The organism is Lentzea flava, assembly GCF_014648475.1.
Classification (GTDB): domain Bacteria; phylum Actinomycetota; class Actinomycetes; order Mycobacteriales; family Pseudonocardiaceae; genus Lentzea; species Lentzea flava.
Map to the genome: position 1 here is coordinate 165340 of NZ_BMRE01000006.1, position 87462 is coordinate 252801.

An 87462-nucleotide genomic window follows, 5' to 3' on the forward strand; every position below is an offset into this window, starting at 1 on the left:
CGATCCTCGCCAAGGCCACCGAGGACCTCACGCAGTTCAACCTGGACTTCCTGCTCAAGGTGAAGTCGGTCAGGGTGAACAACGCGCCGGCCTCGTTCGTGTCCGACGACGGCGAGCTGACCCTCACCCCGCGCGGCGGCGTGCGCAAGGGCCAGGACCTGACCATCGTCGTCACCTACGCCGACACCCCGTCCACCGTGAAGGACCGCAACGGCTTCACGGCGTGGACCAAGACCCCCGACGGCGCCCTGGCCATCGGTGAGCCGGAGATCGCCTCCTGGTGGTTCCCGTCGAACGACCACCCGACCGACAAGGCCACCTTCGACGTCAACGTCGCCGTCCCGAACGGCGTCGAGGCGATCTCGAACGGCACCTTCGTGGGCCAGACCCGCCAGATCAACGGCTGGACCCGCTGGAACTGGCGCAGCACCAAGCCGCAGGCGACCTACCTGACGTTCCTGACGATCGGCCAGTTCGAGATCCGCCAGACGACCACGCCGTCCGGCCAGCCGTACGTCAACGCCTACTCCGAGCGCCTCGGCGAGAACGCCGACGCCGCCAAGGCGAGCCTCGAGCGCACGCCCGAGGTCATCGAGTTCCTGGCCGAGAACGTCGGCCCGTACCCGTTCGAGGCGCAGGGCGGCGTCGCCACCCCGAACCTGGGCTACGCGCTGGAGAACCAGACCCGCCCGGTCTACGACACGGCCTTCTTCCGCCGCGGCGCCAACACCTACGTGGTCGCCCACGAACTGGGCCACCAGTGGTTCGGCGACTCGGTGTCGGTGCACCACTGGCGCGACATCTGGCTGAACGAGGGCTTCGCCTCCTACATGGAGTGGCTCTGGTCAGAGCACATCGGTGAGGGCACGGCGCAGGAGAACTCCGACTTCACCTACGACCTGTACCCGGCCGACAGCCCGTTCTGGGACGTCCTGCCCGGCGACCCCGGTGCCGGCGCGGTGTTCGACGGCGCCGTCTACGACCGCGGCGCGCTCGCCGTCCACGCCCTGCGCGCGGCCGTCGGCGACGAGAAGTTCTTCCAGATCCTGAAGACGTGGACGGCGGAGAAGAAGTACTCCGACGCCACCATCGAGGAGTTCATCGCGGTGGCGGAGCGGGTGTCTGGTCAGCAGCTCGACGAGCTGTTCCAGACGTGGCTCTTCACCAAGGGCAAGCCGGCCCAGGCGCCCGGCCGCACGGCGGACGCGGCGGCCAGGACGCTGTCGGTCGACTCGGCTCCGGCCAAGGCGGCTGAGCCGAAGTCGCGCGCCAAGATCCAGCTGACGCACGAGCTGCTGGACGCGCACAAGTAACTGACACGTTTGCGACAAGGGGCCTTCCGGGTGGAAGGCCCCTTGTTCCGTTCAGAGGCCTTCCAACGCCTCCCGCATCGGCCGCATCTTGGCGTGCGCCTCCTGCACCTCGATGTCCGGATCGGAGTCCGCGACCAGCCCGCACCCGGCGAACAACCGCGCCGTCGAGCCGCTGATCTGCGCACACCGCAACGCGATCCCGAGCTCGCCGTCACCGTTCCCGTCGATCCACCCCACGGGCCCCGCGTACCGCCCGCGGTCCATCCCCTCCAGCTGACCGATCAACGTAGTCGCGTCCAGCCGTGGCGTCCCACCAACCGCGGCCGTGGGATGCACGGCCGAGCCGAGGTGCAGCAACGACACCGACGACTCGAGGGTGCCGATCACGTCGCTGGACAGGTGCGACACGTTGGGCAGCCGCAGAACCGAAGGTCCCTCGACTGACATCGTTGTGCAGAAGGGACGCAACGTCTCCGCGAGAGAAGTGATCGCGTAGTCGTGCTCTTCGAGGTTCTTCTCCGACGCCATCAACGCCGACGCGAGCTCTTCGTCCGACACGCCGTCGTGCGGCCAGGTCGTGCCGGCCAGCACACGCGAGTCGACGACCGCGCCGGTGCGACGCAGCAGCAGTTCGGGCGTGGCGCCCACCAGGCCGTCCACCGCGTACGCCCAGCACTCCGGGTAGCGCCGGGCCAGGCCCTGCAGCACGAACCGCTGGTCGAGGCGCTTGTCCGTCACGGCCACCAGGTCGTGCGCGAGCACCACCTTGTCCAGTTCGCCGCCCCGCATGCGCGCCACGGCCTCGCGGACCGCCTCGCGGTACTGCGTGACCGGCAGCTGGCCGTTCGCGTACCGGACGGTCGAGGGGCGTGACAAGGGCGCGATCTCGGGATCGGTGTCCCCCGCGCCGATCGTGGTGATCCACTGCTGGCCGTTGCGGCGGCCGACCACGACCTCGGGGACGATCAGCACCGAGTCGCCCGGCGAGTCCGCGAAGGCCATCGAGATGAACGCGACCGGGCCGCTGCCCGGAACGCCCAGTTCGTCGTCTACGTCCAGGTGCGCGCAGAACTCCCGCCACCACTTGTCGGCCTGCGCGAACCGGTCTGGGCCGCTGACCTCGAGCCGTGCTGCCTCGCCCCAGCCGACCAGGCCGGACCCGTCGCGCACCCAGGCGAGCGCGTGCTCCGGGTCTGGCAGCAGTCCGAGCAGGTCACCGGCGGTGTCCCGCCTCGACCGGACGCGGATCCGCTGCCCTGCTCGCGATGTCGGTGCTGAGGTCACGCTCCGACTGTATGGACCTCAACCTGAAAGCGCGGCATCCGCCCGGCTCTAGACTTCTCAGTTGTGGTGGAGGACGCAGTGACCAAGCCGCCGCTCGGCGTACGCGTCCGCCGTGCGGTCAGTCGTGTTCTGCTCGTCGTCGGTGGGGTGGTCACGCTCGTGTGCGTGCTGCTGCCCATCGCCTGCTGGCGCGACGACGTGGCGATTGAGCGGCACATGGGGCAGGCGGTCGCGCAGGTCGACTCCGTCGCTTTCAACAGGACGGTTGTGCGCTACGCCACACCGGACGGTCGGGTGTTCATCCCGTCGCAGGGCGTGCTGTACCCGTCCGGTCTCAACGTCGGCGACAACGTGCGGGTCGAGTACGACCAGACGAACCCGGAACTCACGCGGGTGGCAGGGCGCAGCGCCGTCCTGAGCCTGTTGCCCGTGGGGACGTTCCTCGTGGCCGTCTGGATCGTCATCGCCGCGGTTGTGACAGTTCTACGCAGATTCGGCACTCAGGTGTAACATCGGTGCATGGCGGATGACCTGGAGCTGCGCTTCGAGCGCACCGTGCAGGCCGACGCGCGCATCGAGCCGCGCGACTGGATGCCCGACGGCTACCGCAAGACCCTGATCAGGCAGATCGCCCAGCACGCCCACTCCGAGATCATCGGGATGCAGCCGGAGGGCAACTGGATCTCGCGCGCGCCCTCGCTGCGGCGCAAGGCGATCCTGCTGGCCAAGGTGCAGGACGAGGCCGGCCACGGCCTGTACCTGTACTCGGCGACCGAGACGCTCGGCGCCGACCGCGAGGACCTGACGCTCAAGCTCATCGAGGGGCGCCAGAAGTACTCCTCGATCTTCAACTACCCGACGCTGACGTTCGCCGACGTCGGCGTGATCGGCTGGCTCGTCGACGGCGCCGCGATCTGCAACCAGGTGCCGCTCTGCCGCACGTCCTACGGGCCGTACGCGCGCGCCATGATCCGCATCTGCAAGGAAGAGTCGTTCCACCAGCGTCAGGGCTACGAGCTGCTCATGACGATGATGCGCGGCACCCAGCAGCAGCGCGACATGGTGCAGGACGCGGTGAACCGGTGGTGGTGGCCCGCGCTGATGATGTTCGGCCCGCCGGACTCCGAGTCCACGAACACCGAGCAGTCGATGGCGTGGCGGATCAAGCGCGACACCAACGACGAGCTGCGGCAGAAGTTCGTGAACATGAGCGTGCCGCAGGCCGAGAAGCTCGGCGTGACGTTCCCCGATCCCGACCTCAAGTGGAACGAAGAGCGCGGGCAGTACGACTTCGGCTCGCCGGACTGGGACGAGTTCTGGCAGGTCGTGAAGGGGGGTGGCGTCTGCAACGCGCAGCGCATCGCCCACCGCCGCAAGGCCCACGAGGACGGGGCCTGGGTCCGTGAGGCCGCTGCCGCCCACGCCGCCAAGCAGGCCGTTGCGAAGGAAGGTGCCGCGTGAGCACGTCTTGGCCGCTGTGGGAAGTGTTCGTGCGCGGCAAGCGCGGCCTGAACCACGTGCACGTCGGTTCGCTGCACGCGCCGGACGCGGAGATGGCGCTGCGCAACGCCCGTGACGTCTACACGCGCCGCAACGAGGGCGTGTCGATCTGGGTGGTGCCCGCGGCCGCGATCACGGCTTCGTCGCCCGACGAGAAGGATCCGTTCTTCTCGCCGTCCGGGGACAAGGTCTACCGGCACCCGACGTTCTACTCGATTCCCGAGGACGTGCCGCACCTATGAGCTTCGACAACGCTTACGAGTCGCTCCTCGGCCACGAGGACTCGCACTGGGCGTTCGGGACGGGCTTCTCCGAGGCGCTGTCCGGCGTGAACCGCGAGTTCCCGGCGGGAGTCGATCGCGACGACATCGCCACGTACTGCCTGATGCTCGGCGACGACGCGTTGATCTTCTCGCAGCGGCTCTCGGAGTGGTGCTCGCGCGCTCCGGAACTGGAAGAGGACATCGCGCTCGCCAACATCGCGCTCGACCTGCTGGGCCAGGCCCGCATGCTGCTCACGCGCGCCGGCGAGGTGCTCGGGAAGTCCGAGGACGACCTGGCCTACCTGCGCGACGAACGCGAGTTCCGCAACGTGCACCTGGCCGAGATCGACTGCGGTCCCGGCCCCGGCGGCGACTTCGGCACGACCATCGCGCGGCTGCTGGTGTTCTCGTCGTGGCGGCTCGCCCTCTTCTCACGCCTGCGTGGCTCGGCTGACCCCGTGCTCGCCGCTGTCGCCGAGAAGGGCCTGAAGGAGCTGGCGTACCACCGCGACCACGCCGCGCAGTGGACGGTCCGGCTCGGCGACGGCACCGACGAGTCGCACCGTCGCATGCAGGCCGGTCTTGAGCGTGTCTGGCCGTTCGTGGACGAGCTCTTCGCCACGCACCCCGTCGAAGCGCGCCTAGCGGGCGTCGCGGTCGACCCGGCGTCGCTGAAGTCCGAAGTGGACGGTGTGCTGGAGGCGGTGTTCTCCGCCGCAGGGCTTTCGCGACCCGCTGACACTCGCGCCGCACGCGTCGCGGGCATGGCGGGCCGCGACGGCGTGCACACCGAGGCCATGGGCTACCTGCTCGCCGAGATGCAGCACCTGCACCGCTCGCTGCCGGGAGCGGTCTGGTGACGACGGCACTGGAGATCGCGTCGGCCGTGCGGGACCCGGAGCTCCCGGTCCTCACGCTGGCGGACCTCGGCGTGCTCCGCGATGTGTCCGAAGAGGACGGTCGCGTCGTCGTCACCATCACCCCGACCTACTCCGGCTGCCCCGCGATCGACGAGATGGGCGCCGACCTGCGCCGTTCGTTGCTCGCCGCGGGTTTTGCCGAGGTCGAGGTGCGCCTGTCGCTCTCCCCGGCCTGGACGACCGACTGGATCAGCGCCGAGGGCCGCTCGAAACTGGCCGCGGCGGGCATCGCGCCCCCGTCCAGGATCGGCCCGTCCGTCGCTGGCCCGGTGCCGCTGAACCTGGTGCCGCCGTCCCGTCAGGTCGCCTGCCCGCAGTGCGGCTCGCCCAACACGTCGGAGATTTCCCGTTTCGGGTCGACCGCGTGCAAGGCCCTGCGCCGCTGCAACGCATGCTCCGAACCGTTCGAGCACGTCAAGGAGATCTAGTTGTCGCGCCGAGCCGCCTTCCACAAGCTGACGGTCGCCCGCGTCGACCGCCTCTGCGACGACGCCGTGGCCGTCACCTTCGACGTGCCGCCGGACCTCTCCGAGGAGTTCGCCTTCGCCGCGGGCCAGTACCTGACCCTGCGCCAGGGCGACGAACGCCGCTCGTACTCGATCTGCGCCCCCTCCGGCGCCGCCCCGCGAATCGGCGTGCGCCGCGTGGACGGCGGCCAGTTCTCCACCTGGCTGGTCGACCGCGTGGCCCCCGGCGACGTGGTCGAGGTCCTGCCCCCGCTGGGCAAGTTCACCCCGACCGGCACCGCCATCCACCACGGCTTCGTGGTGGCGGGCTCCGGCATCACCCCGGCCCTGTCGATTGCCGCGACGGTCCTCGCCACCGGCGCCCGCGTGACGCTGCTCTACGGCAACCGCCGCACCGACACGGTGATGTTCGCCGACGAGCTGGCCGACCTGAAGGACCGCTACCCGGCCACGTTCCAGCTGATCCACGTCCTGTCCCGCGAACCGCGCGACGTGGACCTGTTCACCGGCCGCCTCGACGCCGCGAAGCTGACGGCCCTGTTCGACACCGTCGTCCCGTTCGACGGCATCGACGAATGGTGGCTCTGCGGCCCCTACGAGATGGTCCAGGACGCCACCGCCGTACTGCGCGACCGCGGCGTGCCCGCCGACCACGTGCACCACGAACTCTTCTACGTAGACGAGCCCCCGCCCCCACCGCGCCGCACCGAGGCCGTGGTGGAGTCCGCCGCGTCCGTGACGGTCGTGCTGGACGGCAAGTCGACCACCCTGCCCCTGCCCGCCGACGAGCCGATCCTGGACGCGGCCCAGCGGGTCCGCGCCGACCTGCCCTTCGCGTGCAAGGGCGGGGTGTGCGGCACGTGCCGGGCGCTGGTCACCGAGGGCTCGGTCGAGATGCGGCGCAACTACGCGCTCGACGAAGCCGAGGTGGCGGCCGGGTTCGTGCTTACCTGCCAGGCGTTGCCGACCAGCGAGTGCGTGACCGTCGACTTCGACGCCTGATCGGAGTAGCCCGTTACTCCTTTGAGACCATATGGTCCATGTGGCACGGATTTCTCGACGAGTCGCGGCGCGCTCAGGGCTGCGTCGGCTGGTGAAACCCGGCCAACGTCGTGTGCACTTCTGACGACATCCCTGCCCGCCAGCTGTGTCTGGCTGCCGCGGCGACGTGGCTCCACGAGGTCGGAGTCACTCGGCTGGCGATCGAGAGCTGTGCACACCAGCTCGACCAGTGCCCAGAAAGCGCGAAACCCGGCAACCGACCGTCCGGACGGTGAACCGGGTCCACTTCCGGCTCCTACTGGAACCGGCGGTACAACCGTAGCACCACAGGAAAATCCCGCAGGAATTTCCTCCACGTGGCACGATCACTGGCCATGGGGGTTGTCGTCCGCTCAGCGCTCTGGGGCCTAGGCATCGGCTCGCTGCTCATGGCCGCCTTCGTGACGATGATCGAGCTGGCGAGCACGACCGAGTCCACGTCCTCGACCTTCGTCACGATCACCGCGATCCTGATCTTCGCGCTGCTCTTCGGCGGCATCCCCGGCACCGTGATCGGCACGGCCGTGGGCTTCATCCGCCGCTCACTCCACCGCCCGAGGTACCCCAGGCCGGTGCCCCCGCCCATCCCGCAGCAGCCCTACGACATGTGGTCCGAGCTGGTGGAACGCTGCGCCGAGTCGACCAGACGAGTCGCCGCGGCCGTCCAGACCGTCCCCAGGTCACCCGCCAAGGACTGGCTCGCGCGGATCAGCGAGCAGCTCACCAGGGAGCTCGACGACGTGCGCGGCATCGCGCAGCTCGGCAGGGCCCTGGGCGCGGTCGACCGGCAGCACCCGGTGTACCAGCGGCTGCTCAAGGCCGCGCACGACTTCCACCAGTTCGAGAACGAGGTCGGCAGGGTCGCCCTGCAGATGTTCGACCACCCCGAGCTGGACGAGGCGCGCACCCACCTCGAGGTGCTCGAGAAGCAGCTCCCTCAGCTGTCGACCTGAAGCGCCGACTGCCACCAGCCCAGCACCTCGTCCGCGGCATCGGGCGCGGCCACCAGCAGCCCGTCGACAGGCAGTTGAGCGCCCTCGCCGCGTCTGTCCAGCACCACCGCACCGGACTCGACGGCCAACGACACGGCCCCCGCCACGTCCCACTCGTGGTAGCCGTGCAGCACCGCGGCGGCGACGTGGCCCAGTGCCACCTGGGCCACGGCCAGGCACTTCGAGCCCAGGACGCGGACGCCCGTGCCGGCGATCGCGGCCGTCGAGATGAACTCGCCCATGCCCGGCCACGGACCGGTGCGCGTCATCTCCGTGCACACCACCAGGGAGTCGCCCTGGCGTTCGGACAGGCGGATCGGGGTGCCGTTCGCGCGCATGCCGCGGCCTCGGGCGGCGGCGTAGATCTGGGAGCGGTACGGGTCGGCCACCACGCCGACGACCGGGCCCCAGCGGTCCACCAGGGCCAGGCTGTAGGCGCACCAGGGCATGCCGGCCGTGTAGTTCGCGGTGCCGTCGACCGGGTCCACGACCCAGCGGAACTCGGAGTCGTCCGGCACGTCCACGTCGGAGTTCTCGCAGAAGACCGGGATCGACGGGAACTCCGCGGTCAGCACGCGGCGGGTGTGGCGTTCCAGGGTGCGGTCGGTGTCGGTCACCCAGTCGAAGGGCGACTCGTCGGAGTCGGGACGCACGCCGCGGCCGGCGGTGGCCATGATGACGTCCGAGGCGTCGTTCGCCAGGCGACCGGCCACTTCCAGCGCGATGGACACCAGTCCGGGGTCGGCCGGGTGCGCGGGACGGGACGACAAGACGGTCATGCTGGCCTAGTTTCACCGCGTCGGGTGACCGGCAGCCGACGCGAAGATGACGAATCGACGATCACCTGGCCACGACGCGAGGTGTTCTGACCGCGTCAAATTTCGTGTCACGCGGACTTCATGCTGGCACCCCAGGGTGTCATCTGTGCGCGTAGCGATCGTGACCGAGAGCTTCCTGCCTCAGGTGAACGGGGTGACCAACTCCGTTCTCCGGGTGCTGGAGCACCTGCGGCGTGGTGGCCACCAGGCTCTGGTGGTCGCGCCCGGTGCCGGCGCCGACGAACACCACGGCACGCCCGTCGTCAGAGTTTCCGCGGTCGACGTGCCCATGGTGACCAGCCTGCCCATCGGTGTCCCCAGCCCGCGGGTGCTGCACGCGCTGGCCGAGTTCCAGCCGGACGTCGTGCACCTCGCGTCGCCGTTCGTGCTGGGCGCGTACGGGCTCAGAGCCGCGCGCAAGATCGACGTCCCGACCGTCGCGGTCTACCAGACCGACGTGGCCGGGTTCGCCGGCAACTACGGCCTCGGGCTCACCAAGCGGGCGGCGTGGCGGTGGACGAAACGCCTGCACACGCTGGCCGACCGCACGCTGGCGCCGTCCAGCTCGGCGGTCGAGGCGCTGGAGCAGCACGGGGTGCCGCGCGTGCACCGGTGGGGCCGCGGCGTCGACATCGACCTCTTCCGCCCGCGCACCAGGCACAACGACGAGCTGACCGTGGGCTACGTCGGACGCCTCGCGCCGGAGAAGCAGGTGCACCGGCTCAAGGAGATCCACGACCTGCCCGGCGTGAAGCTGCGGGTCGTCGGTGACGGGCCCGACCGCGAGCAGCTCGAACGCGATCTGCCGAACGCGGAGTTCCTCGGCTTCCGCACCGGTGAGGCGCTCGCCGAGGCGTACGCGTCGCTCGACGTCTTCGTCCACACCGGACCGCACGAGACGTTCTGCCAGGCCGTGCAGGAGGCGCTCGCGACCGGGCTGCCGGTGCTCGCGCCGAACGCGGGCGGCCCGCGCGACCTGGTTGCGCACGGCAAGACCGGGTACCTCTTCGAGGACGACATCGCGCAGTACGTGGACCTGCTGCGCGACCCGCTGCGGCGCAAGCGGTTCGGGCTCGCTGCTCGCAAGTCGGTGCTCAATCGCACCTGGCCGGCGATCTGCGACGAGCTGATGGGCCACTACGCCGCGGTGATCGGACTCACCCACCAGGCGGCGGCTTGAGGATCGTTCAGCTGGCCAACTTCTACGGACCGAAGTCGGGCGGCCTGCGCACGGCGTTGCACCACCTCGGCACGGGCTACGTGCAGGCGGGCCACGAGGTGGTGCTCGTCGTGCCGGGCGACCACCGCGCGGACGAGGTGCTGCCCGGCGGCGTCCGGCGCATCACGCTGCCCGCGGTGAAGATCCCGTACACCGGCGGCTACCGCGTCGTGGACCCGTGGCGCGTCAAGGCGTTGATGGAACACCTCAGGCCGGACAGGCTGGAGGTGTCGGACCGCCTGACGTTGCGCGGCATGGGGTCGTGGGCCGGCGAACGGGACATCCCGAACGTCGTGATCTCCCACGAACGCCTCGACCGCCTGCTGCAGTTCGTGCTGCCGGAAAGCCCGGCGGTGAAAGCCGCCGACTGGGCCAACCGCCGCATGGCCGCCTCCTACGACACGGTGGTGTGCACGACGGCTTTCGCGCGCGAGGAGTTCGACCGCATCGGCGCCCGCAACGTCACCCAGGTGCCGCTCGGCGTCGACCTCACCACCTTCACCCCGCGCCGCCACTCCGCCGACCTGCGCCGGGATCTGTTGCAGGGCGAGGAGAAGCTGCTCATCCACTGTGGACGGTTGTCGCCGGAGAAGCACGTGGAACGCTCCGTCGACACGCTGGCCGAACTCCACGAGCAGGGCCACTCGGCCCGGCTGGTGATCGCCGGTGACGGCCCGCGCCGGGCGTTCCTGGAGAAGCGCGCGAACGGCCTGCCGGTGACGTTCCTCGGCTTCGTGAAGTCACGGCTCGACGTCGCCTCGCTGCTCGCCTCCGCCGACCTCTCCCTCGCGCCCGGCCCGCACGAGACGTTCGGACTGGCCGCGCTGGAGGCCCTCGCCAGCGGCACGCCGGTCGTCGTCAGCCAGAGCAGCGCGCTGAAGGAGATCGTCCGGCCGTCCTGCGGCGCGGCCGTCGACGACCACGCCGCGGCGTTCGCGACCGCTGCCCGGCACCTGCTGGAAAGCGGCTCGCGGGAGGCCGCGCGGGCACGGGCGGAGGAGTACCCCTGGCAGGCCGCGGTGGACGGCATGCTGACAGCTCTGAAGGTGCCCTGAAGATGATCTCAGCGGTCCTGACCTAGTCTCTTGTTCATGTCGCGAGCCGGCTTGGACAAGAACCCCCGCGAGGTCGCCGAGATGTTCGACGGCGTGGCCAAGGGCTACGACCGCACGAACTCGGTCATGACGCTGGGCTTCGACCGCCGCTGGCGGGAGTGGAGCAGGCGCGTCCTCGACGCCCGTCCCGGCGAGAAGGTCCTCGACCTCGCCGCGGGCACGGCCGTGTCCACGGTCGAGTACGCCGCGTCCGGCGCCTGGTGCGTTGCCGCCGACTTCTCCGTCGGCATGCTCGCCTCCGGTGCCCACCGCCGCGTCCCGAAGGTGGCGGCCGACGCCCTGCGCCTGCCCTTCAAGGACGACTCCTTCGACGCCGTCACGGTGTCCTTCGGCATCCGCAACTTCAACGACACGGTCCTCGCCCTGAAGGAGATGGCCCGCGTCACGAAGCCCGGCGGCCGCATGGTGATCTGCGAGGTCTCCACCCCGGTGTGGAAGCCGTTCCGCTTCGTCTACATGCGCTACCTGCTCAAGCTCCTGCCGTTCATCGCGAAGTTCGTGTCGTCGAACCCGGTCGCCTACTCCTACCTGGCCGAGTCCATGGCCACCTGGCCCGACCAGCGCGCGCTCGGCGAGCTGATCGCCAAGGCGGGCTGGGAGGACGTGGCCTGGTTCAACCTGACCGGCGGCATGGTGGCCCTGCACCGCGCGACCAAGCCGAAGCCGAAGGCCGAGCCGGAAGAGGCCTGATCGGCCGGACGGTGGAGCCGAACGAGGCACCCCCGCAACCGCCCTCCCCGCCGCACGGTCGAGGGTGCCGAGGCAGCTGCCCAGGGCGATCCCGGCTTCATCGGCAGAACCGCGGGCATCGGGCATCGGGCTGCGGATCTGCGCGAGCGCCTGGCGGCCCTGGTCTCAGCGAGCGCCGGTTAGAGTCGCGAGTGAGGTGTGACCGGTACACGAGGGAGTCTGGATGAGCAGGCGCGGGATCAACGAGGACGCCGACGTCATCGTGGTGGGGGCGGGACCGGCGGGCTCGACCGCGGCGACCTACCTGGCCAGGGCAGGCCTCGACGTGCTGCTGCTGGAGAAGAGCTCCTTCCCCAGGGAGAAGGTCTGCGGCGACGGCCTGACCCCGCGCGGCGTCAAGCAGCTGATCGACCTCGGCATCGACACCCGCGAGGAGAACGGCTGGCTGCACAACAAGGGGCTGCGGGTCGTCGGCGGTGGCGTCACGCTGGAGCTCGACTGGCCGGAGCTGGCCACGTTCCCCAACTACGGCGTGGTCCGCCCGCGCATGGACTTCGACGAGATGCTCGCGAACACGGCCAAACAAGCCGGCGCGCGCATGCACGAGAACACCACCGTCACCAAGGCGATCATCGAGAACGGCCGGGTCGTCGGCGTCGAAGCCAAGCAGGGACCGGAGAAGAACCCGGTCACCTACCGCGCGCCGATCACGGTCGCGTGCGACGGCGTCAGCGCACGACTCGCGATCAGCGCGGGTCTGCAGAAGGACGACAACAAGCCGATGGGCGTCGCGGTCCGCCGTTACTACGCGAGCCCGCGCACCAAGGACGACTACCTCGAGTCGCACCTCGAGCTGTGGGCGCCGGACGGCCAGCTGCTGCCCGGCTACGGCTGGATTTTCGGCATGGGCGACGGCAGCGTCAACGTCGGCCTCGGCATCCTCAGCACGTCGAAGGCCTACGGCACGACGGACTACCGCGCGCTCCTGCGCAGCTGGCTCGACGGCACGCCGGAGGAGTGGGGCTTCCGCGAGGAGAACGCGACGAGCCGCATCGGCGGCGCCGCGCTGCCGATGGGCCTCAACCGCAAGCCGCACTACAAGAACGGCCTCGTGCTCGTCGGCGACGCCGGCGGCATGGTCAACCCGTTCAACGGCGAGGGCATCGGCTACGCCATGGAGTCGGCCAAGATCGCGTCCGAAAGTGTCGTCCAGGCCCTCGCTCGGACCGGCGTCAACCGTGAACACGCGCTGCACGGCTACCCGGTGCGCATCGAACAGGCGCTCGGCAGTTACTACCGGCTCGGGAACGTCTTCTCGAAGCTCATCGGGAACCCGACGGTCATGCGGACCGCAACGAAGTACGGAATGCCGCGAAAGCGCCTGATGAAACTCGTGCTCAAGCTACTTGCGGGCCTCTACGACCCCAAGGACGGCGACGCAATGGACCGCCTGATCGTGGCCGCCACGAAGCTCGCGCCGACGGCGTAAATTACTCCGAATAGGTGACGGCACCGGCTCAATACGAGCCGGTGCCGTTTCGCATGTGTCCGTCAAGTTAAAGCCCCAGGTCAGACCCTGTGATCCAGGTCATTTACAGGCGTTCTACACTGGCGAGCGACCTTGTGAATCACTTCACAACAGTGTGAACAGGCTTGTGAACTGTTTCACAAGCGTTTGTTAGGTTCGCCTAACAAACGGGTTGTTGAACTACACCCTTAGGGTGCGCCTCGACCGCGAGGAAAGGACGACGGAGCGTGCTTGACCCTTACCTCCCCCTCGTATTGATGTTCGCGCTCGCCGGGGCGTTCGCACTCTTCTCGGTGACCGCAGCGCCCTACATCGGACCCCGCCGCTACAACAGGGCGAAGCTCGACGCGTACGAGTGCGGCATCGAGCCGAGCCCGCAGCCGGTCGTGGGTGGCGGGCGCATGCCGGTCGCCTACTACCTGACGGCGATGCTCTTCATCTTGTTCGACATCGAAATGGTCTTCCTCTACCCGTTCGCCGTCGCTGCCGACAAGCTCGGCCTGTTCGGGCTGGTGGAGATCGTCCTGTTCGTCGCCACGGTCGGCTTCGCGTACGTCTACGTGTGGCGTCGCGGCGGCCTCGACTGGAACTGAGGAAGTCATGGGTCTCGAGGAGAAGCTCCCGAACGGCATCCTGCTGGCCAGCGTCGAGAAGCTGGTCAACTGGACCCGCAAGTCCTCGCTGTGGCCTGCCACCTTCGGCCTGGCCTGCTGCGCCATCGAGATGATGACGACGGGTGGTCCGCGCTACGACCTCGCCCGGTTCGGCATGGAGGTCTTCCGCGCGTCACCGCGCCAGGCCGACCTGATGATCGTCGCGGGCCGCGTCACCAACAAGATGGCGCCGGTGCTGAGGCAGATCTACGACCAGATGCCCGAGCCGCGCTGGGTGCTGGCGATGGGTGTGTGCGCCAGCAGCGGCGGCATGTTCAACAACTACGCGGTGGTGCAGGGCGTCGACCACGTCGTGCCCGTCGACATGTACCTGCCGGGCTGCCCGCCGCGGCCGGAGATGCTGATGGACGCGATCCTCAAGATCCACGCCAAGATCATGGACGAGCCGCTGAACGCCGTGCGCGCCAAGGCACTCGCCGAGTCGGGCCACCGCACCGAACTCATCCCGTCCTCCGAGCGTTTTGCGAGGAAGAAGTGACCGAGCCAGGGGGAGAGCACTCCAGCGCCGACCGCGCTGTCGAGGGCCTCGAGAAGACGAACGGCGCAGAGGCCAAAGCGCCGATCTTCGCGGGCAAGGAGCGCAAGGGCCTCTTCGGCGTCTCCGGCTCCGGCGACACGTCGGGCTTCGGCGGTCTGCGCCTGCCCGCGCACGTGGCCGCGCCCGCGGAGCGCCCGTTCGGCGGCTGGTTCGACGAGGTCGCCGACGAGCTGTTCGCCGCGATCAGCGACAAGGGCCTGCCCGCCGACACCGTGCAGCAGGTGACCGTCGACCGCGGCGAGATCACCTTCTACCTCAAGCCGGAGACGTTGCTGGAGGTCGCGCGCATCTGCCGCGACACCCCGTCGCTGCGCTTCGAGCTGTGCAGCTCGGTGTCCGGGGTGGACTACGGCGCCGGCGTGCCGCAGCGCCTGCACTCGGTGGTGCACCTGACGTCCATGACCTACCGGCGCCGCATCCGGCTCGAGGTCGCGGTCGACGTCGAGAGCCCGCACGTGCCGAGCCTCGTCGAGGTCTACCCGACGGCGGACTGGCAGGAGCGCGAGGCCTGGGACATGTTCGGGATCATCTACGACGGTCACCCCGGACTGACCCGCATCCTCATGCCGGACGACTGGGACGGACACCCCCAGCGCAAGGACTACCCGCTGGGCGGCATCCCGGTGGAGTACAAGGGCGCGGAGATTCCTCCGCCGGACCAGAGGCGGTCGTACTCATGACCGAGCGACTTTCCGACGTGACCACCGGAACCGACACCAGCGCGACCGGCAGGGACAGCGCGGACGACACCCGCACCGAGGTCGCGGAGTCCCGCAGGACCACGGAGGGCACCGTCTACACGGTGACCGGCGGCGACTGGGACGAGGTGCTCGCGGACGCGGTCCACGACGAGCGCATCGTCATGAACCTCGGCCCGCAGCACCCGTCGACGCACGGCGTGCTCCGGCTGGTCCTGGAGCTCGAGGGCGAGACGGTCACCCACGCCCGCAGCGTCATCGGCTACCTGCACACGGGTATCGAGAAGAACTGCGAGTACCGGACCTGGGTCCAGGGCGTCACGTTCATCACGCGCACGGACTACCTGGCGCCGCTGCACCACGAAGCGGCGTACTGCATGGGCGTCGAGAAGCTGCTCGGCATCACGGTTCCCGAGCGCGCGCAGGCGGTCCGCGTGCTGCTGATGGAGCTCAACCGGATCAGCTCGCACCTCGTCGCCCTCGCCACCGGCGGCATGGAGCTCGGAGCGCTGACCGGCATGACCTCCGGCTTCCGCGAGCGCGAGGAGGTGCTGCACCTGCTGGAGCACCTCACCGGTCTGCGCATGAACCACGCGTTCATCCGGCCCGGCGGCCTCGCGCAGGACCTGCCGGTGGACGCGGTCGAGAAGATCAACTCGTTCGTCAAGATCATGGAAAAGCGGCTGCCGGACTACGACAAGCTGCTCACCGGTCAGCCGATCTGGCGCAACCGCCTCGCGGGCGTGGGCTACCTGCCCGTCGACGCGTGCATCGCGCTCGGCATCACCGGCCCGATCCTGCGTTCCGCCGGCCTGGCGTGGGACCTGCGCAAGATCGAGCCGTACAGCGGCTACGAGAACTACGAGTTCGACGTGCCGACCTCGAACGCGGCGGACTGCTTCGCGCGGTACCTGCTGCGGCTGGAGGAGATGCACCAGTCGCTGCGGATCATCAAGCAGGTCGTGAAGAGCCTGCCGACCGGTCCGGTGATGGTGGAGGACGCCAAGATCGCGTGGCCCGCGCAGCTCACGATCGGCAGCGACGGCATGGGCAACTCGCTCGAGCACGTCCGCAAGATCATGGGCCAGTCCATGGAGTCCCTGATCCACCACTTCAAGCTGGTGACCGAGGGCTTCAAGGTCCCGGCGGGCCAGGTGTACGTGCCGATCGAGTCGCCGCGCGGCGAGCTGGGCTACCACCTCGTCTCCGACGGCGGCACCCGCCCGATGCGCGTGCACCTGCGCGAACCCAGCTTCGTGAACCTCCAGTCGATGCCCGCGATGTGCGAGGGCGGCATGGTCGCCGACGTGATCGCCGCCGTCGCCTCGATCGACCCGGTGATGGGTGGTTGCGACCGATGACGCATGCCAAGGAAGAAACCGTGTTCGACCAGTCCACTGTGGACAAGGCGCAGGCGATCATCGCCCGCTACCCGCAGTCCCGCAGTGCGCTGCTGCCGATGCTGCACCTGGTGCAGTCGGTCGAGGGCTACGTGAGCCAGGAGGGCATCCGGTTCTGCGCCGGTCAGCTCGACCTGACCGAGGCCGAGGTCAGCGCGGTCGCGACGTTCTACACGATGTACAAGCGCCGCCCGTGCGGCGAGCACCTGGTCAGCGTGTGCACGAACACGCTGTGCGCGGCGCTTGGCGGCGACGACATCTACGCCACCCTCAAGAGCCACCTCGGGGTCGGCCACGAGGAGACCGCGGGCGAGCCGGGCACGCCGGGCTCGATCACGCTGGAGCACGCCGAGTGCCTCGCCGCGTGCGACCTCGGCCCGGTTCTCCAGGTGAACTACGAGTTCTACGACAATCAGACGCCCGACAAGGCGCTGCAGCTCGTGAAGGCACTGCAGAACGGGGAGCGCCCTGCCCCGACCCGCGGTGCCCCGCTCACCGACTTCAAGCAGGCCGAGCTCCAGCTCGCCGGGTTCTTCGAGGGTCGCGACGCCGACCTCGACGGCCCGTCGGCGGCGCCGGAGACGTTGCGCGGAGCCAAGATCGCGCAGGAACGCGGCTGGGACGCCCCTGCGGTGCCCAGCAACGTCGAGTTCCCGCCGATCCCGGAAAAGAAGTAGGGACGACATGGTTGACCCGCTGACTCCCGTTCTCACCAAGCGCTGGACCGAGCCCAGGTCCTGGACCATCGAGACCTACGAGCGCACCGGTGGCTACACCGCCCTGCCCAAGGCGCTGAAGGCCCACCCGGACCAGCTCATCCAGCAGTGCAAGGACTCCGGGCTGCGCGGCCGCGGCGGCGCGGGCTTCCCCACCGGCATGAAGTGGGGCTTCATCCCGCAGGGCGACGGCAAGCCGCACTACCTCGTCATCAACGCCGACGAGGGCGAGCCGGGCACCTGCAAGGACATCCCGCTGATGATGGCGGACCCGCACTCGCTGATCGAGGGCGTGATCATCACGTCGTACGCGATCCGCGCGAACTTCGCGGCGATCTACGTCCGCGGTGAGGTTCTGCACTGCATCCGCCGCCTCAACGCGGCGGTGCGCGAGGCGTACGCCAAGGGCTACCTGGGCAAGGACATCCTCGGCAGCGGGTTCGACCTCGACGTCGTGGTGCACGCCGGCGCCGGCGCGTACATCTGCGGTGAGGAGACGGCGCTGCTCGACTCGCTGGAGGGCCGTCGCGGCCAGCCGCGGCTCAAGCCTCCGTTCCCCGCGACCTCGGGCCTCTACGCGTCGCCCACCGTGGTGAACAACGTCGAGACGATCGCGTCGGTTCCCTTCATCGTCAACGGTGGCGCGGACTGGTTCCGCGAGATGGGCCGCGACCGCTCACCCGGTCCGAAGATCTTCTCGCTGTCCGGCCACGTCACGAACCCCGGCCAGTACGAGGCGCCGATGGGCACCACGCTGCGCCAGCTGCTGGACCTGGCCGGCGGCATGAAGGACGGCATCCCGCTGAAGTTCTGGACGCCGGGTGGCTCGTCCACCCCGCTGTTCACCGCGGACCACCTCGACGTGCCGCTGGACTTCGAGGGCGCGGCCGAGGCGGGCTCGATGCTCGGCACGACCGCGATCCAGATCTTCAACGAGACCGTGTCCGTGCCGTGGGCCGTCCTGAAGTGGACGGAGTTCTACAAGCACGAGTCGTGCGGCAAGTGCACGCCGTGCCGCGAGGGCACGTACTGGCTCGTGCAGATCCTGCAGCGGATGGTGCGGGGCGAGGGCACGGCGAGCGACATCGACACGTTGCTCGACGTCTGCGACAACATCCTCGGCCGCTCGTTCTGCGCGCTCGGTGACGGTGCCGTCAGCCCCATCACCAGTGGCATCAAGTACTTCAAGGACGAGTTCCTCGCGTTGTGCGACCAGAACTCCAAGGTCCTGGCTGGAGCGAACGCATGACCATCGCGCCTGACAAGTCCACCGAGCTGGTCGTGCCAGAGGGCCACGTCAAGCTCGTCATCGACGGTGTGGAAGTGGTTGCGCCCAAGGGTGAGCTGCTGATCCGCACGGCCGAGCGCCTCGGCACGGTCATCCCGCGCTTCTGCGACCACCCGCTGCTGGAGCCCGCCGGCGCCTGCCGCCAGTGCCTCGTCGAGGTCGAGATGGGCGGCCGGCCGATGCCGAAGCCGCAGGCCTCCTGCACGATGACGGTCGCGGACGGCATGGTCGTGAAGACCCAGCTGACCTCGCCGGTCGCGGACAAGGCCCAGCAGGGTGTGATGGAGCTGCTGCTCATCAACCACCCGCTGGACTGCCCGATCTGCGACAAGGGCGGCGAGTGCCCGCTGCAGAACCAGGCGATCGCGCACGGCCGCGCGGACTCCCGGTTCCACGAGCACAAGCGCACGTTCCCGAAGCCGATCAACATCTCCACGCAGGTGCTGCTCGACCGGGAGCGGTGCGTGCTCTGCCAGCGCTGCACCCGGTTCTCCGCGCAGATCGCCGGCGACCCGTTCATCGAGCTGCTGGAGCGCGGTGCGCAGCAGCAGATCGGTGTGGCGGCGGAGAAGCCGTTCCAGTCGTACTTCTCCGGCAACACCATCCAGATCTGCCCGGTCGGTGCTCTGACGAGCGCGCAGTACCGGTTCCGCGCCCGGCCGTTCGACCTCGTGTCGACGCCGAGCGTCTGCGAGCACTGCTCGTCCGGCTGCGCCGAGCGCACCGACTGGCGGCGCGGCAAGGTGCAGCGCAAGCTCGCCGGCGACGACCCGCAGGTCAACGAGGAGTGGATCTGCGACAAGGGCCGGTTCGCCTTCCGCTACGCCACGGCCGACGACCGCATCACGCGGCCGCTCGTGCGCGACGAGGAGACCGGTGAGCTGCGCGAGTCCTCGTGGACCGAGGCGCTGCAGGTCGCGGCGGCCGGTCTGACGGCGGCCAGGGACGCGAACGGCGTCGGCGTGCTGACCGGTGGCCGGCTGACCGTCGAGGACGCCTACGCGTACTCGAAGTTCGCCCGGATCGCGTTGCGCACCAACGACATCGACTTCCGCGCCCGGCCGCACAGCGCCGAGGAGCTGGAGTTCCTGTCGTCGACGACGGTCTTCACCAACCCGGACAACGGCGTCACGTTCCAGGGCATCGAGAAGGCACCGGCGGCTCTGCTGGTCGCGTTCGAGCCCGAGGAGGAAGCGCCGATCGTCTTCCTGCGCCTGCGCAAGGCCGCTCGCAAGGGCACGACGAAGGTCTTCCACCTCGGCCAGTTCACGACTCCGGCCGTGGAGAAGACGTTCGGCACGCTGCTCGCCTGCGTGCCCGGTGCCGAGGCCTCAGCGCTCAACGCGTTGCCGGAGCACGCTTCCGACGTCGTCGAGCTGCTGAGCAAGCCCGGTGCGGTGATCCTCGTCGGCGAGCGCGCCGCCGAGATCCCCGGTGCGTTCACCGCGGTCGCGAAGCTCGCGGAGCGCACCGGCGCCCAGGTCGCGTGGATTCCCCGCCGTGCCGGTGAGCGCGGTGCGCTCGCGGTCGGTGCCGTGCCGAACCTGCTGCCCGGTGGCCGCCACGTCACGAACACCGCCGCGCGCACCGAGGTCGAGCGGACCTGGGGCGTCGAGGAGGGCTCGCTCCCCGCGACGCCCGGCCGCGACACCAACGGCATCCTCGAGGCGATCGTGAACGGCCAGCTGTCCGGCCTGGTGGTCGGCGGCGTCGACCCCTACGACCTGCCCGACCCGGCGCTGGCCGAGAAGGCGTTGTCCGAGGCGAAGTTCATCGTGAGCCTCGAACTGCGGCCGAGTGCCGTCACCGCGAAGGCGAACGTCGTGCTCCCGATCGCCCCGGCGGTCGAGAAGTCCGGCAGCTACCTCAACTGGGAGGGCCGCCGCCGCGAGTTCGGCACGACCCTCGAAGGCACCGGCGCGCTGCCGGACTGCCGCGTGCTCGACACCCTCGCGGTGGAGATGGACGCGGACCTGTTCACGCAGACGCCCGCCGCCTCGGCCGCCGACCTGGCCCGCCTGGGCGAGGGCGCCCCGAGCGGTTCCTCGCTCAATGTCGCCCCGCCGCTCACCGGTCCCGCCGGTGCCGGCAAGGCCGTGCTCGCCACGTGGCACCGGCTGATCGGCAACGGCTCGCTGCAGGTCGACGAGCCGTACCTCGCCGGCACGGCCCGTCCGGTCGTCGCGAAGGTCGCCGAGGCCACCGCGCAGCAGTTCGGGCTGAAGTCCGGCGGCTACGTGACGGTCTCCACCGACCGCGGTGCGATCACGCTCCCGGTCGAGACCGACGACCTGCCCGAGGGCGTCATCTGGCTGCCCACCAACTCGGGTGACGTGACCGTGCGAGCCACGCTCGGCGCGGGCCACGGCTCGATCGTCTCCGTCAGCGGAGGGAAGTCATGACGAAGAACCTCGCAGCGGAGATCGGCGACACCGCCAAGCTCCTCGCGGACGACCCGATCTGGCTCATCCTGATCAAGGTCGTCGGGATCTTCGCGTTCCTGGTGGTCATGACCCTGTTCATGATCAACTGGGAGCGCAAGGTCGTCGCGCGCATGCAGCACCGTCCCGGCCCCAACCGGGTCGGCCCGAACGGCTGGCTGCAGTCGCTCGCGGACGGTCTGAAGCTCGCGTTCAAGGAGGACATCCGCCCGGTCCTCGCGGACAAGTGGGTGTTCTTCCTCGCCCCGGTGATCTCCTGCATCCCCGCGTTCCTCGCGTTCTCGGTGATCCCGCTCGCCGGCAAGGTGAGCATGTTCGGCCAGGAGACCTCGCTGCAGCTCGTCGACCTCCCGGTCGGCGTGCTGGTGGTGCTGGCCTGCTCCTCGCTCGGCGTCTACGGCATCGTGCTGTCCGGCTGGGCCTCCGGCTCGCCGTACCCGCTGCTCGGCGCCCTGCGCTCGGCCGCGCAGGTGATCTCCTACGAGATCGCGATGGGCCTGTCGATCGTCGCGGTGATCATGTTCACCGGCTCGATGTCGACGGGTGACATCGTGAACGCGCAGGCGAACCTGCTCGGCGGCGTCGTCCCCGGCTGGTTCGGCCTCCTGCTGTTCCCCAGCTTCGTGATCTACGTGGTGTCGATGGTCGGCGAGACCAACCGCGCGCCGTTCGACCTCCCCGAGGCCGAGTCGGAGCTGGTCGGTGGTTTCCACACCGAGTACAGCTCGCTGAAGTTCGCGCTGTTCTTCCTCGCCGAGTACGTCAACATGGTCACCGTCTCGGCGCTCGCGACCACGCTCTTCCTCGGCGGCTACCACGCCCCGTGGGGCGGCGAGTTCATGAACACCGGCTGGTGGGGCCTGCTCTGGTTCATCCTCAAGACGCTGGCGTTCCTGTTCCTCTTCATCTGGCTGCGCGGCACGCTTCCCCGCCTGCGCTACGACCAGTTCATGAAGCTGGGCTGGAAGGTGCTGGTCCCGACCAGCCTCGTCTGGATCATGGCCGTCGCGGTCATCCGCACCGGTGCCATCCAGCAGCTCTCCACGGCGCAGCGGCTCATCGCGCTCGGCGTGGTCGTCGGCCTGGTGCTGCTGGTCTCGTTCCTGTTGCCGGACAAGAAGGTCTCCGACACCAAGGGCGTGCCGCTCGCTGGATCGGGCTTCCCGGTGCCGCCGCTCGACCTCGCCGTCCCCAAGTCAGCGCCCAAGCGCAAGGTCAAGGTCGCCAACATCCCTGCGGAGAAGGCAGCCGTCACCACCGGTAAGGAGGCTGAGTAGGGATGTTCGAGTCCCTCAAAGGCTTCGGCGTCACCTTCGGCACCATGTTCAAGAAGGTGGTGACGGAGGAGTACCCCGAGGTCAAGAAGGTGACCGCGCCGCCGTTCCACGGCCGTCACCAGCTGAACAGGCACCCGGACGGGCTGGAGAAGTGCGTCGGTTGCGAGCTGTGCGCGTGGGCCTGCCCGGCGGACGCGATCTTCGTCGAGGGTGGCGACAACACCGAGGACGAGCGCTACTCGCCCGGTGAGCGCTACGGCAAGGACTACCAGATCAACTACCTGCGGTGCATCGGCTGCGGCCTGTGCATCGAGGCGTGCCCGACCCGTTCGCTCACGATGACGAACGAGTACGAGCTCGCCGACGACAACCGGCAGGACCTGATCTTCACGAAGGAGGACCTGCTCGCCCCGCTGCTGCCCGGCATGGAGCAGCCGCCGCACCCGATGCGGCTCGGCGACAACGAGCAGGACTACTACGTGAACGGCCCGCAGCTCGCGAAGGAGGCCGGGCAGTGAGCGTCCTGACCTTCCTGGCCCAGCAGCCGGAACCGGTGCAGCGCGTGGTCGACACCGTGACCACCGGCGAGGCCGTGGCGTTCTGGGTGCTCGGCCCGCTCGCACTGGCCGGCGCGCTCGGCATGCTCTTCGCCCGCAACGCGGTCCACTCCGCGCTGTGGCTCGTGGTCACCATGCTCAGCCTCGGTGTGCTGTACATGATCCAGCAGGCGCCGTTCCTCGGCTTCGTGCAGATCATCGTCTACACCGGCGCGATCATGATGCTGTTCCTGTTCGTGCTGATGATGGTCGGCCGCGACAGTTCGGACTCCGTGGTCGAAGTGATTCGCGGACAACGGCTCGCGGCCGCGTTGCTCGGCATCGGGTTCGCCGTCCTGATGGTCGGCTCCGTCGCCCGCGCGCTCACCTCGGTGCAGCCGAAGGGCCTGGCGGAGGCGAACACCACGAACGGCGGCAACGTCGGCAACATCGGCACGAAGCTCTTCACGGACTACCTCTTCCCGTTCGAGCTCACCTCGGCGCTGCTGATCGTCGCCGCACTCGGCGCGATGATCCTGGCCTTCGTCGGCAGGGACGGGAAGCCGGCGAAGAAGACGCAGAAGGAACTCGTCGAAGAGCGCTTCCAGTCCGGCAAGCGGGTCGGGTCCATCCCCGGTCCCGGCGTCTTCGCCACCGCCAACTCGGTGGCCACCCCCGCACTGCTGCCCGACGGCAGCGTGGCGGAGGAGTCGCTGTTCGAGCTCATCGAGGCGACCGACAAGTCCGCGTTGTCGGACGACGTCGCCGAGGTCGCGGGAACCGGTCACCAGCCGGACCCCCACGCGCTCAAGGGAAGTGAGTCGTGACTCCCACGTACTACCTGCTGCTGTCGGCACTGCTGTTCAGCATCGGCGCCGTCGGCGTTCTGGTGCGGCGCAACGCCATCGTGGTGTTCATGTGCGTCGAGCTCATGCTCAACGCGGTCAACCTGAGCCTCGTGACGTTCGCGCGGATCAACGGCTCGCTCGACGGTCAGGTGATGGCGTTCTTCGTGATGGTCGTCGCCGCGGCGGAGGTCGTCGTCGGCCTCGCGATCATCATGTCCATCTTCCGGACGCGTCGCTCGGCCTCGGTCGACGACTCGAACCTGCTGAAGTACTGAGGGGTCACCGGTGACGGAACCTGTTACCGCCAGCGGGATCGCGAGTCTCGCCTGGTTGTTGCTCGCGCTGCCCGCGTTCGGCGCGGCGGTGCTGCTGATCGCTGGCAAGCGCGCCGACAAGTGGGGCCACCTGCTCGGCTGCGCCACGATCCTCGGCGCGTTCGGCTACGGACTCGCACTGTTCTTCTCGACGCTCGGCATCTCGAACCCCGAGGAGCGGGTGCAGAACCTGCACCTGTTCAACTGGGTCGACATCAACGCGCTGACCGTCGAGTTCGGACTGCGGCTCGATCCGCTGTCGCTCACGTTCGTGCTGCTGATCACCGGTGTGGGCTCATTGATCCACATCTACTCGATCGGCTACATGGCGCACGAGGAGGGCAGGCGCAAGTTCTTCGCCTACCTGAACCTCTTCGTGTCGGCGATGCTCCTGCTGGTGCTGGGCAACGGCTTCGTGACCCTGTACTTCGGCTGGGAGGGCGTCGGTCTCGCCTCGTACCTGCTGATCGGCTGGTACCAGTACAAGCCGGAAGCGGCGTCGGCGGCCAAGAAGGCCTTCCTGATGAACCGCGTCGGTGACCTCGGTCTGGCCATCGCGATCTTCATGATGTTCAACCGGCTCGGGACCACGCAGTACACCGAGGTCTTCAGCCGCGTCAGCGAGTTCTCGTCCGCCGAGGTCCTCGCGATCACGCTGCTGCTGCTCCTGGGCGCCTGCGGCAAGTCAGGTCAGTTCCCGCTGCAGGCCTGGTTGCCCGACGCCATGGCCGGTCCGACCCCGGTGTCCGCACTGATCCACGCGGCAACGATGGTCACCGCGGGCGTCTACCTGATCGCCCGTGCGAACCCGCTCTACAACCTGAGCGCCGACGGCCGCCTGGTCGTGATGATCATCGGCGGCGTCACGCTGCTGATCGGGTGCATCATCGGTTGCGCCTACGACGACTTCAAGAAAGTCCTGGCGTACTCGACCGTTTCGCAGATCGGTTACATGATCCTCGCGGTGGGCCTCGGCCCGGTGGGTTACGCGCTCGGCATCATGCACCTGCTCACGCACGGCTTCTTCAAGGCCGGGCTCTTCCTCGGTGCCGGTTCGGTCATGCACGGCATGAACGACGAGGGCAACATCCGGCGGATGGGCGGACTGGCGAAGTACCTGCCGATCACGTTCGTCACCTGGACGCTCGGCTACCTCGCGCTGATCGGCATCCCGCCGTTCTCCGGCTACTTCTCGAAGGACGCCATCATCGCGGCGGCGTTCACCGCGGAGGGCTGGCGCGGGTACGTCTTCGGCGGTGTCGCGCTGCTCGGTGCCGCGCTGACCGCGTTCTACATGACGCGCCTGCTGATCCTCGTCTTCCTGGGCCAGCCCCGCTGGAAGGAACTGAAGTCCGAGGACGGCCGCGACTACCACCCGCACGAGTCGCCGCTGACGATGACCATCCCGATGATCATCCTCGCGGTCGGTTCCGTCGGCGCCGGTTGGTGGTTCTCCGCCAGTGGACGTCTCGCCGGCTGGCTGGAGCCGTCGCTGGGCGAGCTGAAGGAAGAGCACGGCATCCTCTCGCACGGCATGATCGGGATCCTCACGGTCGCGCTGTCGCTGGTGGGTGTCGGCCTCGCATGCCTGCTCTTCCTGCGCGGCAAGCAGCCCGTCGAGCGGCCGGTGCGCGTGTCGTTCCCGGTGCGCGCGGCTCGTGCGGACCTCTACGGCAACGCACTGAACGAGGCCCTGTTCGCGCGGCCGGGCACCTGGCTCACCCGCGCGCTGGTGTTCCTCGACCTGAAGGGCGTCGACGGTCTGGTCAACGGCACGGCGGCGCTGCTCGGCGGTAGCTCCGGCCGGTTGCGCAGGCTGCAGACCGGGTTCGTCCGCTCCTACGCACTGTCCATGCTGCTGGGCTCGATCTTCGTGCTCGGGGCGCTCCTGGTGGTGAGGTTCTCGTGACCTGGGTTCTGATCGCGCTGCTGGTCGTGCCGCTCGTCGGCGCGCTGGTGGTGACGTTCCTGCGCAAGGACGACACGAAGGCCAAGCTCGTCGCGTTCGGCTTCTCGATCGTCGAGCTGGTGCTCGCCGTCCTGCTGTGGACCGCCTACGACCCGGACGGCGACCGCATCCAGCTCGCCGCCGGCGTGGACTGGATCCCGGCGTTCGGCGTGCGGCTGTCGTTCGGCATCGACGGCATCGCGCTGGTGATGATCGCGGTCATCGCCCTGCTGATCCCGCTGGTGATCGGGGCAGGCTGGACGGAGAAGCTGCCTGCCGGTCGTTCCCAGGGCGGGTACCTCGCGCTGATCCTGGTGCAGGAGTCGGTGACGGTCGCGGTGTTCGCGGCCACCGACGTCTTCCTGTTCTACGTGCTGTTCGAGGTCATGCTGATCCCGATGTACTTCCTGATCGGCGGCTACGGCGGCGCGCGCAGGCAGTACGCGGCGGTCAAGTTCTTCCTCTACTCGTTCCTCGGCGGCCTGATCATGCTGGCCTCCGCGATCGGCGCCTACGCGATGGCGTCGGACGAGCTGGGCAAGGGCACGTTCGACTGGGCGACGCTCGTCACGGTCGTGCGCGACGCCGACCCGACGACGCAGACGTGGCTGTTCCTCGGCTTCTTCCTGGCGTTCGCGATCAAGGCGCCGCTCGTGCCGTTCCACACCTGGCTGCCCGACGCGGCCGCCGAGGCGCCGATCGGCGTCACGGTGATCGTCGTCGGCATCCTGGACAAGGTCGGCACGTTCGGCATGCTGCGCTACCTGCTGCCGATGTTCCCGACGGCGTCGAAGAACCTGGCGCCGTTCGTGCTCGTCCTCGCCGTCGCCGGTGTCCTCTACGGATCGCTGCTCGCCACGGGCCAGCGGGACATGAAGCGGTTCCTCGCCTACGTCTCGATCGCCCACTTCGGCTTCATCGCGCTCGGCATCTTCTCGTTCACGTCGCAGGCGGGCGTGGGCTCGGTGTCGTACATGCTCAACCACTCGATCTCGACCGGCATGCTGATCCTGGTGATCGGCATGGTGATCGCCCGCGGTGGTTCGTCGCAGATCTCCGACTACGGCGGCATGTCGAAGGTGGCGCCGCTGCTCGCCGGCATGCTGCTGATCTCGGGTCTGACCACCTTGTCGCTGCCGGGCACGAACTCGTTCGTCTCCGAGTTCCTGGTGCTGATCGGCTCGTTCCCGACGCAGCCGGTCTACACGATCCTCGCGACGGTCGGCATGGTGCTCGCGGCGCTCTACGTGCTGTGGCTCTACCAGCGGATGATGACCGGCCCGCTGCGCGGCGACGCCCTCGTGGCTGCTGCCGCTGGTCCGGGTGCCGTCGGCGACCCGGAGAAGAAGACCGCGATCGGCGACCTGAACAAGCGCGAGATCGCTGTTCTGGCCCCGCTCGTCGTCATCGTGCTGGCACTCGGGTTCTACCCGCAGCCGGTGCTCGACGTGATCACCCCGTCCGTCGGGGCGACGCTGACCGAGGTCGGCGTGACCGACCCGGTCTCCGCGCAGGAAGGCAAGTGACGTGAACCTCCTCGTCGCTCAGGCGCAGCAGATCGAGGCGCCGGAGATCGATTACGGCGCCATCGCGCCGGTGCTCATCGTGCTCGGCGCGGCGTGCATCAGCGTGTTGCTGGAAGCGTTGCTGCCCAAGCACCAGCGGTGGGCCGTGCAGCTCGTGCTGTCGCTCGTCACGCTGGTCGGCGCCACCGGCGCGTTGATCCTCTACGCGACCTCGGAGCGTCCCGCGCAGGGCATCGCGACGCTGGCGGGCGCGATCGCGGTCGACTCGCCGTCGCTGTTCCTGTGGGCCACGTTGCTGGTGCTGGCGTTCGGCTCGGTGTTGCTGATCGCCGACCGCTCGGTGGAGCCCGGCGGCGTGTTCGTGGCCCAGGCCGCGATCCGTCCCGGCACCATCCAGGACCGCGCGCAGGCGACGAAGACCGGCATGCAGACCGAGGTCTTCCCGCTCACGTTGTTCGCGCTCGGCGGCATGATGACGTTCGTCGCGTCGAACGACCTGCTGACCATGTTCATCGCGCTGGAAGTGCTGTCGCTGCCGCTGTACCTGCTGTGCGGCCTGGCTCGCCGCCGTCGCCTGCTCTCGCAGGAAGCGGCCGTGAAGTACTTCCTGCTGGGTGCGTTCGCCTCCGCGTTCTTCCTGTACGGCGTGGCTCTGCTGTACGGCTACGCGGGCTCGGTGAAGCTCTCGTCCATCGCCGCCGCGGCCGCCGGCACGGACCGCTCGGACACGCTGCTGTTCGCGGGCTTCGGCCTGCTGGTGGTGGGTCTGCTGTTCAAGGCGGCGGTCGGCCCGTTCCACGCCTGGACCCCGGACGTGTACCAGGGCGCGCCGACGCCGGTGACGGCGTTCATGGCCGCGTGCACCAAGGTCGCCGCGTTCGGCGGCATCCTGCGCGTGCTCACGGTGGCGTTCCAGAACACGCAGTGGGAGTGGCGCGGCGTGCTCTACGGCGTCGCGGTCGTGTCGATGGTGATCGGCGCGGTGCTGGGTCTCACCCAGACCGACGTGAAGCGCATGATCGCGTACTCCTCGGTGGCGCACGCGGGCTTCCTGCTGATCGGTTCGATCGCGCTGGTGCCGAACGGCGAGGGCGTGAGCGCGACCATGTTCTACCTGCTGGCGTACGGCTTCACCACGATCGCGGCGTTCGGCATCGTGTCGCTGGTCCGCAACTCCGACGGCGAGGCGACGCACCTGTCGCAGTGGGCGGGCCTCGCGAAGCGGTCGCCGGTCGTGGCGGGCGTGTTCACGTTCCTGCTGCTCGCGCTGGCAGGCATTCCGCTGACGTCCGGCTTCATCGGCAAGTTCGTCGTGTTCAGCGCGGCGATCGAGGCGGGCCTGACGCCGCTCGTGGTGATCGCCCTGGTGGCCTCGGCCGTCGCGGCGTTCTTCTACCTGCGGGTGATCGTGCTGATGTACTTCAGCGACCCGGCTCCGGACGGCCCGACCGTCAGCGTGCCGGGTGCGTTCACCACGATCGCGATCACGCTGGGCGCCGTCGTGACCCTGGTGCTCGGTTTGTGGCCCACGTTCGTGCTCGATTGGGCGGGTACCGGCACCTTCCTCAGCTAGGTGTACGTAGTCTGCTGGTGTGACCAGTAGCGAGCATGAGGGACCGGGGTTCGCGTTGGTGGACCCCGTGCTCACCGAGGTAGTCCAGGACGGCCTGGCCGAGGTGGAGCGCAACCTGCACGACGTCGTGCAGAGCGAGTTCCACCCGGTGACGGAAACCTCGCTTCACCTTGTGGAGGCGGGCGGAAAGCGGATCCGCCCGCTCTTCACACTGCTCGCATCGCAGTTCGGCGCCGACTGGGACCGGGACAAGGTCATCAAGGCTGCCACTGTGGTCGAGCTCACCCACCTCGCCACGCTCTACCACGACGACGTCATGGACGAGGCGACCATGCGACGTGGCGCGGTGTCCGCGAACGCCAAGTGGGACAACAGCATCGCGATCCTGACGGGCGACTTCCTGTTCGCCCACGCGTCACGGCTCGTCGCGGACCTGGGGACGGACGCGGCACGCATCATCGCGGAGACCTTCTCGGTCCTGGTGACCGGCCAGATGCGCGAGACCGTCGGCCCGCAGCCGGGTGAGGACCCGATCGCCCACTACCTGAAGGTGATCGAGGAGAAGACGGGCGTGCTGATCGCCACCGCGGCGCGGTTCGGCGGCATGTTCTCCGACGCCACCGACGAGCAGATCGACGCGTTGCGCGCGTACGCCGAGGTGATCGGGGCGGCGTTCCAGATCTCGGACGACGTGATCGACATCGCCTCCCCGTCGGTCGAGTCCGGCAAGACGCCGGGCACGGACCTGCGCGAGGGCGTGCGGACGCTGCCGATGCTCTACGCGCTCGCCGACCCGTCCGAGACGCGGCTCGCCGAGCTGCTGGCGGGGCCGATCACCGACGACGCGCTGGTGGACGAGGCTCTGACGTTGCTGCGTGCCTCGTCGGGCATGGACAAGGCGCGCGAGACCCTCGACGACTACGCGGACCGGGCCCGCACGGAGCTGGGCAAGCTGCCGCCGTGCGCCGCGCGGGACGCACTGGAGGAGCTCGCCACCTACGTGGTGGCGCGGTCCCGCTAGGGGTTACTCGACCGGCGCGAGCAACTGCTTGCGCCGGTTCCGCACCGCGTCGAACGTGAAGATCGCGAGGGCGAACCAGACGAGTGCGAACCCGATCCACCTGCTGGCGGGCATCGGTTCGTGCACGACGAACACGCCCCAGGCGAACTGCAGGATCGGCGCGAGGTACTGCAGCATGCCCATGGTGGTCAGCGGAATCCGTTGTGCGCCCGCACCGAACAGCAGCAGCGGGATCACCGTGATGATGCCGGTGCTCAGGATCATCAGCGTGTGGCCGGTGCCCGCGGTCGTGAAGGTGTTCGCGCTGCCGAGCGTGAGCAGGTAGATCAACGCGATCGGTGCGATGACGGCGCTCTCCGCGGTGAGGCTGGAGACGGCGTCGAGCGGCACCTTCTTCTTGAGCAGCCCGTAGATGCCGAAGGAACCGGCCAGGACCAGCGAGATCACCGGCATGCGCCCGTAGTCGATGGTGAGCACGATCACAGCGATGACGACCACGCCGATCGCGACGGTCTGCAGCAGCCGCAGCCGTTCCTTCAGGAAGATCATTCCCAGGGCCACGCTCACCAACGGCGTGATGAAGTAGCCGAGGGCCGACTCGACCACGTGCCGGGTGTTGACGGCGTAGATGTAGGTGCCCCAGTTGACCGTGATCAACACCGCCGCGGCGGTAACGATGAGCCAGCCTTTCCCTGATAACTCAAGGAAAGGACGCCACCGCCGGAGGATCGCGACGGCGATGGCGAGGGTGACGAACGACCAGACGATCCGGTGCGCGAGCACCTCGATCGGCTGGGCGGGCACGAGGAGTGGCCAGTAGGCCGGGAACAGGCCCCAGAGGACGTAGGCCAGTACGCCGTACGTGACCCCTCGCCCCTGGGTGTGAACTTCTGGCGAACTGATGGAAGAAGTCGTCAGAGGGGGCACAAAATCCCACTCTACGCTGGCGTTTCCACTGGTTATTTGCGCTGAACGGCGTAGTGACGGAGCATCATCAAAGGCACTGTAGTTTGGCCATGCTCACCCTTCCGAGTGAGTGGGGTCGGAGTGTGGTCGTAGAAGGGGCTTACCCGTGAATGTCTTCGGGCAGGTCTGGCTGTGGAGTCTGCTCGCGTTCGTCGCGGGAGTGCTGCTCACCTGGCTGGTGATGGTCCGACCAGCACGCAAGCAGGTCGCCGACCTCGAAGATCAACTTCTCGACGCCCGCCGGTCGGCAGCCCCGATCGCGGCGCCCGCTCCCGTCGACGACTTCGAGGTCGACGAGTGGGAGGACACACCGCCGCGGTCGCTGAGCGACGAGGTGCTGGCACCACCCGCACCCGCGCCCTACGTGGAGCCTCCCGCCTACTTCGGTGAGCCCGTGCAGGCTCCCGCTCCCGTCGCCGAGGAGCCCCCGGCCCAGGCCGAGGAAGAGCCGGTCGAGCAGGAGCCGGTCACCGCGGTCCGCCAGTACATGGAGGCCGACGAGGCGCAGCGCCGGTTCGAGGAGCAGCTGGCCGAGCAGAAGGCGCGCACCGACACCGAGGACGACCGCCCGCGCTCGCTGTTCGAGCGCCTCTCCCCGGAGTCCGCTCCGGAGGAGACCCCGGCTGAGATGACGACGGTCCTGCCGCGCTCCGGTCTCGAGGCCGCCGACTTCGACGACGAGCCGGAGCTCCCCGCGGAGCAGCCGTCGTTCGTGCCCACCGCGCAGCCGACCGCCGAGGTCGCGCCGCCCGCCCAGGAGCCGACCGCGCCGCCGGAGGTCGACGAGCACGTCGACGACTTCATCTACCAGCCGCGCGAGGTGTGGGCGGAGCAGGAGCAGGAGGCGTTCCTCGACGAGGCCGCCGAGCAGGAGGACGACGAGCCCGCCGGCACCCGCTCCGAGCAGACGACGTTCATCGCCGTCGAGGAGAGCTCCTGGCCCGCCAACGACCTCACCGGTGAGTACCAGGGCCTGCGCGACGAGATCTCCGGCCAGCTGGACGGGTTCGTCGAGCCGGAGGCGCCCGCCGAGCAGACCATGGTCGAGCCGCTCGACCTGGACGCGCCGCACGTCCGCAACGGCGTCTTCGAGACGACGCTGGCCGAGGAGCAGGGCTTCACCGAGCCGAAGCCGGAGCAGCCGCCCGCGCACGCCAGGCGCGAGCCGCTGGAGCCGGAGGACGCCGAGCCGGAGTCGTTCGACGCCGAGCCGCAGCCGTCGCACACCGAGGCCGAGTCGTCGCCGCACGGTGAACCGCAGCCGTCGCACACCGAGCCGCCGCTGTCGCGCACCGAGGTCGAGTCGTCGCCCCACGGCGAACCGCAGCCGTCGTTCCGCGCCGAGCCGCAGTCGCACCCCGAGCCGCAGCGTTCGTTCCGCGCCGAGCCGCAGCCGCAGTCACACCCCGAGCCGCAGCCGTCGTTCCACACCGAACCCGAGCGCAAGTCCCAGCCGGAGCCGGTCGGCTTCGTGCAGCCCTTCAGCACCCCCGGCGCCCCGCCGCCCGCGCCGTTCTCGGCGTTCGGCGCACCCGCGGAGACGCCGACGGAGACCACCGGGCGCCAGCCCCGTGCCGTCGCCGCCGCCTTCGACCACGCCGTGGAGACACCGCGCGTTCCCGCGGCGCCCGAACCCGTCGCCGACCGCCCCCGCTCGCTCTTCGAGCCGCTGCTCGACGCCGACGAGCCGCTGCCCCCGCTCGGCCAGACCCGTCAGCTCCCGGAGCCGACCGACGACCAGCCGTTCGTGCCGAAGTTCGTGCCGAGCGACGAGCCCCTGCTCGCCGCGCCGCCGGAGCCGGAGCCGGAGCCGGTCCAGACCGACCTGCCGCAGCGCGTGACCGAGGCGGGCCTGCCGATCCGCGAGGCCCGCCGCACGACCCAGCAGCGCCAGCAGAGCTTCGCGGCGTTCGCGGCCTTCGAGTCGCCGAAGCAGGAGGCCCCGCCCGCACCGCCCGCTCTTCCCACGCGTCCGCGCCCCGTCGGCTTCTCACCGTCCACGGGCGGCCGCCCCAACGGCGCCGCCGCGCCCGGCTCGTCGCGGTTCCAGCAGCCGGAGGGCTTCAACCCGCGTTCCCCGTTCGGCCCCGGCTCGGTGCTGCCGAAGTCGGACGGCCTCGCGCCGGCCGCGGACTTCGCGGTGAAGGCGACCCTGACCGGCCGCCGCTACTACACCGAGGGCTCCGCGAACTTCTCCGAGACCCGCGCCGACGTGTGGTTCCGCACCGAGGCCGACGCCGAGAAGGCAGGGTTCCGACCGGCCCCCTGACCTCAGAACATCGAAAAGGGCCCGCCAGCTGCGCGCTGGCGGGCCCTTTTCGATGTTCCGGGTCAGCCGACCACGGTCCAGGTGTCCTTGCCGTGCAACAGCTTGCTCAGGTCGGCGGCCTTCGCGGCCTTGGCCTCGCTGACCTGGGCCCGTGCGCCGTCGTCGTACGTCGGCCGGTCCGCCCGCCGGAACACACCGGTGACGGTGTGCGAGAGGTCCTGCGTCGACAGCCGCGAGAGCGCGAACGACAGGTTCAGGTCCGACGCGTCGTGGATCACGATGTCCGAAGCGTCCACGTCCGCCGACTTGGCCACCGCGAGCCCGAAGCCCTCGCGGATCACGCAGTACTCGCCCTCACGACCGAACCGGATCGGCTCGCCGTCGACCACGTTGATGATGCGGCGGGAAGCCTCGTCGGCGTCCTTGAGCACGTCGAACGCGCCGTCGTTGAAGATCGGGCAGTTCTGGTAGATCTCGACGAGCGCCGAACCGCGGTGCTCGGCCGCCTGGCGCAGCACCGAGGTGAGCCCCGCCTTGTCCGAGTCGATCGCGCGGCCGACGAACGACGCCTCCGCGCCCAGCGCCAGCGACACCGGGTTGAACGGGTGGTCGAGCGAGCCGAGCGGGGTCGACTTGGTGACCTTGCCTTCCTCGGAGGTCGGCGAGTACTGGCCCTTGGTGAGGCCGTAGATCCGGTTGTTGAACAGCAGGATCTTGAGGTTCACGTTGCGCCGCAACGTGTGGATCAGGTGATTGCCGCCGATGGACAGCGCGTCGCCGTCGCCGGTCACCACCCACACGCTCAGGTCCGGCCGCGCCACGGCGAGACCCGTGGCGATGGCGGGCGCACGGCCGTGAATGGAGTGCATGCCGTAGGTGTTCATGTAGTACGGGAAGCGGGACGAGCACCCGATGCCCGAGACGAACACGATGTTCTCGCGCTTGAGACCCAGCGACGGCAGGAACGACTGCACGGCGTTGAGCACCACGTAGTCGCCGCAGCCGGGGCACCAGCGGACTTCCTGGTCGGACTTGTAGTCCTTGGCCGTCTGCTTCTCGTCGGTCGTCGGAACTCCGGCCAGGCCGGGGATTCCGAGGTCGATCGCGGTCACGCCGACACCCCCTTGATCACGTCAGCGAGCACGTCCTGAAGCTCCTCCGCCTTGAACGGCAGGCCCTGCACCTTGGTGTACGACACGGCGTCCACCAGGTACTTCGCCCTCAACAGCAACGCCAGCTGGCCCAGGTTCATTTCCGGCACGACCACCTTGTCGTACTTCCGGAGCACCTCACCGAGGTTCTTCGGGAACGGGTTGAGGTGCCGCAGGTGCGCGTGCGCGACCGGCAGGCCCAGCTTGCGGACCCGGCGCGCCGCAGCGCCGATCGGGCCGTAGGACGAGCCCCAGCCGACGACGAGGACCTTGGCCTCGCCGCTCGGGTCGTCGACCACGACGTCGGGAACCTCGATGCCGTCGATCTTCGCCTGGCGCAGGCGGACCATCCGGTCGTGGTTCTCCGGGTCGTAGGAGATGTTGCCGGTGACGTCCTGCTTCTCCAGACCGCCGATGCGGTGCTGCAGACCGGGCGTGCCGGGCACGGCCCACGGACGGGCCAGCGTCTCCGGGTCGCGCGAGTACGGCTGGAACGTCTCCGGATCGGTCGCGAACTCGACGGTGAGGTCGGGCAGCGAGTCGACGTCCGGGATCAGCCACGGCTCGGAACCGTTCGCGACCGCGCCGTCGGAGAGGAACAGCACGGGCGTGCGGTACTTGAGCGCGATGCGGGCGGCGTCGAGCACGGCGTCGAAGCAGTCGGACGGCGACTGCGGCGCGACGATCGGCACCGGCGACTCGCCGTTGCGGCCGAACATCGCCTGCAGCAGGTCGGCCTGCTCGGTCTTCGTCGGCAGACCGGTGGACGGGCCACCGCGCTGCACGTCGATCACGAGCAGCGGCAGCTCGGTCATCACCGCGAGGCCGATGGTCTCCGACTTCAACGCGATGCCGGGACCCGACGTCGACGTCACGCCGAGCGCACCGCCGTAGGACGCGCCGAGCGCGATGCCGATGCCCGCGATCTCGTCCTCGGCCTGCACCGTGGTGATGTCGAAGTTCTTGTGCTTGCTCAGCTCGTGCAGGATGTCCGACGCGGGCGTGATCGGGTACGTGCCGAGCACGACGGGCAGCTTCGAGCGCTGCGCCGCCGCGACGATGCCGTACGCCGTGGCCGTGTTGCCGGTGATCTGGCGGTACGTGCCGACGTTGAGCTTGGCGGGCGCCACCTCGTAGGTGACGGCGAAGGCCTCGGTGGTCTCGCCGTAGTTCCAGCCGGCGCGGAACGCGAGGACGTTGGCCTCGGCGATGTCCGGCTTCTTGGCGAACTTCTCGCGCAGGAACCGTTCGGTGCCCTCGGTGGGCCGGTGGTACATCCACGAGAGGAGCCCCAGCGCGAACATGTTCTTCGCGCGCTCGGCGTCCTTCTTGCCGAGCCCGGTGTCCTCCAGCGCGCCGATGGTCAGCGTGGCCATGGCGACCTTGTGCACCTGGAACTTCGCGAGCGACTCGTCCTCGAGCGGGTTCGAGTCGTACCCGACCTTCGTCAGGTTCCGCTTGGTGAACTCGTCGGTGTTGACGATGAGGATGCCGCCGTCCGGCAGGTCGACGACGTTCGCCTTGAGCGCGGCCGGGTTCATCGCCACGAGCACGTCCGGGCGGTCGCCGGGCGTCAGGATGTCGTAGTCGGCGAAGTGGAGCTGGAACGACGAAACGCCGGGGAGGGTGCCCTGGGGCGCACGGATCTCGGCGGGGAAGTTGGGCTGCGTGGCGAGGTCGTTGCCGAACGCCGCCGCTTCCGACGTGAACCGGTCTCCGGTGAGCTGCATGCCGTCACCGGAGTCACCGGCGAAGCGGATCACGACGCGATCCAGCTTGCGGGTCTCAGTGCTCATTCCTACGCCGATACCTCTCTCCAAGGGTGGCTGTGCCCCACATCGAGGGTAGTCGCCAGGACCGCCTGCCAGACGGGCCGCGTACCACTGGGCGAGACAAACCGTCCCATCTGCCGCACTGGGTCCTCAACTAAACGGTAAGCACAGCACTACCAGCGGATACCCGAATGCGGCAGACGTCACCCTCGATACCTGTTACCCAAGGTAACACCTAACGCCCGCTGATCCGAGCCTTCATCGCGGCCAGCCTGGCAGCGAACTCTGGAGTGTCGATCGAAGCGACCTGTGGCAGCAGCTCGGTCTCGACCGCTTCCGCGTGGTCGTGCATTGCATCGGTCGCCCGCATCGTCGCCTTGATGGTCCGCACGAGTGCTGCTGGCGCCTCCGCAGCCGCCTTGGCCAGCTCTTTTGCTACTGCGAGTGGGTCTTCGGCCTTCGCGTACGCGAGACCTTTCTCGACCGCCTGGTCCGCGTCCAAGATCTGTCCGAAGAGCGTCATGGCGGTCGCGGTCTGCCGGTTGGTGATCTTCTGCAACATCCACGTCATGCCGCCGCCGGGGTGGATCCCGAGCTGGAGGAACCGGGCGTCGAACCGCGCTTTCGGCCCAGCGACCCTCAAGTCGGCCGCGAGCGCGAGGTTCAGTCCGGCGCCGACCGCAGCCCCGTTGACCGCCGCGATGGTGGGGATCGTGGCGTTGGCCACTGCCAGGAACCCTTTGTAGATGCTGCGGAGCCCTTCGTCCGTGGAGTTGCCGAGCTGCGTGAGGTCCGCACCGGCGCAGAAGGCGGGCGGCGCACCCGTGACGATCAGCGCGTTGGCCGTCTCTTCTGCTTCCGCGACCTTGTCCGCGAGCTCCTGCGACAGATCGATCGTCAGTGCGTTGCGCCGGTCGGGATCGTTGATCGTGATCACGGCGACGGAATCGTTGTGCTCCAGCAGAACCTCAGCCATGGCCCGGACTCTAGGGTGCCGGCGGCCGGTCCAGGAGCCGGGACAGCACGACCGTCGACACGGTCCGGTCGATGATCTCGACGGCCCGCAGCCGTTCGAGCGCCGTCTCCAGGTGGTGGATGTCGGCGGCCCTGAGGTGCACGATCGCGTCCGCCGCACCGGACACCGTGTAGGCGGCACTGACCTCCGCCATCGGCTCCAGCCGGTGCTGGATGTCGTGCGGTGCCACGTTCCCCTTGCAGTGCACCTCGACGAACGCCTCGGTACCCCACCCGAGCGCCTCCGGGTCCACGACGGCCGTGAACCCCCGCAGAACCCCGGTGTCCAGCAGCTTGTCCACCCGCCGCTTCACCGCGGGAGCGCTCAGCCCCACCTCTTTGCCGATCTCCGCGTAGCTGGATCGAGCGTTGGCCATGAGGCACGAAATGATTCGCTGGTCGATGCTGTCCACACGCAACATTCTGCCCTAGTTCACGCAATATCGCGGCGTTGTTCGAGGGTCCAGCAGACCTTTACATTTCGATCCATGACCGTATCCATCTCCGGGCCCGGCGAGCCGATCACGCTCGACATCGCGCAGCCCCTCGCGCCGACGCGCATGCCGACCACCCGTCGGTACCTCATGTGCCCGCCGACGTACTTCACGGTGGAGTACGCCATCAACCCGTGGATGGATCCGACCCAGCCCACCAGCACAACGCTGGCAGTGGAGCAGTGGACGGCCCTGAAGGAGACCTACGAGCGCCTCGGCCACGAGGTCAACGTGATCGACCCGGTCCCAGGCCTCCCGGACATGGTCTTCTCGGCCAACAGCGGCACCGTCATCGACGGGCGAGTCCTGGGCTCCCGCTTCCGCGCCGAACAGCGCGCAGCCGAAGCCGACCACTTCCGCCGCTGGTTCCTCAGCGCCGGCTACAACTCCGTGGTCATGCCCACCGCCGTGAACGAGGCCGAGGGCGACTTCACCTGGACGGGCTCCCTCCTGCTGGCCGGCACGGGCTTCCGCACCGACCCCCACGCCCACGCAGAGGCGCAGGAGGTCCTGGGCGTCCCGGTCGTCTCCCTGCAACTGGTGGACCCGCGCTTCTACCACCTCGACGTGGCCCTGTTCATGCTCGACGACCAGTCCCCAACCCCCCTGGTCGCCTACTACCCGGAGGCCTTCTCGCCGGGCTCCCAGCAGGTCCTGAAGAGGCTCTTCCCGGACGCCGTGATCGCCAACGACGACGACGCGGTCTGCCTGGGCCTGAACGCGGTGTCCGACGGCAAGCACGTCGTGATGCCCCTCGAAGCCACCCACCTCGCCGAGCAGGTGGCGCGCCGCGGCTTCGAGCCGGTGCTGGTGGACATCTCGGAACTGCGCAAGTCGGGCGGCGGCCCGAAGTGCTGCACGATGGAACTGCGCGGCTGACCTCGCCCACGCAGTGCCGTTCCGTTGTTCCAGCGTGAAGGCCCGATATGCCGGTTGACCTGCTCCGATGCTGCCAACGACGTCAGCGCCGCAGGTCACCGTCTGTCGCTACTGCGTCGGTCTGCCACGGCTCACGGAACATGCACGGAACAAGAAACGCCCCGAGCAAGATCATTGCTCGGGGCGTTCTCATATGAGCCTACCTGTCAAAACGCTTCTCACTCGGCATCGCCGTCGTCCTCCTGGAGCTGCCCGCCCATCGCCTGGAATGGCTTCGATCTCGTGAACGACCGCTCAGCGGCATAGCGGGCGGGTTGCCCCTGCAAAACCATTGGTGAATCGGCTTGCTCCGCTGATGTACTGATGTGCCACCGTGAGTCTGCCTCGTGACGGAGGTATTAGTTGTGACGGGTTATGACGCGCTTGCCGAGGTGTACGAGTGGCTCATCTCCGATGCGAAGCTGGCTCCGGCCGAGTTCGCTGCGTCGTTCGATGATGTCCTCAGTCTCCTGCCGTCGAACGCCCACGTCCTCGATTGTTCGTGCGGAACCGGACAGCTGGCGGTTGGCCTCGCCGGTCGTGGCATCCAGGTTGTCGCAACCGACGCCAGCGAAGCGATGGTTCGTCGGACTGCGGAGTTGTCTCAGGAGTTCGGGGCATCCGTCCGGGCCGTGCGAGCGAGCTGGGAAGAGTTGCCCGACCATTTCGAGGACGGCACGTTCGACATGGTGTTCTGCGTCGGTAACTCGCTTCACCATGCCGCGGGCGCGACAGGCAGGCGTGCTGCTCTGGAGTCGATGTCACGGCTCTTGCGCCGTGGCGGGCGCTTGGTGCTCACCTCCCGCACGTGGGAACTCGTGAGGGCCAGAGGTTCCCGGCTGGACATCAGTGACCGACTCGTCCGCCGGAACGGTCGCGATGCCGTCGTGGTCTACCGCTGGGAGATCGCGCCGCATTGGGAGGAGGAGCACCACATCGAGATTGCGATCGCCCAGATTGATGCGACTGGGTTGGTTCTTGTCCGCTCGGAACTGCTGTCCTGCTGGCCCTACCGGTACGAGGAACTCGAAGTCGAGCTGCACCGGGTCGGACTTCGGACGGAAGTGAGCACGTTCGATCTCGAGGCCGAGAACTACATGGTGGTGGCGAGCAAGGTGTAGACAGGCCCCGTCAACGACGCCGAGGGCCTTTGTCGTTTCCCGGCCACGCCCCAACCCAGCTCAATACGATCAACCGTCGTGAGCTTCCACTACGAGGTCGTCTTCTCCACGTTCCTGCGCGACAACACCCCACCGGACGTCCTGGACGAGCTGCGCTACCACCTCGGCCTCACCGAAAACCGGCCACAACACCTGGTGATCGACTACGACTTCCCGGTCATGCAGCCGGACGAGGACAGCTACCTCCCCGGCGGCGACCACGTGGCGCTGCGCCGGCAGTACCGCGGCCACAACGCCCAGGGCGAGCACCACGCCTGGGGTCTGCACGCGCGGCTGTACTGGCTGGACGACCACTGGGCCGAGATCTGGTGGCAGGTCGTCTCGCTGCTGGCCCCGCACGTGGAGGACGACGGCTACGCGGGCCACTTCCGCGAGGAGAACGACGAACGTCCCACCTCGCTGATCATCGTGGACGGCGAGCCGAGTCTGGGGCAGCCGTAGACACGTCGGGCCGCGCGCGGGCTGCCTTTTCGCTTAACCTCGCGAGGGTGCCCAACGTTCTCGTGATCGGATTCGATCCGCACACCATCCCCGGCTTCGACCCCGCACCCGTCGCCGCCGGCATCGAGCGAAGCAGCAGGACGTTCGCCGAGCTGGGGCTCGCAGAAGACCTCTTCCTGATCGACTTCGCCGAGCTCGGCGGCCCGGCCGAAACCAAGCTCGTCGAGAAGCTCCGGCAACGGCAGTACGACGCGGTGGTTGTCGGCGGCGGCATTCGCAAGGGACCTGGGCTGCTCGAGCTCTTCCAGACCGTGGTCAACCTGGTCCACTGGCACCAGCCGGACACCGCGATCGCGTTCAACGACAACGCGGGCGACAGCCCGGACTGGGTGCTCAAGGCTCTTGAGCAACGGCGTGATCGCTAACGTCGAGGGCATGCCTGACGTTCTTCTCATCGGTTTCGCCCCCGACACCATCCCCGGCTTCCCGCCGGGTGCCGTTGCCGCACAGCTGGAGGAAGGCAGCAGGCGCTTCGCGGACCTCGGGATGGCGGAGGAGCAGTGCCTGATCGGCTACGGCGACCCGGACGCCGCCGCCACGGTCGTCGAGCACCTGAAGCGCAAGCCGTACGACGCTGTCGTGGTCGGCGGGGGCATCCGCAAGCCCGCGGAGGTGCTGGAGCTCTTCCAGACCGTCGTCAACCTCGTGCACCGGCACCAGCCGCAGGCCGTCATCGCGTTCAACTCCGGCCCGACCGACAGCGCCGACTGGGCGCTCAAGGCGCTGGAGCAGCAGCGCGCCTAGCTACAACAGGTAGGGCGTGACCCACAGGGCGACGAAGCAGAAGGCGGTGACCGCGGTCGCCGCCAGCCGCCCTCGTCTGCGGTCGCGGAAGAACTCCACAGCGCCGAACGTCAGGAACGCCACCGCGCCCGCGATCAGCACGGCGGTCGGCACCGGGGCGGTCTGCCAGGCCCACGACGTGAGCAGCCAGACCGCGACCACGAAGCCGACGACCACCAGGCCCAGCAGCGCCTCGAACACGGCCTCCTCCAGCTCGTGTCCCCACCACTTCAGCGAGCGCCAGAACCGGGACGGCAGCGCGAAGAACCACGCGAAGAGCCGTCGCTGCCACCAAGGGCGCTCGGCCTCCGCACGGGCCTGCAGCACGGCCTCCCGCGCGGCGCGGCGCCGGTCCTCTTGATCCCCCATGACCTCCATCATGCCGATGCCAGCAGTTCGGTCAGCCGACGCACGGCGAACTCACGGAAGGGCCGCATCGGGATCAGCCGGCACTCCGCCGCCCCCACCTTCCGCGGCTCGATGCCGAACGCCTCCTCGAACTCACGCCCCACGACGGGAAAGAACCGCCCGTAGTCCCCGGCCACGTCGTCCACCACGAGGTCCGGCCCGATCACCCGCTTCTGCAGCCGTGGCGACGGTGTGAGCGCCTCGCAGTGGTGCAGGAAGCTGTTCCGCGTGTGATCAACGCCGATCAGCAGGATCTGCCCGTCCAGCGAGTGCAGGACGTCGAACGGCGACTCCCGGCCCAGCGCGAAAGCCAACGGCTGCGATCGGACGACGGCCGCGGCATCACGTCCGACCGCCGCCACCGGCACGATCGGGTGGGACGACAGCAGCGCGGAAGGCATCGCTTCGACGCACGCGGCGACTGCTCCCATCGGCGCATTGCGGAAGGCTGGCACGACGAGCGTCGGCGTCACGGCCAACAAGCTCTGAACCACGGTCGCCGCGCCTCCGTACACCTCTCCGAGACGGGAAAGCGACGAATGCACGACCAGGGGAACGTCGCCGACCGCTCTCAGAGCACGCCATCCAGCGATCAAGTCCTCGCAGGTCAGCCCCATGTCCTCACCCAAAACTACATACCGTGACCATGTCACTCGATCGCGTGGTCGTCGACGTAACCCATAACGAGAGCCAGGCTCACACCGAACTAACAGACAGCTCCGCCAGTTCGTCAGGAGGCAACGATGAACTTAAGCAGGATGCAAGTGGCTCGCTGACTGTCTGTTAGCAGCGGATAGCCCAACTCATCGAAAACGTGACGAGAGTCACCCAACGGGCGCTGAAGCTTGCCTGCGCTCGTGACGCGAGGTTACGTTCTCGCCCGCCGATAACGGTTTGGTCACCGGCAGGACACAGGAACTGCGTCACGCAGGGTCCAAAGTCCCCTGGGATCCCCCGCCCAGGTGTGCCGGAGACCAAGCTCCCCGACGCAGGAGGCTCCCCCTTGGCCCGGCACAGCAAGGCTGCCGGCCGCACCGTGTACACGGTCGTGCCCAAAGCAGATGTGAAGGCCGGCGCGCATCGCGCCGAGGACGACAAGGTCCCGCTCGCTCACCGCGTGAGCGCCATCGTCGTCGCAGCAGGTGTCGCCGCAGGCACCGCAGCGATCGCCAACGCCGCCACCAGCGGCTCCTCCAGCGAGCTCGCCGCTGGGGCCGAGTTCGGTGCGATTCCGGACCACGAGGCCCAGACGGTCAAGACCATCCACGACGTGAACCCCGGTGGAGAGGTCGGTCGTCTGCTGCAGTTCCAGCAGATGTACGCCCAGCAGGCCTTCGAGCAGGCCACCAAGGCCGCCGCGGACGCGCACGCCCAGCGCGAGGCGGCGGCCAAGGCCGAGGCCGAGCGTCAGGCGGAGATGCGCAAGCCCGCCAAGCAGCGCGAGATCGAGGGCTGGATCAAGGAAGCCATCAAGGTCCTGCAGGCCAACGGCACGAACATCGACAACAGCAGTGTCGACGAGATCTACACGATCATCATGAAGGAGTCGAACGGCAACCCCAACGCCGTCAACAACTGGGACTCCAACGCGCTGCGCGGTACTCCGTCCAAGGGCCTGATGCAGTGCATCGACCCGACGTTCCGCGCGTACAAGCTCCCCGGCTACGACAACATCCTCGCGCCGGTCGACAACATCATCGCGGGCGTGCGCTACACCTACGCCCGCTACGGCGGCTTCCACAACCACCCCGGGCTGGTCAGCATGAACCTGGGTGGCGGGTACCGGGGGTACTAAAGACGCCAGTTTCGCCGTGCCGGGGTGCGTGAAACCCATCAGCGGGCGATGCTGTCAAACAGGTTCACCCACAAGCATGGCGGCCCTAGCGGGCACACGCCCGGTAGTGCTCCCATCGAAGCGATTTCCCGAACGCAGGGAGTGGCCGATGAACGAGCAACAGGCACGCGACGACGAGCTGGCGAAAATCCGCTCGGAGGCGACGAACTGGCTGGCCAAGATGGCCAAAGCCCAGCAACGCCCCAAAGTCGAGCAGCGGAAGCCTGAGCACGACGCCATGACACCCGCGAAGAAGTAAGGACAGGAAACGCCCCGGCCGCGGCCGGGGCGTTTCTGTTCTGGAAGGCAGAATCAGCCGACCTCGACGGTCGGGGTGGCCCCGCCCAGCAGCTCTTCCCGGTACGACGCGGAGACCGTCACCGTTTCCCCTGGCCAGAGCGTCACGTAGTTGTCCGTCCACAGCGCTGGGGCGATCTCCGGCCCTCCCGGCCCCTTGTGGATGCTCACCCTCGTGAAGAACGCCACCGAGCTGCTGTCGTTCGTGAGGGTGACGTCCGCACGGGTGCCGCTGACGGTGGACGACACGGAGAGTTTGCCGCGCGGCAGCGACATCAGGCCGGTGAAGTCCGCGTAGGACGTCTGCGGCAGGTGGTACCAGGTGGAACTGCCGAGGTCCGTCACGTCCGGTGAGCTGGAGAGCCAGTAGACGTTGCGGTCGACGACGTTCCCCGACGCGTCGCGCAGCAGCAGGCGCACCAGATAGGTGCGAGAGGCACCCAACGTCACCTTGTCGACGGCACCAGGCCCCGACACAGGCACGGTCGAGTCCGAACGCACGGTGCCGTCCAGTTCGAACACGGTCGTCTGCACGTTCATGCCGTCGACCGCGCCGAGTGCCCATACCGTGTTGTCGTCGTAGGAGTACTGCACGTGGGTGGGACGCAGACCCTTGCGCGCGCCGAAGTACCCGCCGCTGGGCGTCATCGAGTAGTCGAACAGGTGCCAGTAGAGCTCCGGCTGGGCGTTGTTCAGCAGCCAGTAGATGTCGCCGGTCGAGGGATTCACCGGCCGCAGTCCGTTGCGGCCGTGCGCCTCGAACTGCGCGCGGTTGACCTCGTAGTTCATCAGCTGCGCCTTGCGCACGAAGTCTTCCAACGACGTAGGCGCGCCGTAACGCGTCGCCAGCGAGTGCCAGAAGTCGCCGAGGTGGTTGAACCAGGTCGACCACGACAGGTGGTACTGCACCGAGTCGGGATCACGCCACAGCGCCTCGAGCTCGGAGTCGGTCATGAACGACTTCAGCGCCGCCAGCTCGGGGATCGCCGCGCCGGGGCCGTTCTCGCCCTCGAAGCCGAACGCGCCACCGGCCACCTCGCCGTAGAAGAAGTTCGGCGGCACCCACCAGTACGGGCCCGCTCCCTTGTGCCCCGACGGGCCGAGCGTCTCGCTCGCCCACGGCCCGATCGACGGGAGCAGCGGCAACGACCAGTCCGTCGACGCGAACGCGTCCAGGTACGTCTTCTCGACCTCCGGCGGCGGCGCGGTGTCGCTGCCGAGGTAGAAGCTCAGCACCGACGGGTGGTTCTGCAGCCGGAAGCCCTCCGTCACCGCGGACGCGCGGGCCACCGCGAAGTCCGCCTGGCTCCACTTCTCGTAGTGCTGCCACTTCGAGCAGCACTCCCAGCCCGGCATCAGCACGATGCCCATGCGGTCGGCGAGCTCGTAGAACTCCTCGTGCTCCTCCTTGCCCTCGAGCCGCAGCGTGTTCAGGCCGAGGTCGCGGACGTAGGACAGCTCGTCGCGCACGCGTTGCCGGTTGTCGCGCAGGAACAGGTCCGGTACCCAGCCGGCGCCGCGCACCTGGAACGGCCTGCCGTTGATCTCGAACGCCTGCGCGCCGTCCGCGTTCAGGAACGAGCGGACGTGCCTGATGCCGAAGTCCTTGGCGGTCCGGTCGGACGTGCGGCCGCCGACGGAGGCCTCCAGCTCCAACCGGTACAGCGGCTGGTCACCCATCGCGTACGGCCACCACACACGCGGGCGCTCCACGTACTGCTTGGTCTCCACGGTCGCGGTGCCCATCGCGGGAACCTTCACCTTTTCCTCGAACGGCCCGTCGGCCGACCCGCGCACCAGCACCTCGACGTCGGAGGAGGTGTGGTTGGTGACTTCCGCCTTGATCGTGAGCTCGGCGGTGTCCAGCGACGGCACGGCCAACGACGTGAGCACGCGCGCGTTGTGCAGGGAGACCGGGCCGGTGCGCACCAGCTGCACATCGCGCCACACACCCATGCTGTTGTCCGGCGGAGGCTGGCTCCAGTCGAGGAAGTCGAGGGTGAACTGCTCGTAGCTGTCGGCGGGGAAGACCTTGATGGCCAGGGCGTTCACTCCCGCGCGCAACGGCACCTCGAAGTCGTGCGCCGGGTACGCGCCCGCCACCACGTCCGGACCGGCGATCATGACTCCGTTGAGCCAGATCTCCGCGCTCGGGATGATGCCGCCGGGCAGCCGCAGGAACGTGCGCGAACCGGCGAGCGAGTTCGAGAGGAACGTCTTGCGGTACCACCACGGCACGGTGAAGTGCCCCGCGTTGACCTTGTCGCGCATGTTCGTCGAGTAGTGGATGTCCGGGTAGCGCCCGGCTGCCACGAGCCCGCCGAGGACCGTGGAGCGGCGCGGCACTGTCGTCCAGGCCTCGTCGTCGTACTCCGGCCGGGAAACGACGTCTCCGCCCACCGGCACGTCCGACGACGATCGCAGCCTCCAGTCGGGGAAGCTCGTCACCTCACCCGTGGCCGTCGGGGCCGCGAAGTCGGGCTGTGCGCGCGTCACCGTCGCGGGCACGCAGCTCGCCACGATCAGCAGCAGGGCCAGCGCGAGGCGTCTCACTGTGCCGGAGCCTCCGATCGGAAGGCTGCCCACAGCAGGTTGAGGGGGTGATCCGCCGGATGCTTCGACAGCTCGTCCGTTCGGGCGAAGACGCCCACGAGCCGCTCCAGCGAGTCGTCTGAGAGCTCGACGACGCGGAGCCCGCCGCCCTCCCTCAGTTCGTTGTTCGACGCCACCACGCCCAAGCCAGACGTCACGATCATGGCTCCCTGGACGAGGTTCGAACGCAGCAGTGAGATGCCGTACTGGATCTCGTCGATCTCGGCCGCGATGTCGAGCCCCTGGCGGTAGTCGGGCCCGAACCAGCCCCGCAGGAACTCCGCGATCAGCCCCGCCCCCGGCACCACCAACGGCAGCGACCTCAGGTGAGGTACGCGGACCCGGTCGCCGACAACCGTCTCCGGCAGGTTCGTCAGCAACGCGAGGCCGCCGCGCCGCCATTCGATGACGTCGAACTCGGGGCGCTCCCAGCCGGCGCCCGCCCGCGTCACGACGCTGCCGCACACCACGTCGACCTCGCGCGTCTCGAGCTTTGTCCAGATGTCCTTGGTGCGGATGTGCACGACCTTGAGGTCCACGTCGCGCTCGCGGAACTCGTCGGCGACGTGGTGCCACGCCTTCGCGAGCGTGTCGAGCATGTATCGCGTGGTGCCGACGGTGACCGTCGTGCCGAGCTTGCGGCGGCACTCGTGAATTCCGTCGAGCCACTCCGCGAGCGTGTCCCGCGCCAATTCGACGAGCGACTCACCGGTCGGCGTGAACAGCACGTCCTTTCCGCGTCCCTGCTTCACCACCAGCGGTTCACCGCACAGTTGCTGGAAGTTCCTGTTCAACGTGTCGAGCTGCTTCTGCACGCTCGACTGCTCGCGCCCCAGCGCCCGTGCCGCCCGCAGCGCCGATCGGGTCTCGTGAACGGTTAACAGGGTCCTGAGCTGGTCCATCGTGGTATCCAGGAGAGCGCCGGGCATGTTCAGCAGGCGGTGCAGGGAGGTGCTCGTGGGGAGCACCAACTGGGACGAGCCGGACATCGGAACCCTCTCTGGTGTTCTACCGATCAGTTGAACTGAACTTGACCGCATTTCGCAGGGAAATGATCTGCAGATCCTGTTCGCAAATCTCTGGACACTTATGGCGCGGTGTACAAAGCTATCCGCGGCGACCACGCGTGGGAGCCGATTCCGGGGGGAATCATTGGGGGGTGGGGGTCCGCCAGGCGCAAGCTGGTGGACCCCCAAGTATTACCCTCGCTGGTTGTGACCGTTTCCGCTCGCCCGGACAGCGTTGTCCTGAACTGGGGCACCACCTACCGGGTCACCGTCCTCGAACTCGGGCTCGCCTGCTGCGGAGTCGAAGTGATGGCTGCTCTCGACCGCCTTCCCGGCCTCGGCGTCACGCCGGTCGACGGCGCGGGCGAGGCGCACGTGCTCGTCGTCTCCGGCACCGTCACGGACGTCATGTTGCCCGCTGTCATCCGCAGTTTCGAGGCCATGCCCGAACCTCGCTACGTGATCTCCGTGGGCGCCTGCAGCAACACCGGCGGCCCGTACTGGGACTCCTACAGCGTCACCAAGGGCATCGACCAGGCTCTGCCGGTCCACGTCGCGGTGCCCGGCTGCCCGCCGCGCCCCGAAGCGCTGCTCGAAGGCCTCAAGGCCCTGCACGGTCTGGTGAACGCGTGAGCACCGCGAAGACCGCGTTCGGTCAGACGGTCCACCACGTCGAGCTCGCGGACTGGCTCGCCACCGCCACGCGGCACCACGACGAAGGCTTCGTGATGTTCGACTGGCTCGGCGTCGAGGACGCGGGCCGCCCCGGCGCGGTCGGCCAGCGCCACGCGGTGTTCCTGCACGTCATCGACCCGCAGACGCGCGAGGGCGTGATGCTGCGGACCGAGCTGGGCCCCGACGACGCGCTGCCGAGCGTCGCCCACCTGTGGAAGGGCGCGCACTGGCACGAGCGCGAGGCCGCGGAGATGTTCGGGCTCACCGTCGACGGCAAGCCCGAGCACCTGCTGCTGCCCGACAGCTTCGAGGGCCACCCGCTGCGCAAGGACTTCGTGCTGGCCTCCCGCGTCGTGCGCCCGTGGCCGGGCAGGCTCGAACCGGGCGAGGACAACACGAGCGCCCCGAGCCGCCGCCGCACCGCACCGCCTGGCGTGCCCGACCCGTCGTGGGGCCCGCGCCGTGAAGAGGAGAGCACGTCATGACCAGCCTTCCGCCGCGGACGAGGGGCGTCATCGCGCTGTTGGAGGCCAACTGCACGGTCTGCATGATCTGCGCGCGCGAGTGCCCCGACTGGTGCATCCACATCACCTCGCACACCGAGGTCGAGCAGCAGCCCGGCTCGGCCAGGCCGCGCAGCCGCAACGTGCTCGACCGGTTCGCGATCGACTACGGCCAGTGTCTCTACTGCGGCATCTGCGTCGAGGTCTGCCCGTTCGACGCCCTGCACTGGGCACCGGAGTTCGGCTATCCGGGAACGGGCTCGATCGAGGGCGAGGGCGCCGTCGCGGAGCTGGTCCACGAACGGGACGTGCTCGCCACGTGGGTCGAGAAGGTGCCGCCGCCACCACCGCTGGACCCCGCTGCCGAGGCCGCGCCGGAGACGGCGCCCGGAACCGGAAGGCGCCCAGGGTCGTTGAGAGGTAGGACGTAAAACCCGGAGGCGGAACCGTGCACAAGCACTTCAACGGGTTGAAGACGGCCGCGCTGCTCGGCGGGATGAGCGCGCTGATCATCGTGATCAGCGGCTTGTTCGGCCGGACGGCACTGGTCATCGGCCTGCTGTTGGCCTTGGGCGTGAACGCCTACGCGTACTTCAACTCCGACAGGATCGCGCTGCGCGCGATGCGGGCGGTGCCCGTGTCGCAGGTCGAGCAGCCCGTGCTCTTCGCGATCGTGCGGGAGCTGTCGCAGAAGGCGCGCCAGCCCATGCCGAGGCTGTACCTGAGCCCCACCATCGCGCCGAACGCGTTCGCGACCGGCAGGAACCCGCGCAACGCGGCCGTGTGCTGCACCACGGGCATCCTGGAGCTGCTCGACGAACGCGAGCTGCGCGCCGTGCTCGGCCACGAGCTCGCCCACGTCTACAACCGCGACATCCTGATCAGCTGCGTCGCGGGTGCGCTCGCGGGCGTGATCACGATGCTCGCGAACCTCGCGATGCTCGCCGGCATCTTCGGCGCGGGCGATGACGACGACGGCCCTGGGCCGTTGGGCCTGCTGCTGATCGCGCTGCTCGGCCCGGTCGCGGCCACCGTGGTGCGCCTGGCCGTGAGCCGCTCGCGCGAGTTCCAGGCCGACCAGTCCGGCGCCGAGCTCACCGGCGACCCGCTGGCGCTGGCGAGCGCGTTGCGCAAGATCGAGCTGGGGACGCGGGCGGCGCCGCTCGCACCGGAGCCGGAGGTGGTGTCGCAGAGCCACCTGATGATCGCGAACCCGTTCCGCTCGGGGGAGCAGTTCGCGAAGTGGTTCTCGACCCACCCGCCGATCGCCGACCGCATCCGCAGGCTCGAAGAGATGGCCCGACGCTAACGCCCAGCCTTGGCCACCGCCATGAGGTACTCGCCGTACCCGGACTTGCCGAGCTTCTCGCCGAGCGCGTAGCACTCCTGCGCCGAGATGAAGCCCATGCGCAGCGCGATCTCCTCGGGACACGCGATGCGCACACCGGTCCGGTGCTCCAGCACCTGCACGAACTGCCCGGCCTCGAGCAGCGAGTCGTGCGTGCCGGTGTCGAGCCACGCGAACCCGCGGCTCAGGTCCACGAGCTGCGCCCGCCCCTCGCGCAGGTACGTGAGGTTGACGTCGGTGATCTCCAGCTCGCCGCGCGACGACGGCTTGAGGTTGCGGGCGATGTCCACCACACCGTTGTCGTAGAAGTAGAGCCCGGTGATCGCCCGGTTCGACTTCGGCTGCTGTGGCTTCTCCTCGATGGACAGCAGCTTGCCGGTCGCGTCGACCTCGCCCACGCCGTACCGCTCGGGATCCTTGACCTGGTACCCGAACAGCACGCACCCGTCCACAGTGGACGCGTGGTGCTGCAGCGTGCTCGAGAAACCGCGGCCGTAGAAGATGTTGTCGCCCAGCACCAGCGCCACGTCGTCGTCCCCGACGAAGTCGGCGCCGATGATGAACGCCTCCGCGAGCCCGTTGGGCGCGGCCTGCTCGGCGTAGGCGAAGCTCATGCCCCACTGGGACCCGTCGCCCAGCAGCCGCCGGAACAGCGGTAAGTCGGTCGGCGTGGAGATGATCAGCACTTCCCGGATGCCGGCCAGCATGAGCACCGACAGCGGGTAGTAGATCATCGGCTTGTCGTACACCGGCAGCAGCTGCTTGGAGACCGCCTGCGTGATCGGGTGCAGGCGGGTCCCACTGCCACCGGCGAGGACGATGCCCTTCACCGGTAGTTGGTGAACTGGAGGGCGATGCCGAAGTCGTGGCCCTTGAGCAGGGCGATGACGTCCTGCAGGTGGTCCTTCTTCTTGCCGGACACCCGCAGCTGGTCACCCTGGATCTGCGCCTGAACGCCCTTGGGGCCCTCGTCGCGGATCTTCTTCGCGATCTCCTTGGCCTTCTCCGACGAGATGCCCTGCACGAGATTTCCCGTGACCTTGAACACCTTTCCGGACACCGCGGGCTCGCCCACCTCGAACGCCTTCATCGAGATGTTGCGCTTGACCAGCTTCTCCTGGAAGACGTCGATCGCCGCCTTGCAGCGCTCCTCGGTCTCGGAGGTGAAGGTGATCGCCTCCTCGCCGGCCCAGGCCACTGTGGTGTTGGTCCCGCGGAAGTCGAAGCGCGTGCTCAGCTCCTTGGCCGCCTGGTTGAGCGCGTTGTCGACCTCCTGCCGGTCCACCTTGCTCACCACGTCGAACGACGGGTCCGCCACGACTTCACTCCTCAACGATCTCGGGGTCACAGCCTGCGTCGATGCTACTGGGGCACCCCGATTTGGGGGCTCCCGAAGGGGTTATGTATTGTTCTGCCCGCACCGTTACGGCGGTGTGGGGCGGGTTGCCCGAGCGGCCAATGGGAGCGGACTGTAAATCCGTCGCGAAAGCTACAGAGGTTCGAATCCTCTACCCGCCACAGCACCGATGGGCCTCTGACCGAGCTGGTCAGGGGCCCATCGTCGTACCGCAGGTCGGACGCGAGGGGGATGCTGTGCGCACGCAGATGGCAACCGAGGCGGGAAGATCGACCGCGCCGAGCGAGGACAGAGCGCTCGTCGGCCCGAACCTGCTCGCGGTGCTGGACGGCGTGACGGCCAAGCCGGAGACCGGCTGTGTGCACAGCGTTGGCTGGTTCGCCGACCAGCTGGCTGCCGAACTGCTGCGGTTCGCGCACCTCGTCCCTGCTGCGGCGCTGGCAGAGGCCATCAAGCAGACCCGCGAGCTGCACTCCGGCAGCTGCGATCTCGATCACCCCGACAGCCCCAGTGCGGCCGTGGGCCTCGTCCAGCTCAAGGACGACGTGCTCCGGTACCTGGTGCTGGGGGACGCCACCGTCGTGGTCGACACCAAGCGCGAACTGCACGTCGTGAGCGACACGACGACCAATCGCACGGCCGGGGCGGACCCTGCCGATGTCGAGCACGCTCTCACCGGGGAAATCCCGCTGCAGGACGTTCGGCGGGTCGCGATCCTCTCCGACGGCGCTGCTCGTGCGGTCGACCTGTTCAATCTCTTCGATTGGCCCAAGGCGCTCGAACTGATGGCGGCGAACGGGCCGGACGATCTGATCCGCAAAATGCGCCAGGTCGAAAAGGAAGACGTCAAGGCCGTCGATTGGCCGCGCAAGAAGGTTTCCGACGATGCGACGGTCGTGTATCTCGACCGCTGAGCGTTCCGCGCTGGACTCGGTTCTGCGCGACACCGCTCATGTCAGGCTCGTCGAGGTGCGCGCGGCTCGGCGGCGCGACGTCGTCGTGGACCTCACGCCGCCGGGCGAGCGTGATCGTCTGCGCGAGGCGATGGCGGTGAGGTCGTGGCCCGGCATGGAGTGCTCGTGCATGGGAGACGTCCGGTTCGAGCTGCTCGACGCGCGACGCGAGCGCCTCGCCGTGGTGCTGCTGCACCACGGGATCACGCTCGCGTGGGGTGACTGGGACAGTCACGGTGTCCTCGCCGACGGCGGGGCGTTGTTGCGCTGGCTGCACGAGCACGGCATGCCCGTTCCCGGGCTGCGGACCAGGAAAACCGACGCACGCAACTGGCGCGAGGTCGCCGACAGCCTGCTCAATGCCTAGGCGCGGGCTCGACACCACGACGGCGTGCGATCGCGAGCATGTTCTCCTCGCCCCAGTCGCCCAGCGGCAGCAGCGCCTCGTTCAGGCGCATGCCCTGCTTCGTCAGCGAGTACTCGACGCGGGGCGGCACTTCGTGGAACACCTCGCGGTGGACGATCTCGTCCGCCTCCAGCTCCCGCAGCACCTGGATGAGCATCTTCTCGCTGATGCCCGACACGGATCGGCGCAGTTCGCCCGTGCGCATCGGGCCGTGGTGCAGCGCCCAGAGGATCAGCGCCTTCCACCTCCCGCCGATCACGTCGATGGCCGCGTCGAGTCCGCACGAGTACTTCCGAGGCAGCATGCTGGATCCTTACCAAAAAGTGGGTACCTGACAAAATAGTAGGTACTTGTCGCTTCGACAGTGGCAGAACGAGCATTGCCGGCATGGGGATCAAGAAAACCGTGAGCGTGCTCGGCCTCGGCCGGATGGGCACCGCGCTCGCCAACGCCCTCGTCGAAGAGGGCTACGACGTGACCGTGTGGAACCGGTCGGACAGGCCGGCTCCGCCGAACACCAAGCGGGTCGCGACAACGGAGGAAGCCTTCGAAGCCGACGTCGTCGTCACCTGTCTGTCCACTTACGACGTTCAGGAACCGTTGCTCGGCAAGAACATCAAGACGCTCGTCAATCTGACCTCCGGCACGCCGGAGCAGGCCCGCGCCACCGCGCGGTGGGCGCAGGCCAACGGCGTGGACTACGTCGACGGCGTGATCATGGCTGTGCCGCAGCAGATCGGCACGCCACAGGCCCAGATCCTGTACAGCGGCCAGCAGGAGCATCACGTCCTGCAGGCGTTCGGCGAGCCGGTCTACCTCGGTGAGGACGCCGGGATGGCCGCGCTGTACGACCTGGCCCTGCTCGGCATCATGTGGCCGGTGTTCGGCGGCTACCTCCAAGCGGTCGCCTTGCTGGGCACCGAGGGCGTCACCCCGCGGCAGTTCACGCCGATGGCCGTGGGCTTCCTGAACGCGATGGTGGCCCTTCTGCCCGAGATGGGCGAGGAGGTCCAGCGCCGCGAGTACGAGACCGACGTGTCCGCTGTGGACATCAACGTCGCCGGTCTGCGGATGCTCGCCGACGCCGCCGCGCAGCAAGGCATCGACACGGCCCTGGCGGAGACCCTGCACGACCTGTTCCGGCGTGCCCAGGAGAAGGGCCACGGCGCACACAGCATCGCGAGCGTCGTCGAGGTGATCCGGTGAAGTACCTGGGCAAGAAGGTCGTCGTCACGGGCGGCACGCACGGCATGGGGCGCGCGGTGGTCGACAGGCTGATCGAGGAAGGCGCCGAGGTCGTCCTGACGGGCCGCACCATCGAGAAGGCCGAGGGGATCAAGGCCCACGCGATCGCGTCGAACGCGGCGGACCTCGACGACATCGCCGCCCTGAAAACCGAAGTCGCACAACGGCTTCACGACATCGACCTGCTCTTCATCAACGTCGGCTTCTCCACGCTCACGCCGTTCGACACGACCACCGAGGCCGACTACGACCGCACGTTCGACGTGAACACCAAGGGCGCCTTCTTCACCGCCCAGCAGCTGGCGCCGCTCATCAGGGAAGGTGGCTCGATCGTCTTCACCACGAGCGTCGCCACCGCGCTGGGCTCGCCCGGCCTGAGCGTCTACGCGGGCGCCAAGGCCGCGGTCAGGGCGTTCGCGCGAGGCCTCGCCGCCGAGCTGGCGCCGAGGAACGTCCGGGTGAACGTGGTCAGTCCCGGCTTCATCGACACGCCGTCGATGGGCGTGTACGGCGTGCCGGAGGAGGTGGTGCAGCAGTTCAAGGAGCAGGGCGACCGCATCACACCGCTCAAGCGCCACGGCTCGATGGACGAGGTGGCGGCCGCGGTGCTCTTCCTGGCGTTCGACGCCACCTTCACAACCGGCGCCGAGCTGGCCGTCGACGGTGGTCTCGGCCAGGGGATCAGCGCCTGAGAAAAAATCTTCGAAGAACCTGTCACATCTCCGTCGCGCCTCGTGTCAACCGGGCAGAAGACGATGACGACAGGGAGAACGAAGATGAGGATCGCCAACCCGATGATGACCGTGCCCGGCGCGATGCAGGCGCTTCTGGGGCTGTCCGAGGCAGCGGAGAAGACCGGGCTGGACAAGAACTTCCTGGAACTGGTCTACCTGCGGGTCAGCATCATCAACAGCTGCGGGGTCTGCATCGACTACCACAGCAAGCTGCTGCGCAAGGCCGGCGAGACGGACGAGCGCATCTACTCCGTGGCCGGCTGGCGGGACGTGCCGTACTACACGGACGCGGAGAAGGCGGCGTTCGCGCTCGCCGAGGAGATGACGCACGTGCACGTCAGCGACGACACGTGGAACGAGGCGGCGAAGCACTGGAGTGAGGCACAGCTCGGCGGGCTCACGATCGCGATCTCCGCGATCAACGTGTGGAACCGGCTCAACGTCGCCACGCAGCAGAAGGTGGCCTGAGCCTTCAGGAAGGTTGAAGCCGGCGCGCAAGAGCTTCCTCTCTCTTGCGTGCCGGCCTCAGCGCGCAGCATACCCCATGTCGAACAGATGTTCGATCACTGGGCGATCAACACGCCGATCAACTGGCGGCGAGTGCCGCCCGGCCGTCGTCGGTCAGTTCCGCGCAGACGCGCCGGCCGAACGAAGTGGGCTGCGCGGGGCGCAGCAGTCCCGCGTGCACGAGGTCGTGCGTCGCCATCTGGTCGCAGCAGGGCAGTCCGTCGACGTACAGCTCGGGTTCCGTCCCGCCGGTGACCTCGGCACGCCCTGCCGCGACAGCTCGCAGCATCGACCTTGCTCTTCCGCTGAGTTCCATCTCGACCCCCCAGGTGTGGTGTCCGAATCCGCTATCCCCTTTGTCGAAATAGAGGCCGGATTCGTTCCACAAGTACGGGCTCGTTCGGGTTCTTCACTTGTGCGAACGAGGCAAGCATCTCCCACTAGGCCGTTCGGGTCACGAAGACACGCCGGGGAACGAGCGCAAAGCCGGCCGGCGGACCCACAGCGTCCAGGCCGGCCGGTACCCGTGCGAGTACCAGAACGGCGTCGAGCGCGGGTTCGGCAGAGCGTGGTGGAGCAGCGTCGACGCCACTCCTGAGCGGTCGAGCACGTCGTGCACGTGTGCCACGAGAGCGCTGCCCGCACCGCTGCGGCGCGCGTCGGGCCGCACGCCGAGATGGCCGAGATACGCGAACGGGCGACCGGTCGCGTACCGCTCGACCCACAGCGCGTCTTCCGGCATGTCGACGTAGACCATGCCGACGGGCGTGTCGCCGCGGACGGCGAGCCACATCGACTCGGTGGGGCGGTCCAGCACCTCCGCCAGCGCGGTCCGCAGGTGCTGCGCGCTGTTCGGGCGTTCGGAGACCATGCCGAACGCGGCGTCGTACCTGATGGTGTTGAGGTTGAGCTCGACCGCGACGTCCAGGTCGGCGTGCGTCGCTGGCCGGATGCGCACGTCCGACGGCCTGGCTGGAACGGCATGACCGGCGCGGCGCTCGGCGATCACGACCAGCGGCGCGAACCCGTGCCTGACGAGGGGCAGCGCATCGGCGGTCTCGTGGCTCGGCAGTGTCACGATCGCCGCGGTGTCCGGGTCGTCCACGCCGGTGAGCCGGGTCTCCCACTCGTCGAGCAGCGTGGGCAGGTCCCAGCCGGGCTGCCAGGTCAGGCTGTGCGCCCGCAGCGCCGACCACGTCGGCAACAGGGAGTCCTCATCCACCTCGCGGTACGAGAAATTGGCCGTCACGACCTCATCTGAACATGGCAGGGTCGGGTGGGTGGAGATCTACGTGGTGGATTCGTTCACCGACAAGCCCTTCGCGGGCAACCCGGCCGCTGTCGTGCTCCTGACCGAGCCTCGCGACGACGCCTGGATGCAGAACGTCGCAGCCGAGATGAAGCATGCCGAAACGGCGTTCGTCACCCCCGACAACCACCTCCGCTGGTTCACGCCGGAGGTGGAGGTGGACCTCTGCGGGCACGCCACGCTCGCCACCGCGCACGTGCTGGGCGGAGAGCAGAAGTTCACCACGCGTAGCGGGGTCCTCACATGCGTGAACGACAACGGGTGGATCCGGATGGACTTCCCGGCGGACCCTCCAGAGTTGACTGACCCGCCAATCGGACTAGCGGAAGCGCTGCCACATGCGACGATCAAGTCCGTGTCGCGTGGGCGCTTCGACTACCTGATCGAGTTGGAAAGCGCCGCCGAGGTCCGCTCCTTGCGACCGGATGTCCAAGGACTGACACAGATCTCGTCACGCGGAGTAATCGTGACGGCCCTCGGCGACGGCGAGGCTGACATCGTGAGCCGGTGTTTTTATCCCGCCGCCGGCATCCCGGAGGACCCCGTCACCGGTTCGGCCCACTGCACCCTGGCGTCCTATTGGGTGCCTCGGCTTCACCGCGCTGACCTGCTGGCGGAGCAGGCGTCGCCGCGCGGAGGGTTCGTCAGGGCGACCCTTGCCCAAGATCGCGTACTGCTGTCGGGGCAAGCCGTGACCGTGCTTCGAGGGCACCTGAGCGTGTAGCCACGTCTGGGTGAATCGAAGTCACACGGGGTGCTCGACCTGCCATTTCGTCCCCCGAGCGGGGTACATTGGTGCCCCTGGAGGGGTCCTGATCGCCAAGTGCGGGACCCCTCAGTCACGCCTAGAGGTCCCCCCACCCCAGGCCGACGAGGAGGCTGGATGTCCGACCGAGCGTCGGCCCCCGTGTCGGACTCGGCCGCCTGGTCGGCCAAGTCGACCAACCGCGCCTTCAGCGCGTTCGCCGTCACCCTCCTGGTGGCCGGCGTCGTCTGCGCGGGCATGGTCGCTGCCTGGCTCCCCGACAAGGAGAACACCTCTCTCTTCTGGATCGGGCCGCTGCTCGTCGTCGGCTTCCTGCTGGCCGAGCAGCTCGCGATCAACGTCGACGTCCGCAGCGGCGTCGCGTGGACGATCTCCTTCACCGAGATCCCGCTGGTGCTGGGCCTGCTGGTGGCCCCGTTCGAGGTCGTGCTCGCCGCGCACGTGGTCGCGGGCGTGGGCACGTTGCTCGGCAGGCGGATCCTGGACCGCGCCGTCTACAACGCGGGCCTCATGTTCATGGAGATCTCCGTCGCGTTCGCGGTGAAGGAAGCCGTCGACAGGATGGCCGGCGAGAGCGGGCCGTTCTGGGCCGGACCGTTCGTCGGCACGATCACCGTGCCGCTGCTCGCGAGCGTGCTGGGCCTCTGCGCGTTGCGGCTCATGGGCAAGTCGATGCGCGTCGGCAACAGCGTCCGTCTCGTGCTGCAGACGCTCGTCGTGGCGCTGCTGAACACCTCGGCCGGCCTCGTCGGCTACCAGATCGTCTCCACCACCGAGTGGGGCGGCGTCCTGATCGTCCTGGTGCTCGCGGGCATCGTCGCCACCTACCTCGCCTACTCGGGCCTGCTGCGCGAACAGCGCGACCTCGAGGCGTTGAGCGAGGTCAGCCTCCGCGTCGCGAGGTCGGGACAACACGGCACCGGCCCTCGCCAGCCCGACGACGACCTGACGACGGGCGTCGAAGAGGACGAGTGGCAGCAGATCGCGGAACGCATCCGCGAGCAGCTCAACGCCAACAGGGTCGTGCTGCGCCTGCGCACCGACCCGCAGGAAGCCATGATCACCCTCGTCGCCGGCGAACCGCTGCCGGACGAGATGGCGGCGACCGACCCGCGGGCCGTGCGCGAGGACCCGATCCTGCAGCTGCCCGGCACGCACGTCCGCTACTACCGCGTGGCCGACGCGACCGAGGACGTCACCGAGGCCCTGCTGCGCCGCGAAGCGCAGGAGGCGCTGGTCGTCCCGTTGCGCGGCGCGACCCAGCTGCTCGGTGCCGTCGAGGCGCACGACCGGCTGTCGCGCTGGCGCGGCTTCGGCAAGGCGGACATCCAGCTGCTGCGCACGCTGGCCTCGCACCTCGCGACGGCCGTCGACAACCGGCGTCTGCTGGCCAGGCTGCGGCACGACGCCTACCACGACCCGCTGACCGGCCTGCTGAACCGGCCGGGCTTCCGCGAGGCGTGCGCGGAGCCGTTGCGCGACTCCCAGAGGGGAGTGGTGCTGCGGATCGACCTCGACATCCTGTCGACGGTGTCCGATGCGCTGGGCCAGGCCTGGGGAAACCGCATGGTCGTCGCGGCCGGACGCAGGCTGCGCGACGCTCTCGGCGCCGACGTGCCGCTGGCGCGGTTGGAGGGCGGCGCGTTCGCGGCGTTCCTCGACGACTCCCGTGCCGCCATCGCGCACGAGACGGCCGAGAAGCTGCGGGCCGGCCTTTCCGTGCCGTATCCCGTTGATCGGCTCACGGTCGAGGCCTCCGCGGTCGTCGGTTACGCGTCCAAGGCGGACTCCGAGACCGAGGACCCGGATCCGGACGCGTTGCTGCAGCGGGCGGACGTCGCCGTGCGCGCCACGTCGGAAGGCACGCCGGTGAAGGCCTACGCGCCCTCAATGGGCCAGATCTTCCTGCGCCGCTTCCAGCTCGTGACGCAGTTCCGCCAGGCCGTCGAGACCGGCCAGATCTCGGTGCACTACCAGCCGAAGGTCGCGCTGCCGTCGCGTCAGGTCGTGGGCGCCGAGGCGTTGGTGCGCTGGACACATCCGGAGTTCGGCCGCGTCGACCCGGACGAGTTCGTGCCCGCCGTCGAGGCCACCGGTCTCGTGGACGTGCTGACGGACTTCGTGATGGACAGGGCGCTGGAACGCGTGCGGCGCTGGCTCGACCGCGGGCTGCGGATGTCCATCGCGGTCAACCTGTCCGTGCGGACGCTTGGCGACGAGGACTTCCCGAACCGCGTGGCGGCCGCCCTGGAGCGCCACGACGTGCCGTCGGGCCTGCTCACCTTCGAGCTCACCGAATCGGGCGTCATGGCCGATCCCGAGCGCGCGCTGCCGGTGCTGCGGCGCCTGCACGCGATCGGTGTCGTGCTGGCGGTCGACGACTTCGGCACCGGCTACTCGTCACTGGCGTACCTGCGGCAGCTGCCGGTGGACGAGGTGAAGATCGACAAGTCGTTCGTGCTCGGGATGGGCACGGATCTCGGCGACATGGCCGTGGTCCGCTCGATCGTGGAGCTCGGGCACTCGCTCGGCCTCGTCGTGGTGGCCGAGGGCGTGGAGGACGACGCGGCTCGCGACCAGCTGGTCGGGATGGGCTGCGACGTGGCCCAGGGCTACCTGATCTCGCGGCCGCTGTCCGAGGACCGGTTCGAGGCCTGGCTCCGTGCGCGAACGGTGCAGGTCAGGGGTGCGCGCGATGAGACGGTGCTCACCTTGGTGCACTGATCGGCACCCCCGATTTCGTTCTTGGCGCAGGCTTGTTGTAGAGTTCTCCTCGCTCGGCAAGAACGAAAGAGCAAGCCCCTTTAGCTCAGTCGGCAGAGCGTCTCCATGGTAAGGAGAAGGTCTACGGTTCGATTCCGTAAAGGGGCTCCACTACTGGCCGCGGTGCTGAGCATCGCGGCTGTGGTGTGTAAAGCGGTGTAGCTCAGTTGGTAGAGCAAGCGGCTCATAATCGCTGTGTCGCCGGTTCAAGTCCGGCCACCGCTACGTGAGTGGGTGAGGTGTGCTGGCGGAGAGCGCCAGCCGTCCTCACTCCGCCATGATTTTGGGGGCCAAGCCCCCATACCCCCGGGCAGCAAGTTCGTTGCCCACCCCCGCCAGACGGTAAGCCCGGACTGGGTCTCACGGGGTCCATGAGCTCTCAGGAAGGCAAGGACCGTGGCTGCAACCGACGTACGCCCCAAGATCACCCTCGCGTGCGAGGAGTGCAAGCACCGGAACTACATCACCAGGAAGAACCGGCGCAACGACCCGGACCGCCTGGAGATCAAGAAGTTCTGCCCGAACTGCAAGACGCACCGCGCGCACAAGGAAACCCGCTGAGCGCGTAGCAAGGTTTCGCACGAGGCCCGTCCCACGTCTGGGGCGGGCCTCGTCGCATATAGGCTCTTCGGGTGCCTCTCGACCCCTCCTTCATCGGACGCAGCTATCCGCCGTCGCAGCCCTACGACGTGAGCCGCGAGAAGATCCGCGAGTTCGCCGACGCCATCGGCGCCACCAGCCCGGCCTACCACGACGCGGAAGCCGCGAAGGCGTTGGGGCACAGGGACGTCATCGCGCCGCCCACGTTCGCGATCGTCGTGTCGATGAAGACGAACGAGACGGTCATGTTCGACCCGGAGCTGAAGCTCGACTACAGCCGCGTCGTGCACGGCGATCAGAACTTCACCCACCACCGCCCCATCACCGCGGGCGACCAGCTCGTCAGCGTGGCGCACATCGACGCCATCACGTCCCGCATGGGCAACGACATGATCACCGTGCGGACCGAGATCAGCACGGTCGAGGGCGAGCCCGTCACCACCGCCAAGTCGATGCTCGTCGTGAGGGGAGAAGACGCGTGACCGTCGAAATCGGGACCGAGCTGCCGCCGCTGTCCGTCCGCCTCACGCGCGCCGACCTGGTGCGCTACGCCGGCGCCTCGCTGGACTTCAACCCCATCCACTGGAACGAGAAGACCGCGAAGGAGGTCGGCCTCCCGGACGTCATCGCGCACGGCATGCTCACGATGGCCGTGGCGTCGCGGATCGTCGCCGAGTGGATCGGCGACCCCGGAGCGATCGTCGAGTACGGCTGCCGGTTCGGCCGGCCGGTCGTGGTGCCCAACGACGACGAGGGCGCGCTGGTCGAGGTCACCGCGAAGGTCACCAAGGACCTCGAGGACGGAACTGTGAAGGTCAACATCAACGCGGCTTTCGAGGGCAAGTCGGTCCTGACCGGCGCTTTTGCTCGCGTACGTGTTTCCTGACACATGTGATCGGCCACAGTTGCCCGACCCTGATTCGTGTTCTCGGCACTCGTATGGGTAGGCTGTGCGACAGGCCGCTTGAGGAGATGCTTGGGCGGTCTGGTTGGAGTGGTCCGGGCAGGCTCCCGTACACTTCCAATCTTGTGGCCAGGGGGTCTCTCGCAGATCCCGAAGGGGTGTAGCTCAACTGGCAGAGCAGCGGTCTCCAAAACCGCAGGTTGCAGGTTCAAGTCCTGTCGCCCCTGCTGTCGAAGCGTCATGGGTGGAGTGGAGGACGGCATGAGCGAGGGCCGCGAGCAGGACCAGCCGGAGGAGCGCGAAGGCGCTGTCCGGCCGTCCACTGCTGCGGCGCGGCGTGAACGTCGTGCCTCCTCTCGCCCGGCCGCCCGCAAGGACGGCAGCGCTGAGTCGAAGAAGAGCGTCGTCAAGTCCGACTCCTCGGACGAGGACGCGAAGAAGGGTCGCCCGACCAAGACCCGTGAAGGACAGGAGAAGCGTCCCTCGCTGATCGGGCGGTTCTTCCGCTACCTCCGCGAGGTCATCGGCGAACTCCGCAAGGTGATCTGGCCGACGCGCAAGCAGCTCGTCACGTACACCGGCGTCGTCCTGGTGTTCGTGGTGTTCATGGTTGCGCTGGTGTGGGCTCTCGACCTCGGCTTCGGCGCGGCTGTTTTCGAGCTGTTCGGCTGAGCCGGACAGCTGCCGCTGCAATCAGGAAGCGAGATCCACAGTGACCTCCGATAACGGCGTCGACGCCCAGGAGCTGACCGACCTCACCGACGACGAGGTGTCGGAAGACACCGCGGTCGACGAGACGGTCGAGTCGGAGGCCACCGAGGACGCTGCCGACGAGGACGTCGACGTTCTGGCGATCGACGAGACGCCCATCGACGAAGAGATCGCGGACCCCGCCGAAGAGCTGCGTCAGGCCCTGCGCCACGCGCCCGGCGACTGGTACGTCGTGCACTCGTACGCCGGTTACGAGAACAAGGTCAAGGCGAACCTCGAGACTCGTATCCACACGCTCGACATGGAGGACTACATCTTCCAGGTCGAGGTGCCGACCGAAGAGGTCACCGAGATCAAGAACGGCCAGCGCAAGCTGGTGCAGCGCAAGGTGCTGCCCGGCTACATCCTGGTCCGCATGGAGCTCACCGACGCGTCCTGGAGCGCCGTCCGCAACACGCCGGGCGTGACCGGGTTCGTCGGAGCCACCTCGAAGCCCTCGCCGCTCACCATCGACGAGGTGCTGAAGTTCCTGCTCCCGCAGGGTGAGCAGAAGCCCGCCGAGGGCAAGAAGGCCGCCGCGACGGCTGCGCCGAAGCCGACCATCGAGGTCGACTTCGAGGTCGGCGAGTCGGTCACCGTCATGGACGGCCCGTTCGCCACGCTGCCCGCAACGATCAGCGAGGTCAACGCGGACGGCCAGAAGCTGAAGGTCCTGGTGTCGATCTTCGGCCGGGAGACGCCGGTCGAGCTGTCGTTCAGCCAGGTCTCCAAGATCTGAGCGGTTCCCTCTCGCGAGGGGATCGATCGGCCACGCTGCGGCTGGCAGGGCCGCGCGCGGACACCGCAATAACAGGAAGTACGGACAATGCCACCCAAGAAGAAGAAGCTGTCAGCGATCATCAAGCTGCAGATCAAGGCTGGTGCCGCCAACCCGGCGCCGCCCGTTGGTCCTGCGCTCGGTCAGCACGGCGTCAACATCATGGAGTTCTGCAAGGCCTACAACGCCGCGACCGAGTCGCAGCGCGGTCAGGTCGTGCCGGTCGAGATCTCCGTGTACGAAGACCGTTCGTTCGACTTCAAGCTCAAGACCCCGCCGGCCGCGCGCCTTCTGCTCGCCGCCGCTGGTGTCGAGAAGGGCTCCGGCGAGCCGCACCGCACCAAGGTCGCCAAGGTGACCATGGAGCAGGTCCGCCAGATCGCCCAGACGAAGATGGTCGACCTGAACGCGAACGACATCGACCAGGCCGCGAAGATCATCGCCGGCACCGCCCGTTCCATGGGCATCACGGTCGAAGGCTGACCAACACCCTCTTCGAGAAAGCGTGGGAGAGCCGAGCGCGGCTCACGCACCACGAACTGATCCACGGTTAGGAACAGAGTTATGAAGCGCAGCAAGGCCTACAAGGCCGCCGCCGAGCTGGTGGACCGGGAGCGGCTGTACTCGCCGCTGGAGGCCGCCAAGCTCGCCAAGGAAACGTCCAAGGTGAAGCTGGACGCCACCGTCGAGGTCGCGATTCGCCTCGGCGTCGACCCTCGCAAGGCCGACCAGATGGTCCGCGGCACCGTGAACCTGCCGCACGGTACGGGCAAGACCGCCCGCGTGATCGTCTTCGCAACCGGTGACAAGGCCGCCGAGGCCGAGGCCGCCGGTGCGGACGCCGTTGGCTCCGAGGACCTGATCGAGCGCATCCAGGGTGGCTGGCTCGACTTCGACGCCGCGATCGCGACCCCCGACCAGATGGCGAAGGTCGGCCGCATCGCCCGCATCCTCGGCCCGCGTGGCCTGATGCCGAACCCCAAGACCGGCACCGTGACCCCCGAGGTCGCCAAGGCCGTCAACGACATCAAGGGCGGAAAGATCAACTTCCGCGTTGACAAGCAGGCCAACCTGCACTTCGTCATCGGCAAGGTGTCGTTCGAGCCCGAGAAGCTGGTCGAGAACTACGCGGCGGCGCTGGACGAGGTCCTTCGTGCCAAGCCGTCCGCGGCCAAGGGCCGGTACGTCAAGAAGGTCACCGTCTCCACGACGATGGGCCCCGGCATCCCGGTCGACCCGAACCGCACCCGCAACATGCTGGTGGACGAGGCCTGAGCCTCGCGGTTCTACTGCTGTGAAAGGCCCCGGTGCTTCGGCACCGGGGCCTTTTGCTGTCGGTAGTCGCTGGGCGAGACCCCGACCTGCTTCAGGAAGTGGTGCCGGAGGTTGTTCGCCGTGCCGATGCCGCTCAGCCCCGCGATCTTCTCCACCGACAGGTCCGTAGACTCCAGCAACACCTGCGCTCGCGTGATGCGTTCGCCCAGCAGCCACTGCAACGGTGTCGTGCCGGTCGTGGCCTGGAGCCGGCGGTAGAACGTCCGCGGGCTCACGGCGGCACGACGGGCCAGGTCCTCGATCGTCAGCGGTTCGTCGAGGCGCGCGCGAGCCCAGTCGAGCACCGCCGTCAGGCTCTGGTCGTCGCTCGCGGGGACCGAGAGGTCGACGACCTGGCTCCGGCCGCCGGGGCGATGTCCCGGCACGATCATGCGGCGGGCGAGCTGGTTGGCGACGTGGGCGCCCAGGTCGCGGCGCACCAGGTGCAGGCAGAGGTCGAGTCCGGCGGTCATGCCGGCGCTGGTCAGCACGTCACCCTCGTCGACGTAGAGCACCGAGTCGTCGACGTGGATCTTCGGGTACCGCTCGGCCAGCAGGGCCGTGTGCATCCAGTGCGCGGTCGCCCGGCGTCCGTCGAGGAGACCGGCTTCGGCCAGCGCGTACGCACCGACGCATTGCGACACGATGCGCGCGCCGTTGTCGTGGGCCTTGCGCAGGGCCGAGACCAGCTCGGGCGGAACGGGTGCGTTCTCCTCGATGACCTCCTCCGGTACCCACGACACGAAGACGGTGTCCGCGTTCACGACGTCATCGAGTCCGTGGGTCGTGTGCAGGGTGAATCCGGGCCCGGCGCCTCGCGTGTCGCTTCCTGTCCCGCACAACCACAGCTCGTACCAGGGGTCGGCGAGGTCCGGCTGCGGCGTGCCGAACACGGCCGCGGGGATGCCCAGCTCGTAGAGGTCGGCCACACCGAAGTCGCTGGGCACGATCAGGGCCACGGATCCAGCGCTCATGAGATCCAGCCTATGGCAGGAATTTGGCGAAAGGGGTCATTCCGGTCACTGGCTGAGTTGATCGCCCGTGACGAGGCTGAACGCATGACATCGGAAGCGATCACCGTTCTCGGACTCGGCAACCTCGGACGCGCGTTGGCGGAGACGTTCCTGCGCCACGGCCACCCCACCACGGTCTGGAACCGTTCTGCCGCAAAGGCTTCGGGGCTCGCGGCGACCGTGGCGACCACCGCGGCCGAGGCCGTGGCCGCCAGTGACCTCGTGGTCGTGGCCCTGCTCGACCACCAAGCGGCACAAGAGGTTCTGCGTGACGTGGACGTGCGCGGGCGGGCGCTCGTGAACGTCACCTCCGGCACTCCCGAGGAAGCGCGGGAGATGGCCCGCTGGGCGGAGGAGAACGGCGCCGAGTACCTGCACGGCGCGGTGTACGCGGTGCCCCGGACGATCGGCACCGCCGAGTCGTCCATCAACTACAGCGGCTCGTCCGCGGTGCACGAGCGCTGGCAGAAGCAGTTGGCGCTGCTGGGAAAGGTCACGTTCCTGGGAGCCGACGCAGGCCTCGCCTCCGGGTACGACGTGGCGATCCTGTCCGGGATGTACGGCCTGATCGGAGGGTTCCTGCACGGCACGGCGGTGGCGCGCGCCGCCGGCATCAACGCCACCGAGCTCATGCCGATGATGTGGTCCTGGCTGACCGACATGCACCCGGCGCTGATCACGTTCGCGGAGGAGATCGACAGCGGGAACTACGCCGCCGGCGAGTCGAGCCTGGCCATGAACCAGACCGGCCTGGCCATGCTCATCCGTGCCACCGAAGCACAGGGCGTTCCCTTCGCCGCGCTCGGCGAGCTCAAAGCCCTGGTCGATCGCCAGGTCGCGGATGGGCACGGCGAGGAGAGCCTCGCCCGTGCCGTCGAGTCGTTCAGCGGCGTTGCGTCACAACGGCTTGCGGGCTGAAACGTGCTGCAGGGCCCGGTCCATCCGCGCCCTGTCGAGGTGGCGTCTCGAACGGCAGAGCGTGGCCGTCACCGAGACGAATCTCGACGTGCGGACGGTCGTGGAACCGGGCGTTGGCGGCCTCGACCACCTTCGGGTCGATGTCGACGCCGACGACGCGGCCGTCCGTCGTCACGGCGTCGGCCATGGCCGGGATGTCAGCGCCGGGATGGTCCAGGACGGTCAGACCGGGTTCCAGCTCCGGCAGGGTGAGCATGAAACCCAATCAACCACAGGTGCTGGGTGACCAGTCGGTGATGACCCAGCCCGAGCCGACCTTCTCGACGACGAACGTGCCCAGGCGCGGGCCGCCCTCGACGGTCAGTGCGCACGAGTCGATGGTGACCTTCGTGGTGGTCGGGGTCTTCAGCATCTCCGGCGGGAACATGACCTGCTGGTACCTGTCGACGCTGGTCACCTTGGTCTTGAGGTCCTTGACCGCGGCGGCGCAATCGCTTGCGCCGTGGGCGTTCGCGAACTTCTGGCGGGTGTCGTCGCGGAGGAACAGCGTGCAGGCGCGGGTCGTGTCGGCGAACGAGACGTGCTTGTAGAACATGCCCACGGTGCCCTGGAGGCCTGCCGGGGCCTGCAGGCCCTGGGCCGCGCCCGTCACGCCGCCGCTGTCCTGGGCGATGTCGCCAGGGTCGTCGGTGCCGAAGAAGTGGTTGTAGGCCCAGACGATGGAGATGACGACGACCAGCAGGAAGAGGCCGCGCCAGAAGATGCGGCTGCCGAGCACGACGAGCCACCAGCGCTTGCCCTGGGGTTTCGGCGCTTGGGGCGCCTGACCCGTGGCTTCCTGGTAGCGCTGGAACTCCTGGAAGCGCTGGAACTCCTGGAACTGCCTGAACTGCTCCGGGTCCATCTGAGGGGCAGGGGGCTGCGGCTGGCGGGGCGCGAGGTCCTTGCCGGGCTCGTCGGTCACAGGTCACATCATGCCGATTTGGTTCGGCGGACACGACTCGCGTACTCTCATCGGTGGTTCTACCGAAGACCGCTGGTTTTCTCCGCGAGGAGAACGAAGGCCCCGTTGCAACACGGGCGGCCCGCGCAGGGAGGACGAGGCTGGCTTCTTGTTACGCCCCGTGCTGCGCTGCGCGTGGGCGTTTTTGTTGTTTCGGAGCCTTCTCACAGCTGGTGGTCTAACCCAGCCCAGAGAGGAGGCGATCATGGCGAAGCCCAGCAAGGTTACGGCGGTCGCTGAGCTCGCGGACCAGTTCCGCAGCAGCTCGGCAGCGGTTGTCACCGAGTACCGTGGCCTCTCCATGGCGCAGCTCACCACGCTGCGTCGCGCTCTCGGCGCGGGCACCAAGTACACCGTCGCGAAGAACACGCTGGTCAAGCTGGCCGCCGCGGACGCCGGCGTCGAGGGCCTCGAGGCCCTTCTGTCCGGTCCGACCGCCATCGCGTTCGTCGAGGGCGAGCCCGTCGACGCCGCCAAGGCGATCCGCGACTTCGCGAAGGACAACAAGGCCCTGGTCATCAAGGGCGGCTACATGGATGGCCGTCCGCTCTCGGTCGACGAGGTCACCGCGATTGCGGACCTCGAGAGCCGTGAGGTGCTGCTCGCGAAGCTCGCGGGCGCGATGAAGGGCAACCTGGCCAAGGCCGCGGGTCTGTTCAACGCCCCGGCTTCCCAGGTCGCTCGCCTGGCTGCTGCCCTGCAGGAGAAGAAGGCCGCTGCGGCTCCCGCCGCCGAGGCCGACGCTCCCGCCGAAAGCTGATCACCCGAAGACACACCCGACGCTTTCGCGCGGGAGATTAGAAAGGACCGCCGATCATGGCGAAGCTCAGCACCGAAGAGCTGCTCGACGCGTTCAAGGAGATGACCCTCCTCGAGCTCTCGGAGTTCGTGAAGCAGTTCGAGGAGACCTTCGAGGTCACCGCCGCGGCTCCGGTCGCCGTTGCCGCTGTTGCCGGCCCCGCCGCCGGTGGCGCCCCCGCCGAGGAGGAGAAGGACGAGTTCACCGTCGTCCTCGAGTCCGCCGGCGACAAGAAGATCCAGGTCATCAAGGTCGTCCGCGAGGTCGTCTCGGGCCTGGGCCTGAAGGAGGCCAAGGAGCTGGTCGAGTCCGCTCCGAAGCCGCTTCTCGAGAACGTGGCGAAGGACGTCGCCGACGCCGCCAAGGAGAAGCTCGAGGCTGCCGGCGCCAAGATCTCGCTCAAGTGATCTGGGCCCCTTCGGGGGCTGGCGTTCTGCCTTGCAGTGCCTGAACGGGCGTGCACCTTTCAACGGGGGTGCACGCCCGTTTTGCATGTCCGCGACCTTTCTGGGCGCGCTGGGTCCGCATGAGGACTGCTCGGCTTCCCGATTCTCGGGTGTGTGCGGATTCACATTGGACGCGAATTTTCCCGGTTGTCGGGTAGTGGTCCAGGCGTGTCTGACCGTTTTGCGAGGTCACCCTGTGTGGCGTTATCGAAGCGCAACCGCCATTAGGCCAACTGGTGAGTAACCTGCCGCGAACGAACTCGTTGCCCCAGTGTGACGCCGATCGCCGCGGCGTCTTGGGCGTGTGCGGAGGTGCGGATGGGCGTCGAGGTGGTCGTCGAGGGTCTGACCAAGTCCTTCGGCAAGCAGACCATCTGGCAGGACGTCACGCTCACGTTGCCGCCCGGTGAGGTCAGCGTGATGCTCGGGCCATCGGGTACCGGCAAGAGCGTGTTCCTGAAGTCGCTGGTCGGTCTGCTCAAGCCGGAGCAGGGCAAGATCATCATCAACGGGACGGATCTGGTGCGGTGCTCCGAGCACCGGCTCTACGAGATCCGGAAGATGTTCGGCGTCCTGTTCCAGGACGGTGCGCTGTTCGGGTCGATGAACCTGTACGACAACATCGCGTTTCCGTTGCGGGAGCACACCCGCAAGACCGAGGCCGAGGTCAGGCGGATCGTCCTCGAGAAGATGGAGATGGTCGGTCTCGTCGGTGCGGAGAAGAAGCTCCCCGGTGAGATCTCCGGCGGTATGCGCAAGCGCGCTGGTCTGGCGCGGGCGCTGGTGCTCGACCCCGAGATCATCCTGTGCGACGAGCCGGACTCCGGGCTCGATCCGGTTCGCACGGCGTACCTGAGCCAGTTGCTGATCGACCTCAACGCGCAGATCGACGCCACGATCCTCATCGTCACGCACAACATCAACATCGCGCGGACCGTGCCGGACAACCTCGGCATGCTGTTCCGGCGCGAGCTCGTCATGTTCGGGCCGCGCGAGGTGCTGCTGACCAGCGACGAGCCCGTGGTCGAGCAGTTCCTCAACGGGCGCAGGCTCGGGCCCATCGGCATGTCCGAGGAGAAGGACCAGGCCACGATGGCCGCCGAGCAGGCGCACGCGGACGCCGGGCACTCCGACGGGTCGCCGGAGGGTGACGTGCGGGGTGTGGTGCCGCAGCTGGAGCCGACACCGGGGCTGCCGTACCGGGACGCGGTCCGCCGCCGCAAGGACCGGGTCATGTCGATCATCCACAAGCTGCCGTACGAGGCGCAGCAGGGGATCATCGCGAGCCTCACGCCCGAGGAGCAGGCGCGGTACAACGTCCACGCGACGATGCCGACCACGCCCAGCCCGTGGCCGCGCCAGGGCGGTGTGCTGTGAGCGTGCAGACGACGTTCCCCGGTGCCGGTGCGCTGCGGGAGACCGGGAAGCTGTGCCAGCTCGGCATCGACGTCACCAGGGCGTCGTTCCGCAGGCCGTTCCAGCTCCGGGAGTTCATTCAGCAGGCCTGGTTCATCGTCAGCGTGACGGTGTTGCCGACGGCGCTCGTGTCCATCCCGTTCGGTGCGGTCATCGCGCTTCAGCTCGGCAGCCTGACCCGCCAGATCGGTGCGCAGTCGTTCACCGGTGCGGCCAGCGTGCTCGCGATCATCCAGCAGGCCAGCCCGATCGTGACGGCACTGCTGATCGCCGGAGCGGGTGGCAGCGCCATCTGCGCGGACCTCGGCAGCCGCAAGATCCGCGAAGAGATCGACGCCATGGAAGTCCTCAGCGTGAGCCCGATCCAACGTCTCGTGGTGCCGCGGGTTCTCGCCGCGATGCTGGTGTCCGTGCTGCTCAACGGCATGGTCAGCGTCGTCGGTGTGCTCGGCGGCTACTTCTTCAACGTGATCATGCAGGACGGCACGCCCGGCGCCTACCTGGCGAGCTTCTCGGCGCTGGCGCAGCTGCCCGACCTGTGGATCAGCGAGATCAAGGCGCTGATCTTCGGGTTCATCGCGGGCATCGTCGCGGCGTACCGGGGGCTCAACCCGGCGGGCGGGCCGAAGGGCGTGGGTGACGCGGTGAACCAGGCCGTGGTCATCACGTTCCTGCTGCTGTTCTTCGTCAACTTCGTCCTCACCACGATCTACCTGCAGGTCGTGCCCGCGAAGGGGAGCTGATGGCGAACAAGGCACTGTCCACTCTGGACGGCTTCGGCGACCAGCTGGCGTTCTACCTCAAGGCGCTGGCGTGGACTCCGCGTGCGATCAAGCGGTACTCGAAGGAGACCATGCGGCTGCTGGCCGAGGTCAGCTTCGGCAGCGGCGCGCTCGCGGTCATCGGCGGCACGATCGGTGTGATGGTCGGGCTGAGCGTCTTCACCGGCACCGTCGTCGGTCTGCAGGGCTTCACCGCGCTCAACCAGATCGGCACGTCGGCGTTCGCCGGCTTCGTGTCCGCCTACTTCAACACCCGTGAGATCGCGCCGCTCGTCGCCGGCCTGGCCCTGAGCGCGACCGTCGGGTCCGGCTTCACGGCGCAGCTCGGTGCCATGCGGATCTCAGAGGAGATCGACGCGCTCGAGGTCATGGGCATCCCCAGCCTGCCGTTCCTCGTCACCACGCGGATCATCGCCGGGTTCGTCGCGATCATCCCGCTGTACGTGATCGGCCTGCTCACGAGCTATCTGGCCGCGCGGACGATCACGGTGGAGTTCTACGGGCAGTCAGCGGGTACGTACGACCACTACTTCAACCTGTTCCTACCCCCGATCGACGTGCTGTGGTCGTTCGGCAAGGTGCTGGTCTTCGCTGTCGTGATCATCATGACCCACTGCTACTACGGCTACCGCGCGAGCGGCGGCCCGGCGGGCGTCGGTGTGGCCGTCGGCCGCGCGGTGCGGACGGCGATCGTCACGACGGCGCTGCTCGACTTCTTCCTGAGCCTCGCGATCTGGGGTGCCACGACGACGGTGAGGATCGCGGGATGAGGAAACGCGTGCTGGGCATCGCCTTTCTTCTCGCGATCGCCATGTTCCTGTCGCTCACGGTGGCGTTGTACAAGGACGCCTTCGGCGAGTACGTGAAGGTCACGCTCAAGACCGACCACATCGGCAACCAGCTGCAGACGGCCAGCGACGTCAAGGTGCGCGGCCTGATCGTCGGTTCGGTGAAGTCCATCCGCACCAGCGGGGACGGCGCCGAGCTGGAGCTCGCGCTGTTGCCGGACAAGGTGAACGAGATCCCGGCCAACGTCAGCGCGCGGCTGCTGCCCAAGACGCTGTTCGGTGAGCGGTACGTGAACCTCGTGCTGCCGCAGCAGAAGAGCGGGGCGATCAAAGAGGGCGCGGTCATCGAGCAGGACCGGACCAGCAGCGCGATCGAGCTGGAACGCGTGCTCGACAACCTGATGCCGGTGCTCCAGTCGATCCAGCCGGAGAAGCTCGCCACCACGCTGACCGCGCTGTCGCAGGCGCTGGACGGCCGGGGCAAGCCGCTCGGCGAGACGCTGGTGTCGCTCGACTCCTACCTCGGTGAGCTCAACCCGCAGCTGCCCGCGCTGAAGGAGAACATCTCCAAGCTCGCGGACGTGTCGAACGTTTACGCCGACGCCGCGCCGGACCTGCTGCAGGCCCTCAACGACATGACCACGACGACCAAGACCGTCGTGGAGCAGCGCGACAACCTCCTGGCGCTGTACGGGTCGCTGACCACCACGTCGCAGGACGTCACCAGCTTCGTGACGGTCAACAAGAACAACATCATCGCGCTCGCCGACACCAGCCGCCCGACGCTCGAGCTGCTGGCCAAGTACGCGCCCGAGTACCCGTGCCTGCTCAAGGGGCTCGCGGAGTTCGAGCCGATCATCAGCAAGGCGTTCGGCGCGGGCACCAACGAGCCCGGTCTGCACATCACGCTGGAGATCACGCAGAACCGCGGCAAGTACAAGCCGAACCTCGACGAGCCCGAGTACAAGGACAAGCGCGGTCCCCGCTGCTACGACCTCGTGCCGCGGCCGAACCCGTTCCCGCAGTACCCGCCGGAGGGCCCGGTGCAGGACGGCTCCAGCTCGCCGCCGCCCGCCCGCGTGGCCCACGACGGCATCCTGCCGCCCGCCAACGCCGGCAACGTCTCCACGTCGTCGGCGCAGGACGTGCTCAGGCTCGCCAACTCGCCGGAGGAAGCCAGGTTGATCGCGGCGCTCTACGGGCCGCAGCTCGGCATGGACCCGCGTGACATGCCCAGCTGGTCGAGCCTGCTGCTCGGACCGCTCGTCAGGGGGACGGAGGTGACGGTCAAGTGAGGGGAGTGCTCGCCCCGCTGCTCAAGCTGATCACCTTCGCGGTGGTCACGATCCTCGCCACGACGCTGCTCGCGGTGACCATCGCCAACGTGAACCTGGCCGGTGCCACGGGCTACAAGGCGCGGTTCACCGACGTCACCGCGCTCAACGAGGGCGACGACATCCGCATCGCCGGTGTGCGCGTCGGGCAGGTCGACGAGATCAAGGTCGTCGACCGCAAGACCGCCGAGGTCGACTTCTCGATCGACGGCGACCGCAAGCTGCCCGCGTCGGTCATCGCGACGATCAAGTACCGCAACCTGGTGGGACAGCGGTACATCGCGCTCGAACCCGGTACCGGTGACACCAAGGCCGTGCTGCCGGAGGGCGGCACGATCCCGTTGGAGCGCACCAAGCCCGCGCTGGACCTCACCGTGCTGTTCAACGGCTTCAAGCCGCTCTTCCAGGCGCTGTCGCCGGAGGACGTGAACAAGCTGTCGTTCGAGATCATCCAGGTGCTGCAGGGAGAAGGCAGCACGATCGACAGCCTGCTGAAGCACACGGCCTCGCTGACCAGCACGCTGGCGAGCAAGGACAAGGTGATCGGCGAGGTCGTCGACAACCTCAACACCGCGCTCGACACGGTGAACTCGCGCGACGAGGACTTCAACCACCTCGTGGTCACGTTGCAGCAGCTCGTCTCCGGGCTCGCGCAGGACCGCCAGCCGATCGGTGACGCGATCACCGCGCTCGGCGACCTGACCAACGCCACCGCGGGACTGCTGGAGCAGGGCCGCGCGCCGTTGAAGAACGACATCGCGCAGCTCGGCCTCGTCTCGCAGACGCTGGCGGACAACGAACAGCTCGTCGACGGCATGTTGCAGCGGCTGCCGAACAAGCTGGAGACGATCACGAGGACCGCCACTTACGGCTCGTGGTTCAACTTCTTCCTGTGCGAGGGCACCGGCCAGGTCGCGGTGCCGCCGGTCATCAACAACCCGGTTCCGATCACTGCGTTGCCGGTGACACAGCAGAGGTGCCGCCGATGAAACAGCGCAACCCGATCAGGACCGGCGCGATCAGCCTCACGGTCATCGCCCTGCTGTTGCTGGCCGCGTTCTACTCCGACGACCTGCCGATCGTCGGCGGTGGCACGAGCTACGCCGCGGACTTCAGCGAGGCAGCCGGGCTGGTGCCGGGCAACGAGGTCCGCGTCGCAGGCGTGAAGGTCGGCAAGGTCACCAAGGTGAAGCTGAACGGCGACCGCGTGCGGGTGACGTTCAAGGTCAAGGACGCCTGGGTGGGCGACAGGACGACCGCGATGATCCGCATCAAGACGTTGCTGGGCCAGAAGTTCCTGGCGCTCGACCCGCAGGGCTCGCAGCCGTTGTCGCCGGGCAACCCGATCCCGAAGGAACGCACTCTCGCGCCGTACGACGTGAACGAGGCGTTCAACGGGCTCGCGACGACCGTCGGCCAGATCGACACCAAGCAGCTCGCGGACAGCTTCACGGTCTTGTCGGACACCTTCAAGAACTCGCCGGAGCACGTGCGGGGCGCGCTGGACGGCCTGTCCGCGCTGTCCAAGACGATCTCCTCGCGCGACGAGCAGCTCGCCAAGCTGCTCGACAACACGAGGCAGCTCACCAAGACGCTGGCCGACCGCAACTCCGAGTTCGAGAAGCTGCTGTCCGACGGCAACCTGCTGCTCGGCGAGCTGCGCAAGCGGCGGGAGGCGATCAGCTCGTTGCTGACCGGCACGCGTGACCTGTCGCGGGAGCTCAGCGGTCTGGTGCAGGACAACCAGAACCAGCTCAAGCCCGCACTGGAGCAGCTCGGCAGGGTCACCACGATCCTGCAGCGCAACCAGGACAACCTCGACCGCAGCCTCGCGCTGATGGCGCCGTTCTACCGGGTGTTCGCGAACACCCTGGGCAACGGGCGCTGGTTCGACACCTACATCTGCGGTCTGCTGCCGCCCTCGGTGAACCTCGGCGTCGTCGGGTTCAACGAGGAAGGCTGCCTGCCTCCGGGGGTGCAGCGATGACAACGGCGGCGAACAGCAGGATCGGGCGGTTCATCGCGATCGCGTGCGTGCTCGCGCTGGTCGTGACTGCCGCGATGTGGTGGGTCTTCGCCGGCATGAACGGGCGCAGGGTCACCGCGCACTTCGCCGCGGCCGTCGGCGTCTACCCAGGCGGTGACGTGCGGGTGCTGGGCGTGAAGGTCGGCACCATCGACGAGGTCGTGCCGGAGGGCAAGACGGTCAGGGTCGTCTTCACTGTCGACCGCTCGGTGCGGGTCCCGGAGAACGCGCAGGCCGTCGTCGTCGCGCCGAGCGTGGTCAGCGACCGGTACGTGCAGCTCGCGCCCGCCTACACCGGTGGGCCGACGATGGGCGACGACGCCGTGATCCCGCGCGAGCGCACCGCGACGCCGGTCGAGCTGGACGACCTCTACCAGTCGTTGGACAAGCTCACGACCGCGTTGGGTCCCAACGGCGCGAACGCCGACGGGGCGCTGGCGGACCTGCTGAACGCGGCGGCGAAGAACCTCGAGGGCAACGGCCAGGCGCTCAACGACACGTTGAAGAACCTCGGCCAGGCCACGCGGACGCTGTCGGGGTCCAAAGAGGACTTGTTCGCGACCGTCGACAACCTGCAGAAGTTCACCGCGATGCTGGCCGCGAACGACAGCCAGGTGCGGGACTTCAACAAGCAGCTCGCCGACGTGTCGAAGATGCTCGCCGACGAGCGCGGTGACCTCGGTGCCGCGCTGAACGAGCTCGCGACCGCGCTGCAGCAGGTGCAGGGCTTCATCAAGGACAACCGCGAGGTGCTGAAGTCCAATGTGGACAAGCTGGCCTCGATCACGCAGGTGCTGGTGAACCAGCGGGCCGCGCTGGCGGAGACGCTCGACGTCGCGCCGCTCGCGCTGGGCAACCTGCAGAACTCCTACAACGCGGCGTCCGGCACGCTCGACACCCGCGCGAACATCAACGAGCTGAACCAGCCGCCGATCGTGTTGATCTGCAAGCTGGTGCAGCAGGCGACGCCGAACAACGTGCCGCAGGTGCTCGCGCAGACGTGCAAGCAGCTGGAGCCGATCCTGACCGGCGCGGTGCCGCTGCCGACTCCGGCCCAGGCGATCTCCGACCTGAACGCGGGCAAGCTGCCGCTGCCCCTCCCGGCCGCGGGGGTGCCGCGATGAGGAAGCTCGCGATCGTGTTGTCCGCTCTGGTGCTGGCCGGGTGCGGTTCCGGCGGGTTCGACGGCGTCTACAACATGCCGCTGCCCGGCGGTGCCGACGTCGGTGACCACCCGTACCGGGTCAAGGCGCAGTTCAAGGACGTGCTGGACCTCGTGCCGCAGGCCGGCGTGAAGGTCAACGACGTGCCCGTCGGACGGGTCGAGAAGATCGACCTGGCACCCGACGGCTGGACCGCCGAGGTCACCATGCTGGTCAACGGTGACGTGCAGCTGCCCGCGAACGCGTTCGCGAACCTGCGGCAGTCGGCGTTGCTGGGCGAGAAGTTCGTCGAGCTGGGTAAGCCCAAGGACGCCAGCGGAAAGCTGGCGGACAACGCGGTGATCCCGCTGACCAAGACGAACCGCAACCCCGAGGTCGAAGAGGTCTTCGGCGCGCTGTCGATGCTGCTCAACGGTGGTGGTGTTGCCCAGCTGCAGAACATCACCAAGGAGCTCAACGCGGCGTTGGAGGGCAACGAGCAGGAGATCCGCTCGCTGCTCGGCAACCTGAACACGTTCGTCGGGGAGCTCGACAAGCACAAGGCGGAGATCGTCCGCGCGCTCGACTCGATCAACCGCCTCGCCGGAACGCTGGCGCAGCAGCGGGAGAAGATCGCGGTGGCGCTGACGGACCTCGAGCCGGGGCTGCGGGTGATCGCGGAGCAGCGCACGCAGCTCGTGACGCTGCTGCAGTCGCTGGACAAGCTCTCCGACGTCGCGACGGACACGGTGAACAAGAGCCGGGACGACATCGTGGCCGACCTGAAGGCGCTGCAGCCGACGCTGACGAAGCTCGTCGAGTCCGGGCAGAACCTGCCCAAGGCGTTCGAGCTGCTGTTGACCTACCCGTTCCCGGACGAGGCCGTTGACGGCGTCAAGGGCGACTACTCGAACGCGTTCATCGACCTGGATCTCAACCTCGGCACGGTGCTCGACAACCTGAGCCGGTCGCGGCAGTCGCCGCTCGACGGGTTGCTGCCGAGCCAGGGCACGCCGTTGCCGATGCCGAACATCCCGCTGCCGAACCTCGGGCAGGGCACCGGGTCCGGGCTGGGCGACCTGCTCGGCGGCCTGCTGGGAGGTGGTCGCAAGTGATCACGCGGGGCACCAAGTTCAAGATCGCGGCGTTCGTGCTGGTCGCGCTGCTGGGCATCTCGTACGTGAGCGCCAACTACGTCGGGCTGTTCCGGTCGTCGTCGAAGGTCGTGACGATGCAGCTCGCCGACTCGGGTGGCATCTTCACCAACGCCGAGGTCACCTACCGCGGCGTGACGATCGGCCGGGTCGGGCAACTGCGGCTGACCTCAGAGGGCATCGAGGTCGACCTGGAGCTGGACGCGGACGCACCGCCGGTGCCCGCGTCGACCGAGGCCGTGGTGGCGAACCGGTCGGCCGTCGGTGAGCAGTTCGTGGACCTGCGGCCGAAGAGCGACGGCGGCCCGTACCTGGAGGCGGGGTCGGTCATCCCGCGCTCGGCCACGAAGACGCCGCCTCCGGTCGACGGCCTGCTGTCGAACCTGGACGCGTTCGCGTCGTCGGTGCCGACGGACTCGCTGAAGACCGTCGTCGACGAGCTGCACACCGCGTTCAGCGGCACGGGCGGCGACCTGCAGGTGCTGATCGACAACACCTCGGCGTTCACCGCGGCTGCTCGCGAGCACCTGCCGCAGACGACCCAGCTGCTGAAGGACGGCAAGATCGTGCTGTCCACGCAGGCCGCTTCCGGTGGAGCCATCCGGTCGTTCAGCGGTGACCTGAGGTTGATCGCGGAGCAGCTCAAGGCGTCCGACGGCGACCTGCGCCGGTTGATCGTGGCGGTGCCGCCGGCGTCCGAGCAGGTGTCGGCGCTGCTGAAGGAGAGCGGTCCGAACCTCGGCGTGGTGTTCGCGAACCTGCTGACCACGTCGAACATCCTCGTGACCAGGCGTGACGGTTTGGAGCAGATTGCGGTGACGTACCCCATCGCCGTCGGCGGTGGCTTCACCGTGGCGCCGGGCGACGGGACCGCGCACTTCGGCCTCGCACTGAACGTGTTCGACCCCATGCCCTGCACCGTCGGCTACGAGGGCACGACCATCCGCCCTGGTAACGACACGTCTGCGGCGCCGCTGAACACCCAGGCGTACTGCGCTCTCGCGCGCGGTAGTGCGACCTCGGTGCGAGGCTCGCAGAATGCTCCGTACGGTGGAACGCCGACGACACCGGTCGGCAACGCGACGACGCAGCCGGGCCAGGAGCCGACCGGGCAGCAGTCCGCGCCGGAGCTGCCGCTGCTGACGTCGCTGGGCCAGCTGCTGGGTTTGCCAGAGGAGAAGAAGTAGTGCGGATCTTCACGGTGGTCGCCGTGGTCCTCGCGGTGCTGACGTTCGGCTACGCCGCGTACTTCGGCGTGGCCTGGTACTCGGCGTCGCACTCGTCGGAGTCGGAGTTCGCCGCGACCCGCGACGAGGCCCTGCGCTCCGGCCAGGTGGGCATCACGAACTTCCTGACGCTGGACTACCGCAAGGTCGACGAGGACCTGCAGCGCTGGCTCAACTCGTCCACCGGCGAACTGCGCGCCGAGATCGACAAGGACAAGGACTCGCGCAAGAAGCAGCTGGTCGACGCCAAGTCCGCGACGACGTCCAAGGTCCTCGACTCGGCCATCACCGAGCTGGACGACCGCGCCGGCACCGCGACGATGATCGCCGTCGTCGAGAGCACGGTGACCCCCGACAACGGCCAGAAGGTCACCAAGATCAACCGGTACCTGACCAAGCTCACCCGCACCGACGACGGCTGGAAGCTGAGCCAGCTGGGTCCGCTGCGGGCGGGCGTCTGATTGGACGAGCGCTCGTGCCCCCATCCCGCCGCCGCCCCATCCCCACGCCGCCGGCCGGTGGCCGCCCGAAGGTGGCCGGCCTGCACAGGCGCTCTTCGACGTCCGACGAGCCCGCTGTCGAGGCTGTCGCTCCGGAGGTGACGGAAGAGGCGGAGGAGGAGCTCAAGGCCCCGACGGCGGTCGAGTGGACGCCTCCGGCCACGAAGCAGCCGAAGCCGGCCCCGAAGGCCGCGGAGCCCTCGAAGCCTTCTGAGTCCTCGGAGTCCTCGGACGCCGAGCCCACGTCGCGGCCCACCTGGTTGCTCCCGGTCGCGCTGCTCGTGGTCGCGGTGCTGCTGGGCGGCCTGGGCACGTTCTTCCTGCTCAAGTCCCGCTCGGTGACCTACGACGCCGCCCTGGTCGACTCCGCGACCACCTCGGCGGTGAACGGCCAGGTCCGCGAGGCCGTGGAGAAGTCGTTCTCCTACAACTTCGCCGACGTCGAATCCACCGAGAAGGCGGCCCGCGAGCTGCTGACCGGCAAGGCGCTGTGCCAGTACAACGCCGTGTTCGGCCCGGTGAAGCAGGTCGCCCCCCAGCAGAAGCTGGTCGTGACCGTCCGAGTCGTCTCCTCCGCCGTGTCGTCCCTGAAGGACGGCCACGCCACCGTCCTGGTCTTCGCCGACCAGGTCACCACCCGCACCACCGACAACCAGTCGGGCGGCGGCACCGCCATGCTCCGCGTGAGCGCGGTCGACGACGGCGGCCGGTGGAAGATCGACAACATGGAGATGTTCGGCGCCACCGCCGAGCAGAACCAGCAGCTGCAGAACTGCTGACCGCAACGCGGGGCGCGGCGCTGGTCGTTTGGGTCGGGCCGGTGTCGGCGCCAGTTCGTCGGTGCCCTAAGATCAACAACCCTCAGGCACCCCCTGAATGCACCCGCGAAACCCTCTCCGCCAGCCCCGACACGCGTGATCTCGGTCACACAATTCTCGTGGCGCTCTGTAAGTCCGCTCGAAGCCGCCAACTTCCCACCAAATCGGCTGCACGCGTGTTTGTGCAGGTCAAATGGGTGACTTACGGTAAATGTCGCTCCATCCACAGGGTGGATCGACTGTCCACATCTTGACTGCACGCTCATGCAGGGTCACTCTGTCGGTGAGCAAGAGGAGGGTCCTTCCAGGTGCCTCTCGACAGTCGCCGTGCGCGTGGCTAGACTGCCCCTTTGCGCTGCCCATTTTCCGCTTGCCCTTCGCCGAGAGCGTGGATTAGTCGGGCATCGCCGCACCCTTGACAGCCGTGCTAGTTCGCTCTAGCCAGCTACCTGTCCCTGGAAGGACGCATCTTGGCGATCTCTCGCGCGACCAAGGCCACTGCTGCGACCAACTCCACGTCGGGGATCCCTGGAGCGCCGAAGCGCGTCTCGTTCGCAAAGATTCACGAGCCGCTCTCGACGCCCAACCTGCTCGACCTGCAGATCCAGTCCTTCGAATGGCTCACCGGCGATGAGGCGTGGTTCCAGCGCCGCGTCGACGCCGGTGACGAGACCCCGACCAGTGGTCTCGAAGAGGTTCTCAACGAGATCTCTCCGATCGAGGACTTCTCCGGCTCCATGTCACTGTCCTTCTCCGACCCGCGCTTCGACGAGGTCAAGGCCTCGACCGAAGAGTGCAAGGACAAGGACATGACGTACGCGGCACCGCTGTTCGTCACGGCGGAGTTCACCAACCACACCACTGGTGAGATCAAGAGCCAGACGGTGTTCATGGGTGACTTCCCGATGATGACGGACAAGGGCACGTTCATCATCAACGGCACCGAGCGCGTGGTTGTCTCGCAGCTCGTGCGTTCGCCAGGTGTCTACTACGACACCGCGGTCGACAAGACGACGGACAAGGACGTCTTCAGCGTCAAGATCATCCCGTCCCGGGGTGCCTGGCTGGAGTTCGACGTCGACAAGCGCGACACCGTGGGTGTCCGCATCGACCGCAAGCGTCGCCAGCCGGTGACGGTGCTGCTGAAGGCTCTGGGCTGGAGCACCGAGCAGATCCGCGAGCGGTTCGCGTTCAGCGAGACGTTGCTGACCACGCTCGAGAAGGACCACACCGCGGGTACCGACGAGGCGTTGCTCGACATCTACCGCAAGCTGCGTCCCGGCGAGCCGCCGACGAAGGAGTCCGCGCAGGCCCTGCTGGAGAACCTGTTCTTCAAGGACAAGCGCTACGACCTCGCCAAGGTTGGCCGCTACAAGGTCAACAAGAAGCTGGGTCTGGACACCGACATCAACACCGGCGTGCTGACCGAGGACGACATCGTCACGACGATCGAGTACCTCGTCCGCCTGCACGCGGGTGAGACGCAGATGGACGGCGCCAACGGCACCGAGGTTCCCGTCGAGGTCGACGACATCGACCACTTCGGCAACCGCCGCCTGCGCACCGTCGGTGAGCTGATCCAGAACCAGATCCGCGTCGGTCTGTCCCGCATGGAGCGCGTCGTCCGCGAGCGCATGACCACGCAGGACGTCGAGGCCATCACGCCGCAGACCCTGATCAACATCCGTCCCGTCGTGGCGGCGATCAAGGAGTTCTTCGGCACCTCGCAGCTGTCGCAGTTCATGGACCAGACCAACCCGCTCGCGGGTCTGACCCACAAGCGCCGCCTGTCGGCGCTGGGTCCCGGTGGTCTCTCCCGTGAGCGCGCCGGCATGGAGGTCCGCGACGTCCACCCGTCGCACTACGGCCGCATGTGCCCGATCGAGACGCCGGAAGGCCCGAACATCGGTCTGATCGGTTCGCTCTCGTCGTACGCGCGGGTCAACCCGTTCGGCTTCATCGAGACGCCGTACCGCAAGGTCGTCGACGGCCGGGTCACCGACCAGATCGACTACCTGACCGCGGACGAGGAAGACCGCTTCGTCAAGGCGCAGGCCAACTCGCCGACCGACGAAGAGGGCAACTTCACCGACGACCGCGTCCTGGTCCGCAAGAAGGGCGGCGAGGTCGAGTTCATCGACCCGATGGACGTCGACTACATGGACGTCTCGCCGCGCCAGATGGTGTCGGCCGCGACCGCCATGATCCCGTTCCTCGAGCACGACGACGCGAACCGCGCCCTGATGGGTGCGAACATGCAGCGTCAGGCCGTGCCGCTGCTGCGTTCCGAGTCGCCGCTGGTCGGCACCGGCATGGAGCTGCGCGCCGCCGTCGACGCCGGTGACGTCGTCGTCGCGAAGAAGACGGGTGTGGTCGAGGAGGTCTCCGCCGACTACATCACCGTCATGGCCGACGACGGTGCGCGCAACACCTACGCGCTGCACAAGTTCCGTCGCTCGAACCAGGGCACCTGCATCAACCAGAAGCCCATCGTCAACGAGGGCGACCGGGTCGAGGCGGGTCAGGTCCTGGCCGACGGGCCGTGCACCGAGAACGGTGAGATGGCGCTCGGCAAGAACCTGCTCGTGGCGATCATGCCGTGGGAAGGCCACAACTACGAGGACGCGATCATCCTGTCGCAGCGCCTCGTGCAGGACGACGTTCTGACCTCGATCCACATCGAGGAGCACGAGATCGACGCCCGCGACACGAAGCTGGGTGCCGAGGAGATCACGCGGGACATCCCGAACGTCTCCGAGGAGGTTCTCGCCGACCTCGACGAGCGCGGCATCATCCGCATCGGTGCCGAGGTGCAGCCTGGCGACATCCTCGTCGGCAAGGTCACGCCCAAGGGTGAGACCGAGCTGACCCCCGAGGAGCGCCTGCTCCGCGCGATCTTCGGTGAGAAGGCGCGCGAGGTCCGCGACACCTCGCTCAAGGTGCCGCACGGTGAGTACGGCAAGGTCATCGGCATCCGCGTCTTCTCGCGTGAGGACGACGACGAGCTGCCTCCGGGCGTCAACGAGCTCGTCCGCGTCTACGTGGCCCAGAAGCGCAAGATCCAGGACGGTGACAAGCTCGCCGGCCGCCACGGCAACAAGGGCGTCATCGGCAAGATCCTCCCCGTCGAGGACATGCCGTTCCTCGAGGACGGCACGCCGGTCGACATCATCCTGAACACGCACGGTGTGCCGCGTCGTATGAACATCGGCCAGGTGCTGGAGACCCACCTCGGGTGGATCGCCAAGCAGGGCTGGAGCATCAACGGCGACCCGGACTGGGCGAAGAACCTGCCCGAGGAGCTGTACGACGTCGAGCCGAACACCCGGACGGCGACGCCGGTGTTCGACGGCGCGAAGGAAGAGGAGATCACGGGTCTGCTGGGCTCGACCATCCCGAACCGCGACGGTGTGCGGATGGTCAAGGAGAACGGCAAGGCTCAGCTCTTCGACGGTCGCTCCGGCGAGCCGTACCCGTTCCCGGTGTCGGTCGGCTACATGTACATCCTCAAGCTGCTGCACCTGGTCGACGACAAGATCCACGCGCGTTCGACCGGCCCGTACTCGATGATCACGCAGCAGCCGCTGGGTGGTAAGGCGCAGTTCGGTGGTCAGCGCTTCGGTGAGATGGAGTGCTGGGCGATGCAGGCGTACGGCGCCGCGTACACCCTGCAGGAGCTGCTCACCATCAAGTCCGACGACGTGCTCGGTCGCGTGAAGGTCTACGAGGCCATCGTCAAGGGCGAGAACATCCCGGAACCCGGTATCCCGGAGTCCTTCAAGGTGCTGCTCAAGGAGCTGCAGTCGCTGTGCCTCAACGTCGAGGTCCTGTCTTCGGACGGTGCCGCGATCGAGATGCGCGACGGCGACGACGAGGACCTGGAGCGCGCGGCCGCGAACCTCGGCATCAACCTGTCGCGGTCCGAGTCGCCCTCCGTGGACGACGTCGTCAACTAGTCACCTCGCCTGGTCAGGGAGCGCAATGCCTCCCGCGTAGCGCTCCCTGACCTTTCCGACCAGCTCCAGCTGCCACCGATCTAAAAAGGGGAAGAGAGTAGACGTGCTCGACGTCAACTTCTTCGATGAGCTCCGCATCGGTCTCGCGACCGCGGACGACATCCGCCAGTGGTCCTACGGCGAGGTCAAGAAGCCCGAGACCATCAACTACCGCACGCTCAAGCCCGAGAAGGACGGCTTGTTCTGCGAGAAGATCTTCGGTCCCACCAGGGACTGGGAGTGCTACTGCGGCAAGTACAAGCGCGTGCGCTTCAAGGGCATCATCTGTGAGCGCTGCGGCGTCGAGGTGACCCGTGCGAAGGTGCGTCGTGAGCGCATGGGCCACATCGAGCTCGCCGCTCCGGTCACGCACATCTGGTACTTCAAGGGCGTTCCCAGCCGGTTGGGCTACCTGCTCGACCTGGCCCCCAAGGACCTCGAGAAGATCATCTACTTCGCCGCCTACGTCATCGTGGGCGTGAACACCGAGCTGCGCCACAACGACCTGCCGACGCTCGAGAGCGAGATGCAGGTCGAGCGCAAGCGCGTCGAGAACCGCCGTGACGCGGACGTCGAGGCGCGTGCTCAGAAGCTGGAAGCCGACCTGGCCGAGCTGGAGGCGGAGGGCGCCAAGTCCGACGTCCGCCGCAAGGTCAAGGAGGGCGGCGAGCGCGAGATGCGCCAGCTCCGCGACCGCGCCCAGCGCGAGCTGGACCGGCTCGACGAGATCTGGAGCACCTTCACCAAGCTGGAGAAGGGTCAGCTCATCGCGGACGAGCTGCTCTACCGCGAGCTGTACGACCGCTACGGCGACTACTTCACCGGTGCCATGGGCGCCGAGGCCATCCAGAAGCTGCTGGGTGACTACGACGTCGACGCCGAGGCCGAGGTCCTGCGCGAGACGATCCGCAGCGGCAAGGGCCAGAAGAAGCTGCGCGCGCTCAAGCGGCTGAAGGTCGTCGCCGCGTTCCAGGCGACCCGCAACAACCCGCAGGGCATGGTGCTGGACTGCGTTCCGGTCATCCCGCCGGACCTGCGCCCGATGGTGCAGCTCGACGGTGGCCGCTTCGCGACCTCCGACCTGAACGACCTGTACCGCCGCGTCATCAACCGCAACAACCGCCTCAAGCGACTGATCGACCTCGGCGCGCCCGAGATCATCGTCAACAACGAGAAGCGGATGCTGCAGGAGGCCGTCGACGCGCTGTTCGACAACGGCCGCCGCGGCCGTCCGGTCACCGGTCCCGGTAACCGCCCGCTGAAGTCCCTGTCCGACCTGCTGAAGGGCAAGCAGGGCCGGTTCCGCCAGAACCTGCTCGGCAAGCGCGTCGACTACTCCGGCCGTTCGGTCATCGTGGTCGGCCCGCAGCTCAAGCTGCACCAGTGCGGTCTGCCCAAGCAGATGGCGCTGGAGCTCTTCAAGCCGTTCGTGATGAAGCGGCTCGTGGACCTCAACCACGCGCAGAACATCAAGTCCGCCAAGCGGATGGTCGAGCGTGCGCGCCCGGCCGTGTGGGACGTGCTGGAAGAGGTCATCACCGAGCACCCGGTGCTGCTCAACCGTGCTCCTACGCTGCACCGCCTCGGCATCCAGGCCTTCGAGCCGCAGCTGGTCGAGGGCAAGGCCATCCAGCTGCACCCGCTGGTCTGTGAGGCGTTCAACGCCGACTTCGACGGTGACCAGATGGCTGTTCACCTGCCGCTGTCGGCCGAGGCGCAGGCCGAGGCCCGCGTGCTGATGCTGTCGTCGAACAACATCCTGTCCCCGGCGTCCGGCAAGCCGCTGGCCATGCCGCGTCTGGACATGGTGACGGGCCTGTACCACCTGACCCGTCACAAGGCCGGCGACATCGGCGAGGGCCACTCGTTCTCGTCCCCGGCCGAGGCCCTGATGGCGTTCGACCGCAAGGTCCTGGGCCTGCAGGCGATGGTGAAGATCCGGATCACGGACAAGAACCCGCCGAAGGGCCAGGAGCCGGAGGGCTGGGAGCCCGGTCAGCCGTGGCTCGCGGAGACCACGCTGGGTCGCGTGCTGTTCAACGAGATCCTGCCGCAGGACTACGCCTTCATCAACGAGGTCATGCCCAAGAAGCGGCAGGCCGTGATCATCAACGACCTCGCTGAGCGGTACCCGATGGTCACCGTCGCCCGGACGCTGGACAAGCTGAAGGACGCCGGTTTCTACTGGGCCACCCGTTCCGGCGTGACCGTCGCGATCTCGGACGTCCTCGTGCCCGCCGCGAAGCAGGACATCCTCGAGGAGCACGAGCGCCTCGCGGACGCGGTGGAGAAGCGCTACCAGCGCGGTCAGCTCTCCCACGAGGAGCGCAACTCCGAGCTGGTCAAGGTGTGGACCAAGGCCACCGAGCAGGTCCACGAGATCATGGAAGACAACTTCCCCGAGGACAACTCGATCCGCGTCATCGTCCAGTCCGGCGCCGCCGGCAACATGACGCAGGTCCGTTCGCTCGCGGGTATGCGTGGTCTCGTGACCAACCCGAAGGGTGAGTACATCCCGCGCCCGATCAAGAACTCGTTCCGCGAGGGCTTGTCGGTGCTGGAGTACTTCATCGCGACGCACGGTGCCCGCAAGGGTCTCGCCGACACCGCGCTCCGCACCGCCGACTCGGGTTACCTGACCCGTCGTCTGGTGGACGTCTCGCAGGACGTCATCATCCGCGAGGTCGACTGCGGCACCACGCGCGGCGTGAACATGACCGTCGGCGAGCAGGTGGGCGACAAGGTCGTCCTGCACGAGTTCGCGCAGACGTCGGTCTACGCCCGCACGGTCGCGGACGACATCCACGACGCGCAGGGCAACCTGATCCTGAACCGCGGCGACGACCTCGGCGACCCGGCGATGCAGTCGCTGGTCGAGGCCGGCATCCTCCGCGTGAAGGTGCGCTCGGTGCTGACCTGCGAGTCGGCCGTCGGTGTGTGCGCGTCCTGCTACGGCCGCTCGATGGCGACCGGCAAGCTGGTCGACGTCGGCGAGGCCGTCGGCATCGTCGCCGCCCAGTCGATCGGTGAGCCCGGTACGCAGCTGACGATGCGTACGTTCCACCAGGGTGGTGTGGCCGGTGACGACATCACGACCGGTCTGCCCCGTGTCCAGGAGCTCTTCGAGGCCCGCGTCCCGAAGGGCAAGGCGCCGATCGCCGACGTCGACGGCCGCGTCCGCATCGAGGACGGCGACCGCTTCTGGAAGATCACGCTGATCCCGGACGACGGCTCCGAGGAGATCGTGTTCGAGAAGCTGTCCAAGCGTCAGCGTCTCGCCAACACGGCGACGGGCCCGCTGCAGGACGGCGACCACGTGGCCGTCGGCCAGCAGCTGCTGGAAGGTACCCCGGACCCGCACGAGGTCCTGCGCGTCATGGGCCCGCGCGAGGCCCAGCTGCACCTGGTGCAGGAAGTGCAGAAGGTGTACCGCGCCCAGGGTGTGGCCATCCACGACAAGCACATCGAGGTCATCGTCCGGCAGATGCTCCGCCGGGTCACGATCATCGACTCCGGCGCGACCGAGTTCCTGCCGGGCTCGCTGGTCGAGCGCGCTGACTTCGAGTCGGGCAACCGCGCCGTCGTCGCCGAGGGCGGCGAGCCGGCCGCCGGTCGTCCGGTGCTGATGGGTATCACGAAGGCCTCGCTGGCCACCGACTCGTGGCTGTCCGCGGCGTCGTTCCAGGAGACCACTCGTGTGCTGACCGACGCCGCCATCAACGGGCGTTCGGACAAGCTCATCGGTCTGAAGGAGAACGTGATCATCGGTAAGTTGATCCCGGCTGGTACGGGCATCAACCGCTACCGCAACATCCAGGTCCAGCCGACCGAGGAGGCGCGTGCGGCCGCGTACGCGATCCCCTCGTACGACGACGGGTACTACACGCCGGACGTCTTCGGGACTGGGACTGGCGCTGCGGTGCCGTTGGACGACTACGACTTCGGTCGCGACTACCGGTAGTCGTTTGGTGTGAGGAACGGCCCCTGGAAGCGTTTGGGCGAGTTCTAGGGGTCGTCGCAACACAACTGATCAACTGGCTTGGGCCAGGAGCTTA

General features: G+C 68.1%; 88 protein-coding genes and 4 tRNA genes (1 of these 92 only partly in view). 73 read left to right on the top strand and 19 right to left on the bottom strand.

Annotated elements, in window-relative coordinates:
• Positions 1–1313: the 3' portion of a M1 family metallopeptidase gene (locus IEZ09_RS11385; protein WP_189253601.1), read on the top strand. The gene continues 208 nt to the left of window position 1, outside the view; the window shows 1313 of its 1521 coding nt (coding positions 209–1521); its start codon lies beyond the left edge, outside the window; it ends in the stop codon at positions 1311–1313.
• Between the two features lie 51 nt (positions 1314–1364).
• Here IEZ09_RS11385 and IEZ09_RS11390 read toward each other — a convergent pair whose 3' ends face one another.
• Positions 1365–2597, bottom strand: coding sequence for an isochorismate synthase (locus tag IEZ09_RS11390; protein ID WP_189253602.1), 1233 nt, complete (start codon positions 2595–2597; stop codon positions 1365–1367).
• A gap of 78 nt (positions 2598–2675) precedes the next feature.
• On the opposite strand from IEZ09_RS11390, the gene IEZ09_RS11395 reads away from it, so the two are divergent.
• The 7 genes from IEZ09_RS11395 (at position 2676) to IEZ09_RS11425 (ending at position 7741) form a co-directional block, all read left to right on the top strand.
• Positions 2676–3107 carry a DUF3592 domain-containing protein gene (locus IEZ09_RS11395; RefSeq protein WP_189253603.1) on the top strand — a complete coding sequence of 144 codons (432 nt, stop codon included), beginning with the start codon at positions 2676–2678 and terminating at the stop codon, positions 3105–3107.
• 9 nt (positions 3108–3116) lie between these two features.
• Positions 3117–4058, top strand: coding sequence for a 1,2-phenylacetyl-CoA epoxidase subunit PaaA (paaA, locus tag IEZ09_RS11400; RefSeq protein WP_189253604.1), 942 nt, complete (start codon positions 3117–3119; stop codon positions 4056–4058).
• A complete protein-coding gene (paaB, locus tag IEZ09_RS11405; RefSeq protein WP_189253605.1) occupies positions 4055–4339 on the top strand; it encodes a 1,2-phenylacetyl-CoA epoxidase subunit PaaB in 285 nt (94 codons plus the stop codon). Before paaA ends, paaB begins: the two co-directional genes overlap by 4 nt.
• Positions 4336–5220 (top strand): 1,2-phenylacetyl-CoA epoxidase subunit PaaC, encoded by an 885-nt coding sequence (gene paaC / locus IEZ09_RS11410; RefSeq protein ID WP_189253606.1) that lies wholly within the window; start codon positions 4336–4338, stop codon positions 5218–5220. The genes paaB and paaC overlap by 4 nt, the downstream gene beginning before the upstream one ends.
• The gene (gene paaD / locus IEZ09_RS11415) at positions 5217–5708 is read left to right on the top strand and encodes a 1,2-phenylacetyl-CoA epoxidase subunit PaaD (RefSeq protein ID WP_189253607.1); all 492 of its coding nucleotides are present in this window, start codon (positions 5217–5219) and stop codon (positions 5706–5708) included. The genes paaC and paaD overlap by 4 nt, the downstream gene beginning before the upstream one ends.
• Complete coding sequence (paaE, locus tag IEZ09_RS11420; RefSeq protein ID WP_189253608.1) at positions 5709–6749, top strand: 1,2-phenylacetyl-CoA epoxidase subunit PaaE; 1041 nt, start codon at positions 5709–5711, stop codon at positions 6747–6749.
• Between the two features lie 374 nt (positions 6750–7123).
• A complete protein-coding gene (locus IEZ09_RS11425; protein WP_189253609.1) occupies positions 7124–7741 on the top strand; it encodes a hypothetical protein in 618 nt (205 codons plus the stop codon).
• Here IEZ09_RS11425 and IEZ09_RS11430 read toward each other — a convergent pair.
• The gene (locus IEZ09_RS11430) at positions 7726–8559 is read right to left on the bottom strand and encodes an inositol monophosphatase family protein (RefSeq protein ID WP_189253610.1); all 834 of its coding nucleotides are present in this window, start codon (positions 8557–8559) and stop codon (positions 7726–7728) included. The genes IEZ09_RS11425 and IEZ09_RS11430 overlap by 16 nt on opposite strands.
• 145 nt (positions 8560–8704) lie before the next feature.
• Between IEZ09_RS11430 and IEZ09_RS11435 the strand changes: the two genes are divergently transcribed.
• From IEZ09_RS11435 to IEZ09_RS11525, 19 genes are all read left to right on the top strand, one after another.
• Entirely contained in the window at positions 8705–9778 is a 1074-nt protein-coding gene (locus tag IEZ09_RS11435) for a glycosyltransferase family 4 protein (protein WP_229812454.1), read from the top strand.
• On the top strand, positions 9775–10872 hold the full coding sequence (locus tag IEZ09_RS11440) for a glycosyltransferase (protein WP_189253612.1): 1098 nt from the start codon (positions 9775–9777) through the stop codon (positions 10870–10872). Before IEZ09_RS11435 ends, IEZ09_RS11440 begins: the two co-directional genes overlap by 4 nt.
• A gap of 36 nt (positions 10873–10908) precedes the next feature.
• Positions 10909–11622, top strand: coding sequence for a demethylmenaquinone methyltransferase (locus tag IEZ09_RS11445; RefSeq protein ID WP_189253613.1), 714 nt, complete (start codon positions 10909–10911; stop codon positions 11620–11622).
• Between the two features lie 223 nt (positions 11623–11845).
• The gene (locus tag IEZ09_RS11450; RefSeq protein WP_189253614.1) at positions 11846–13111 is read left to right on the top strand and encodes a geranylgeranyl reductase family protein; all 1266 of its coding nucleotides are present in this window, start codon (positions 11846–11848) and stop codon (positions 13109–13111) included.
• 266 nt (positions 13112–13377) lie between these two features.
• Entirely contained in the window at positions 13378–13743 is a 366-nt protein-coding gene (locus tag IEZ09_RS11455) for an NADH-quinone oxidoreductase subunit A (RefSeq protein WP_167975087.1), read from the top strand.
• A gap of 7 nt (positions 13744–13750) precedes the next feature.
• Entirely contained in the window at positions 13751–14302 is a 552-nt protein-coding gene (locus IEZ09_RS11460; RefSeq protein ID WP_189253615.1) for a NuoB/complex I 20 kDa subunit family protein, read from the top strand.
• Complete coding sequence (locus IEZ09_RS11465; protein ID WP_189253616.1) at positions 14299–15042, top strand: NADH-quinone oxidoreductase subunit C; 744 nt, start codon at positions 14299–14301, stop codon at positions 15040–15042. Before IEZ09_RS11460 ends, IEZ09_RS11465 begins: the two co-directional genes overlap by 4 nt.
• Positions 15039–16421, top strand: coding sequence for an NADH-quinone oxidoreductase subunit D (locus tag IEZ09_RS11470; RefSeq protein ID WP_189253617.1), 1383 nt, complete (start codon positions 15039–15041; stop codon positions 16419–16421). The genes IEZ09_RS11465 and IEZ09_RS11470 overlap by 4 nt, the downstream gene beginning before the upstream one ends.
• Positions 16418–17137, top strand: coding sequence for an NADH-quinone oxidoreductase subunit NuoE (gene nuoE / locus IEZ09_RS11475; protein ID WP_189253618.1), 720 nt, complete (start codon positions 16418–16420; stop codon positions 17135–17137). Before IEZ09_RS11470 ends, nuoE begins: the two co-directional genes overlap by 4 nt.
• 7 nt (positions 17138–17144) lie before the next feature.
• Positions 17145–18425 carry an NADH-quinone oxidoreductase subunit NuoF gene (gene nuoF / locus IEZ09_RS11480; protein ID WP_189253619.1) on the top strand — a complete coding sequence of 427 codons (1281 nt, stop codon included), beginning with the start codon at positions 17145–17147 and terminating at the stop codon, positions 18423–18425.
• On the top strand, positions 18422–20866 hold the full coding sequence (locus IEZ09_RS11485) for an NADH-quinone oxidoreductase subunit G (protein ID WP_189253620.1): 2445 nt from the start codon (positions 18422–18424) through the stop codon (positions 20864–20866). Before nuoF ends, IEZ09_RS11485 begins: the two co-directional genes overlap by 4 nt.
• A 20-nt stretch (positions 20867–20886) precedes the next feature.
• Positions 20887–22182, top strand: a complete 1296-nt coding sequence (nuoH, locus tag IEZ09_RS11490; RefSeq protein ID WP_189253693.1) for an NADH-quinone oxidoreductase subunit NuoH — start codon at positions 20887–20889, stop codon at positions 22180–22182.
• 2 nt (positions 22183–22184) lie between these two features.
• The gene (gene nuoI / locus IEZ09_RS11495) at positions 22185–22700 is read left to right on the top strand and encodes an NADH-quinone oxidoreductase subunit NuoI (RefSeq protein WP_189253621.1); all 516 of its coding nucleotides are present in this window, start codon (positions 22185–22187) and stop codon (positions 22698–22700) included.
• The gene (locus IEZ09_RS11500) at positions 22697–23545 is read left to right on the top strand and encodes an NADH-quinone oxidoreductase subunit J (RefSeq protein WP_370467698.1); all 849 of its coding nucleotides are present in this window, start codon (positions 22697–22699) and stop codon (positions 23543–23545) included. The genes nuoI and IEZ09_RS11500 overlap by 4 nt, the downstream gene beginning before the upstream one ends.
• On the top strand, positions 23542–23841 hold the full coding sequence (gene nuoK, locus IEZ09_RS11505; protein ID WP_030473209.1) for an NADH-quinone oxidoreductase subunit NuoK: 300 nt from the start codon (positions 23542–23544) through the stop codon (positions 23839–23841). Before IEZ09_RS11500 ends, nuoK begins: the two co-directional genes overlap by 4 nt.
• A 10-nt stretch (positions 23842–23851) precedes the next feature.
• Positions 23852–25789: an NADH-quinone oxidoreductase subunit L gene (gene nuoL / locus IEZ09_RS11510; RefSeq protein WP_229812455.1), complete on the top strand. Its 1938-nt coding sequence runs from the start codon at positions 23852–23854 to the stop codon at positions 25787–25789.
• Positions 25786–27354, top strand: a complete 1569-nt coding sequence (locus IEZ09_RS11515; protein ID WP_189253622.1) for an NADH-quinone oxidoreductase subunit M — start codon at positions 25786–25788, stop codon at positions 27352–27354. The genes nuoL and IEZ09_RS11515 overlap by 4 nt, the downstream gene beginning before the upstream one ends.
• 1 nt (position 27355) lies before the next feature.
• Complete coding sequence (gene nuoN, locus IEZ09_RS11520) at positions 27356–28927, top strand: NADH-quinone oxidoreductase subunit NuoN (RefSeq protein WP_189253623.1); 1572 nt, start codon at positions 27356–27358, stop codon at positions 28925–28927.
• Positions 28928–28982: 55 nt separating this feature from the next.
• Complete coding sequence (locus IEZ09_RS11525) at positions 28983–29948, top strand: polyprenyl synthetase family protein (RefSeq protein ID WP_229812466.1); 966 nt, start codon at positions 28983–28985, stop codon at positions 29946–29948.
• A gap of 3 nt (positions 29949–29951) precedes the next feature.
• Here IEZ09_RS11525 and rarD read toward each other — a convergent pair whose 3' ends face one another.
• The gene (gene rarD / locus IEZ09_RS11530; protein ID WP_189253625.1) at positions 29952–30875 is read right to left on the bottom strand and encodes an EamA family transporter RarD; all 924 of its coding nucleotides are present in this window, start codon (positions 30873–30875) and stop codon (positions 29952–29954) included.
• A 145-nt stretch (positions 30876–31020) separates the two neighbouring features.
• On the opposite strand from rarD, the gene IEZ09_RS11535 reads away from it, so the two are divergent.
• Positions 31021–33183 (top strand): sunset domain-containing protein, encoded by a 2163-nt coding sequence (locus IEZ09_RS11535; protein ID WP_189253626.1) that lies wholly within the window; start codon positions 31021–31023, stop codon positions 33181–33183.
• Positions 33184–33245: 62 nt separating this feature from the next.
• On the opposite strand, the gene IEZ09_RS11540 is transcribed toward IEZ09_RS11535, so the two are convergent.
• From IEZ09_RS11540 to IEZ09_RS11555, 4 genes are all read right to left on the bottom strand, one after another.
• Positions 33246–34295, bottom strand: a complete 1050-nt coding sequence (locus tag IEZ09_RS11540) for a 2-oxoacid:ferredoxin oxidoreductase subunit beta (protein ID WP_189253627.1) — start codon at positions 34293–34295, stop codon at positions 33246–33248.
• Positions 34292–36130 (bottom strand): 2-oxoacid:acceptor oxidoreductase subunit alpha, encoded by a 1839-nt coding sequence (locus IEZ09_RS11545; protein WP_189253628.1) that lies wholly within the window; start codon positions 36128–36130, stop codon positions 34292–34294. The genes IEZ09_RS11540 and IEZ09_RS11545 overlap by 4 nt, the downstream gene beginning before the upstream one ends.
• A gap of 211 nt (positions 36131–36341) precedes the next feature.
• A complete protein-coding gene (locus IEZ09_RS11550; RefSeq protein ID WP_189253629.1) occupies positions 36342–37082 on the bottom strand; it encodes an enoyl-CoA hydratase in 741 nt (246 codons plus the stop codon).
• A 10-nt stretch (positions 37083–37092) separates the two neighbouring features.
• Positions 37093–37533, bottom strand: coding sequence for an Lrp/AsnC family transcriptional regulator (locus IEZ09_RS11555; RefSeq protein ID WP_166044709.1), 441 nt, complete (start codon positions 37531–37533; stop codon positions 37093–37095).
• A 147-nt stretch (positions 37534–37680) separates the two neighbouring features.
• Here IEZ09_RS11555 and ddaH point away from each other — a divergent pair, with 147 nt between their 5' ends.
• The 5 genes from ddaH (at position 37681) to IEZ09_RS11580 (ending at position 40958) form a co-directional block, all read left to right on the top strand.
• The gene (gene ddaH / locus IEZ09_RS11560; RefSeq protein WP_229812467.1) at positions 37681–38493 is read left to right on the top strand and encodes a dimethylargininase; all 813 of its coding nucleotides are present in this window, start codon (positions 37681–37683) and stop codon (positions 38491–38493) included.
• Positions 38494–38897: 404 nt separating this feature from the next.
• Positions 38898–39653, top strand: coding sequence for a class I SAM-dependent methyltransferase (locus tag IEZ09_RS11565; protein WP_189253631.1), 756 nt, complete (start codon positions 38898–38900; stop codon positions 39651–39653).
• 78 nt (positions 39654–39731) lie between these two features.
• Entirely contained in the window at positions 39732–40154 is a 423-nt protein-coding gene (locus IEZ09_RS11570; protein ID WP_189253632.1) for a hypothetical protein, read from the top strand.
• Between the two features lie 47 nt (positions 40155–40201).
• Positions 40202–40579 (top strand): beta/alpha barrel domain-containing protein, encoded by a 378-nt coding sequence (locus IEZ09_RS11575; RefSeq protein WP_189253633.1) that lies wholly within the window; start codon positions 40202–40204, stop codon positions 40577–40579.
• 10 nt (positions 40580–40589) lie between these two features.
• Positions 40590–40958 carry an SGNH/GDSL hydrolase family protein gene (locus IEZ09_RS11580; RefSeq protein ID WP_189253634.1) on the top strand — a complete coding sequence of 123 codons (369 nt, stop codon included), beginning with the start codon at positions 40590–40592 and terminating at the stop codon, positions 40956–40958.
• On the opposite strand, the gene IEZ09_RS11585 is transcribed toward IEZ09_RS11580, so the two are convergent.
• Together IEZ09_RS11585 and IEZ09_RS11590 are read right to left on the bottom strand one after the other, a co-directional pair.
• Positions 40959–41366, bottom strand: a complete 408-nt coding sequence (locus IEZ09_RS11585) for a hypothetical protein (protein ID WP_189253635.1) — start codon at positions 41364–41366, stop codon at positions 40959–40961.
• An 8-nt stretch (positions 41367–41374) separates the two neighbouring features.
• Positions 41375–41878, bottom strand: coding sequence for an AAC(3) family N-acetyltransferase (locus IEZ09_RS11590; RefSeq protein WP_502255035.1), 504 nt, complete (start codon positions 41876–41878; stop codon positions 41375–41377).
• 530 nt (positions 41879–42408) lie between these two features.
• Here IEZ09_RS11590 and IEZ09_RS46320 point away from each other — a divergent pair.
• Both IEZ09_RS46320 and IEZ09_RS11600 read left to right on the top strand, forming a co-directional pair.
• Complete coding sequence (locus IEZ09_RS46320) at positions 42409–43200, top strand: transglycosylase SLT domain-containing protein (protein ID WP_229812456.1); 792 nt, start codon at positions 42409–42411, stop codon at positions 43198–43200.
• 148 nt (positions 43201–43348) lie between these two features.
• Positions 43349–43498: a hypothetical protein gene (locus IEZ09_RS11600; protein WP_189253637.1), complete on the top strand. Its 150-nt coding sequence runs from the start codon at positions 43349–43351 to the stop codon at positions 43496–43498.
• Between the two features lie 53 nt (positions 43499–43551).
• Here IEZ09_RS11600 and IEZ09_RS11605 read toward each other — a convergent pair whose 3' ends face one another.
• Together IEZ09_RS11605 and IEZ09_RS11610 are read right to left on the bottom strand one after the other, a co-directional pair.
• The gene (locus IEZ09_RS11605) at positions 43552–46089 is read right to left on the bottom strand and encodes a glycoside hydrolase family 2 protein (protein ID WP_189253638.1); all 2538 of its coding nucleotides are present in this window, start codon (positions 46087–46089) and stop codon (positions 43552–43554) included.
• Positions 46086–47117 (bottom strand): LysR family transcriptional regulator, encoded by a 1032-nt coding sequence (locus IEZ09_RS11610; protein WP_189253639.1) that lies wholly within the window; start codon positions 47115–47117, stop codon positions 46086–46088. Before IEZ09_RS11610 ends, IEZ09_RS11605 begins: the two co-directional genes overlap by 4 nt.
• Before the next feature lie 225 nt (positions 47118–47342).
• Here IEZ09_RS11610 and IEZ09_RS11615 point away from each other — a divergent pair, with 225 nt between their 5' ends.
• The 4 genes from IEZ09_RS11615 to htpX are packed head-to-tail and all read left to right on the top strand — an operon-like array spanning position 47343 to position 49622.
• Positions 47343–47768: an NADH-quinone oxidoreductase subunit B gene (locus IEZ09_RS11615; RefSeq protein WP_229812457.1), complete on the top strand. Its 426-nt coding sequence runs from the start codon at positions 47343–47345 to the stop codon at positions 47766–47768.
• Complete coding sequence (locus IEZ09_RS11620) at positions 47765–48295, top strand: NADH-quinone oxidoreductase subunit C (protein WP_189253640.1); 531 nt, start codon at positions 47765–47767, stop codon at positions 48293–48295. The genes IEZ09_RS11615 and IEZ09_RS11620 overlap by 4 nt, the downstream gene beginning before the upstream one ends.
• Entirely contained in the window at positions 48292–48744 is a 453-nt protein-coding gene (locus IEZ09_RS11625) for a 4Fe-4S binding protein (RefSeq protein ID WP_189253641.1), read from the top strand. Before IEZ09_RS11620 ends, IEZ09_RS11625 begins: the two co-directional genes overlap by 4 nt.
• A gap of 17 nt (positions 48745–48761) precedes the next feature.
• On the top strand, positions 48762–49622 hold the full coding sequence (gene htpX, locus IEZ09_RS11630; RefSeq protein ID WP_189253642.1) for a zinc metalloprotease HtpX: 861 nt from the start codon (positions 48762–48764) through the stop codon (positions 49620–49622).
• Here the strand turns inward: htpX and rfbA are convergent.
• Together rfbA and IEZ09_RS11640 are read right to left on the bottom strand one after the other, a co-directional pair.
• The gene (gene rfbA, locus IEZ09_RS11635) at positions 49619–50491 is read right to left on the bottom strand and encodes a glucose-1-phosphate thymidylyltransferase RfbA (RefSeq protein WP_189253643.1); all 873 of its coding nucleotides are present in this window, start codon (positions 50489–50491) and stop codon (positions 49619–49621) included. The two genes, htpX and rfbA, sit on opposite strands and share 4 nt — an antisense overlap.
• Entirely contained in the window at positions 50488–50979 is a 492-nt protein-coding gene (locus tag IEZ09_RS11640; protein ID WP_189253644.1) for a YajQ family cyclic di-GMP-binding protein, read from the bottom strand. The genes rfbA and IEZ09_RS11640 overlap by 4 nt, the downstream gene beginning before the upstream one ends.
• A 119-nt stretch (positions 50980–51098) precedes the next feature.
• On the opposite strand from IEZ09_RS11640, the gene IEZ09_RS11645 reads away from it, so the two are divergent.
• The 3 genes from IEZ09_RS11645 (at position 51099) to IEZ09_RS11655 (ending at position 52338) form a co-directional block, all read left to right on the top strand.
• Positions 51099–51179, top strand: a tRNA-Tyr gene (locus tag IEZ09_RS11645).
• An 87-nt stretch (positions 51180–51266) separates the two neighbouring features.
• Positions 51267–51932, top strand: a complete 666-nt coding sequence (locus tag IEZ09_RS11650; RefSeq protein WP_268247618.1) for a protein phosphatase 2C domain-containing protein — start codon at positions 51267–51269, stop codon at positions 51930–51932.
• The gene (locus IEZ09_RS11655) at positions 51904–52338 is read left to right on the top strand and encodes a hypothetical protein (protein ID WP_189253646.1); all 435 of its coding nucleotides are present in this window, start codon (positions 51904–51906) and stop codon (positions 52336–52338) included. The genes IEZ09_RS11650 and IEZ09_RS11655 overlap by 29 nt, the downstream gene beginning before the upstream one ends.
• On the opposite strand, the gene IEZ09_RS11660 is transcribed toward IEZ09_RS11655, so the two are convergent.
• Positions 52328–52681 (bottom strand): winged helix-turn-helix transcriptional regulator, encoded by a 354-nt coding sequence (locus IEZ09_RS11660; protein WP_189253647.1) that lies wholly within the window; start codon positions 52679–52681, stop codon positions 52328–52330. The two genes, IEZ09_RS11655 and IEZ09_RS11660, sit on opposite strands and share 11 nt — an antisense overlap.
• An 83-nt stretch (positions 52682–52764) precedes the next feature.
• Here IEZ09_RS11660 and IEZ09_RS11665 point away from each other — a divergent pair, with 83 nt between their 5' ends.
• From IEZ09_RS11665 to IEZ09_RS11675, 3 genes are all read left to right on the top strand, one after another.
• Positions 52765–53583, top strand: coding sequence for an NAD(P)-dependent oxidoreductase (locus tag IEZ09_RS11665; protein ID WP_229812458.1), 819 nt, complete (start codon positions 52765–52767; stop codon positions 53581–53583).
• Positions 53580–54314, top strand: a complete 735-nt coding sequence (locus IEZ09_RS11670) for an SDR family NAD(P)-dependent oxidoreductase (RefSeq protein ID WP_189253648.1) — start codon at positions 53580–53582, stop codon at positions 54312–54314. Before IEZ09_RS11665 ends, IEZ09_RS11670 begins: the two co-directional genes overlap by 4 nt.
• An 84-nt stretch (positions 54315–54398) precedes the next feature.
• The gene (locus IEZ09_RS11675; RefSeq protein ID WP_229812459.1) at positions 54399–54824 is read left to right on the top strand and encodes a carboxymuconolactone decarboxylase family protein; all 426 of its coding nucleotides are present in this window, start codon (positions 54399–54401) and stop codon (positions 54822–54824) included.
• 118 nt (positions 54825–54942) lie between these two features.
• Here the strand turns inward: IEZ09_RS11675 and IEZ09_RS11680 are convergent, their stop codons facing one another.
• A complete protein-coding gene (locus tag IEZ09_RS11680) occupies positions 54943–55152 on the bottom strand; it encodes a hypothetical protein (RefSeq protein ID WP_229812460.1) in 210 nt (69 codons plus the stop codon).
• Positions 55153–55317: 165 nt separating this feature from the next.
• Positions 55318–56112, bottom strand: a complete 795-nt coding sequence (locus IEZ09_RS11685; RefSeq protein WP_189253651.1) for a GNAT family N-acetyltransferase — start codon at positions 56110–56112, stop codon at positions 55318–55320.
• A 31-nt stretch (positions 56113–56143) separates the two neighbouring features.
• On the opposite strand from IEZ09_RS11685, the gene IEZ09_RS11690 reads away from it, so the two are divergent.
• The 12 genes from IEZ09_RS11690 (at position 56144) to rplA (ending at position 64008) form a co-directional block, all read left to right on the top strand.
• Positions 56144–56896, top strand: a complete 753-nt coding sequence (locus IEZ09_RS11690) for a PhzF family phenazine biosynthesis protein (protein WP_189253652.1) — start codon at positions 56144–56146, stop codon at positions 56894–56896.
• A 159-nt stretch (positions 56897–57055) separates the two neighbouring features.
• Positions 57056–59662 (top strand): putative bifunctional diguanylate cyclase/phosphodiesterase, encoded by a 2607-nt coding sequence (locus tag IEZ09_RS11695; protein WP_189253653.1) that lies wholly within the window; start codon positions 57056–57058, stop codon positions 59660–59662.
• A gap of 74 nt (positions 59663–59736) precedes the next feature.
• Positions 59737–59812, top strand: a tRNA-Thr gene (locus IEZ09_RS11700).
• 41 nt (positions 59813–59853) lie between these two features.
• Positions 59854–59926 (top strand) — tRNA-Met (locus IEZ09_RS11705).
• 171 nt (positions 59927–60097) lie between these two features.
• Positions 60098–60262 carry a 50S ribosomal protein L33 gene (rpmG, locus tag IEZ09_RS11710; protein ID WP_015105301.1) on the top strand — a complete coding sequence of 55 codons (165 nt, stop codon included), beginning with the start codon at positions 60098–60100 and terminating at the stop codon, positions 60260–60262.
• A gap of 71 nt (positions 60263–60333) precedes the next feature.
• The gene (locus tag IEZ09_RS11715) at positions 60334–60783 is read left to right on the top strand and encodes a MaoC family dehydratase N-terminal domain-containing protein (RefSeq protein WP_189253654.1); all 450 of its coding nucleotides are present in this window, start codon (positions 60334–60336) and stop codon (positions 60781–60783) included.
• Positions 60780–61187: a MaoC/PaaZ C-terminal domain-containing protein gene (locus IEZ09_RS11720; protein WP_189253655.1), complete on the top strand. Its 408-nt coding sequence runs from the start codon at positions 60780–60782 to the stop codon at positions 61185–61187. Before IEZ09_RS11715 ends, IEZ09_RS11720 begins: the two co-directional genes overlap by 4 nt.
• A gap of 172 nt (positions 61188–61359) precedes the next feature.
• Positions 61360–61432: transfer RNA gene (locus IEZ09_RS11725), tRNA-Trp, on the top strand.
• Positions 61433–61466: 34 nt separating this feature from the next.
• Entirely contained in the window at positions 61467–61877 is a 411-nt protein-coding gene (gene secE, locus IEZ09_RS11730) for a preprotein translocase subunit SecE (protein WP_189253656.1), read from the top strand.
• Between the two features lie 40 nt (positions 61878–61917).
• Positions 61918–62694, top strand: coding sequence for a transcription termination/antitermination protein NusG (gene nusG, locus IEZ09_RS11735; protein WP_189253657.1), 777 nt, complete (start codon positions 61918–61920; stop codon positions 62692–62694).
• 87 nt (positions 62695–62781) lie between these two features.
• The gene (gene rplK / locus IEZ09_RS11740) at positions 62782–63216 is read left to right on the top strand and encodes a 50S ribosomal protein L11 (RefSeq protein WP_189253658.1); all 435 of its coding nucleotides are present in this window, start codon (positions 62782–62784) and stop codon (positions 63214–63216) included.
• A gap of 81 nt (positions 63217–63297) precedes the next feature.
• Complete coding sequence (gene rplA / locus IEZ09_RS11745) at positions 63298–64008, top strand: 50S ribosomal protein L1 (protein ID WP_189253659.1); 711 nt, start codon at positions 63298–63300, stop codon at positions 64006–64008.
• Positions 64009–64019: 11 nt separating this feature from the next.
• Here rplA and IEZ09_RS11750 read toward each other — a convergent pair whose 3' ends face one another.
• The gene (locus IEZ09_RS11750; RefSeq protein ID WP_189253660.1) at positions 64020–65021 is read right to left on the bottom strand and encodes a GlxA family transcriptional regulator; all 1002 of its coding nucleotides are present in this window, start codon (positions 65019–65021) and stop codon (positions 64020–64022) included.
• Positions 65022–65105: 84 nt separating this feature from the next.
• Between IEZ09_RS11750 and IEZ09_RS11755 the strand changes: the two genes are divergently transcribed.
• On the top strand, positions 65106–65978 hold the full coding sequence (locus IEZ09_RS11755) for an NAD(P)-dependent oxidoreductase (protein ID WP_189253661.1): 873 nt from the start codon (positions 65106–65108) through the stop codon (positions 65976–65978).
• Here IEZ09_RS11755 and IEZ09_RS11760 read toward each other — a convergent pair.
• Both IEZ09_RS11760 and IEZ09_RS11765 read right to left on the bottom strand, forming a co-directional pair.
• A complete protein-coding gene (locus IEZ09_RS11760) occupies positions 65944–66234 on the bottom strand; it encodes a methyltransferase domain-containing protein (protein WP_189253662.1) in 291 nt (96 codons plus the stop codon). The two genes, IEZ09_RS11755 and IEZ09_RS11760, sit on opposite strands and share 35 nt — an antisense overlap.
• A gap of 9 nt (positions 66235–66243) precedes the next feature.
• Entirely contained in the window at positions 66244–66942 is a 699-nt protein-coding gene (locus IEZ09_RS11765; RefSeq protein WP_189253663.1) for a hypothetical protein, read from the bottom strand.
• A 244-nt stretch (positions 66943–67186) separates the two neighbouring features.
• Here IEZ09_RS11765 and rplJ point away from each other — a divergent pair, with 244 nt between their 5' ends.
• The 15 genes from rplJ to IEZ09_RS11840 all read left to right on the top strand — a co-directional run bounded on the left by rplJ (position 67187) and on the right by IEZ09_RS11840 (position 87368).
• Positions 67187–67741: a 50S ribosomal protein L10 gene (gene rplJ / locus IEZ09_RS11770; RefSeq protein ID WP_189253664.1), complete on the top strand. Its 555-nt coding sequence runs from the start codon at positions 67187–67189 to the stop codon at positions 67739–67741.
• Between the two features lie 56 nt (positions 67742–67797).
• The gene (gene rplL / locus IEZ09_RS11775; RefSeq protein WP_189253665.1) at positions 67798–68187 is read left to right on the top strand and encodes a 50S ribosomal protein L7/L12; all 390 of its coding nucleotides are present in this window, start codon (positions 67798–67800) and stop codon (positions 68185–68187) included.
• 357 nt (positions 68188–68544) lie between these two features.
• Positions 68545–69603, top strand: coding sequence for an ABC transporter ATP-binding protein (locus tag IEZ09_RS11780; protein WP_189253666.1), 1059 nt, complete (start codon positions 68545–68547; stop codon positions 69601–69603).
• Complete coding sequence (locus tag IEZ09_RS11785) at positions 69600–70385, top strand: MlaE family ABC transporter permease (protein ID WP_189253667.1); 786 nt, start codon at positions 69600–69602, stop codon at positions 70383–70385. Before IEZ09_RS11780 ends, IEZ09_RS11785 begins: the two co-directional genes overlap by 4 nt.
• The gene (locus tag IEZ09_RS11790; protein WP_189253668.1) at positions 70385–71194 is read left to right on the top strand and encodes an MlaE family ABC transporter permease; all 810 of its coding nucleotides are present in this window, start codon (positions 70385–70387) and stop codon (positions 71192–71194) included. The genes IEZ09_RS11785 and IEZ09_RS11790 overlap by 1 nt, the downstream gene beginning before the upstream one ends.
• Positions 71191–72507 carry an MCE family protein gene (locus IEZ09_RS11795; protein WP_189253669.1) on the top strand — a complete coding sequence of 439 codons (1317 nt, stop codon included), beginning with the start codon at positions 71191–71193 and terminating at the stop codon, positions 72505–72507. The genes IEZ09_RS11790 and IEZ09_RS11795 overlap by 4 nt, the downstream gene beginning before the upstream one ends.
• A complete protein-coding gene (locus IEZ09_RS11800) occupies positions 72504–73535 on the top strand; it encodes an MCE family protein (RefSeq protein ID WP_189253670.1) in 1032 nt (343 codons plus the stop codon). Before IEZ09_RS11795 ends, IEZ09_RS11800 begins: the two co-directional genes overlap by 4 nt.
• The gene (locus tag IEZ09_RS11805) at positions 73532–74533 is read left to right on the top strand and encodes an MCE family protein (RefSeq protein WP_189253671.1); all 1002 of its coding nucleotides are present in this window, start codon (positions 73532–73534) and stop codon (positions 74531–74533) included. Before IEZ09_RS11800 ends, IEZ09_RS11805 begins: the two co-directional genes overlap by 4 nt.
• Positions 74530–75696 carry an MCE family protein gene (locus tag IEZ09_RS11810; RefSeq protein ID WP_189253672.1) on the top strand — a complete coding sequence of 389 codons (1167 nt, stop codon included), beginning with the start codon at positions 74530–74532 and terminating at the stop codon, positions 75694–75696. The genes IEZ09_RS11805 and IEZ09_RS11810 overlap by 4 nt, the downstream gene beginning before the upstream one ends.
• A complete protein-coding gene (locus tag IEZ09_RS11815; RefSeq protein ID WP_189253673.1) occupies positions 75693–76829 on the top strand; it encodes an MCE family protein in 1137 nt (378 codons plus the stop codon). Before IEZ09_RS11810 ends, IEZ09_RS11815 begins: the two co-directional genes overlap by 4 nt.
• Positions 76826–78055 carry an MCE family protein gene (locus IEZ09_RS11820; protein ID WP_189253674.1) on the top strand — a complete coding sequence of 410 codons (1230 nt, stop codon included), beginning with the start codon at positions 76826–76828 and terminating at the stop codon, positions 78053–78055. Before IEZ09_RS11815 ends, IEZ09_RS11820 begins: the two co-directional genes overlap by 4 nt.
• Positions 78055–78555 carry an Rv1363c family protein gene (locus tag IEZ09_RS11825; protein ID WP_189253675.1) on the top strand — a complete coding sequence of 167 codons (501 nt, stop codon included), beginning with the start codon at positions 78055–78057 and terminating at the stop codon, positions 78553–78555. The genes IEZ09_RS11820 and IEZ09_RS11825 overlap by 1 nt, the downstream gene beginning before the upstream one ends.
• Before the next feature lie 14 nt (positions 78556–78569).
• Positions 78570–79373, top strand: coding sequence for a hypothetical protein (locus tag IEZ09_RS11830; protein ID WP_189253676.1), 804 nt, complete (start codon positions 78570–78572; stop codon positions 79371–79373).
• A 509-nt stretch (positions 79374–79882) separates the two neighbouring features.
• Entirely contained in the window at positions 79883–83368 is a 3486-nt protein-coding gene (rpoB, locus tag IEZ09_RS11835) for a DNA-directed RNA polymerase subunit beta (RefSeq protein WP_189253677.1), read from the top strand.
• Between the two features lie 103 nt (positions 83369–83471).
• The gene (locus tag IEZ09_RS11840; protein ID WP_189253678.1) at positions 83472–87368 is read left to right on the top strand and encodes a DNA-directed RNA polymerase subunit beta'; all 3897 of its coding nucleotides are present in this window, start codon (positions 83472–83474) and stop codon (positions 87366–87368) included.
• Positions 87369–87462: the final 94 nt, after the last annotated feature.

What these genes read in the sequence shown, in the direction of transcription:
- paaA (WP_189253604.1), top strand. Translation starts at nt 3,117, where the DNA reads ATGGCGGATGACCTGGAGCTGCGCTTCGAGCGCACCGTGCAGGCCGAC.
- paaC (WP_189253606.1), top strand. Translation starts at nt 4,336, where the DNA reads ATGAGCTTCGACAACGCTTACGAGTCGCTCCTCGGCCACGAGGACTCG.
- IEZ09_RS11425 (WP_189253609.1), top strand. Translation starts at nt 7,124, where the DNA reads ATGGGGGTTGTCGTCCGCTCAGCGCTCTGGGGCCTAGGCATCGGCTCG.
- IEZ09_RS11430 (WP_189253610.1), bottom strand. Translation starts at nt 8,559, where the DNA reads ATGACCGTCTTGTCGTCCCGTCCCGCGCACCCGGCCGACCCCGGACTG.
- IEZ09_RS11445 (WP_189253613.1), top strand. Translation starts at nt 10,909, where the DNA reads ATGTCGCGAGCCGGCTTGGACAAGAACCCCCGCGAGGTCGCCGAGATG.
- IEZ09_RS11450 (WP_189253614.1), top strand. Translation starts at nt 11,846, where the DNA reads ATGAGCAGGCGCGGGATCAACGAGGACGCCGACGTCATCGTGGTGGGG.
- IEZ09_RS11460 (WP_189253615.1), top strand. Translation starts at nt 13,751, where the DNA reads ATGGGTCTCGAGGAGAAGCTCCCGAACGGCATCCTGCTGGCCAGCGTC.
- IEZ09_RS11470 (WP_189253617.1), top strand. Translation starts at nt 15,039, where the DNA reads ATGACCGAGCGACTTTCCGACGTGACCACCGGAACCGACACCAGCGCG.
- nuoE (WP_189253618.1), top strand. Translation starts at nt 16,418, where the DNA reads ATGACGCATGCCAAGGAAGAAACCGTGTTCGACCAGTCCACTGTGGAC.
- nuoF (WP_189253619.1), top strand. Translation starts at nt 17,145, where the DNA reads ATGGTTGACCCGCTGACTCCCGTTCTCACCAAGCGCTGGACCGAGCCC.
- IEZ09_RS11485 (WP_189253620.1), top strand. Translation starts at nt 18,422, where the DNA reads ATGACCATCGCGCCTGACAAGTCCACCGAGCTGGTCGTGCCAGAGGGC.
- nuoI (WP_189253621.1), top strand. Translation starts at nt 22,185, where the DNA reads ATGTTCGAGTCCCTCAAAGGCTTCGGCGTCACCTTCGGCACCATGTTC.
- IEZ09_RS11545 (WP_189253628.1), bottom strand. Translation starts at nt 36,130, where the DNA reads ATGAGCACTGAGACCCGCAAGCTGGATCGCGTCGTGATCCGCTTCGCC.
- IEZ09_RS11550 (WP_189253629.1), bottom strand. Translation starts at nt 37,082, where the DNA reads ATGGCTGAGGTTCTGCTGGAGCACAACGATTCCGTCGCCGTGATCACG.
- ddaH (WP_229812467.1), top strand. Translation starts at nt 37,681, where the DNA reads ATGCCGACCACCCGTCGGTACCTCATGTGCCCGCCGACGTACTTCACG.
- IEZ09_RS11580 (WP_189253634.1), top strand. Translation starts at nt 40,590, where the DNA reads ATGCCTGACGTTCTTCTCATCGGTTTCGCCCCCGACACCATCCCCGGC.
- IEZ09_RS11585 (WP_189253635.1), bottom strand. Translation starts at nt 41,366, where the DNA reads ATGGGGGATCAAGAGGACCGGCGCCGCGCCGCGCGGGAGGCCGTGCTG.
- IEZ09_RS11600 (WP_189253637.1), top strand. Translation starts at nt 43,349, where the DNA reads ATGAACGAGCAACAGGCACGCGACGACGAGCTGGCGAAAATCCGCTCG.
- IEZ09_RS11610 (WP_189253639.1), bottom strand. Translation starts at nt 47,117, where the DNA reads ATGTCCGGCTCGTCCCAGTTGGTGCTCCCCACGAGCACCTCCCTGCAC.
- IEZ09_RS11625 (WP_189253641.1), top strand. Translation starts at nt 48,292, where the DNA reads ATGACCAGCCTTCCGCCGCGGACGAGGGGCGTCATCGCGCTGTTGGAG.
- IEZ09_RS11650 (WP_268247618.1), top strand. Translation starts at nt 51,267, where the DNA reads ATGGCAACCGAGGCGGGAAGATCGACCGCGCCGAGCGAGGACAGAGCG.
- IEZ09_RS11655 (WP_189253646.1), top strand. Translation starts at nt 51,904, where the DNA reads ATGCGACGGTCGTGTATCTCGACCGCTGAGCGTTCCGCGCTGGACTCG.
- IEZ09_RS11660 (WP_189253647.1), bottom strand. Translation starts at nt 52,681, where the DNA reads ATGCTGCCTCGGAAGTACTCGTGCGGACTCGACGCGGCCATCGACGTG.
- IEZ09_RS11665 (WP_229812458.1), top strand. Translation starts at nt 52,765, where the DNA reads ATGGGGATCAAGAAAACCGTGAGCGTGCTCGGCCTCGGCCGGATGGGC.
- IEZ09_RS11675 (WP_229812459.1), top strand. Translation starts at nt 54,399, where the DNA reads ATGAGGATCGCCAACCCGATGATGACCGTGCCCGGCGCGATGCAGGCG.
- IEZ09_RS11680 (WP_229812460.1), bottom strand. Translation starts at nt 55,152, where the DNA reads ATGCTGCGAGCTGTCGCGGCAGGGCGTGCCGAGGTCACCGGCGGGACG.
- IEZ09_RS11695 (WP_189253653.1), top strand. Translation starts at nt 57,056, where the DNA reads ATGTCCGACCGAGCGTCGGCCCCCGTGTCGGACTCGGCCGCCTGGTCG.
- secE (WP_189253656.1), top strand. Translation starts at nt 61,467, where the DNA reads ATGAGCGAGGGCCGCGAGCAGGACCAGCCGGAGGAGCGCGAAGGCGCT.
- rplK (WP_189253658.1), top strand. Translation starts at nt 62,782, where the DNA reads ATGCCACCCAAGAAGAAGAAGCTGTCAGCGATCATCAAGCTGCAGATC.
- rplA (WP_189253659.1), top strand. Translation starts at nt 63,298, where the DNA reads ATGAAGCGCAGCAAGGCCTACAAGGCCGCCGCCGAGCTGGTGGACCGG.
- IEZ09_RS11750 (WP_189253660.1), bottom strand. Translation starts at nt 65,021, where the DNA reads ATGAGCGCTGGATCCGTGGCCCTGATCGTGCCCAGCGACTTCGGTGTG.
- IEZ09_RS11755 (WP_189253661.1), top strand. Translation starts at nt 65,106, where the DNA reads ATGACATCGGAAGCGATCACCGTTCTCGGACTCGGCAACCTCGGACGC.
- IEZ09_RS11760 (WP_189253662.1), bottom strand. Translation starts at nt 66,234, where the DNA reads ATGCTCACCCTGCCGGAGCTGGAACCCGGTCTGACCGTCCTGGACCAT.
- rplJ (WP_189253664.1), top strand. Translation starts at nt 67,187, where the DNA reads ATGGCGAAGCCCAGCAAGGTTACGGCGGTCGCTGAGCTCGCGGACCAG.
- rplL (WP_189253665.1), top strand. Translation starts at nt 67,798, where the DNA reads ATGGCGAAGCTCAGCACCGAAGAGCTGCTCGACGCGTTCAAGGAGATG.
- IEZ09_RS11780 (WP_189253666.1), top strand. Translation starts at nt 68,545, where the DNA reads ATGGGCGTCGAGGTGGTCGTCGAGGGTCTGACCAAGTCCTTCGGCAAG.
- IEZ09_RS11790 (WP_189253668.1), top strand. Translation starts at nt 70,385, where the DNA reads ATGGCGAACAAGGCACTGTCCACTCTGGACGGCTTCGGCGACCAGCTG.
- IEZ09_RS11795 (WP_189253669.1), top strand. Translation starts at nt 71,191, where the DNA reads ATGAGGAAACGCGTGCTGGGCATCGCCTTTCTTCTCGCGATCGCCATG.
- IEZ09_RS11805 (WP_189253671.1), top strand. Translation starts at nt 73,532, where the DNA reads ATGAAACAGCGCAACCCGATCAGGACCGGCGCGATCAGCCTCACGGTC.
- IEZ09_RS11810 (WP_189253672.1), top strand. Translation starts at nt 74,530, where the DNA reads ATGACAACGGCGGCGAACAGCAGGATCGGGCGGTTCATCGCGATCGCG.
- IEZ09_RS11815 (WP_189253673.1), top strand. Translation starts at nt 75,693, where the DNA reads ATGAGGAAGCTCGCGATCGTGTTGTCCGCTCTGGTGCTGGCCGGGTGC.